Origin of the sequence: Denitrobaculum tricleocarpae, assembly GCF_007004665.1 — a bacterium.
Classification (GTDB): domain Bacteria; phylum Pseudomonadota; class Alphaproteobacteria; order Kiloniellales; family Kiloniellaceae; genus Denitrobaculum; species Denitrobaculum tricleocarpae.
The window spans coordinates 1-115,343 of sequence record NZ_ML660053.1 but is presented as its reverse complement, the minus strand read 5'-3'; the positions used below and the strand labels follow the sequence as shown (position 1 = coordinate 115,343).

Sequence of the window (115,343 nt, the reverse complement as noted above, 5' to 3'; positions counted from 1 at the left end):
TGTCATCTGTCGCTCCTGTGAGTTTGCCGTGGATCCGATTGACGTAAACAAAGGGTGTCAGCTTTTCCGTGGAATTTGAAATTCAAATTTTATAATATTAAATTTAGAAAAACTCATAATAGGCCCGTAAGCCCTACAGATGCTGAGTCTCCGCCAGGTCCGCTACTTCATTGCCGTCGCCGATACCGAGAAGGTCTCCGCCGCCGCGACCCAGCTCGGCATCTCTCAGTCCGCGGTCACTCTCGCCATCAAGGATCTCGAGGCGACACTGGGTGTCACGCTCTTCACCCGCCGCTCGGGCGGGGTATCCCTGACCCAAGAAGGGCAGAACTTCAGGACGCATGCCGAGAACATCGAATTCGTCGTGGATGACGCGGTTGCTTCGATGCAGCAGAAACTGCCCGACCTGAGCGGCAAAATACGCTTGGGCGTGACCTATACGGCCTCTGGCTACGCTCTCTTTCCGCTCCTCTCGCGGTTTCGGCGTAGAAATCCTTCGATCGATTTCGATCTGGTGGAGGCGTCGCGCGAAGAGTTGGAAACCATGCTGGCGCGCGAAGAGATCGATATTGCCTTTATGCTGGTTTCCAATCTCTCCAGTCCCGACCGATTTCACAGCAAGGTCCTGAAAAAGTCACCCCGCAGGCTCTGGCTCGCCAATACTCACCCCCTGATCAGGCAGGAGACCGTGAGCATGGCCGAGGTCGCTGCGGAGCCCTATGTCTTTTTCAAAGTCGACGAATCGGATAAAGCCGGCCGGCGCTATTGGCAGGACTTCGGGCATGAACCCAACGTGGTGTTCGAGACCGGCTCTCTGGAAGCGGTCCGCAGCATGGTCGCGACCGGCCACGCCGTCACCATTCTCTCGGATCTGGTCTATCGCCCCTGGTCGCTCGATGGCGGACGAGTGGAGCGTCGTCCGATCAGCGATGCTGTGCCGAGCATGGACGTGGGCATCGCCTGGCGCCATGGCTACCGCTTTGATCCTGCGGAAAGCCGCTTCCGCGACTTTCTGATCGCCGCCATCGATGAATAGCCCGGCGGCAGTGAGGGTTTGAGATCATGGGAAAACGCCTGCTCTCCTTTGCCTGGGGTCAAAACGGCCTACGCGCTCTGCTGCCGATTTCCGACGCGGTCGTCATTGTCGACGTCCTATCCTTTTCGACAGCGGTCGATGTGGCCGTTGGCCGGGGCGCGCTCGTGTTCCCCTATGCCTACGGCCGTGAAGGTGCCGCGGCACAGGCCGAACGGCATAGCGCGACGCTCGCACAGCCCAGATCCGCGTCCGGCGGACAACTGAGCCTTTCGCCCGGGTCGCTCTCAAACGTCGCACCCGGCGAGCGCATTGTCTTGCCCTCTCCCAACGGTTCGGCGCTCTCGGAGTTGACCGGTGATTGCCCGACCTTCGCCGGATGTTTGCGGAACGCAAGGGCCGTCGCGAAAGCTGTGGGCCAGGTCGGTGAACGAGTCGGCGTCATCGCCGCGGGTGAGAAGTGGCCGGACGGAACTCTGCGCCCGGCACTGGAAGACTTGCTTGGCGCAGGCGCCATTCTGTCCGCCATGGAAGGGGAATTGACACCCGACGCCGAAGCGACCCGCGCGGCTTACCTGACCATGCGGGACAACTGCGCGGAAGCGATCCGGGCCTGCGCGTCCGGTCAGGAGCTCACGGACGCCGGCTACGCAGAGGATGTAAGCTATGCAATCGCGCAAAACACCAGTAAGGCCGTGCCGCAGTTGATCGGTGGTGCTTATCAGAATGCCCTCAAGACACGTTAGCGCCTGCTTGTTGTCGGCAGATGCCACAGCCCGTCATATCGAAGGGCGGGACATTTCCCGCAAAACGCGCCGGACAACCTCTATTGTTCGATCAATATCCGCATCGGTCGTCAGCCAATTGCAGACCGAGATGCGCATCGCACGCTTCCCCTGCCAGGTAACACCGCCGAACCATACGTCACCGCTGCTCTGGAGGGCCGCGATCACCTCGTCCGTACGCCGGTCGTGATCGCCGTCCGGGGATAGGAACCGGACCAGGCCCTGGTTGATTACCGGGTGCGCAAGTGCTTCCGCACCTTCCAGCGCCGCAATACTCTCTACAAGACGGCAGGCATGGTCGCAGCAGCGTTCGACAAGATCCTGGACCCCCAACCTGCCCAGATGACGAAGAGCGGCGTAAGCGGCAAAGCCCCGGCCACGGCGTGACCATTCCGGATTCCAATCCTTTTGATTGCGAAGATCCTCAAGCGGCACGGCATAGCTGGTCGCTTGGGAAAAGGCGGCCCGGTGTGCCGCTGGCTCCGCAACGAAAACGAAGCCTGAATCAAACGGCAGATTGAGCCACTTGTGACCGTCGGTGGCCCAGGAATTGGCCTGTTCCACACCCTCGAGCAGATGCCGGTAGCGGGGACTGGCAGCCGCCCAGAGTCCGAAGGCGCCGTCCACATGGACCCAGGCTTCATGCTTGCGCGCGATCGGGCAAAGCGCCTTGAAGACGTCAAATACCCCAGTGTTGAGATCTCCGGCCTGAAGGGAAACGATCGTGGCGCGATCCGCCGGGCCACTCAACGCGGCATCCAGCGCTCCCGGATCCATACGGCCCTCGCTATCGCTTGCGACATAGGTGACCGCTTCGGTTCCGAGTCCGAGCAGACGGACGGCGCGCAGGATCGACTCGTGACGGTTTTCACTGGTCAGAACACGGATGTTCGGCGCGCCCTGCAGCCCCTTGACCTCGACATCCCATCCGCGCTGCTGAAGCAAGTGATGCCGGGCTGCCGCAAAGGCTGTGGTATGCGCCATCTGGCAACCGGTGACGAAGGCGAATGAGGCCTCGTCCGGCAGATTAAGAATGTGCTTCAACCAGGCACCGGCGATCTCTTCCACCACGGCTTCCGCGGGCGCCGTGACGTTCGAGGCGGCATTTTGATCCCAGGTCGAGGTCAGCCAGTCAGCCGCCAGGGCAACCGGAAGGCTGCCCCCGATCACCCATCCATAGAAGCGGCCACTGCCGGACCCGAGAATGCCGCCGGCAGCATCCGCAACCAGATCATCGATGACTTCTATGGCCGGCACGCCGTGTTCAGGTAACTCCCGTCCCAGCCGCCTCCTCAATTCGGATAGGCTCGCCGAGGTCCTAATCGGCTGCTTGTCGATCGCCTGCAGATAATCGACGGCGTGCTGTGCCGCCTGCTGAAGAACTGAACTTGCCGACATTCATAGCTCCCAAATTCGTTTCCCTGAGGCTGCTAAAAGACGATGGGGACAGGCCTCTGTCTGGCCGGGATCGGACTCCGTCCCGGCACAGCGCGGGACCGAGTCCGATTTCAGCTAGTGTGGTGGAACTGAAGTTCGTATCATTTATGATCGCTTCTGCGGTTTTCTGAGCAGGAAGCGTCGCGCTGGCGATGCCAAAGCATCGGCGAGCGGCGGTGACGCCCTTCAGAGAACCGCAAAAGCGACCTTTCCGGCGCCTTTGCAAGTCCCGCGGATGTCGTTGCGAGGACCTTGTGATGCTCCACATCACTGCAGACCTCGCGCCTAACCGTGTAACTTGCAAAGACGTCATAAAGGACACGAACTTCAGTTCCACCACACTAGTATCGGGCCGCGCCCGAGGCATAATAGGCGTATCATGAATACACAAACGGACCTGATCCCGAACCTACACATCGATCCGGAGATCTGGCGCGACTGGGAGGCCTGCGACCGTGCGCGCATTGCGAGGGACCGGCGGTATGACGGTTTCTTTTTCACCGGTGTGCGGACGACCAAGATCTATTGCCGGCCGATCTGCCCGGTGCGCTGCGCCCATTCCAAAAACGTGACTTTCTATCCCTCCGCCGCCGCCGCGGAACGGGCCGGTTTCCGGCCCTGCCTGAGATGCCGCCCGGAGACCGCGCCGGGCAGCCCCGCATGGCGCGGAACGGCAACCACAGTTGCCCGGGCTATGCGTCTGATTGAAGAGGGTTTCCTGGATCAGGAAAGCGTGGAGACCTTAGCGGATAAACTGGGGATCGGCGCAAGGCACCTCTCGCGCCTTTTCATGCAACACGTGGGTGCGAGCCCCAGCGCCATCGCCGCCACCCATCGGGTACAGGTCGCCAAACGCCTGATCGACAGCAGCGGCCGGCCGCTGGCGGATATTGCGTTCGAAGCCGGTTTCAACAGCGTCCGGCGTTTCAACGACGCCTTTCGCGCGACCTATGGCCGCCCGCCTTCATCCTTCCGGAGGCCGAAAAACCCGTCTTAGGGTCTGTTAAGCGCAATCAGATGATTGTCGAAGGCGATCTCTTCGTGCCGGCGCATCTCGCGAGAACCATCTGACGTGACCACGCCCCGCCCAGACGTAAAAACAAAGCCTCCAGCACCTGCCGCAAGTCCACAGCCGTCTTCAAGCGCGATGGCTTCACGATAGTTTCCATCGCCACCCCAGATCGTAATCAGTCCGCCGCGTGGCGAAGACACGGCGAATCTCTCGCCGTCTTTCGAAAAGGCGACTGACCCACAGTAGTTCCGCATTCTGGGCGCAACCGCTGGCGGGGCGACCTGGAAGCGCAGCCCGGTATCCCTGTCCAGTAAGGCGATCAGCGGCGGCTGCTCCAGCACGGCCCCTTCCCACTGCGCAACGGCAGCGACACAGCCATCCCCGCGCACAGAAAGATGGCGCAACGAAAGCTGACGGAGCTCGTCAGGTGGCGTGTGTCGCAGGAGCAAGTCTCCGCTCGTTGCGTCTATGAACGCAATGGAAGGCGCCATCTCGGCCAGATTGAGCTTCATGCGCGGCGCATCGGGATGGGTCAGAATACCGCCATTGGCCACGACGAGCGTTCTCCCATCAGGCATGAGAGCCATCTCGTGAGGGCCAATGCCGTGGCATGGAAACTCACCGACGCGCCGGTAGCCGTCTCGGGCATCGTAAAGGCCGATAACACCGCGCTCGCCGTCGAAATCATTCTCCGTCGCGAAGAGGATAGCGCCATCACGCGAATAGCAGCCGTGGCCGTAAAAATGCCGGTCTCGACGGGACGGTATCAGCTGGCGCGTCATTCCTGTCCCGGTATCCAAGACCAGGGCAAAGGTACCCGGGCGGCGGGCAAATATCACGGCATCCCGCGTTCCCGGCCTCAAGGCAGCACCGTGACCACGCTCCGGAAGCGCAAACTCGGCGAGCAACTCGCCGTCACTACTCAGAATCGCTCCCCCGTGTTGCCCCCCATCACGCGTAGCGGATGTCAGAAACAGAGGTCCCTCTTCACGTCGGGAGTGAGCTAAGGCGCCTTGAGCTGCAAGGGACGAGAGGATACTGCCGCCACACAAACCAAGCGCATGCCTGCGGGTCAGGAGTTTCAAGTTCAGTCGCCGTCCAACGCATTGAAGCCCAACGAGAGACCAAGGGTGTTGGCGAGGTTACCGGATGATCGAAGTTGAAGATCCTCGGCAAGAAACCGCAGGTAATCCATTTTCGGGCGTAGCGCCTTATCCGTCGCTGCTTCAACGAAGGGTTTTTCGATCCCTTTGAGGGTCACAAGTGCCTGCTCGTAAGAGGTCATCAGGGTCTTATCGAGCCCCTCATCCACCGACTTGACGTAAGCCGAGATGCCGCTCTTTGTGTAGAGCTCCATCAGCGTCTCGAAGTTCGCATCCAGGGCATCCAGCGTGGTCCCGGACCGCCAGAATTCGGCGCGCTTGGGACGGGCCTTCTCAAGCGTTTCGCCAAGTGGTGCCACCAGTTTACGCTCGTGCAGGAACTGCAGGCCTGCACTCAGGGATTTCATGACCTCCAGAGCAGCTTCGCGATGATCCCGATACAGCGGGTTCTCGGGTCCCGGCGTTCCAAGCAGGCGCGGAAAGTCCTTATCTGCCGCCCAGTCAGCCTCGACGGAGCTCGAGATTTGCACCAGATTATCGGTGATGGCCTGGGCGTATTCGCAGCGAAAGACCGCTTCTTCCCGGTCTTCCGCAGGAGCCATTGTCATGAGGCGTTCAAGGGCCGTCAGCCCCTGCAATGCAATAGATTTTTTCGCCAAGGTCTCCGCGTTGATCACGGTTGCATCACGCTTTACCAGAACCGCGGACATTTGACGGGACGTGAGGTTTTTGGGATCGGGCCAAAAGGAAATACGCTCATAGCGGTTTTCATCTTTCACCGGGCCGAACCGAATATGTTGAACAGACACCCAGGCTGACGCCACATCCATGAAGGACTTTGTGATCGTGGGCGTCGTTACGCCCTCGTCGGTCCGGCAGGCGGCCTTCATGATCAGTGCCAGATTTTTGCTGGCCTTCGCCATCCGGCTGTAGGCGGGACGGATATGTCCCGTCACTGTCGCCTGAACGATGGCCGCATAATCCGGCTTTGCGCCGTCACCCTCCGCCTCTGCCGCGACGCCGGGTCCAATGTTGACCGCGCCGGTCGCAAAAAGACTAAAAATCAGAACCTTATATCCGCGCATCTGCCGAGATCCTGTTACAGTGATCCAACGAAAGCCAAAAGGGCTTCTCGTTCCCCAGGGGTCATGTCGACAACTTTTTGCCGAGACTGCTCCGCTTCGCCGCCGTGCCAGAGAATTGCTTCAAGCAGATTCCGGGCCCGGCCGTCGTGGAGGAACTTCGTATGGCCATTGACCGTCTCGGTCAAACCTATTCCCCAAAGCGGCGCTGTGCGCCACTCCCGGCCATTGGCCTTCCACTCGGGCCGGTTGTCGGCCAGCCCCTCGCCCATATCGTGCAGCAGCAAATCGCTGTAGGGCCAGATCAGCTGAAAAGCATGAGCCTCGGGCTGGGCATCGCGCCGGGTCACGAATTTCGGTGTATGACAGGAAACGCATCCGGCGTCGTAGAAAAGCGCCTTGCCCGCCAGGACATCGGGATCATCCGGATCGCGCCGTGCCGGGACCGCAAGATTTCGGGCGTAGAAGGTCACGAGGTCAAGCACATTGTCGGGCGCTTCCACCTCGCCGAACGCCAATTGCACCCCATCGGGCGCACTGCGGCAGTCTTCCTGCTGCTCCGTGCACTCCCCCCAATGTGCTGGTGTCATACTGGTCGAGATCCCGATATCGCCGGTAAAGGCGTGCGCCGATTGTTGGCGAACTGTCGGATTACCCGCTTTCCAGCCAAAACGCCCGACAAGCATCTTGCCGCTCTCATCGTCGCGCACCCAGTTGGGGCGCCCCGAGATGCCGTCGCCATCGGCATCCTCCGGGTCCGCAAGCGCCAGAAGATCCCCCTCGTGGATTGCTTCCAGCAGCCCAAGACCGATCATTTGATTGGCAACACGGGGACTTAGCAGGGTGTCGGGGCTTAGGGGGCCATAGGCGAGCTCATCGATCGAATAGCTCGGCTTACGCAGATAGATCGTCTCTCCGCCGTTGAGCGTGACGGGCAGTTCCTCGTAACGAATGACCATTCTGCCTTCGGCACTGTGACCCGGGACCGCAAAATTCTGGAGCTGTGTTCCGTAGGTCGGTTCAGGGATAAGACCGATCTCCCCCGCCCGCAGTGCCGCCTCCTGCGCTTCGGTCCCCGGCGGCACGGACAGACGCAAGAACATGGAAACTGCATCGTCACCCTCGGCAGGCGGACGGCCGCGGCCGTCTTTCAAATGGCAATGCTGACAGGCGCGCGCGTTGAACAGCGGCCCCAGACCATCCGAGGCCCGTGTCGAGGCAGGTGAGGAAACCCAGATTTTCTTGAAAATACCGTTTCCGACTTTTGCCAGCTGCTCTTCTTCGAAGGAGAGATTGCTCAGGAAATGCGAAAAGGCGTCGGCGTTGAAATGCTTCTTGGAGGTCCCCGCACCCGCTGGCCAGCGCTCGAACTTTTCCGCTTTCGAAAAGTCATCTGTCAAAGCTGTGACAGATTCGATTTTCAACCTATCCGCGCTATTTAGATCATCGCGATGGGCGAGTACCGCTGCGGCAGCGGCAGCTGTGACAGCGCAAAAAAGAGCTGCGCCTGTGATCACAGATGGCAAATGCATCGCCGATTAACTTTCTTACTTCTCAATAAGATAGACGGGGGACACTCACTCCGCCCTGTCGTCTTCCCGCCTTTGAGTGGAAAGACTTCGCCACACGCGCGCTAGCTTAGCACCGGTCTTGCAAAGCTTAAAGTCCTGTCTATGACATTTTTGAGGTCAACCGCGCTGGTAGAGTAACCGCGACGGTGCACAAGGTCCGTTCGCTAGCTTGCTGGACTGCGTTTGAGCGCTCGACCGATCAGGCAAAAAATTGGGGGGACAGACAAAGTCAGTGAGAGGTGGATCACTGTGTCTGTCCCCCCGCCCGCGGAGAGGGTGGAGAGGCCTGGCTTACTGGAAGACCGCGGAAGGATCATCCAGGCTGTCGGAGCCTTCGAAGGCAATGTTGTTCAGCTTCAGGGCCGCAACAGCGCGCTCGATCGAGGTGGTCTGCGAGACTAGGGCGTCGATGACGCCTTGCACCGCGGCATTTCCTTTTTCGTTACCCTCGCCGATCATCTGATCGTAAGCCTCGATGGTCTCCGCCCGGCGCACCATGCTCTCGGCAGCGATCAGGGTCTGGTTGAGCTTACCGCTCAGTTCTGCGTCAACCCCGCTGTCGGCAGCGGAGACAAGATCACCAATGCTGGGTCCCTCGACGACCGAGCCGTCGATCCGGCGATAGCGTCCGTTATAGACGTTTAGAATACCCACAACGTTGTAATAGTGCGAATTGTGCGTGTTGTCGGCGAAGCAATCGTGTTCTTCTTCCGGATCATTGAGCAACAGGCCCAGCTTCATACGCTCGCCGGCCAGTTCACCGTAAGAGAGTGAGCCCATACCGGTCAGGATCGTCGCAAGTCCGGTGTCTTCGCCGTTCTGGGCCAAAGCAACACGTGCAGCGGCACCGGGCTGCCAGTTGGCGACCATTTCCTCCAGATCTGCGATCAGAAGGTTCGTCGCAGCCGTCAGGTAGGAAACACGGCGATCACAGTTCCCACCCGTACAGTTGGCGGGATCGAAGTCCGTCGCGGGACGATTGCCCGCGCCGGCGCCGGTGCCATTCAGGTCCTGCCCCCAGAGCAGAAACTCGATGGCGTGGTAGCCGGTCGCGACATTGGCCTCAACCTCGCCGGCCTCCTGTAATTCCTCCGCCAGAAGAGCCGGAGTAATCTGGCTGGCGTCAATCTCCTGACCGGCCACTTTCAGCTTGGGATTGGCAATCACATTGACAGTATAGAAGGCGTTCTCGTCGGACTCGGTGCCATAGCTGGTCGCGACGTAATCGATCAGGCCCTCATCGAGCGGCCAGGCATTTACCCGGCCTTCCCAGTCATCAACGATGGCATTGCCAAAACGGTAAACCTCTGTCTGCTGATAGGGTTCGCGCGCGGCAAGCCACGCCGCACGGGCTTGCAACAGTGTTCTATCCGACGGCGCGGCAACAAGGGCATCAACAGCAGACTTCAGGGTTTGTGCCGTGATCAGCGAGTCTTCATAGCCGGCAAGTGCAATGTCCCCGTACGTCCGCAGCACGTCTGCTTTGGAGGGCGCCGCCTGCGCCACTGCGGGCAACGCCATCTGAGACGCCGCCACAAGACCTGCCGCCACCACGAGACCGATCTTATTTGTCATGTTCTTTTCCGCCTTAAGTTTTTTCGTTCGAGTGTTCAAACCTTGGACCGAACTTTGCCGGTCTGCGTTCTACAAATGCTTAGTGCAGCGTTACCTGCTCATCCTTTGGCACGGGCTGCGCGCCGGAGAAAGACTTCCATTCCCGCTGGTGTGGCACCTCCACCCCACGCTCGGAAAGCACGGTCGCGAGATCGAGCGCCCGTTCCACCAGTGCATCCGCCATCGGATCCTGGACCATCTCTAGGGCATAACTGCGCACGAGGTCACGCCGCCCGGCCTGGGCCGCTCCGACGAGAGACGTCAGGAGCGCTTCATCGGCACCGACACAGGGGCAGCAGGGCTGATGATAGTGAACAGCCCGGCGCGCGCCTGAACGAATGGCATCGACCAGCCGGATAAAGCTCGTCAGGATCGGCCGCGCCGGCTCCGCACCGAAACGCACGGCGAACTCGTTCCATACGGTCGACCAGTTCTGCTCACCGCTCAGCCAGCGACGGAATGACCAGACAACAAGCTGTTGTCCGTCGCTCAATTCGCTCATCCAAGCTTTACCTGCGTCTTGCGGGTGGGTCATCGTATTCGTCAAAGTTAATAAGAATGATTTGCATTTGCAGTAAAGAGTGTTTTGTCGAGTCTGTCAACGGCTTCGGAAGGACTAATTGAATTTTTATTCCGCACGTGGGGTAAAGCCCCTTTATCCCCCATTCCCCCTCCAATAGAGTTGCCTAACGCTTTGTTTGGCTGAGAAAAAAACTTACTCGCTCTGATATTGGTCGGAGCTAAACCCGTGTCTTGAGGCTGGTCATCACGTGACGGAAACGACAGAAATTGAAGGTCTGGTCAGAGGCGATGACGGACATTGCCGCTGCTGGTGGCACGGGGGCCACAAGGACTATCTGGCCTATCACGACAGCGAGTGGGGCCAGCCCGTCGGGGACGACAGGCGTCTTTTCGAAAAGGTTTGCCTGGAAGGCTTCCAGGTCGGTCTATCCTGGCTCACAATCCTGCGAAAGCGCGAGAGCTTCCGGGCTGCGATGGCCGGCTTCGACTTCGAGCGCCTGGCTGATTTCGGCGAAACGGACATCGCGCGCCTGACCGCAAATGCAGACATCATCAGAAACCGGAAAAAGATCGAATCGGCCATCAACAATGCCCGCCGGGCGCGCGCCTTACGGGATGAGTTCGGTTCGCTGGCCGCGTATTTCTGGCAGTTCGAGCCGCCGAGCGACGCGCGTCCACAGCGCCTGACGAAGGAAGTCCTCCTCGCCATGCCCGCGACCGAGCACTCCACTACCTTGTCCAAAGACCTCAAGAAACGCGGATGGAGCTTCGTGGGACCGACGACCATCTACGCCTTCATGCAGGCCATGGGCCTGGTCAACGATCACCTGGAAGGATGTTTTCGCCGCGACGCGTTGGAGGCTGAGCGTGCAGCCTTTAACAGGCCCGAATGAAAGCAGCCGCCTGTTCAAACAGTGCCAAGTCTCTCATCAAGCCAGGCGTTCGACCAAAAACCAGGCGTTCGATCAAAAACAAGTTACAAGTCTCAAGTTTCGAATCCCGGGCGACGCCGGCTTATTCGGCCGACTCCGTCAACCCCAGGGCGTGCTTGTATAGCTCCAGGATTGCTTCCTGCTCCTGGCGGTCCTGCTCGTCCATTTTACGCAGCCGCACGATCTGCCGCATGATTTTGCTGTCGTAACCGTTGCCTTTGGCCTCGGCATAGACTTCGCGAATATCCGTTGCCGTCGCAGCTTTTTCCTCTTCGAGCCTTTCGATTCGCTCGATGTAGGACTTTAGCTGATCCGCACCGATACCACCGACATCCGCCATTCAATCTCTCCTGTCTCCCAGCCGCTCCGGTGCTGACCGGTGGCCCTTTTAAGTTGCAGGCGCGCAGGTCTTATCACTGCGGCGACCTTCCGTAAAATAGCGGCGCAGACTATCTCCGCCGCCCGGCTCAGGCAACGGGACTGGGAACAAAAAAGGAAAAAAATTAGCTGTGGTGTTTGTGTGACACTTCGAAAGCCGCTTTTTGCTCTGGCGTGGCCTCTGTCTGGTGTTTGCTCTTCCACTCGGAGTAAGGCATGCCGTACACGGTTTCGCGTGCCGCATCGTAATCAAGATCAAGCCCGCGCTCCTCAGCGGCGGCCAGATACCATTTGGAGAGACAGTTTCTGCAGAACCCACTCAGGTTCATAAGGTCAATGTTCTGAACGTCGGTTCTCTCGCGCAGGTGCGATACCAGGCGGCGAAAAGCAGCGGCCTCGAGTTCGGTTTGTGTTTTCTGATCGATCGACATGGTTAACTGGCTCCCATCCGTCCTGGAAACTTAATTTCTCAGACATTTTAATACAGCGACCGGGCCAGAGGGAAACGCCGTTTGCCCGGATGACATCAACTCTACTTGAGGCTTTCACGGCCAGGAAACAAGTCAGAGGCCGCTTACCGTCTCCTCGATCAGGAAATCTACGACCTGCCGCAAGGCTTCCGGCTTTTCGGCGCCGTTTTCCACGGCCGCGTTGAAAATAGCCACTTGCCGGTGTGCCGAAGTCCCCCGGGCGATAATCTGGCGGGCGTGAGCGGCCTCGTCCCAGCAGTCGAGCGCTTTCGCGTGTTCCTCGATCAAACCGAGGATTTCCTCCAGCAGCTCGGCGTATGGAAAGATCTCGCCCTTGCCGAAATCGATCAGACCTTCGTCTAGGCCGTAACGCTGCGCCCGCCAGCGGTTTTCCTGGATCAGCATATTGGCGTAGCGCCGCCAGCGCTGGTTCGACCGCTTCAGTGTGTAGAGCATCCGTAAGAGGCTGACGTAGATGGCCGCGACAGTCACGCTGTCGGCAATGTTTGTACAGGCGTCTGCGATCCGCATCTCCAGCGTCGGGAAGCGCGCTGAAGGCCTGACATCCCACCAGAGCTTGCTGCCATCCTCAATCACGCCCGCTCTCACCAGGGCGTTCAGGTGTCGCTCATACTCATCAAAACTATCGAAAGTCTCGGGCAAACCGGTGCGCGGAAGCTCGTTGAACACGGAGAGACGATAGGACTTCAGGCCTGTGTCTTCCCCCTTCCAGAAAGGCGACGAGGTTGTCAACGCCAGCAGGTGTGGCAGAAAATAGGCAATCTGTCCGGTCAGATCGTTGCGCAGATCATCATCGTCCAGGCCGACATGGACATGCATGCCGCAAATCAGCAGGCGCCGCACCACGCCCTGCATATCCCGCGCGAGATCGTCGTAGCGCTCACGCGGCGTGTGCTTTTGAGCGCCCCAGGCGGCGAAGGGATGGGTCGAGGCAGCGATGGGCGCCAGGCCGTATTCGCCGGCAACCTCCGAGATGTTTTTGCGCAGGAATGCAAGTTCCGATGCAGCTTCCTTGATCGTATTGCATTTACTGGTGCCGACTTCGATTTGCGACTGCAGGAATTCCCGGCTCACGCGTTGATCGAGCCGCCGCTCGCATTCATCCATCAAGCCGTCAGGCGCTTCGATCACCAGATCCCGGCTCTCACGATCGACCAGGAGATACTCTTCTTCAATCCCGATGGTAAAGCTGGGTTCCACATGCTCCATGGCGAAACTCTCCCGTTATTGGCCGTTCCTCTCTAGAGGTGAGGCTTCTTGTAAAGTTCGGGGTTCTTCAAGGTCTCGCGCAAGACCTGCCCCAGTGTTGCCGCCCACTCCCGCGCACCGTGGTGTGTGTCGATCAGGTCCTGACGCACCTCGATCAACACGTTCGCAAGGCCACGGGCATCGCCATGGGCCTCGGTCGTGTAACCGAACCCAATCCGGCCGGAATAAGGCTCATTGTCGCCGACCATAATCCCGGAAGCGCGGAGGCGATCGATCAGCGGCTGGGCCAGACGACCGTCCTCGTTCCAAAGCACGCCAATTTTCCAGGGCCGCTCCACCCCTTCCATTACAGGGGTAAAACTATGGAGTGAGATCAGGACGGGTTCGACGCCGGTGGCCTCAGCGCGCTCATCGAGAGTGCGGGCGATTGCGTTTTGATAAGGATAAAAAAAGGTCTCAAGCCGCGCCTGACGATCGGTTGCGGAGATTGCCCGGTTCCCGGGGATCGTGACGCCATCACTGATATCCGGAATCGAGGAATCGTGGTCCAGCTTCCGATTTGGATCAACAACCAGACGGGAAAAATGACTGATTACGGCAGGCGCATTCAGGATGCCGGACAAATGCCGCGTAACATCGGCAGCGCCGATATCCCACGCAATGTGGCGTGCCAGATCAGTCTCATCGAGGCCCAGCCTGCTGAGAGCCCGTGGAATAAAACGGGTGGCATGGTCGCACACCAGAACAACAGGCGCGGTTCCATCTTCACGAAGAATTTCAAAGGGCGCGGGTTCATCCTGCGCCAGTAGTCCGGCCTGCGATCCGTCCCTTTGCATCGGAGCATCCATCAAACTGTGTGAAACCCTTGAGACTCGGCGATTTTCCAGAACAAGAAGATCTTTCGGCACATCTGGAACGCTCTCTTCATGCCTTCAACACTCCCGCAACACCCTCGAAGCAAAAAGGCCTGAATCCGGCCAAATATAGCAAAGCGATTGATTTGACGAAGAATGGTCACAGATTACAAGCTAATTAGAGTTGTGTAACGCCGCCGGGCACTGCTTGACCTTTCTTACAACTGCACTCATAAAACGGCCGCGGGTTCACCTCCGCGTTGCTTATGCAGATCTCCCAGCGGTAATACAGGAAGTAAGTCCGTGCAGAACAGAGATGAGAGCAATCCGCCGGACAATGACGCCCGGTTTCAGGAAATCCCGCGTGAGCGGGTCGCCGACAGGGTCGCTCAGGAGCTGATGAAGCTGATCGCCACGGGCAAGCTCATGCCCGGTGAACGACTTCCCGGTGAGCGGCAACTGGCAGAAATGATGAACGTGAGCCGGGTTTCCGTGCGTGCCGCTCTGCAACAGTTAAAAGCCAAGGGCTTCGTCATTGCGGTTCAGGGCGGCGGAACCCGGGTGATTGCTGCTTCCGACGATCAGGACTCAGCCCTGGCCGCGCTTGTTCGCGAAAATCGCAAGAACCTGCGCGACTTCGCCCAGATCCGTGTCGCGATCGAGGCCTGGGCGGCCCGTCAGGCGGCTGAAAACGCGACTGACGAGCAGATTGCCGAAATCAAGCATGCACTCGACGTCATGACCGACCCAAAGCGGCCGGAAGAATACAAAGCAGAGGATGACGTCGCTTTTCACATGGCCGTCGCCAAAGCCGCAGACAGTGTCGTTTACATGCACCTGATGAGCGGCATGGGAGATATCTTGCGCGAGACGCTTGATTACCATCGCTACAAACTTCTGGCGACTCCGGCAGACGACCGCGTTTTTCTACAGCAGCACCGCAAGATCTTTGAAGCGATTCAAGATGGGGACGGTGATGCCGCTGCGCAGGCAATGACCGTGCATGTAAAGCGCGCGCTGTCCGCGTACTCCGACCCGCAAGAGCTTGAAAGATCCATCCTGGATGAGGATGCATCCGGGCTGGCGTTAAGCGGCCAGCTTTAGATTACGCACTCCAACCGCAGGCGCCTGATGGGAACTTTTCCCCAAATTCAGCGCGCAATAATCTATATTTAACTTTCGCATCCCCGAAATAAAGTTATTCTCTGCGCCATGAGAAGACAAAGAAAAGCCAAGATTCTTGCGACGCTCGGACCAAGCAGTTCGAGCCCCGAGATGATCCGCTCCCTGTTCGAGGCAGGGGCGGATGTGTTCCGTTTAAATTTCAGCCATGGTTCACACGCAGACCATCAGCGAAATGTCAAAATCATCCGGGATCTGGAGAAGGCAACCGACCGCCCCATCGGGATTCTCATGGATTTGCAAGGCCCGAAGCTGCGGGTCGGCAAAATGAAAGACGGCGCTGCCACGCTCGTAGCCGGTCGCCCGTTTCGGATCGATCTTGATGATGCGCCAGGTGACTCGACCCGTGCGCCCCTGCCCCACCCGGAGGTCTTCGCGGCTTTGGAGGTGGGCACGGATCTTCTGCTGGACGACGGTAAACTCAGGCTTCGCGTCACCGAATGCGGTAAGGATTTTGCCGAGACAGTCGTCGAGACCGGTGGCAGTCTCTCGGACCGGAAAGGCGTGAACGTCCCGGGCGTCATACTCCCGATCTCACCGCTCACGGAGAAAGACCGCAAGGACCTGCGTTTCGGGCTTGATCTTGGTGTCGACTATGTTGGGCTGTCCTTCGTTCAGCGCCCTGAAGACGTTGCGGAAGCACGCCGTCTGATCGCCGGCCGCGCCGCCATTATGTCAAAGATCGAAAAGCCGGCTGCTGTCGAAGCCCTGTCTGAACTGGTTGAGCTTTCAGATGCAATCATGGTGGCGCGCGGAGACCTGGGCGTCGAGATGCCGCCTGAGGAGGTCCCCAGCCGGCAGAAGCAGATTATCCAAACCTGCCGATTGGCGGGCAAGCCGGTCGTGGTCGCGACACAGATGCTCGATTCGATGGTCCATGCGCCTGCGCCGACGCGGGCGGAGGCCTCGGACGTGGCTACGGCAGTCTACGATGGCGCCGACGCGGTAATGCTGTCCGCGGAATCGGCGGCAGGCGACTATCCGCTTGAAGCCGTCGGGATGATGGGGCGGATCATCGAGCGCACTGAAGCGGACCCCTCCTACAAGAAGGTGATCCACGCTCTGACTCCGGAGCCCGAGGCAACGGCGCCCGATGCAATCTCGGTCGCGGCAGCCCAGGTCGCCAACACGATTTCGGCAGCAGCCATCGTCAGCTACACGACTTCTGGCTCAACCGCCAAGCGGGCGGCGCGGGAACGGCCCGATGTTCCGATCCTTGTTCTCACTGAGAATATTCATACCGCACGCCGGCTGGCGGTCACCTGGGGGGCGCATTGCGTCCATACTTCGGACGTCCACAATTTCCAGGAGATGGTCGAAAAGGCCTGCCGGATTGCCGTTCACGAGGAGTTTGCGGTGACCGGCAACAAGCTGGTCATCACCGCGGGCGTTCCCTTCGGAACGCCGGGCGCGACGAACGTCCTGCGTATTGCCTGGGTCGGCTAGATCAGATCAAGCTGAGAGTTAGAGCATATTCCGATCATACGGAATATGCTCTAGAACTACACGTAAGGCACAGATTGTTGAGGTGCCCATTGCAGTCCCTGAAGCCTTGAGGTAATTCACCTCTCGGCACCAATACTGGCCACAGCGGGTTATGCTTGACCGGAACGGCACAGTGGTTTCGTGAATGCATGCTAACGCGCTCAAAGGCCGGATTTTTCGAGGATGAGGGCAATCACAGAATCACCCGCAGCATCGGTTATCGTAACAACTTATAACTGGCCTGAAGCACTGGCGATGGTCCTCGAGTCGCTGCGCCTTCAGACGAACCGCGATTTTGAGATCGTGATCGCGGACGATGGCTCCCGCCAGGAAACGAGAGATCTCGTCGAGCGCTTTCGGGAGAGCAGCAGTCTGCCCGTCAAACACTTCTGGCAGGCAGATGAAGGCTACCGGCCAAGCCGCAGCCGCAACGGTGCCGCCAAGCTTGCCAGCGGGAAATACCTGATATTCATCGATGGCGACTGCTGCCTTTTGCCCGACTTTGTCGACAGCCATCTCGCGCTGGCTGAAGAAGGATGGTTCGTTGCGGGACGGCGCTGTTACATCAGATCCGGACCGACGGAGCGGATTTTCCGCAAGTCTTCGAAGATCTACCGCTGGCCGAAGATGTTGTGGTTCCTGCTCGCCCTGACCGGACGCTGCAACCGCCCTTTTCAGTTCCTGCCCTTGCCGGTATCGGAGGAGAAGCGCAAGCGGCGCCCAAAGGCCTGGGAAAAGGTCCAGACCTGTAACCTGGGCCTTTGGCGCAAAGACTTCGTCGCGGCAGACGGTTTCGACATCAGCTATCACGGTCACGGGCTGGAAGACTCGGACTTCGTACTGCGATTGATCCGCACGGGTGTGCAGCGGAAAGACGGCGACTATACCTCGCCCGTGCTGCATCTCTTTCATCGTCGCCGGGACTCGACCACGGCTGACGGTGTGCATCCAAATGCACTGCGTTTCGCGGAACTTGAAAGAAGCGACCGATATCTGCCGGTCAGTGGTTACAAAGACACACTCGCTCAGGAAGCGGGCTCGGCAAACCAGCAGTAAGCGTAACTCCCTGCAGGAGAGCTTGAGATGCTCGAATCCCCATATGCTGGCCGGCGTTAGGCTGGCGAGGACAGTCTGCGCCGGGCCAGCAGCCAGGACTGGGCAGAGTAGATAACCAGGGCCATCCAGATACAGCTGAAGGTCACAACATGTGCCCAGGTAAAAGTCTCGCCAAACACCAGGATAGCCAATCCAAACTGGCAGGTCGGAGCGAGATACTGAAACAGCCCGATCGTCGAATAGTTCAGCCGGCGCGCACCTGACGTAAACCAGATCAGCGGCATGGCGGTAACAATTCCGGCCATCACAAGCAGTAGGTCTGTTTGGAGATCAACCCTGCCCAGGCTCCCCTGCCCGTTCATGGACAGGTATAGGATGTACCCAAGTGCCAAAGGCAGGACCATTGCAGTCTCGGCAAACAGACCATCCACCGATTCGACTTTAATCGTCTTGCGAACCAGCCCGTAGAATCCAAAGGTAAATGCAAGGAGGAGTGAAACCCAAGGCACGCTGCCACTTTGCAACGCAAGATTCAAAACACCTATGGCCGCTAGCCCAACGGCAATGCCCTGCCACCTGCTCAGGCGCTCGCGCAGGAAAAACATGCCGAGTACGACATTCACCAGCGGATTGATGTAGTAGCCCAGGCTGGTTTCCAGCACCCGCTCTGCCGCAACCGCCCAGATAAAAAAGAACCAGTTTATCGAGATGAACAGAGTGCTCAGCAACAGCATGTAGAGTGTTTTTCGGTCGCGCAGCGCCTGCCTCAGCGGACGCCAGCGCCGCGCGACGGTCAGCAGCACTGCCAAAAAGACGACCGACCAGAGAACACGGTGGGCTAAAACTTCAAAAACCGGGATTGTGTCAACTGCCTTGAAATAGAGCGGGTTGATCCCCCAGAGAATAAAGGCACCCAGCGCGTAAGCAGCCCCCAAACGCGTCTCTTTTTTTGACATTAAGCTTCCCGACACGCCGCCATTTCAGCGGTCACCCCCATTTTTCACGGGCGAGATACTATCCCTGGCATGGCGGAGCGCACAGCCCTCGTTCCGCATAGCAGCTATGTCCGGCCGCGCCTGGGGTTTCTTCTGATAAAGCGCCGGTCAGGGGCACGTACGTCATGCAAAGCGACGATGGGCTTGGCTTGCAATAGTGAGGACAAAGGGGTCGGGCCCGACTCAAGGCACAAGATTCTTCGACCTAGATGGCGCGATCCTCGAGGCGCTGCCGCAGGACTTCGGCATTGTGCCGTGCCGCAGGCAGGAAAGGATTGATAACGAGCGCATCCTCAAAAGCTTCCAGCGCCTGCGCGTCATCTTCCAGTTCAATATAGATCAGGCCACGCCCGGCAAGCGCGCCAAAATGCCGGGGCTCAAGGGCGAGTGTCTTCTCAATGTCGGCCAGTGACTGCTCGTACTGTCCCATGAGATAGTAGAGTGTCGCGCGCTTGTTCCAGCCCTCCGCAAAATCCGGAGCAATCGTAACAATCTGATCGAAGGAACGCAGCGCCCGCTTGTAGTCCTGACGTCCCATGGAATCGACGCCGTCGCGCATCAGCAGATCGATAGCGTTGTCACCGGATTGAACCCAAATGTTCCAGATAACAAATTCTACACCCTTGGCGTCGCTGATCGATTCGACGTTCTTGAGCTTGTCAAAGAGATCATCCAGCCGGGAATCCCGCTGATCCGCCCAGGCAGGCGCACCCAATAAAACTATTAGGGGAAGAAATATTCGAAGAATCGCAGTTGCCGATAGTGTTTTCACGCTGTTAATTATGACCCATGCGATCGATAAACCAAAGCGTTACGCAGAAAAAAGTGATCACAAATGTATGAGGGTTTTAACAGATGAGCGTCAGCGGTTACTTTTCGAAGGATTATGGGCAGGCTCGAGAACGCTTCATTGAAGCCAGTAGCCAGGCCGACGCCACCCTCTCGTCATACCAGTGCCCAAGCAAAGGACCAGACGGCGAGACGCTGACCACAGACGTCGCCTGGCACGGCGACCAGGATGCCGAACGCGTGCTGGTGACCATTTCCGCGACTCACGGCGCGGAGGGTTTTTGCGGCTCCGGCGTCCAGACCGGATGGTTAGAAAGCGGACTCTACCGCGATCTGCCCGAAGGCCTGGCGCTCATGCAGATCCACGCGATAAACCCGCACGGCTTTGCCTGGTTGCGCCGGGTGACGGAAGACAACATCGATCTCAACCGGAATTTCGTCGACCACGGCGGCAGCTATCCGCAAAACAGCGCCTATGATGAACTGGCGGATGTCATCTGCCCGCCCACATGGGACGATGCAACCATTGCCGAGACCTACAAAACCCTGCGCAGCTACGCGGACAACCATGGGGAAAAGGCTCTCCAAGCGGCAATCTCCGGCGGTCAGTATAGCCATGCGGACGGACTCTTTTTTGGCGGGAATCAGATCACCTGGTCTCACGAAACGCTGATGAAGATCTTTACGGATAAGCTCTCGAACGCTCAAAAAGTCGCTGTCGTCGACTACCACACGGGCCTTGGCCCCAGGGGACACGGCGAACGGATCTGCTGTCACAAGCCCGAAAGTCAGGATCTCAGGCGAGCAACGGACTGGTACAAGGACGACATCACCTCGCCCTACCTTGGAACCTCCTCGTCAGTCGAACTACATGGCGTCAACGTCTTCGGTATGGAAGACAATTTGAAGCACGCGGATCTGACGGTGATTGCCCTGGAGTACGGGACTCAGTCTTCGCAAGAAGTCAATCAGGCCCTGCGGGCCGACAACTGGCTGCATCTTTACGGGGACCTGAATTCAGCAAAGGGTCGTGGGATCAAGCGGCAGATCCGCGACGCCTTTTACCAGGACGCCGACGACTGGAAGTCCGATATCTGGAACCGTGCCGTCGAGACGCAGCGGTTAGCGCTCGAGGGACTGTCCGGGACGTAGAGCGCGTCATGTTTTAACGGAAACACTCCGTGTTTTCGCTAAAACATGTGAACCCGCTCTACATCATATAATAAGAGCAGATTCACCGGTACGACGGATCGCCGAAGGCGATTCCATCTAAACCGGATCTGCTCTAGTCCCTGCCGGCAAACAGCCGATCGAGCAACTGGAAGACCTAGTGGAGGAGCGTTTCATGCCCCTCGAGCGCTTTGGGCAAAGGCCCACCCGTTGCCCAATCAAGGAGCTGAACGGTGTGCAGGATAGGGATATCGGTGCCGCCACCAATGTGTGTGATACAGCCGAGATTGCCGGCGGCGATAATGTCGGGTTTGCTGCGCTCGATATTGCCGATCTTGCGTTCCTTGAGTTTTTGAGAAATTTCCGGCTGCATCACGTTGTAAGTTCCCGCCCAGCCGCAGCAGAGATGGGATTCGCCGATCGCGGTGACTTCGAATCCCGCGGTTTTCAGCAGCGACTTCGGCTGCTCCACAACCTTCTGCCCGTGCTGCATGGAACAGGCGGCGTGGTAGGCGACCCTCGCCTTGGGTTGGCGCTCAGGTGTCTGCAGTCCCAGATCGAGCATGACCTCGGAGATATCTTTCGCCAGACCGGCTATTGTCTCTGCGGCCGCGCGCCAGTCCGGATCGTCCCGTAGCATGAAGCCGTAGTCCTTTACCGTCGTCCCGCAGCCGGATGCATTGATCACAATCGCATCCAGCCCCTCACCGTCAATCTCTCGCATCCAGGCTTCCACGTTGGCGCGCGCGGCGACAAGCGCCTGGGCCTCGCGTCCCATATGCAGGGTGAGAGATCCGCAACAACCGGCTCCCTTCGCCACCACAACCTCGACCCCATGCCGGGTCAGCAGGCGGATGGTCGCCTCGTTGATCTGTGGATCAAGAACCGGCTGGGCACAGCCGGACAGCAGTGCGACACGGGCCCGGCGGGTGCCCTCTGCGGGAAAGATCTGTGGGTGGTCAACCGAACTGCGCGCGGGAATTGACGTCGGCGCAGCCTTGACCAGGCCCTTAAGCCGTCCGGGCAATAAAGCCGCAAAAGGTTTTGCAAACCAGGCGCCGATCAAACTGAGCCGAAAGAGCGTTGGTGACGGCAGGGTTGTTGCCAGCATCGAGCGCAGCAAGCGCTCGCCCAAGGGCCGCCTGTATGTCTCCTCGATGTGCTTACGGGCATGGTCGACTAGATGCATGTAGTGAACGCCCGAAGGGCAGGTCGTCATGCAGGAGAGGCAGGAGAGGCAGCGATCGATATGCTTTGCAACCTTCGCCGAAGCCGGGCGGTCGTTCTCCAGCATGTCCTTGATCAGATAAATCCGCCCGCGGGGCGAATCCAGCTCATCCCCCAGCAGGGTGTAAGTCGGACACGTGGCGGTACAGAAGCCGCAATGCACGCAGTTGCGCAGAATTTTCTCCGACTCGGCGACGCCTGAGTCGGCCAATTGAGCCAGAGTAAAGTTCGTTTGCACTTAGCGTTCCGTTCCTATTTCGCTACAGGCCGTCAGCCCGGATCAAGTGAAGTAAAGAAAGTGTTTGCGCCCCGAATCTCAAACCCCGGCATACATGCGGCCCGGGTTCATGATGCCGTGCGGATCGAAGCTCTTTTTCACCCGGCTGCTGAGCGCGGCAATGCCCAGATCGAGTGGCTGGAAGACCGCGATCCGGTTGCGCAGATCGGCGGACGCCCGGATGAGAGTCGCGTGCCCTCCGAACGGGGCAAGCGCATTGCGCACCGCTTCATGCCGGGCCTCGTCTTGTTCCGGCAGCGCCAACCAGATCAGGCCTCCACTCCAGTCGAAGAAGTACTTCACGCTTGCGGCATGCTCGCCCAGAGACGTTTTCAGACACGTGATGTAGTCCGCCCCGCGTGCAGGCGGTAGCGATATCCGCCAGACTGCGTCACGCTCGATCGAGAGATCCTGGTCGGTAAGAGCGAATGGAATTACATCCCGGATAAAGGCCCAAAGCGACAGGGAGTTATGACTGTGCAGCTCCTCCGTCTCAGCCTGACCGGAGAGCTCCTTGCGCAAGGCGGCGCAGCGGTGCTTGACCGACGGCCCGGGCCCCTCGACACGGATCGCCGTCACGGACTGCGCATCGGGGAAGTGACTGGACCCGAAGTCCTGCGCGACTGCTGCGGGCAGGTGTGCCGCCGCCGAGACCTCATGCGAGGACCCCATGGCTTGCGTCATGGCAATCACTGCCTGCGCATCGTCCAGTCCGAAGAGGAGGACGCTGCGCGTCTTTTCCGGCGCCGGCAGGACTTTTACGGTGACATCCGTCAACGCGGACAGAGTTCCGTAAGCGCCCGCATGAAGTTTCATCAGATCATATCCAGTGACATTCTTCACAACCCGACCGCCGGCCTGAAAGATTTCCCCTCGCCCGGAAATACCCTTTAATCCAAGGAAATGATCCCGTGCCGCGCCGGATTTAATACGCCGAGGGCCGGCCAGATTGCAGGATACAACCCCACCCAAGCTGCCGGACGGTCCCCTTTCCCGGGCCAAGCCACTCAGAAGCGGACCGTAGTCGGCAGGTTCGAAAGCGAGATATTGGTTTTGCTCAGCCAGGGCCGCTTCGATTTCCGCCATCGGTGTCCCTGCTTTCGCGGAGAGGACCAGTTCATCGGGTTCATAGAGCGTGATGCCGGTCAGGGCCGAGAGATCCAGACTGTACTCGGTCTGAGTGGGACGTCCCAGCACGGCTTTACTCCCCCGCCCCAGAACTTCAATCGGTGTATTCTCTGCGGCAGCCCAACTGACGATCTCGCCGACCTGCTCGATCGAGTCGGGTTTAAATCTATCGCCCATCCCTCAGAACCTCGGCAATTCTGGGAAAGGGAGCTGTCCGCGAGAGATATGCATGCGCCCCAGTTCGGCGCAGCGATGAAGCTGAGGAAAGACTTTGCCGGGATTGAGCAACGCATCGGGATCGAATGCGCATTTGACGCGCTGCTGCTGTTTGAGATCAATGTCGGAGAACATATCGGGCATGAGATCGCGCTTCTCGACCCCGACGCCATGTTCGCCGGTCAGCACGCCGCCGACCTCGACACAGAGGCGCAGAATGTCAGATCCGAAGTCCTCGGCTTTCTGCAACTCCCCCTCTTTGTTGGCGTCATAGAGAATGAGGGGATGCAGGTTGCCGTCTCCCGCGTGAAAGACGTTGGCCACGCCGAGTTGATAGTGCTCGCTCATCTCGCGCATCCGGCGCAGAACATGCGGTAGCTGGTTCCTTGGGATGGTGCCGTCCATGCAGTAGTAATCGGGCGAAATCCGCCCAACCGCCGGAAAGGCCGCCTTGCGCCCGGCCCAAAACCGCATACGTTCCTCTTCCGATTCGCTGACCCGCTTGGTTACCGCCCCTTTCGCGTCGGCCAGCCCGGAAACTGTCTCGATCAGATGATCCACCTCAGCCTTGGGACCATCGAGCTCGACGATCAGCAAGGCTTCGACGTCCAGAGGATAGCCCGCATGAACAAAGTCTTCCGCGGCGTGGATGGCCGGCCGGTCCATCATTTCCATACCGCCCGGAACAATTCCCGCAGCAATAATCGCAGCGACCAGTTCGCCCGCCGCTTCGCTGCTGGAAAAACCGAGGAGGAGCGCCCGCGCCGTTTCAGGTTTCTTGAGCAGACGAACGGTGACTTCCGTGACCACGCCCAGCAAACCCTCGGACCCGGTCATCAGACCCAGAAGATCATACCCCTCGGAATCTAAGTGTTTTCCACCAATCCGCAGGACCGTACCATCGATCAGCACCATCTCCAGGCCGAGCAGATTGTTCGTGGTCAACCCGTATTTGAGGCAATGGACGCCGCCTGAATTTTCAGCGACGTTCCCTCCGATTGTACAGGCAATCTGACTGGAAGGATCTGGTGCGTAATAGAAACCCTCGTCTTCAACCGCCTTGGTAATGCCAAGGTTGGTGACCCCCGGCTGGACCACCGCACAGCGGTTATCGAAATCGACCTCAAGAATCTGATTGAACTTTCCAAGGCCCAGAATGATGCCGTCCGCCAGAGGAAGGGCGCCCCCTGACAACGAGGTTCCTGCGCCGCGCGGCACGACCTTGATACCCTCTTCGTGGCAGAATTTCAGGACTTGGCTGACTTGTTCCGTTGTCTCGGGCAAAACAGCAATCAGTGGTGGCTGTTTATAGGCCGTAAGGCCATCGCTCTCGTAGACCCTCAGCTCGTCTTCATCCGCGATGACACCCTCGCCGGGCACGATTTCACGAAGCTTCGTGACGAGTTCCCGCTTGCGCGAAATCATCGCCTGATCAGGATCGGGCATCAGCATGGCAACGGTCTCCTCCCCAGTTCACACTTTATTTCTGCTGCCTGTCCCGGTCTTCGCGCGGTATCTGTAGCGAGATGATGCGTTCAAACCCCGGAGGGAACCACAGCTTTGAAAGCCTTTGCCAGCCCTTCACGGCTGATCGTTTGGCACCCATTCGACGGGCCTTTTCGAATGCTAGCCGAATTCTGCAACGGCGCACTCAAAAACCGGTTCGCCTAAATTGGTAATACCAATTTATCTGAATATGGTACCTGGCCAGCTGAGGGTCAATCCCAAGCTCGGATTCAAGCGGCCGCATTTCAGGCGATATGTGAGAGGGAGTCGCGCACAAACGGCTCACGGCCGCCGTCACCCGCGCAGCACAAAGCAAAGCCGCGCTCTGATAAGAGCGCGGCTTTGCTGGAAGATAGAAGGCCGGTGCAGACAGCAGCCAGCCTTAAGAAGACCTTAGCCCTGGCGAGCTTTAAAGCGCGGGTTCTTTTTGTTGATCACGTAGACGCGTCCACGGCGGCGCACAACGCGGCAACCCTTTTCCCGCAGTTTTGCGGTCTTCAACGAATTAACGACTTTCATAATCCTGTCCTCGGCATATTGAGCCCGTGGTTTCGGGCCACCGGAAAGCGCCGGGAAAGTACGGAACGCCCCCCGCTCTGTCAACCACTGGAGTTACTGTGAATGCAATAAAGCCAGAATCTCTTTGTATTCTACCAATCAGAAAGCAGATTACCCTGTTTCTTAAGGCCATAGATCCGGCAAACCCGCAAGTCGCCGCTCTCGAAGGCCTTGACGCGCCTGGCCCACAATTCCGCCTCGGTCACCACAGTCGCCGCCATCTGTTCGCTCACACCCTCCTGAGAAGCGGAGGCCAGATAATCGGCCCAGCCTTTCATCACGAGCACGCGAAAGTTGTCGGTGATATCCTCGGTAATCCGAATCTCGATCTTCTGTCGCGAAAGCGCGGTATCGTAGTCCTTGACACTCCAGAGGTGAGGTGTGACGGGCTCCGCTTCGGCCCAGGCTTTCAACGCCTTGGGGTCCTTGACCTGCTCGGCCTTCACGAAATCAGTGAAAAGAAACTGCCCGCGATCCTTCAAGGCATCACCAATAACGCCCAGAAGCTCGGTCTTCTTTTTGACCGTAAAGAAGCTTTCCTTCGAGTAGATGCAGTCGCAGGACATCTCTTTGTATTCGAAGTTTTCCGGGTCAAAGGTGGCGATCGGCGCTTTCTTCGCCAGACCGGCCATGGTGGAGAGTTCCATGCCCGCCTCGGCAAACACGCGGTCGGCCTCAAACGCCGTTACCCACACTCCGAAGTGCTCTGCCATGACCCGGCTTGCGCCGCCAAGGCCGGAGCCAAGCTCCAGAACGCTCATGGCAGGCGTCAAAGCGAAGGGCTTAAGCATCTCAATGATGTAATCGGCGTCACCGGGGGAAGAAAACCCCTCGCCCCACACGTCTTGAACCAGTTGGACCCGCGAGGATTCCCAAACGTGCTCATCGGCCCGGACGTCGTGCTCCTTTGCGACGGTGGGCGCCTTGGCTTTCTGGACGACGGCCAGCTCATAGCCTTCCCACCACGCCTTTATCCGCGCGAACAGCGTAATTTTCGCCTTAGGAGATTGACTGGCGGAAGCGACCATTAAAATACCCGAATCAAGCCGAGCGCTCATTCCCCCGGCTTCGCAATAAGGTTAACTTACGCGGATATAGTAAAAACGTTGTTAATTCCTGGTTGAAAAGCCGGTATGTTTCTGCAGCCGCACACTAATCATTAGAGTTACAACTAAAGGCAGAGTTGCGCAGTTAAGTCTTGTTGAAAAACAAGCACTCCAGCCGTGCGCCCTTTACTTCCAGCATCAAGACACATCTACTTGTGCACGCACAGTCGGCGGGGAAATCCGGACCGCTTGATAGAGAGGAGTTTCCGCCGCCGCGCCGACCAACTCGGTTCGACGCTAACGACAAGATTTCGGGATAATGGTGGGCGTACCTGGGATTGAACCAGGGACCTCCTCGATGTCAACGAGGCGCTCTCCCGCTGAGCTATACGCCCTTTTCGAGGACTGGCGCGGATCAATCCGTCGCCTCGACCCGCCAAATCGGGCCGCCTCTGAAGATCTAACGCCGCTATGCAACGTTGATGGGCGGCGAAGTACCATCCTCAGAATGCTTTTGCAAGCCCTAGATCGGATCAAATCAGACGTAATCGACCAAGTCGATTTATCACCCAAGTCAATCCAGGCCATGCACAGCAAGAGATACGAGAATCCTCTCGTTTTGTCCCCGTCGAGAGAAACCGCGCGCGTTTCTCCGGGCGCGATTCGAAAGCTGCTGGTATTCGGAGGAGAGAGACAAAAAAACCGGGACAGAGGGCGCTCAGGCACTCAGCATGACGTCAATCTGGTCGACCAGTTCGCGAAGATGGAACGGCTTCGACAAAACACGCGCGCCCTTGGGAGCCTGATCCCGATTCTTGAGAGCTACCGCCGCAAAGCCCGTAATGAACATAACCTTGATGCCAGGTTGTTCCTGAGCAGCGCGCCGCGCGAGCTCAATTCCATCGAGTCCCGGCATGACGACGTCTGCCAGCAAAAGATCGACAGGCGATTGAGTGAGGCTTTCCATGGCATCAAGACCGTCGCCGACCGCCTCAACCTCGTGCCCGGCGCGCCGAAGAGCCTTCGCCAAAAAGTCCCGCATGGAGTCGTCGTCTTCTGCCAATAAAATCTGCGCCATCGTGCCCTGCGTCGTTCGCCATCTCTTGTCGCCCTAGGCGGAAGCCGCCAGAACGTGGTTAACTCGGGGTTAAGCTGAAGCGGCACCTCAAGATGTGAGCATACCAACAGACCAACGTCAGCGTAACCTATGTCATATCTGCTAAGTAGTCTTTAACATACGGCCGGAACGCAAAGCTATCCGGTGAGCCTGAATAAGCATGGACAGGGCTTTCTTGGCAATCCTTTGCTTAAGAAAGTTTAAGTTCAGACAGGCCACACTGATAAAAATCGGGCGTCAATACACAGGCTGAAAATTGGTTCGACGTACAAGATCAGACACCTTCCTCCCACGTTCGGATGACTTGAACGTCGCGCGCCGGCATAGAATCCTGGCACCCAAGACGCAAACACTCCCTCTGGTCTTCTCGTCGCCGCACAGCGGCTGCGACTACCCGACCGACTTTATTGCGAAGTCGCGCCTGGACCCCACCACTTTGCGCCGTTCGGAAGACAGCTTCGTCGACGAACTCTTCAGCGCTGCGCCGGAGTGCGGCGCGCCGCTTGTTGCTGCAGATTTTCCCCGCGCTTATGTGGACGTGAACCGCGAGCCCTATGAGCTCGACCCGGCCATGTTCGATGAGGCTTTACCCGCCTTTGTCAACACACACTCTCCACGCATCGCGGCAGGTCTGGGCACGATCGCCCGCGTGGTCGCCAGCGGCGTTGACATCTACCGAGGCAAGCTGACCTTCGCCGAGGTCGAGCAGCGTATTCAGCAATGCTACTATCCCTATCATGCCGCACTGCGATACTTGATCGAGCAGACCCTGGCCCGATTCGGCTACTGCATTATGATCGATTGCCACTCCATGCCCTCGCTCTCAACACTCACCGGCGGTCCGGGGAATGCAAATCGAATCGATTTTGTTCTGGGCGATCACCATGGCGAGAGCTGTGACCCGGCCATAACCGGAGCCGCAGCGGCCCTGCTCCGCAGCTGCGGCTATCAGGTCGGCCTCAACAAGCCCTATGCCGGGGGATTCATCACCACCCACTATGGGCGCCCGGCCGATGGCGTTCACGTTTTGCAGATTGAGATTTCGCGCGACATCTACATGGATGAGGCCAGTCTGCAGCGTGGTCCCGGCCTGAAACGTCTGGCCGCTGAGATCCGAATCCTGATCCAGCGGTTGGGCGCTCTTGACCCAGGCTCGCTCACCCCCGTGCTTGCAGCCGAATAGCACAATCCCTCCGGAAAGCCGAAAATGTCCGAAGCACCGTCCCGTCAGCCTGTCGTCCGTGACGCAAAGTTGGAAGACTTGCCAAGCGTGCAGGAGATATACGCCCGGCACGTCCTGACCGGCCTGGCTTCCTTTGAGGAAAACCCGCCTGATCTGGCTGAAATGACCCGGCGCTTTGAAGCAACCCAGGCAAGCGGCCTGCCATTCCTGGTCGCGGAGAATGACGGTAAGATCACCGGTTACAGCTATGCTGGCCCTTACCGCCCCCGCCCGGCCTATCGCTTCTGCCTGGAGAATTCGGTTTATGTCGACGCCGAAGCGGTTGGACAGGGTGTCGGTTCAGCTTTAATGGCCGCATTGATCCGCCGCTGCGAGGAGCTCGGCTACCGGCAGCTGATCGCGGTCATCGGCGACAGCGCCAACCACGCCTCTATCCGTCTTCATGAAAAGCACGGCTTCACCCGCGCCGGACTGCTCAAGTCCATCGGCTTCAAATTCGGCCGCTGGGTCGACAGCGTCACGATGCAGCGCCCCATTGGCGAGGGGGACGAGAGCTTGCCGGGTGAGCGAGGGGACAAGCCCACATAAGGTCATCTGTTGACCGAGAGCGCGCGATTAACGGGGGTCAAAGCCGCAGAACCGAGCAGGCGAAAAAAAAAGGCCGTGCAATTGCACGGCCCAAGTTTAGGGAGGAAACGCCCTATGGGCGTGCGGGGGATCAAGAGCGGGCGCCCTCGATCCATGCCGCACTGCACAATATGATAATCCGGGCGAAAAATGCAATGGTAATTTTCCATCTCATTGAATTTTATTACGATATTTCCAATAAGGTTAATCAATCTTAACGATCTGACCGAGTCTCCATTGCAGCGCACGCATTGAATAAATCTCCTCTGAAACGCGATTTTTCCGTTCACGCAGACACGGTTTTTTGAAAGAAAATTTCTGGCATGCGGATTGCTCGTGAGTCACGACAAGGAGTGACCGTGATGAATTGCCATGTGACCCAAGCACAGCAGCTATGCAGCAGGCCAGCTGAAGACCGAATCCACCGCTGCGACCGACCCTTGCGGTCACATATCGCAGGGCTGGCCGGATCAGTCCTTTTGGTTCTGACCCTTTGGATCACGGATTCCGCCCCTCTAGAGGCCGCCGGCGCGGGTCGAATCGACGATGCCTGGTCACTCTGTCCAAGGCACATTCGCGCGGCAGAGCAGCGACATCAGTTACCCCCGCATCTACTGACGGCAATCTCAAAAGTCGAGTCGGGCCACTGGGACCCCAAGACCAAGGCAAATCTTGCCTGGCCCTGGACGGTCATGGCGGAGGGAAAAGGGCGATATCTGCCCAGCAAGACGGCGGCGCTGGCCGAAGTGCGGAAACTGCAGGCCAGGGGAATCAAAAACATCGACGTGGGCTGCATGCAGATCAATCTGCACTACCACCCCGACGCCTTTGAAAATCTGGAGCAGGCCTTTGACCCAAAGCACAACACGGCATACGCTGCCTCCTTCCTGAGCCGACTCCGCAGGAACGCGGGCTCCTGGACCCATGCGATCGGTGACTACCATTCGAAAACAATCTCCTTTGCCCGCCTTTACCGCCTGAAGGTCTTCAAAGCCTGGCGCGCTGAACGTCACGCCGAAAACAGGCGACTGCGCGATGCCCGGAAGAAGCAAATCGAGCACCAAAAACGGCTGAGGCAGCAAGCCTCGGCGCGCCTTCTATCTGCCCGACAAAGCGAACCCGGTGGAAAAAGCGCCGGTTCCGCAGCTTCCTCGTCCGCGGGCATCTGGCGATGAATAGGCGGCTGTTCGCCGCAAAACCCTGCCCTTCCCTGCAGCGCAGGCAGCTGAACAAGATCGGTCTGTAACGGCGCCGCGTTTTATGTCATTACCGCTGCCAGCCAATGCAGTCAGTAAGCGAGCATAAAATGGATATCAGCCGCGCACGTTCTGAAACCCCGGGATGCAGTGAAGTCATTCATTTCAACAACGCGGGCGCGGCCCTCATGCCCCAGGCGGTGATCGATGCCCAAATCGAGCACCTGCAGCTGGAAGCGCGGATTGGCGGTTACGAGGCGGCAGAGGTGGCGCGTGACCGCGTCGCCGCGTGTTACACCTCTATCGCGCGGCTTCTGAACTGCAGTTCCGCAGAAATTGCCCTGGTGGAAAACGCCACCGTGGGCTGGTGTCTCGCTTTTTATGCGGTTGATCTAAAGGCAGGCGACCGCATCCTGACCACTGAGGCGGAGTATTCGAGCAACTACATCAACTACCTGAAGGTCGCTCGTGACAGGGGCGCAGTGATCGACGTGGTGCCGAGTGACGGCAGCGGGCAACTCGACATCGAAGCCTTGGAGCGGATGATTGACGGTAAGGTCAAGCTGATCGCCATCACGCATGTGCCGACCAATGGCGGACTGGTGAATCCGGCGGCCGAAGTCGGCAGGATTGCGCGGAACCACGGCATCCTCTATCTGCTGGACGCCTGTCAGTCACCGGGTCAGATCGCCTTGGATGTGGAAGCGATCGGCTGCGATTTCCTCTCGGCCACCGGCCGGAAATATCTGCGCGGCCCCCGGGGCAGCGGATTTCTATACGTCCGCAAAGCCCTGCTTGAGACGATCGAGCCCCCGATGCTGGATAATCATGCGGCGGTCTGGACCGCCCGGGACCGCTTTGAACTGCGTCCGGACGCGCGGCGCTTTGAAAACTGGGAGTTCAACTATGCCGCCGTGCTCGGGTTGGGCGCGGCTGTGGACTACGCTCTCTCCTGGGGTCTCGATGCCATCGAGGAACGTGTGATCTCCCTGGCAGGCTCTCTGCGCACCGCGCTCGAGGAAATTCCCGGCGTTACGACCACTGACATCGGCGCAAGCAAATGCGGAATCGTAACCTTCACAAAGGATGGGCTGGAAGCCCCTGATGTTTGCGCGGCGCTGCGAAAACAGGACATCAATGTCTCCAACTCAACTGTAAAATCAACCCGGATCGATATGGAACGGCGCGGTCTGAGCGATATCCTTCGCGCCAGCGTCCACTATTACAATACCGATCAGGAGATCAAACGCCTTTGCGCCGCAGTCGCCGCCTTATGACTCTCGGGTCCTGCGTCAAGGGATTGCCTTGAGGCTAAGCTGTTGAACGCGGTGGGCTTTCGCCGACCAGCTTAAATCCGCGCAGCGCAGGCGGCTCCCGTGGACCGCCTACACCGCAAAAACCACGACACGAAACCGCCAAGTTTCAGCCACATTCGCAGCCGGGATTTGACTGTTTTCCATCACGATAATCGCACAACAATCCAGGCCGGGTTTGGGGCAGTGTGACGTCAGTTAAAGCCTGACGGAGTGAAGTCATGAAAGCCCTGCGCCTGGCACTGATCCTCTCACTCGCACCTCTTGGAGGTGCAGTGGCCGGACAGTGTGAAGACGACTTAGCCATCGTCGACTCGGCTCTGGCCGCGAGCCCGGCCGTCGAAACGGAAGAGCTCTTGAGGGTGCAAGAGCTCCGCAACGAAGCCGCGGAAGACGCGGCGGCAGGCAACAAAGAAAACTGCGTGGTCAAACTGACCGAAGCAAAGGCTATTTTGAAGGTGCAATGACCCTATAGCTGCCGTCTACAGCGCGCGGCGAGAAACTTCGCCGCAGATCCGCTGGTGACTATTGCCAAGGCCGATATTCACCAAAGCATTTTACCCAGATCCTCCCTGAACTTGCCGATGGTTGCGCTCCCCTGCGCATCCATCGTTTTTTTTGCCGGTTTCAGACTTCGAAGCCGGCCGATCCCTCCATTGCAAGCATGCCGGCAGAATCGGCAACCCAGACCGCGGCGGCACTTCCTTCACGTGCCCCGGCCACTGTGAAAGCAGAGGTATCGAAGACCGGACGTCGCGCGGCAAAGGTAAAGTCTGTGACCCTGGCGGCAGGCATCAGACGCCGAACTTGGTCCAGCATCAGCGTTGCCAGCAGCGGACCATGCACGACAAGGCCCGGATAGCCCTCCTGACCCATGACATAGTCCCGGTCGTAGTGGATGCGATGACTGTTCCAGGTCAACGCGGAATAGCGGAACAGCAGCACAGGATCCGGTGTTAGCTTCCGGCTCCAGTCCGCTTCTTGAGGTGCTGTTCCGCCTTCAGGCAGCGCGTCATCCCTTTTGGCAGCCTCCCGATAGACCACGTCCATTTCCTCGTCGACGCAAAGCTGATCCTTCTGAAACACTTCGTGCCGCAGCGTGACAAAGCAAAGGCGCCCTGACCGTCCCTGCTTTTCCGAAATTTTGAGAATTGTGGAACGCCGGGTTGCTTCTGCACCGATCCGCAACTCAGCCGGAAAGGAAATGCGGCTTCCGGCCCACATGATCCGGGGCAGATCCACGGGCGGAAGCATACCGGCACCGATCGCCAGTCCGTCCGGACCGAGCTCAGAGTTCCTGGTCTGCTCCCAAAAATATGCCCAGTGCCAGAGCGGCGGCAGGGCATCTCCCGGCTCCAATGGCGGGAAAGGATCGTCCAAGGTGGCCTGTAGCCGGCGCGCACGCGCGCCATCAATCACGTCATCTTGCGTCTGACTGCGCCCTATCCAGCCGTCCAGGCCAGTGTCACCATCAGAAGGAAGTTCGTTTTCGCTCGTCATGCCGGTTCTGTTCCTTCTGGTTCCATCCAGATTGCCTGCGGCGAAGTCTTGCGCAACCGGCAACCAACCCCAGCTTTACAGCAAGAGCCGGGCAACTTTAAAACCTTATTCCGGAACGGCAGCAGGTCCGCACGGCGATCATTCGATCAGACCCTGCGACCGATAAGAATGGACGTCCTATGAAACATGCGCCCCGAAAACACACGGCCGTGATGCGCGGCACCCTTCCTCTCAAGGAACAGCGGGTGCTTGATGTCGGCTGCGGCAGCGGCGGACTGGTCCGCTTCATGACGCGGGAGGGTGCGCGTGTCACCGGTCTGGACACATCGGAGAAGCAACTCGCGCGCGCCCGCGACGCCGATGGCGCCGGTGACGAAGACTACATATCCGGTGTGGCAGAGGATCTACCCTTCGAGGCCGGGATATTCGACGCGGTCGTCTTCTTCAACTCGCTGCATCATGTACCGGTCGAGCACCAGGCAACGGCCCTGCGCGAAGCGCTGCGGGTTCTGCGGTCCGGTGGTGAGATTTATGTCCTGGAACCCCTGGCGGAAGGCGCCTTTTTCGAAATGATGCGCCCGATCGAGGACGAAACCGATGTTCGAGCCAGCGCCTACGAAGCGCTCCTGAACGCAGCCAACACATCCGGGGTCTGCGAACACAGGGAGCTGAGCTACGAAGCGCCCCTGAGTTACGAAAGCTTCGAAGCCTGCCGGAATGAAATGATCGCGGTGGATGAAAGCCGCCGTCCGGCCATCGAGGCGCAGGGTGACAATCTGCGTATCGCCTTTGAATCCGCCGCAGAATTTGAAGAGGGCGCCTACCGCTTCGCCTCACCCAGCCGTCTCAACCTGCTTCGAAAAGCATGATTGATTGACATTTGTGCAATGCAGCGTAATCTGGAAGCTCGCTGTGTTGGTTCCCCTTCGCTGGGGATTAAAACGGGAATTCGGTGTTGTTTTCTCTCTGAAACCTGAGAAAACCAATCCGAAGCTGCCCCCGCAACTGTAAGCGGAGAGCGTTCGCCAGGTTAAGACCACTGGAATTCATCTGGGAAGGTCGGCGAGACGCTAGGATCCGTGAGCCAGGAGACCTGCCAACACCTGTAACAACCATTGACCGGACGGGGTGTGCCGGGGAGGATTGTATGGCAGAGATCTCGGGCCTTCATGGCCGCACACGCACGGCTAACCTGAAATTTGACGACCCTTCCCTCGTTATTGCAGCCGCAATGACGGCTGGGGACAGGCGAATGAAAGCATCGGACGAACAGCTCGTTTTCGCCTGGCTTCTCAGCCTTGCGCCGGATCACGATCCTGCGGTTGCAGCGGGAAATCTGGTCGAGCATTACGAAGGCACAGGGCGCAAAGCCTCCATGCCCAGCCTGCTCAACCTCCTCTCCGAAGTGGCCGCCTATCCGCGCGAACGTCTTTTGCGGGTCAGATCGAAAAGACGCCGGCGGCGCTAACCTCCCACTTTCTGAGTAAGGTCTGGCTTAGAACGCGCAGTGTTCAAATGTGACAGGCGCGCCGAAGAAGAGGCTTGCCTTCTCACTGGCATACTCCGCCGAACCAGTCGTGATAAATCGGCGGACTGGCGGTCCCGCGTGCTGCGCTCCGCCCTTTTTATCAAATGCAGGATGGCGCGAGAGATAGTCCGCCAGGCTCTCAGCCACCAGACCGGGTTGGTCAAGCAGCTCGACACCCTGGGGCAAAGCGCCTGCAAAAGCGGGCGCAACTAGCGGATAATGCGTGCAGCCCAAAACCGCCGTATCGGGTATGCGGCCCTCCATTTGCGCCAACAAGGCCTCCACGTAACGCCCGACCATTCCCCGAAGTTCATCCCGGGAAGCACCGGCTTCGATACGTGCAACCAGCTCGGGACAGGCCTGCTGAACGACCTCTACCTTTGGCGCCCGAAGCCCGATCTCAAGAGGATAAGAGCCGGTCTCCACAGTCCTGCGCGTGGCGAAAATGGCAACGCGGGATCGGGTCGGGTTCGCCTGTTGCTCGATCGACTGCCCTGCTGAGTTCCAAGGTACCCTAGCGATGGCCTCGACCATCGGCACAAGCACTCCCAACACCCGCCGTCCAGGCTGCCCCAGCTCCGTATCGCGCTGCGGCAACCAAGTCTGCTGGAGCCGCCGCAGGGCCACAGCGGACGCCGTGTTACAGGCGAGCAGCACCAGACGGCATCCCTGCGAAAAGAGGTAATCGATGTTCGCAACGGTCAGGTTATAGATGTCTTCCGGATCCCGCCCGCCGATCGGCGCCCTGGCATGATCACCCAAATACAGAAAATCCTGTTCCGGCAGGCGCCGAACCAGAGCTTTGAGCACCGTCAGGCCGCCATCGCCGGAGTCGAAAACACCGATCACTGAATGATACCCCTCTGGAGCTTCCAGCTGCCCGAACCAGGTGGAAGCTCGTCAGCCCCAAAGCGACGGTTGGGACGGCGAGACCAGACTGCCGTCGAAAAACAGACCATCCGGGCGATCTTCCGCAAGCAGTAAGGGACCGTCCACGTCGACGATGGCCACATTCTGCGCCACTAAAATAGCCGGCGCCATTGAGAGAGATGTCGCGATCATGCAACCGACCATAATCTCCACACCCGCCGTCTCGGCCGCCTGCTTCAGGCGCAGGGCCTCGGTCAGGCCACCGGTCTTGTCTAGTTTGATATTGATCATGTCATAACGGTCGATCAGTCCTGCGAGCGTCGAGGCGTCGTGGCAGGACTCGTCCGCACAGACCGGCACGGGGCGTTCAACTTCCGCCAGACCTGCGTCTTCGCCTGCCGGAAGCGGTTGTTCGATCATGGATACGCCTATTTCGGCCAATTCAGGCGCGAAGGCGACGTATTGTTCCAGCGTCCAGCCTTCGTTGGCATCCACGACAATCTTCGCACCGGGCGCCGCTTTGCGGACCGCCCGAACCCGATCCAGATCCTCCGGACCCGCAAGCTTCAGTTTAAGCAGCGGACGATCGGCATTTCGGCTGGCGGCAGCCCCCATGTTCTCGGCCGTGTCCAGTGAGAGAGTATAGACCGTCTTGACAAGGGCCGGATCCGGTAGGCCGGCAAGCTCCCAGACCCGTTTGCCACTGTTCTTGGCCTCCAGATCCCAAAAGGCGCAATCCAGCGCATTTCGCGCAGCTCCCGGCGGCAAAGCCTTCTGCAGGGCTATCCGGTCGAGACCAGCCGCCAGCGCATCACGCTGGCTCTCGATCTGGCCGATCACACCCTCGATGGTCTCGCCATAACGGGCGTAGGGCACGCACTCGCCGCGCCCGGTCTTGCCGCCGGCTGTCAATTCGACAACCACAACCTCCGCCGTCGTCTTGCTGCCGCGCGAGATGGTGAACTTGCCGGCGATGGGCCAGCTCTCTTGCCGGACCTCAAGTTGGATATTTCCCAGGCTCACAGATCGAGGACTCCCAACGGCTTCAATTCAACTGGTCGACAATGCGGCCGACACCGTTGCGCACGGGGTCCACGGCGGGAAGACCGAGCCGGCTCTCGACCTCCTGGAGGTAGCTGCCGGCATCTTCAGGCGACATGTGGAAAGTATTGACCGCCACTCCGACAAAGCGGGCATCCGGGTTGGTCAAGTGCGCCGCGGCGAGGTTGGCTGACATGCAGTCTTCCAGGCTGGGCAATTTGTAATCAGGCAGACCGCGCATGTGAGGGCGAGTCGGCTCGTGGCAGAGCACCAGCGCATCGGCCTGAGCGCCGTGCAGAAGACCGAGGCTTACCCCGGCGAAGGAGGCGTGGAAGAGAGAGCCCTGTCCTTCGATGAGATCCCAATGATCATCCGAATTCTCGGGGCTGATGGCTTCAACCGCGCCGGAGATAAAATCGGCGACCACCGCGTCAATAGATACGCCGCTTCCGGCAATGAAAATCCCGGTCTGGCCGGTCGCCCGGAAATCCGCATTCCAGCCTCGGGTGCGCATTTCCTTTTCCATCGCGAGGGTCGTGTACATCTTACCGACGGAACAGTCCGTTCCGACTGCGAGAACCCGTTTTCCCGAGCGTTTTTTGCCTGACGCCACCGCATAGTCTTCCTGAGGATGGCGAACGTCGAAGAGCGTGCGTCCGTGATGCGCCGCGACTTCCCGCAGAACCGCTACATCGCTGAGGCGATTGTGAAGACCGGCAGCGACATCCATGCCCAGCTCAAGCGCGCGTTCCAGAACGGCGATCCAGGGTTTGGAGATGACTCCGCCACGGTTCGCAACCCCGACAATAACCGTCTTCACACCGGCCGCCGCGGCCTCCTCCATGGTCATATCGGGCAACTGGAGATCCGCGTTGCATCCCTCCATACGGAACTGACCGAGACACCATTCCGGGCGCCAATCCGCGACGCCCTGGGCAGTTTTGGCCGCAAGCCGGTCCGGCGCATCACCGAGAAACATGAGGTAAGGATGCTGAATGTCCATTTTTAAGATACCGCGCGTAAGCTGTTGTAGAGATCCAGCCGGCCGGAGATTAAATCGCCCAAGACCGGTGGCGCGGCATGTTGCCGAAAACACCCCCCTCTTTGCAAGCCAAAGCGGGCTTTCATGCTGAGCCAAATTCAGATCACGCGAGCAGATCCAGCTTAGACAAGACCGCCAGAGGCGATCTGTCATGCGGGTGAATCTCGCTCTGACTCGAAAAGCCGGATCATATGCACAGGTTCCGGCGAAACCATAAAACGGTTCCGGCCGATCATAATCCGCTCTAGTATCGGCTGGACGGATCGCGCCACCGGTACTGCGATACTGAGCCGCCGAACCGGACCGCGGGCATTCCAACAGGACTTCACCTTGTCGAACAGCAAAGCGTCGGAGACCTCCCGTAAGGTCTGGGCTCTGGCATGGCCGATCATTCTGACCAATCTGACGAGCCCGCTTCTGGGCGCGGTTGATACCGCCGTGATGGGACACCTGCCGGGCCCGCAATTCATTGGCGGCGTGGCCATTGGCTCGATTATCTTCACGTTCCTCTTCTGGGGCCTCGGGTTCCTGCGGATGGGCACAACAGGCTTCTCGGCGCAGGCCTACGGCGCCGACGACCCCATTGAGGTACGGGCGACCCTGGTCCGCCCACTGGCACTTGGCGCGCTTCTTGGGGCGATTCTGATCCTGCTGCAAGCCCCCATCTCGGCAATCGTTTTCCCGCTGATCGATGCCAGCGAAGGCGTGACAGCCAATGCGCAAGCCTATTACGACATCCGGATCTGGAGCGCACCGGCCACCCTGATCCAGTACGGTGTTATCGGCTGGCTGCTGGGATTGCAGCGGCCCTGGGCCGCCATGGCAACGCAAATCATGGTCAACAGCGTGAATATCGTCCTGGACCTTGTCTTTGTCCTGGAGTTCGGTTGGGGCGTGGAAGGCGTGGCCGCCGCGACTCTGCTGGCCGAGATTGCGGGCGCTCTTCTTGGGTTGGCAATCGTATACCACACGGTCCGCCGTATGAGCGGCACCTGGAATTGGCCCGAGATCTTGCGGCGCGACCGCCTCCTGGCCCTGTTCCGGGTCAATCGCGATATCTTCATCCGGAATCTTTGCCTGATTGCGGCAACCAGCAGCTTTACCGCCCAGGGCGCCGCAATGAGCGACGCGCTTTTGGCGGCGAATGCCATCCTGATCAACCTGCAGCACTTTTTGTCACACGGGCTGGACGGCTTTGCTCACGCCGCGGAGATCCTGGGGGGTGGCGCGGTCGGCGCCAGAGACCGTTCCGCTTTCAAACGCGTTGTCCGCTCCGCCACCTACCTCACAATCGCAAGTACGCTGGCCATCTCCATTGCCTATGCCGTATTCGGGACGGAGATCATTGGGCTCTTCACGAACATCGAGGAGGTTCTCGAAGCCGCTGCCGTGTTCCTGCCGTGGATGATCGTCTCACCTTTTCTCTCAGCACCGAGCTTTCTTCTGGATGGGCTCTTTATCGGGGCGACCCGGACAGCAGCCATGCGCAATGCAATGGTCGTCTCGCTGGCGGTCTTCGGTCTCGCCTGTTACGTCCTGGTTCCGGCACTCGGGAACCACGGCTTATGGCTTTCACTGATGATTTTCATGGTGGCGCGCGCTGTGACGCTCGGGATTGCCTATCCAGCTCTGGAGCGCAGCATTTCCCGTCCGGAAGCGGTTCCGGCCCAGTAGCACAACTCTGTCATGAGCAGATGGAAGGTCAGGCAGCGTGGGCGATGACGGCTGCAAGTGGAATGGCCGGCACCTGGTCGAGCTCCCTCAGCATCGACTTGGAGTCGGCCAGCGCGTCTGACCAGCCGTGCAGGGTTTCGATACGCCCCCCCTCGATACCGACATGTCCCTCACGATCGAGCGCTTCGCGCAGCTTCGACATGATGGTTGTGAAGGCAACCGCGTCACCCCTCGGACCTTCTGGACGGGGACCGAGGTAGAGGATCAGCAGGCGTCCGCTCGCGTCATAACCGGCGATCACCGAGTGGTCGTCAATCGCTGTGGCAAGTTCCAATGCGGCTTCCTGTCCCAACGGGAAATCGATCCGTGACAGTGTTAAACGCAGCCGAATTCCTCGCAGACGACGCAAAGTAGCCTCGAGATCGCAAAGAAACAGTCCAGTCCCTGGGTAATCGTAACCCGTGAAATCGACAGTTTCTGAGTTGATGGCTTCTGCGAATGCGAGCGTCATGCTGACTAAAATCCCTACACCAGGTTACCTGTCGGAAGCGGTCCCGACTCCGTGTATAAACTCTAGCCTCGTCACAAATTGATAGGTGTGCGAATTGTGTGTCACCCTTTATCCGCAAGCTGTGTCAGAGCTGGCACATGGATTAATTTTGGTTAACAAAACCTTAACGCCCGGGAGGTATCCGGCGAGGCGTGTCAGCCCGCAACGGGTAAGCGCAAAATCATGGAAAGGCCGCCATCCTTGCGGTTTTCAGCGCGAACATCCCCCCCGATCGCCTGCAGGTTACGGCGGACGATCCACAAACCGATTCCCAAATGCGGGCTTTGCTCCTCGGCGCCCAGGGTTGAATTCCTACTCACTCCGGTTGCATTATTTGAAGTCGCGGGCGGCGGCAGCTGCTGTGGACGCAGCGAGACGTACCGTTCGAAAATCCGTTCCAGATCTCCTGAAGGTACGCCGGGCCCCCGGTCGCTCACGGTCAGGCGGCCCCAGGATTGCTCCCGGTCAAGCTCGACGATCACTGTCGTGCCGCGCGGCGAGGCTTCGATCGCATTGTCTATCACATTCTCGATCACCGTCTCCAACAGGTCCTCGCCGGCGCGGACAATCACGCCTTTGGCGATCTTCATCTCCAGCACGATGCTGCGGCTGTCGAAGGTGTTGACATAGGCCGCCAGCATCCGCTCGACCAATTGCGAGAGGTCGACCGCGTGGCGCGGGGGATCCAAAAGCTCCGCCGTGGCCTGGTCAAGCCGCCGCGCACTGGCGACCAGATGATCGAGCCGGTCAACCGATTCTTCGATAACGTCCAACGCGCGCTGGCCTCTGGGGTTATCAGGCGGAACGATGCGCTTCAGGGGCTCAAGTGACTGACGCATAATGGCAATCGGCGTCTTGAAAGCGTGAGCGTTGTCTTCGGCCGCGAGCCTGATGCTGTCAGCGGAGTTTTGAAGCGAGGACGTCATCCGGTCGAATTCTTCGGCAACCAAAGTGAGTTCAGGCACCTTGTTCTGAACGGAAAAGTTCGCCCCCTCCAGGCGTCCAATTCGAATATCGCGCGCGAGATCCCGGAAGCTCATCAAACCGCGCCAAATACTGAAAAACAGGCCAATGGTCATGGCGGCCATGACGAGATAAATGATGCCGGCGAGCCGGACTTCCAGAGTCTTCCAGTAAGGCTGACCGATTGAAGTTCCCAAAAACTCACCGGTTGAGTGGGTCGTGATAATCGCCCAGCAGCCAGCGTTGGTGGTGATGGCCGTGATCGATGTCAGCAGCTCTTCCTTGCCGCTTGGCCGCTGATGCCGCAAGGCGATGGGCGATTCGACCTGGCAACTCTGCACCAGATTATCAAACACACCGCGTTCAACGAGGCTATCGCGCTCCCGCGCCAGCTCGGCGGCGGCCAGTGTGGGCTCGGCGGCCACAAAGTAGAAAGCCTGTGCCCGCGCTTCCTCAGCGGGGCGAAACAGCACTTTCACCCCGCTCTGCGAGGTTGCATATCGCTTAACCTCGCTGTTCAGGGCCGGCAGGGGGGACGGCCCTTCTCTCTCAATGAGGGGCCGCAGGCTCTCCGCGATGATACGGCCCTGCTCGCGCACACTTTTCAGGATCAGTGTCTGCCGATCCTGGTCCGCCTGCCGAAATTCGGAATAGAGCATCACGGGAACGGTGATGAAGACGATAAGCAGCAAAATGAATTTGCCAACGATCGAATGGAACAGGCGCCACAGCGACGAAGGTCTCTTTGACGTGACGCCCGGCAGCATGGGCGCCTCTTCCACCCGCGCCATGATCAGCCGGCCCCGTAAACCCCAGAGGTGGTCTCGCCTTCCTCGTCACGCCAGCGGTAGCCAAACCCAGGATAGTTCTCAATCCTGTCGAAGCCATCGTCAACATCGCGGAACTTCTTACGGATCCGTTTGATGAAGGAGCGGACGTTCGCTCTAAAGCCATCGGTTCCGTAGCCGGCAACAAAGTCTTTGCCGTGGACAATGTCGTAAATCTGACGGTACGACACATCGCCACCGGCTTGGGTTGCCAAAAAACGCACGATTGCGAATTCCGTCAGCGTCAGATCGATCTGGTGATCGTTCCAGAAAGCGCGGTTAATATCGTCACGCAGCTCCAGCGGCCCGCGTTTGAAGCCTGCAGCCCCACCGTCGGCGTCGGTTCCGCCCGGGACTGCTGTTGGTTTTGCACCCTCAGTGATGATTTTGAGACGCTGCAGGATAATCGGCAGACGCCGGGACTTATCGATAAAATCGACCGCCCCCCATTTCAAAGCGGCTTCTTCGTAAATCTCGTCACTGAGCATGGTCAGGAAGATGACCGGCGTTTCAAGGCGTGCCTCGCGGAGTCGCCGCAAGACGGCAAGACCATCCAAACCCGGCATACGCCAGTCCAGGAGGATCGCATCAGCCGCTTCCTCGTTAAGCAGGTAATTCAAGGCGGAATCGCCGCTCGGAAAATCAACGACTTCGTAGCCTTCTTCCGCGAGATTCAACCCCAGGGACTCACGAAACAGGTCGTCGTCGTCCACGATGACAACTCTTGGGTAAGTTGCCTCAATAACCATTGGTTGCCCCATTTACTATTCCGCCAGTGGCGGCTCCTTGTTTAGTGATTGACCGCTTTCCGAAGATCTCTGTGCCTGCTTCAAACGCTCCGACTCGCGCTCTTGCTCGGCTTCACGCAGCAAAGCAGTGAAACATGTCGCAGTGAAGGCAGAGACCTCCTCCGCGGATTGTTCCTCTGCGCCCTGCCCCTCACCGGTGGTTGGCACTGCCGGCGATGCTGCCGCATCCGTGTCCGCTGCGACCTCCTCTGGCGGTGTTTCACCGCCTTCCGCCTCGTAGGTCAGAAGACGAAACGCCCCGCCTTCCACGCTGGGATAGAAAAACACGTTCAACATGCATTCCTGCCCCTTGTAGGTCCAAATCTTAGCCGGCGACTGCTCGGTCTGCTGAGCAGGCTCACCAAGCAGTGCCCGCGTCACCGTAAAATCCAGTCCGATCAACATATCAGGATCGGCCTCCTCCACCGTTTCAGGTGCCGGAGTTGGTGCAGGTTGGGTCTCGGGCTTACGACGCGGCAACGGCGGCTGCCCTTGGGTCACAAGAGCCTGCTCCATTGCGTCCGGTTCAGTCAGATCAATGGGCACGGTCGAATCGGACTCGATCGAAGCTTGCACTTCCTCCGGATCCGGACCCTGCCGATCAAACTGAGCACAACCGGATATCAGCAGGAAAACCGGCCCCATTACGGCCCAAGGACGAATCATATTGCAATTCTCGACTATCGGTCTTGAAGACCTAAATTTGTCGCCCGTCTATACTTTGATTCAACATCCCCGTCCGTATCCGCTGCTTGGTTCCGGCTTAAACACCGAATTTTCTACCTGAAACACCTAGGAGCAATACCTCACCCCTACAAGCAAGCAAACCCGTCTGGATGTGACCAATTTGTGTTCGTGCACTAAGACTAGCACGGGAGACCGATGAGCGGAAATGTCGTATTTTGTTTTAGTTTAATCAAATAATCGACAGATTCTCCCATGGATTCTCTGGATTTAACCTCAATGATTGACAGGAACGCGTGCCCGTCCTGAAATCGGTGTAAGTGCGGTAGACACCCCTGAACTAGGCTGCTAGTCCAAAAGCTCAATGATACTGGGAGACGATGTATGAAATTCTTAGCAAAGTCAGCGCTGGCCGCGGTCTTGCTGGCGGGTACGGCTGCACCGGGCTCGAGCGCGGACGGCGTCGTGAATGTGTATAACTGGTCGGACTACATAGATGAGACCATTCTTCAGGACTTCGAGAAAGAAACGGGGATAAAGGTCGTCTACGACGTCTTCGACTCGAATGATATCCTGGAGACCAAACTGCTTGCGGGCGGTACGGGTTACGATGTCGTTGTTCCCAGCGGTACGTTTCTCTCTCGCCAGATCCAGGCAGGCGTCTTCCAGCCACTTGATAAATCTAAACTTTCCAACCTCGGCAATATGTGGAACGTGGTCAGCGAGAGGACCGCGACCTACGATCCGGACAACGCGCATTCGGTCAACTACATGTGGGGCACGACCGGCATTGGTTACAACGTGGACCAGGTCGAGGAGCGCATGGCGGATGCGCCGGTCGATTCCTGGAAACTGATCTTCGATCCAACGGTTCTGTCGAAGTTCGCCGACTGCGGCGTTTTCATGCTGGATGCCTCGGATGAAATGATCCCTGCTGCCCTGAATTACCTTGGTGAGGACCCCGACAGTCACGACCCTGAAGTCATCGCGAAGGCCGAGGATCTCTTGATGTCCATCCGTCCCTACATCCAGAAGTTCCATTCTTCGGAATACATCAACGCACTAGCAAACGGCGATATCTGCATAGCTGTTGGATGGTCCGGAGATGTGCTCCAGGCGCGCGACCGGGCTGCCGAGGCCGACAATGGGGTCACTGTAAACTACTCCACTCCGATCGAAGGTGCCTTGATGTGGTTTGACCAGATGGCCATCCCCAAGGACGCGAAAAACGTCGAGAACGCGCACATCTTCATCGACTACATCATGCGCGCCGATGTTATGGCGAAAGCTTCGAATTACGTCTACTACGCAAACGGCAATGAAGCATCTCAAGCGCTTTTAGAGCCGGATGTCATCGGTGATCCGGCGATTTACCCCTCTGAAGCAGCGTTGAAAACGCTCTACACCACCACCCCCTACCCTCCCAGGGTTCAGCGTAAGGTGACCCGCCTCTGGACCAAGGTCAAAAGCGGCCAGTAACGCCAGAGGCACCCGGGCCCGAACGCCTTAATCGGCGGTCGGGCCTGAGCGCGGGAACAACAGCCGACGACGTTGATTTGACCGCAAGGGGCAAGGCGGCGGATCGTGCAAAAAAGCAGGGGGATCGAGGCGATGGCCGTATCCGGACAAGAGGCTCGAAAGAAATGGGAGCCTTGGAATGATCCGCAGGAAAAGCCGCATGTCCAGCTGGTTGGCGTCAGCAAACGCTTCGGTGAATTCACGGCCGTAGATAACATCTCGCTTGATATCTACAAAGGCGAGTTCTTTTCCCTCCTCGGTCCGTCTGGTTGCGGCAAAACCACTCTCTTGCGCATGCTGGCCGGGTTTGAACAACCGAGTCAGGGGCAGATTCTACTCGAAGGCTCGGACATGTCGGGCGTGCCGCCGTACCGCCGCCCGGTCAACATGATGTTCCAGTCCTATGCCCTCTTTCCTCACATGTCCGTAGAACGCAACATCGCCTTCGGCCTGAAACAGGATAAAATTCCTAATTTAGAGATTGCGCAACGGGTTGAGGAAGTCATCGAGCTTGTCGAACTCGGTGCCTTTGCGAAACGCAAACCACATCAACTCTCAGGCGGCCAGCGACAGCGCGTTGCTCTGGCACGGGCGCTGGTTAAGAAACCCAAGATGCTCCTGCTCGACGAGCCTCTGGGCGCGCTTGACAAGAAACTGCGCGCCCAGACCCAGTTCGAACTGATGAACATTCAAGAAAGGCTGGGTATCACCTTCGTCATCGTCACGCATGACCAGGAAGAAGCCATGACCGTATCGACACGGATTGCGGTGATGGATCACGGTCGGATCGTGCAGGTCGCGACCCCCACCGAGATCTACGAGTACCCCAATTCACGATACGTGGCCGGCTTCATCGGCGATGTAAACATCGTCGAAGGCCGGGTTGCGGAAGTCGGCGACGGTCATCTGACCATCGCCAGCGAAGACTCGGGCTGCAGCATCCGTGCGCGCCACGCGCTAGACGCACCAGTTGGCGCGGCCGTCTGGATCGCCCTGCGCCCGGAGAAGCTGGTAATCTCAATGGAGGCGCCGGCCGATACCCGCAGCAACTGCATGGCCGGTGAAGTCTGGGACATCGGCTATCTCGGCAATCTCTCGATCTATCACGTGAAACTCGACAGCGGCGCCATGATCACGACCGCAAAGACCAACCGGACGAGAGATACGGAACAGCCGATCACCTGGGAAGATCGCGTGTATCTGACCTGGACGCCGGACGCCGGCATCGTGCTGGGACAATGAGCGGGCCATGACTCAAAAGCCCAGAGACACAGATATCCCGGCGGTTGAGTACCTGGACTCCCGCTCGGCTCAAGGGCCTGCGGGCAGTCTCGAGGAACTCCACAAGAGACTGCTGCTCGCGCCGCCTTATCGCTGGGTCAGTCAGGCCATCATCCGCAGCGGCCTGAGTGCGAGAGGAATACTGATCGCCACACCCTATTTGTGGCTGCTGCTCTTTTTTCTCGCGCCCTTTCTGATCGTCTTGAAAATCAGCTTTTCCGAATATGCCATCGCACAGCCGCCCTATACGGCTCTCTTTGCGTGGGTCGACGATGTCTTCATCCAGATCAGGCTGAATCTCGAAAACTACCAGCTGCTTTTCGAGGACGATCTTTACTGGCGTGCTTACCTGAACAGCGTCAAGATTGCTGGAATTTCGACCTTTCTCACGCTTTTGGTTGGTTATCCCCTGGCGTACGGCATGACCCGCGCGCCACGGCACTGGCGTCTTGCCTTGCTGATGCTGGTTATCCTGCCTTTCTGGACCTCTTTCCTGATCCGGGTCTATGCCTGGATCGGCATCCTGAAAAAAGAAGGTCTGCTCAACCTCCTGCTGCTGAACCTTGGTGTTATCGATCAGCCTCTGGTGATTATGAACACCGATACAGCGGTCTATATCGGGATCATCTACTCCTACCTTCCCTTCATGGTTCTGCCCCTCTATGCCAGCCTTGAAAAAATGGATGACAGCTTGTTGGAAGCGGCGGCGGATCTGGGCTGCCGACCGATAAAAGCCTTTTGGCAAATCACCTTTCCCATTTCGATCTACGGTGTCATCGCCGGCTGTTTCCTGGTCTTTATCCCGGCGCTTGGAGAATTCGTGATTCCCGATCTGCTCGGTGGTTCGGGGACTCTGATGATCGGCAAGACACTCTGGGCCGAGTTCTTCTCAAATCGCGATTGGCCATTGTCGTCAGCAGTCGCCGTTGTGCTGCTGTTGATCCTGGTTGTGCCGATTGTCGCGTTCCAGAAGATGCAGGAAAAGGACAAGACGGCCTGATATGAGAGATCTCGACGCCTGCAACAGATGCACCGGCCTCCCCTTAAGCGAGGGAGATCGCCATGAATAAGGGATTGAGCTGGTTTACCTGGTCCGCGCTCATTGTCGGCTTCAGCTTCCTTTATCTGCCGATTATCCTTCTGGTGCTCTTTAGCTTCAACGAATCCAAACTGGTCACGGTCTGGGGCGGATTCTCGACAAAGTGGTATGTCGAGCTTTTCAACAACCAGGGACTCCTGAATGCCGCCTGGGTGACCTTGAAGGTCGCGTTTGTCTCGTCGACGGTCGCGACGCTGCTGGGCACGATGTCAGGTGTGATGCTCACACGCTTCGGAAAATTCCGCGGCCGCACGCTCTTTTCGGGCATGATCTATGCGCCGCTGGTGATGCCTGAAGTCATCACGGGACTCTCTCTGCTGCTGATGTTTGTGGCCATTTCCTGGGATCGCGGTTTCGCAACGGTCACCATCGCGCACATCACCTTTTCCATGTGTTATGTGGCGGTTGTGGTACAATCGCGGCTGGCCACCTTCGATCATTCCATCGAGGAAGCGGCGATGGACCTGGGGTGCCCGCCTGGCAAGACCTTCTTTGCGATTACCTTGCCGATCATCCTGCCGGCCGTGGTGTCCGGCTGGCTGCTTTCCTTCACCCTCTCGCTCGACGATCTCGTGATCGCGAGTTTCACCACCGGTCCAGGCGCGACAACCCTGCCCATGAAGATTTACAGCCAGGTTCGCCTGGGCGTCACGCCCGAAATCAATGCCGTTTCGACCATCCTGGTCGGATTGGTCGCCACAGGCGTGCTTGTCGCTTCGATCATCTCACGACGCAGCGAGGCCGCCCGCCTCCGTGATGAGAGGCTGGCAACCGCGGAGCGCTAGAGCGCGTCATGTTTTAACGGAAACACGCTGTGTTTTCGCTAAAACATGTGAACCCGCTCTACATCTTATAATAAGAGCAGATTCACCGGTACGACAGATCGCCGAAGGCGATTCCATCTAAACCGGATCTGCTCTAGAGGCTGGGGTTTATCAGGCTTTATAGAAGTCCCGGTACCAGTCGACAAAGCGTGCGACGCCGGTTTCAACCGTCGTGGCCGGCTGGTAACCAACATCCCTCTTCAGGTCCGAGACATCCGCCCAGGTTGCGGGCACGTCACCCGGCTGCATGGGCAGCATGTTCTTCTTGGCAGTCTTTCCAATGCACTGCTCGAGCACTTCGATGTAGCGCATCAGTTCGACCGGCTGACTGTTGCCGATGTTGTAGACCCGGTAAGGCGCGACACCACTTGTTCCTGGGTCGGGGGACTCACCGCTCCAGTCTTCGTTTACCTTTGCCACGTTGTCGGCACAGGCAATCACACCCTCGACGATATCGTCGACAAAGGTGAAATCACGCTGCATCTGGCCGCGATTAAAGACGTCGATCGGACGTCCTTCCAGAATAGCCTTGGTGAAAAGGAACAACGCCATATCGGGCCGTCCCCAAGGTCCGTAAACCGTGAAGAAACGTAAACCCGTCGCCGGAAGGCCGAAAAGATGGCTGTAGGTATGGGCCATCATCTCGTTGGATTTCTTGCTTGCGGCGTAGAGGCTTAAAGGATGGTCAACATTGTGATGAACCGAGAAGGGCGCGTTGCCGTTGGCACCGTAAACCGAGCTTGATGAGGCATAAACCAGGTGCTTGACACCGTTGTGCCGGCAGCCTTCCAGTATATTCAAAAAGCCCACGATATTACTGTCGATGTAACTGCGCGGATTTTCGAGGCTGTAGCGAACCCCGGCCTGTGCCGCCAGATGGATCGCCTTATCAGGTTTATGGCTGCTGAAAAGCTCCGCAACGCCGGCGGTATCTTCCAGGTCCAGCTTGCAATGCGTGAAGCCCTTGTAAGGCGTCAGCCTGTCCAGCCGGGCCTGCTTCAGCTTCACATCGTAGTAAGGGTTTAAGTTATCGAGGCCAACGACTTCATCGCCGCGCTCAAGCAACTGTATCGCGACATGGTTTCCGATGAAGCCAGCATGGCCAGTGACAAGAAATTTCATACCAGACAACTGCTTAACGGGTGGAGGGGCAAATTTCGCAAGAATTTAAACGCTCATCCGGCCTTTGTCGCGCCCAAAATAGGACGGGAGACTGTAGCTGACCGAACAGGCAGGAAGGCATGACGAATTCTTGGCACACAAGTGGTTAAGATTCCTTATGCAGAGCGTAAATCGTCACATCAGCAACCGTGAAGTCCGCCAAAACTAAACCGAATTCTTCGGCAAAGCGATGATTTCGGCTGCTATGAAGCTGATACCGCCGCCGCAACGCAGTCGATGATCCGGTCTTGTAACACAGGTTCCAGATAAGGATGCATCGGCAGACTCACGACACGTTCGCTCAAGGCATGCGAGACCTGGAGACCGCCAGCGCCGACGACACAGTCTTCGTAGCCCGTTTGGCGGTCAAGCGTAATGGGATAATAGACCGCGGTCGGAACACCGTTTTCCGAACAGTGGCTGCGCACCGCTTCGCGGTTCTCGACCACAAGCGTGTACTGCGCCCAGGATGAGGTCGCATTTTGCGCAAGCCGGGGCGTCTTACAGACCTGCCCCAGCCCCCTCTCGTAACGATCGGCAACAGCTTGCCGCTTGACCAGTTCGTCCGGAAAGATCGTAAGCTTTTCCAACAAAACCGCCGCCTGAATGCTGTCCAGGCGACTATTCAGACCGATCCGGACGTTTTCGTAGCGATCCCGGCCCTCACCATGAACACGCAGGGACTTCAGCAGGTCCGCGCGTTCGTCATCGTCGGTGAAAACGGCCCCGCCGTCGCCGTAGCAGCCCAGGGGTTTGGCCGGAAAGAAACTGGTCGTCGTATAGTCGCCGAGACTGCCCACCGGGCTGCCGTCACGGGTTGCGCCGAAACTCTGAGCCGCGTCCGCAATCAAAACAAGACCATGCTTGTCGGCGATCTCTTTGAGCAGGCTGTAGTTGGCGGGCTGTCCGAAGAGATCAACAGCGATAATCGCGCGTGGCTTCAGGTCGGTGCCGCGCAGGCCGGCTATGGCTTGCTCCAGACTGGCCGGATCGATGTTGAAGCTATCCTCGTCGATATCGACCAGAACAACCCTGGCGCCCAGGATGGCAGGCGCCTCGGCGGTGGCGACGAACGTAAAGGCGGGCGCGAAGACCGCATCCCCTGGACCTATGCCCTCCGCCATGAGCGCCAGCATGATGGCGTCAGTGCCATTTCCGCAGGCCACCGCATGACGCGCACCGCTGAAGTCCGCAAGGCGGCTCTCCAGCTCGCGCACCTCCGGACCCAGAATGTACTGGCCGTGCTCAAGCACGCGGCCGATGGCCCGGTCCAGATTTGGCTGGAGACGGTCGCGCTGCGCGGCCAGGTCGATGAAAGGTATAGCCTTGACCACTGGGTCACTCCAATGCGGCGCTGGATGCCTTGTTTCAGATCACTAGGGAGGGATTTCCCAAACTGCCGCGAAGGCCGGGCAGGCAAGCTGAAACAAAGATCTCAAATCTCTTCTGTTCCGGCTTTTAGCGCCTGACCGGGCGGCTGTAAACGCAGGAAAACCCGTCTGGCATCCAAAGAAGCTTCAGAGAGCCTCTCAAAGACCGCTAAACCTCCGCCGCAAGGTAATACATTTCCTTGCCGGCATGCAGAGCTTCGACCTGCTGCATCACAATATAGGTATCTCGATCGACGACCACGGCTTCACCATTGAGATCGCAGATATGAGTCCCGTTTTCTACGAAATCGAAGCCTTCCGGATTGTCGCTGTATTTCCAGGAAATGGCCTTGCCGGCGGTCTGGGCAATACCGGATGCGTAGACCCTTAAGACTTTGGGTTGCTCCGCCAAATCCGTTGGGCTCCCCTCAAGGATATCAAGGTGTTTCAGCAGGTTGACGGTGTTATCAACGTTTGTCTCAATCGTCGTGAAGTCAAAATGCTGACCGGCCTCGATCACCAGGGACAGCCCGCTTTTGCGGGTATTCTGATGGAACTCAACCAGTGACATGCCATTGAGAAACTTCTCGGCCTCGAGCAGCACGTAGGGCGTATCGAGATGGCGCCGCATCGCGTCGATCCGTCCGGCCTCATATCCCATCAGAATACCAATGGCCGTCGAGGCCCGGTTCGTCGAATGGAGATCGATAACGTGATCGGACTGTTCGATGTAGGGGCGTATGCGCTCTTTTGCGAGATGCTCATGTTCGACGCCACCGGGCTTCGCCCAGATCCTGTTCATGTCTTCGAACTTGAAGCGCACGAGATCATCGAAATCGTCGGCTTCCTGCAGGATCTCATAGTTGGCAAGCACAATCTGCAACCGGCCGGACCGCTGCTTCAGCGCCCCATCCCGCAAGCCTTGCAGGACCCGCCGTGCCGTCACGACGCCTGTGACCTCGTTGCCGTGTGTCAGGGCGACGACTGAGACCGTCGGACCCGAGAGACCGGAGTCCAGCGTGAGAACAGCGTCCTGATTTGCCGCCTCGGATATATCCGATAGCGCATGCTTCAACTCTTCGAATTTCATGAAAGGTCCTGCCGATATTGAACAAACTGCGCACAATCGCACTTAACTAGGCTTCATCCGCCTCCACAATCCAGGGCTCCGCTTTTCCTGCGGCCTCCCATTCCTGCCAGGCGGGCAGTGCCGTCATGGCCTGGGAGTAATCGAGCACCGCAGGCGTCCGGCTGAGTTCATAGCGGTCGAGCCGGTTCACGACCGGCGCAAACATGGCATCCGCATTGCTGAACTCACCGAAAAGGAAGGGACCTCCGTAGCTTTTCAGACAGCCTTCCCAGATGGCCTCGATACGTGCAACATCCTTGCGCACGCCATCCGAAACCCCGATCGCCCGCACCTCACGGCGCATATTCATAGAGCATTCGCTGCGCAGCGGCCCAAAGCCCGCATGCATTTCATTGGAAATCGAGCGCGCATGTGCCCGCATCATCCGGTCTTCCGGCCAGAAACCACGGTCGGGAAAGAGATCCGCCAGATACTCGAGGATCGCCATCGATTCCCAGATCGTATGGTCACCATCCTTTAAAACCGGCACTTTCTTGGTTGGCGAGAACTCGAGAAAATGCGCCTGATCGGTCGCCTCATCAAAAAGACTGAGGGTCTCTTTGAAGTCAACGTTCTTCACTTTCATGGCGATCCAGGGCCGAAAGGACCAGGAAGAGTAGTTTTTATTTCCAATGATAAGCTCAAGTGCCGCCATGCCTTATCGTTCCTTGATGATCTGTGCCCCGTGCAGGGGCCGGTATGTCTGGAGAATCGACAGCATAGTGACCTCTGTGCCTTTACCGCCAGACAATTCACCACAGCTCTTTCTTAGTGTGCTGCGTCCCCCAGATCGATCTCGGGCCGGAATATGAGCCTTCGTTCATCGGGTGTCAGGGACCGTTTCATGGCCTCAAGCAGAACCCGCGTGACTTCGGAACCTATCTTGCGCCGTGGCGAACGCGTCGTTGCCAGACGGACCGGCAAGCCCTCGAGAAATTCAAGACCATTGAAGCCGGCGATCAAGAGCTGCCTGGGAACCTCTAGGCCAGCCGCCATGGCGGCGAATAACCCCCCAGCGGCCAGATCGTCGTTGGAATAGTAGATGCAGTCGATTTCACACCCGGATGCCAGAATCTCGTCGGTCAGCTGGCGCCCCAAGGCGAGCGACGAAAAACCTGCGTCGGTGCGCATAGTGATCAATTCCAGCCCCGCGTCGCTTAGTTCCTCTTGAAAGCCTTTCATGCGCTTTCGGGCCCGGATGTCTTTATCCAGTGCGCTGCCGATGTAGGCGAACCTGGATCGTCCGCGATTGATCAGCGCCCGCGCCATGTCACGGCCCGCATCGATGTGCGAGAGGCCGACATTTATGTCAATGAGGTCGCCATCCACATCCATGATCTGCGCGACAGGGATACCGGCACCTTCGAGCAATTTCTTGGATTGATCGGTTTGTTCAAGGCCGGTGACGATGATACCCGCAGGTCGCCAGGAGAGCATGTCGCGGATAATGCCTTTTTCGACTTCGGAATCGTAGTTGGAAACCCCGAATACCGGTTGCTTGCCGCTCTCCTGAATGGAATCCGAGATCCCGGCAAGCACCTCGGCAAAGACGACGTTGGAGAGGCTTGGTACGATCACGCCGATCAGGTTCGTGGTGCGCGATGATAGAGAAGTGGCCAGGTGGTTGGTCACGTAGCCGATTTCCTCGGACGCCCGCAAAACCTTCTCGACGTTCTTCTCCGAAACGTCCGCGGCACCACGCAAGGCACGCGATGCGGTCATCTTGCTGACCCCTGCCAGCGCGGCGACTTCAACCAGGGTTGGTTTGCTTCTCAAGGCTGTCGGTCCTGATGGTTTGAGCACTGTAAGCTTCGAAACGCGCCCCGCGATCTCAACAGCTGATTGACTTTCCGGGTTTCTTTACCTAAAACCAGCATCACTGGTATCGATACCGGTATCGATACCACATGTCCAGACTCTTATTGAAAAGGCGCGATCATGGGCTTAACGACAGCGGTTATCGGTTTGGGCTCAATGGGCTGGGGCGCGGCTGTGTCCCTACTGCGCGCAGGTTTCCCCACAGCGGGCGTAGATATCCGCGAGACTGTCCTCGACGACTTCAGAAAAGAAGGTGGTCAGACCAGCTCTACGCCTTCGGAAGCCGCCGCAGGCGCAGATATCATCTTTGTGTTCGTCGTGAACGCTGAACAAACCGATCAGGTGCTGTTCGGCGAGAATGGCGCCGTGGCCGCGGCAGCGCCCGGAAGTACCTTCGTGCTCTGCGTGACTATGCCACCGTCTTACACGCTCGATGTCGCCACGCGACTGACTGCCGCGGGCATGAAGGTCATTGACGCGCCGGTCTCCGGAGGAGCCGCGAAGGCACTTGCAGGCGAGATGACCATCATGGCTTCCGGGGCTGCAGGCGCTTTCGATCAGGCCGGCCCGGCCCTCGACGCCATCGCCAGCAAAGTCTTCCGGCTCGGCGACGACCCCGGCACCGGTTCCCGGGTCAAGATGATCAATCAGCTTCTGGCGGGTGTGCATATCGCGGCCATGGGCGAAGCCCTCACAATGGGGATCAGATCCGGCCTGGATGCAAGAATGCTCTACGAGGTCATCATTGAATGCGCGGGCAATTCCTGGATGTTCGAGAACCGCGGGCAACACGTTGTCGATGGCGATTACGCGCCCAAGTCAGCCGTCGATATCTTCGTGAAAGACATGGGGATCGTGACCTCGGAGGGGCGTGCCGCGGACTTCCCCCTCCCCCTTTCTGAGACGGCGCTGTCTCTCTTTAAGGAAGCCCAGACCGCAGGCTATGGGCGTGAGGACGACTCAGCGGTTGCCAAGGTCTACGCGGCGAAGGGTGGCATTGCCTTGCCCGGCTCGAGCGGAAAGTAACGATCATGACTGTTGTTCTTGGCTGTATCGCAGATGACTTCACGGGCGCCACAGACCTGGCAGGTTTATTGGCACGAAGCGGTGTCCGGGTGTCCCTTCGATTGGGCGTACCGGAGACCGCGCCCGGCGAGCTGGAGCTCTCCAGCTTTGAGGTGATCGCGCTGAAGTGCCGGACAGCCCCGATCGAGGAAGCAATCGCCGAGACCGAGGCCGCGCTTACCTGGTTGCAGGCGGCGGGCGCCGCGCGCTTCTTCTGGAAATACTGCTCCACCTTCGACAGCACGGCGAAAGGTAATATCGGTCCGGTTGCCGAGGCGCTCATGGCGAAACTGAACAGCGACCAGACCATCTATTGTCCTGCCTTTCCCGAGAATGGCCGCAGTATCTTCATGGGCAACCTCTTCGTCGGGGAACAGCCGCTCCATGAAAGCCCCATGAAAGACCACCCCCTGACCCCCATGCGCGACTCCAACCTGATGCGGCTGCTGGAACCGCAGGTTACGCGGAAGGTAGGTCTCGCAAACCGGCTGGTCGTGGATCAAGGTGTAACGGCTTTGCAAAACCGGCTTGAAGCACTACGTCGGGAAGGCGTTGCGCATGTTGTGGTCGACGCGGTCGCGAACGCCGATCTGACGGTTATCGCCGAAGCCTGCCGCAACATGCCTTTGATGACCGGCGGCAGCGCGGTCGCCATGCCCCTGCCCGCGCTCTACATGGCGGACGACGTGCTTTCGGCAGACGCTCCAAAGCCGGTCAGACCTTCCCTGGCACCGGGACAGATAGTTCTTTCGGGCAGTTGCTCCGCCATGACCCGCAAGCAGGTTGCCGCTTTCGCTGCAGATGCTAATGCCTTTAAGCTTGATCCTCTGGCTTTGGCCAGCGAAGGCGTCCAAGCGGCGCGCGATTGGCTCGCACAGCAACCCGCCGAGGCCCCCAAAATCATCTACGCCACCGCTGAACCTGCCGAAGTCGCCGCGGCTCAAGACAAACTCGGTGTGGAGAAAGCCGGCAAGCTGGTCGAAGATGCCCTTGCCGACTTGGCGGTGCAGGCCCGGGACAGCGGAGTCCGGCGCTTCGTGGTTGCCGGCGGCGAGACCTCCGGCGCGGTGACCAACGCGCTCGGGGTCAAGCAGATGACGATCGGGCCCGAGATCGCGCCCGGCGTGCCCTGGACCTGGTGCGACAGCGCAGGTCAGGACATCGCGCTCACGCTGAAATCAGGTAACTTCGGGCAGGAAGATTTCTTTGCCCGCGCCCTTGAGATGCTGGACGCGCAATGAGCGAGGAAACCCAACTCCGCGAGCAGATGTGCCGGCTCGCGAAATCCATGTTCGAACGCGGCCTGACCGGCGGTTCCTCGGGCAACATCTCGGCCCGACTTTCGGACGGACGCCTTCTCGTTTCACCGACCGGCAGCAGCTTTGGGTCTCTCGATCCTGCGCGCCTCTCGCTGTTCGATGCTGACGTCCGGCAGATCGACGGTGACAAGCCGACAAAGGAGATGCCGCTGCACTCGGCTTTTTACGAAACCCGGCAGGCCAAGACAGGCGCCGTCGTTCACCTCCATTCAAGTCACTCCGTTGCGCTATCGCTGATACCGGAGGTCGATCCGGAAAACATGCTGCCGCCCCTGACCGCCTATTCGATCATGCGCCTCGGCAAGGTCAAGCTACTGCCCTACTTCATGCCGGGTGATCCCGCCATGGGCGACGCTATTCGCGGCCTGGCCGGCAGGCGCAGCGCCGTGGTGCTCGCAAACCACGGTCCCGTGGTAGCCGGGAAGGACCTCGAGGCAGCCGTCTACGCCATCGAAGAACTGGAAGAGACCGCAAAGCTTGCCTTGCTGACCCGCGGCGCAAATCCTGCAATGCTTAATGCGGAACAGATCACGGCGATCGTGGAGAAATTTGACGTGGATTGGGACTAGGCTTCATGAGTGGCTTTTCAGCAAACCTTGGTTTTCTCTGGACCGAGCTTTCCCTGCCCGAGGCTATTCGCGCAGCTGCCCGCGCCGGATTTGATGCGGTGGAATGCCACTGTCCCTACGACACCCCGGTCGAGGAGGTAAAGGCCGCGCTGGAAGAAACCGGCTTACTAATGCTTGGGATCAATACGGAACGCGGGAATCTGGCCGCGGGCGATAATGGAGTAGCCGCGATACCGGGACGCGAGGAAGAAGCACGCGCACTCATCGATCAGGCCATCGCGTACGCACAGGCCATCGGCGCGCGCAACATCCACGTCATGGCCGGGTTCGCACAGGGCAATGCCGCGCGCGAGAGCTTTGTCGAAAACCTGCACTACGCCTGTGACCGCGCGGCGGAGCACGGCATCACCATCGTCATCGAACCCCTTAATCACTACGACGCGCCTGGCTACTTCCTGAACAACGCGGACCAGGCCGCCGAGATCATTGAGGCAGTGGGCGCTGCAAATCTGAAACTGATGTTCGACTGCTATCATATCCAAATCATGCAGGGCGACATCACCCGCCGGCTCGAGCAGTTCATGCCGATCATCGGCCATATTCAGATCGCGGCTGTCCCCACCCGCGCGGAACCTGACAACGGCGAACTCGATTACCGGCATGTCATGCGCAGCATCCGGGCGCTTGGTTTCACAGCACCGGTCGGCGCAGAGTACAGGCCGGCCACCACAACGGAAGCCGGCCTGGGCTGGATGACAAAAATTGCCTGAAACCCTGCGGCTTTAGACTTTAACGCTTGAGTGCGCCAACGCCCGAGAAGCGGAAAGCCTCTTTTTCGAGGTTATCGATTTCTTCACCGCTCATTTGATCGTGGGCGACCGTGATGCGGCCGAGAAAGACCAGGGGGAGTTCTGCCGCTCGGCCCTCCAGATCGGCCTTGATCGCTTCAGCCGTCGCGGCACCGACATCATCCCCCATGCGCATGGGGGTCGCATCCAGTTCACCACGCCGGATGGCATCCAGTTCGAGGCCGGTCCCGCCCCATCCGGTGGAGAAAATATCCTTCTCTTTGCCGGCGGCAACCTGCGCCTCGACCGAGCCCATGGCCATGGCAGTGTTCGCGTTGTGGATCACGTTGGCTTCCGGATAGGCCTGGATCATCAGGTTGGTGCCATCGAAACCGCCTTCGCGACGGTACTCGCCGTAGTGCTCATAGACGACGTTCCAGTTGCCCTTCTCCATGACGCAGTCTTTGAAATCGCCCGAGCGCTGATTGTCGGTCACGCCAGGGATGCCGCGATTCATGGCGAAGGTCACGTCCTTGCCCAGACGCTCCAGCATATAGCTGCAGATCTTCTGCGCCCCGTAGGCCGATGAGAAATCGAACCAGGCGGCGGGCTGTTTCTTGAAGTGCTTCAGCGGCGTATGAAAGGCCCAGACGTAAGTCACGAAATCCCCGTTGCCGGCCAGCTTTTCGATGTTGTCAGCCTGGGTCGCCAATTCAGAAGGTCCGAAAATGACGTAGTCATAAAGGTCGGCATCCTGCTCGACCTGGGTGGCATAGGTGGCCTGCAGCGAGTGTTCGATCTGGCGGGACGCAAACTCCGTCGTTTCGTAAGGGATACCCAGTTGATCGAGCCGTTTGGTCAGCGCGAGATAATTGCGTGCCCAGAAATCGGAGACGTCTGCTGAAGGATAAATCAGTGCGATCTGCAGCGGCTTCTCAAGAGTTCCGGAGAACTTCACAGCTTCCCTACCGGTCGCCGCTTGCAACGCCTCGAGCTTGCCCGGTTCGTTGACCTGCTCCGGCAGCCAGTGGTCGCGCCCCTCGTCTCCAGGCAAGGCCTTCAGCGGCAGATCCTGGGCCGCGACGGCGCCCGCAAACACAACGGAGGCCGCACAAACAAGGGCGGTCGATCCGAGGATTCCCAATGGTTTCTTATTCATTCTTTCGTCCTCCCAGACTTGGTGAAATTTTTCTCCAGCGGCATCTCTCCTCAACCGCTGGGGACCGATCCCGTGGAAAGCAGTGATCCCATGACCAGGAGCACAGCGATTCCGAGGGAAATTGCTCCGCCGAGTTTCGCCAGTTTGACATTGTCAGGCGCCGTAATGTTATTCAGCAGCCTTCTTGTGCCATCCCGGTCTTTCTTTTGCAGCCAGGTGTAAAAGGCGACAGACAAGATGATCACGACGCCCGACGCGACCGATTGCCAAAAGAATTCGATGCCCAGAGTGACCAGCGCGTTGATCATCATGGAGAGCAGAAGAACGCCGGCAAACGACCCCAGCATGTAGGCCCGCCCGCCAAAGAGCGAGGTGCCTCCCACAACGACGGCCGCGATCACATGGAGATTGAAGTAGGGCGCGGAGGTGGCCTGAACGGCATTAAGCTTACCCATCAGCATAACACCGGCAAGGCCCGCCATGGCGCCCATCAGGACGTAGGCATAGACTTTATAGCGGTTGACCGCGATGCCGGTCATCTCGGCCGCCTCCGGGTTAGAACCGATCGCGATGGAGTAGCGTCCGAACCGGCTGCGCCGCAGAAGGAATGCGCCGATCACGAGCGTTGCAATGCCGATCAGTACGGGGATCGGCAAAAAGTTGGGTATGCGGCCGCGGCCGATTTCGGTTATGAGATCCGGAAAACGCGCCAAGACCAGCCCCTTGGCCAGAACAAGCGCAAAGCCGCGGTAAACCAGATCCATTGCGAGCGTGCCGATCAGATCCGGAACCCGGAATTTGGTGATCACCAGACCATTGATCAGGCCAAAAAGGCTGCCGATGGCCAGTCCGAGCAGGACAGCCACCCAGGCCGGGAAGCCGTACTCCTTGATTGCAAAGGCCACGATGATGCCGGTTAAAGCCGCGACCGAGCCAATCGAGAGATCGATGCCGCGCTGCGTGATGACGAAGGTCATCGCCATGGCCATCGGCATGTAAAGGGCCGCCTCCAGCAGGATAATATTCAAATTGGATGCACGGAAATAGCGGGTCGGTTCAGCGACACCCATAAAGGCGAGAATCATGAGGATCATCACCATGGGACCAAGGATCGCCAGGTAGGGGTCGATCCGTTCCTGCAGGCCTTTCGAGGCAGTTGCGGGCATCTTTATTTCCTCCTCAGGCGGCGTCTGCCGCGCCCACGATCAGCCCCAACACTTCCTGATGGGACGATTGGCTGGTGGTGACGACATCGACGCGCCGACCCCTGCGCATGACCTGAATGCGATCTGAAATAGCAAAAACGTCGTCAAGCGAGTGGCTGATCAGCACGATGGCCAAGCCTTCCCTGCGTAAGACTTCGATCAGTTTCAGCGTGCGCGCGGTTTCCTGCGGGCCAAGAGCTGCCGTCGGCTCATCCATGACCAGAACCCGCAAGTCAGAATGATAGACCGCACGGGCAATCGCGACCGCCTGCCGTTGACCGCCGGAAAGGCTTTCGGTCGCGACATCCATGCTTTTCAGTCGCACACCGAGGCGCTCCAGAAGCACACGTTCCGCTTCTTGCCGCATCTTTCCATTGTCGAGATACCGGATGCCGAAAAACGATTTGGTCAGCTCGGACCCAAGGAACATGTTGGCCGCCGGGTCCAGATGGTCGGCCAGTGCGAGCGTCTGATAGACCGCATCGATGCCCAGCGCGATGGCTTCGGAATGGCTGTTCATGGAAAGTGGTTTCCCATCCAGTTCTATCGTGCCTTCAGTGGCTTGATAGACACCGGTCAGGATCTTGATCAGCGTGGACTTACCTGCGCCGTTATCGCCGACGATGGCCAGAACCTCACCGGAAGAGACTTCAAGATCGACATCCTGAAGCGCCGTCACACCGCCGAAGCGTTTGGTGATTCCGCGCATGGAGACAATTGGTTTCTCACTCGGCACCCTCAGCCCTCCCAAGCTTTATAGAGTTTTTTTCCGCCGCATGCCTGCGCATGCAGGGGGGAGGCCTTTACCTTTGCAGCAGCGGCGAAATCTCAAAAAAAGACGGCCGCATTACGAGATCTGAAATCCAGTTTTTCACGGATTGCGGACGGTCGGCTCCTCCCAAAACCTATCCATCCCGATTCTTGGTGAGAATGGTACGTGATCGCACGCAAAAACATCAAGGGAAAATGTTATCGATAACATTTTCGTCAGCGTATTCTCTGTTGGAGAGCAGCAAACAATACTTCCAGCGGTTTGAAATTCGGTTGCGACTGCTCTGATGCTTCGGCGTTCAGGTTCGTTGCCGAAACCAGTTCACTGTGAAGTCTCTATAGGCTTCAGCTGCAGGAGAAAGCGGAAAGCGGCGCGACCAGGCCAGAAGGATGCGGTGGGTCGGCTCCACATCGGCGAGCGGGATGGAGACAAGTGGTGACCCGTCGTAACTGACCTGTGAGGCCGGACGGCTGTGAACCACGGAGATTCCATAGCCGTTGGCAACCAGCCCCCGCAGGGTCTCGAAGGACTCCGCCGTGCGACTGACCTCGGGCCTCAGTCCGCGGCGATGAAAGAGGTCAAGCAGGTAACGGCGGCTTTGGCTATCACTGGCCAGGATCAACGGCTCCTTGGCCAAGTTCTCCAGGTTCAGATCTTTGCGTCCGGCCCATCGATGGCTGCCAGGCAAAAGGACGTAGGGTGCCAGCGACGTCAGCGTGACCTGTTCGATATCCTCGGGCAGGCCGATGTCATAGTCGAGCATCAGATCAATGCTTCCGTCGTTCAAGAATCTGGGCAGCTCATCAAAACCGGCTTCCCGGAATCTAACCCGGACGAGAGGAAAACTCTTTTCGAACGCTTTGGTGAGCGCAGGCAGGTAGTGGGGCGCCAACTCAGCAAAGCAACCAAGGGACACCTCGCCCACAGGAGTATCGCGACCGCGCCCGTAGTGCTCCAGTTCCGCCGCCTGGTTCAAGAGGCTGCGCATACGGGCGACCACCTCCCGCCCAAAAGGCGTGAGGCCCACACCCCGCCCCTTCTGGCGAACAAAGATCTGCTGGTCGTAATGGCCTTCAAGTCGGGCAATTGCGGCTGAAATCGCGGGTTGGGAAATATTCAGAGACGCGGCGGCCTCCGTCACGCTTTCATGATCGGCGGCGGCCACCAGATAGCTCAGGGAACGAAGTGTCAGCACATCAGTTTTTCTGATTTATATTATACGATAATATTATTTTATCTGACATCAGACCTGATGCACAAGAGTCTGCGTGACATGTCAAAACTAGTCGCCGCCGGACAACAAGCCGCCCGCATATGGTGATAATTCCCATGATGCGTGCCGGAAAGTGGATGGCTGGAGGGCAGCAGCAGGGAGAATCAAAAATGGCGAAATCATACGATGCCATCATCATCGGCGCCGGCGTTATCGGTGCCTGCACGGCTTTCGAGATGGCGAAGAAGGGCCTGAAGACCCTGAACGTCGACAAGAACGCGATGGCGGGATACGGCTCGACCTCAGGCTCCTGCGCCATCATCCGCACCTACTACTCCGTCTTCGATACCTGCGCGCTGGCCTACGAAGGCTGGTACTACTGGAAAGACTGGGCGGAGTATCTGGGCAGTAAAGATCCACGCGGCATGATCAAGTATCATGATACCGGCTGCCTCGTGGTCAAAACCGAGCACAACAAAAATCTCTCGAAGATCTGCGAGATCATGGACCGCATCGGGTGCCCCTACGAACACCTTACGCCCGCGCAGATGAAGGCCAAGCTGCCGATCATGGACACCCGGCTGTTCGGCCCGGCAAAACGTCCGGACGATCCGGGTTTTTGCGAGCCTACGGGTGACTCGGTGTCGGGCGGTGTCTTCTTCCCGCGCGGCGGTTACGTCAGTGACCCGGCCCTCTCCGCTCAAAACGCCGAGCATGCGGCCAAGGCAAAAGGCGCGGAGTTTCTATACGGCGCCGAGGTGACGGAAATCCGTCAGGCCAACGGCCGGACCGCCGGCATCACGCTGAAAGACGGCACACAGATCGATGCCTCGGTCGTGGTCAATGTGGCCGGCCCGCATTCCAGCAAGATCAACCGGATGGCCGGCGTTTTTGAGGCCATGAAAATGAAAACCCGCGCGCTGCGCCACGAGGTTGCTCATGTGCCCTCACCCGAAGGTTTCGACTTCGAAGCCGAGGGCTACGTCTATTCGGACAGCGATATCGCCACTTACTGCCGCCCCGAACTGGGCAACCATATCCTGATCGGCTCCGAAGACCCGGAGTGCGATACCCGCGAATGGGTCGATCCGGACAACTTCAACCGGGACTTCACGGACCAGTGGCAGGTGCAGGCCATGCGCATGGCCCAGCGCTTTCCCGAAATGGGAATTCCGTCCCGGATGAAGGGCGTGGTCGAGCTCTACGACGTGACCGACGATTGGATTCCGATCTACGACAAGACCGACCTGCCCGGCTTCTATGTCGCGATCGGAACCAGCGGCAATCAATTCAAGAACGCCCCGGTGGCGGGGAAGATGATGGCGACCCTGATCGAGGCCTGCGAGAACGGCGCGGATCACGACAAGGATCCGGTCATGTTCCATCTTGAGAATATCGATCAAAGCGTTTCGATCGGCTTCTACTCGCGAAATCGGGAAATCAACCAGGATTCGAGCTTTTCAGTCTTGGGCTAGACGCAAAAAATGGGAGACAGGGTGATGAAAAGCCATACCCGGGTAGCCGTAATCGGCGGCGGTGTCGTCGGATGCAGTGTCCTCTACCACCTGACCAAACTTGGTTGGAGCGACGTCATGCTGATCGAACGCTCGGAGCTGACCTCCGGTTCGACCTGGCACGCGGCGGGCGGTTTTCACACACTGAACGCCGATACCAACATGGCGGCCCTGCAGGGCTACACGATCGAGCTTTACAAGGATCTCGAAAAACTCTCCGAGCAATCCTGCGGTCTGCACCACGTCGGTGGACTGACCCTCGCGACCACACCCGACCGCATGGACTTCCTGAAGGCCGAGCGCGCCAAGCACCGCTACATGGGCCTGGACACTGAGATCGTCGGCCCGGAAGAAATCCGGAAACTCTCGCCCATCACCAACACCGAAGGTGTGCTTGGCGCGCTTTACGATCCGCTGGATGGTCACCTGGACCCCTCGGGCACCACCCATGCCTATGCCAAAGCCGCGCGCAATGCCGGTGCCGAGATCGTCCTACGCACGCCCGTAGTTGAGACCAACCCACGTCCGGACGGTTCCTGGGAAATCGTCACTGAACAGGGCACGGTCATTGCCGAGCACATCGTCAACGCAGCCGGGCTCTGGGCGCGCGAAGTCGGCGCGCTCGCCGGGATCTACCTGCCGCTCCATCCCATGGAGCATCAGTATCTGGTCACCGAAGAGACGCCCGACGTTTACGAGCGCGACAGCGAACTTCCCCACGTGATGGACCCGGAAGGCGAGAGCTATCTGCGCCAGGAAGGCCGTGGCCTGGTGATCGGTTTTTACGAACAGAGCTGCGATCCCTGGGCAGTCGAGGGCACACCACTTGATTTCGGGCACGAACTTCTGCCGGACAAGCTTGACCGGATCGGTGACTCCCTGGAACTGGCATTCAGGCGCTATCCGGTTCTGGAGCGCGCGGGCATCAAGACGATCATCAACGGCCCCTTCACCTTCGCACCGGACGGCAACCCGCTGGTCGGCCCGGTTCCGGGTTTGCGGAACTACTGGTCCGCCTGCGCGGTCATGGCCGGGTTCAGCCAGGGCGGCGGCGTCGGCCTTACCCTCGCCGAGTGGATGGTCGAAGGCGAACCTTCCCGCGATGTCTTCGCCATGGACGTGGCGCGCTTCGGTGACTGGATCTCCCCCGGCTACACCCGGGCCAAGGTGCGCGAGAACTACCAGCGCCGCTTTTCTGTCGGCTATCCGAACGAAGAGCTGCCCGCGGCCCGGCCCTATCAGACCACGCCGGCCTACGGCATCTGGAAGGAACAGCGCGCGGTCTTCGGCACGGCCTATGGCATGGAGGCGGTCAACTACTTCGCACCGGAAGGCGAACCCCTTTTCGAAACGCCATCCTTCCGCCGCTCCAATGCCTTCGAAGCGACGGCCCAGGAATGTAAAGCGGTGCGTGAAGCCGTCGGCATCAACGAAATCCATAACTTTGGAAAGTATCTGGTCACCGGCCCTGGCGCGGAAGCTTGGCTCGACCGGATCATGGCCGGGCGTATCCCGAAGGTCGGACGTCTGTCCCTGACACCCATGCTGAGCCCAAAGGGCAAACTGATCGGTGACTTCACCATCTCGCGCCTGGCGGAAGAAGCATTCCAGTTAACGGCTTCCTTCGGCGCCCAGGCCTATCACCTGCGCTGGTTCTGGCAGCATCTGCCCGAGGAAGGCGTGTCGATCGAAAACGTTTCGACCAGGCGCATTGGTTTCCAGATTGCCGGCCCCAACGCCCGCACGCTCCTGGACCGCGTGGCCATGGCCGAGGTCTCAAATGAAGCCTTTCCCTTCATGGCGATCCGGGAAATGGATATCGGCCTTTGCCGGGCCCTGGTCCAGCGGGTTTCCTACACGGGCGATCTCGGGTACGAGATCTATGTGGATGCCGAGGATCAGATTGCGCTCTACGAAACGTTGAGCGCGGCGGGGGCTGATCTCGGTCTTCGCCCCTTCGGCATGCGTGCCATGATGAGCCTGCGTCTGGAGAAAGCCTTCGGCTCCTGGATGCGGGAATTCAAACCGGACTATACGCCGGTCGAGACCGGCATGGACCGCTTCGTTTCCTACAACAAGCCCGCCGACTTTATCGGTAAAGCAGCGGCTCTGGCGGAAAAAGCGCAAGGACCAAAACGGCGCCTCTGCACATTTGTTGTCGAGGCGGAAGACGCCGACACCTGGGGCGACGAGCCGATCTGGCACGACGGCAAGGTCGTTGGTTTTGTCACGTCGGGCGGTTTCGCTCACCATGCAGGAAAATCTGTGGCGCTTGGCTTCCTGCCCGTCGAACTGATTACGGAGGAACGCGAAGTTGAGATCGAAATCCTCGGCAAGCACTGCAAAGCCAGGATGATAACCGACGCGCTGTTCGATCCGAAAGCAGAGCGCATGCGCGGGTAGCAACCGCAAAGATATCCCAAGAGCAGATTGTATCGGGGCAATGTCTTCGTTTACAGCTCACTCCAATTATGTCAGCATTACTGTCCTTATTGGAGTGAGCCCATGCCGGTCGATAGCTTCCTTGCCTTGCTGACCTTCGCCTTCGTGTCCTCGATCTCACCAGGGCCGAACAATGTCATGCTACTGGCCTCCGGCGTGAATTTCGGCTTCTGGCGGACCGTGCCGCATATGTTCGGGATCGCCGCAGGCTTTGGGTCGCTGTTGCTATGCGTCGGCTTTGGGCTCGGCGCTCTTCTGACCAGCTTTCCTGCACTGAGCATTGTTCTCAAGTTTCTCGGCGGTAGCTACCTGCTCTACCTCGCATGGCGCATCGCCATGTCCCGTTCTATTGGTGAAACCGGAACGGAGACAGGCTCCTCGCCCATGACCTTTGTGGCGGCGGCGGCATTTCAGTGGGTCAATCCGAAAGCCTGGATGATGGCCATCACGGCTATGACGGTCTACAGCAACCCGAATGCGCCTTACCTCTCCGTCTTCATGATCGCGGCGGCCTTCGTGGTGGTGAACTTCCCCAGCGTTTCGACATGGGTCGGTTTCGGCACCATGCTGAGGTCTTTCCTCGAAGATCCGGTTCGTCTCAAATGGTTCAACATCGCAATGGGATCTTTGTTGGCACTCACCATCGTTCCCATGCTGCGCTGAACCTGGGCGAAACTCGGATCAAAGTTGCCAGACCGGGTGCAGTGTTTGACGAACTATCCAAAGTCGGAGCCGCTGTTGGCCCCCATGACAAACCGCGCATGCTCCTGCAGCTTGCGCGTCACGATCAGGGCCGCTTCGAGGGCCTGACGTCCCTCGACCCCGCCGACCAGGGGCTGACGTTTCTTACGAATGCAGGCAATGAAGCTCTCGATTTCCTGCTCGAGCGCATCGACTTCTTCATAGCGATGCTCCGCGATATCCACGCCTGGAAAGACGTTGCCCTGATCCGAGCGCTTCACGACGTTGAGAGACTGTTCGTCGAAATTCACGCTGAGATAGTTGTTGGATTGGAAGATCCGCATGCGCCGCTCGGTCTTAAAGCTGATACGGCTGGCGGTGATCGTGGCAATACAGCCATTGGCAAACTTGACCCGGGCGTTGCAGATGTCTTCGCTCTCCGTAAAGACAGGCGCGCCCGCCGCATCGATGTCCGTAATCGGTGAATCCACCAATGACAGGATCAGATCAATATCGTGGATCATCAAATCCAGGATAACATTCACGTCCGTGCCCCGGCCCTGAAACGGTGTGATGCGCAAAGAATCTATATAGAGCGGTCGGGTGGCGTGGCTGCGCAAAGCAGCCGCAACGCCGGAAAAGCGCACGAGATGGCCAACCTGCAAAATCCGGTCGTTGTCTTTGGCCAGTTCGATCAGTGCGTCAGCCGCTTCAAGGGTATCGGCGATGGGCTTCTCGATCAGAACATGCAGGCCCGCGGAAAGGCAGTCGCTTGCCGCCGCATGATGACTATGGGTGGGAACCGCGACACAAACCGCTTCGACCTTACCGAAAAGCTCTCGGTAATCGCTCAATGCCTCTGCACCGAGAGGTCCGCCAATTTCCTGCGCACGCGCAATGTCGATATCAACGACCGCAACAAGCTCTGCGTGCTGTGACGCAGCGACCTTCTGCGCATGGAACTTGCCAAAATGACCCGCCCCAATTACAGCCATCGGCAGCTTGCCAGCCATACATAATCCTCCTAGAGCACGAGCGCCCCTGACCAAAGTCGTCAAGAACGCCTGTCGTCCCCCGATTATCTGACAAAAAGCCTGGTTCTCGTTTTTCTTCAATTTAAAGAAAAACGACCAGACTCTTACTCGGCTGGAACCGAAGCGCAGCCGTAAAATTTTCTTGCGAAGTCCTAAAGAGAGGACTGCCGCAACACAAGCATTCTTTGCGCATAAACACTACTTGTCCAAGTGTTAAGTAAGGGCAATTTATGCGCTAAGAAGAGATAAGTCATAGCAACCGCTGAATTCCGCCGGTTCTGGTACTATCCCCTTAAAAAATCGCCTAAATCCAAGCAATTTCCGACCCCCGGGTTTTTATTCGCATAGATGCGGTTAAACAAAATACTCCGTGAGACAGAATAACGGCGCCAATCAATGATATACGGCGCCGCCCTGCGGATTAAAGCCCATCCATCGGTGCAGGCGTCAACAAAGGTTTACCGGAGAAATAGGCAGCCAGATTCTCCACAACCAGCCGTCCCATTGCGAGCCGGGTCTCGGCCGTCCCACTGGCGATATGCGGTGTGAGAACGACGTTCTCCATGACCTGCAACGCCGCGGGTATCTGCGGCTCATCAGCAAAAACGTCAAGGGCAGCGCCCCCCAGATGCCCGGCTTGCAGTGCGGCAATGAGGTCCGGCTCGCACACCACCGAGCCCCGGGCGATGTTGACCAGAAGCCCCTTTGATCCAAGAGCCTTGAGAACCGACGCGTCGACCAGATTCCGGGTCGCTGCGCCGCCGGCACAGCAGACCACGACGACGTCGCTCGCTTCAGCCATTGCGGCCAGGTCACTGCAATAGTCCGCCGCCACGCCTTCCAAAGCTTCCGGCTCATGGTAGAGCGCGCTGATCCCGAAAACGGAAAGCAGGCGGGCGACCTCTCGGCCGATCCGGCCGAACCCCAGAAATCCAACGACCTTGCCACGGATGCTCCAGCCCAGCGCAAGTTTCTCGCCACCAGCCCAGGTGCCATCTCGCACAAAGCGATCGCCCTGCACCAGCTTGCGGCTTGCGGCCAGAATGAGCGCGACGGCCATATCCGCTACGCCTTCGGTGAGAACGCCGGGGGTGTAACCGATGGCAATGCCGCGGGCCTTAGCGGCAGGCAGGTCCACGGCATCCAGTCCGACACCGTTAATGGAAATCACTTCAAGCGCCGGGAGCGCGTCGATCAGGGCGGCATCGGCACCGAGACTGCCGGTCGTCACCAGGCCACGCGCGGATGACGCCGCCATCAAAGCGGCTCTCCAATCGCTGGCTTCCCAGAGGCAATGGAGCTGATAGGAAGCTTCCAGGGCTTCCATGACCTCTGGAGGCCCCAAACGCGAGAGAACGACGATTTCGGGTTTCATGGCCTCCTCCGTTACGAAGCGACTCGGCGCTTAGTTTTAGCCGACGTCCGCCTTGAAACCAGCGGCTTCGATACCTGCGACCGCGCAAATCTCATCATTGTCAGAGCTGTCCCCGGTCACACCAACGGCACCAACCGGCTTTCCGTCACTGTCACGTATCAGAACGCCACCGGGAACAGGAACTATATTGCCGTCGGCCAGACCGTTGAGGGCATCGACGAAATAGGGTTGCTCCTGAGCCCGTTTGAACAGCGTCCGTGTTCCAGCCCCCACAGCCAGCGCCCCATTCGCCTTACCCTGCGCGATTTTTGTCCGCAAGGTTGAGGTTCCGTCTTCACGCTCGAGCGCCTTCAACTGCCCGCCTGCATCCAGTATGGCAACCGTGAGGGGATTGAGTTCCATCTCACGCCCCCTGGACAGGGCAGTGCTGATGATCACGCGTGCTTTCTCGAGTGTTAGGTCGGTCATGGAAGTTCCTGTTTTGTAATGAGGTGTACAGTGTTTCTGTCTGCTGGAGTGAGCTGACCTGCAGAAAAACAGATCGCCTACAGCCTGTCACTTGCAATGACCGCGCCGTCGGAAATAAAGGACGCGATTTCCTCGTGACTGAAACCGGCTTGCTCCAACACTTCGCATGTATGCTGGCCGAAGAGCGGCGCCGATCGCTTGACGCCACCGGGCGACCCATGAAACTTGACGGGCGCTCCAATGCTCTTGACGTTGCCTGCCACAGGATGCTTGGTCTCCACCACCATTTCGCGCGCCAGCGCCTGGGGGTCCTGGTGCATCTCGCGAATTGACAGGACAGGACCTGCCGGAACGCCAGCCGCTTCCAGTGCTTCGATCCATTCTGCGGTCGTGCGCTGTCGGAAGTATCCGTTCAACACCTCCTCCAGTTCCAGACGATGTGTCATTCGTGCCTGATTGCTCTCAAAGCGCTGATCCTGCTGCAGCTCGTTCGCGCCAAGAACGCCAAGTGCACGCTCCCAGTTGGTTTGATTTGCCGCACCGAGATTGACCCAGCCATCTTTGGTCTGGAAGGCCTGGTAGGGCGCGTTCAAGGGATGCGCGGATCCCATGGGACCAGGGGACTCGCCCGTCGCGAAGGCGATCGCAGACTGCCAGTAAGTCTGTGTAATGGCCGCCTCGAACAAGGAGGTATCGACCCGCTGCCCCTCGCCGGTCTTCAGCTTGTGGGCGTATGCGGAGGCACACCCCATGGCCGCCAGAATGCCCGCAGTGATATCGGAGACCGGCGCACCGACCTTTACCGGCGGACGACCGGACCCTTCGCCTGTAATCGCCATTAGCCCGGACATGCCCTGCGCGATCAGATCGAATCCCCCACGGTCCGCGTAGGGCCCCGTGCGGCCGAAGCCGGAAATTTCACAATAGATCAGACCAGGATTGAGTTCGCGCAGCGTCTCGTAGCCCAACCCGAGCTTCTGCATGGTGTCGCGGCGATAGTTCTCTATGACGCAGTCCGCATCCTTCAGCAACCGCAGAAGAACTTCCCGCCCCGCTTCCGACTTCAAGTCGACCGCTATGCCGCGCTTGTTGCGGTTCATCATCATGAAGGCCGCGGATTCCCCCTCGATATCAGGAGGAAGGAACCGGCGTGAATCGTCACCGCCCTTGGCCTTTTCGACCTTGGTGACGTCGGCGCCCATATCCGCCAGCATGAGTCCGCAGACCGGACCGGCCATGATATGCGCGAGCTCGATCACCTTCATTCCGGCGAGAGGGCCAGTCGGCGGGTCGGCTGGAAAACCCTGCAGTCTCTCAGACATCGCTCAACGCCCCTGCCAATCGGGTTTACGCTTCGCCAGAAAAGCCTCTAGCCCCTCCTTGAAATCCGCGCTCGTGTAGCAGAGCGCCACTAGATCATGATCGTCCAGATCAGCCTGTTTCGCCCGCAGACGGCGTAAACCCTCTTTCGTCGCACGCAGGGTCAAGGGCGCAAAACCGGACATCAGATCCGCCAGCTCTTGGGCCCGCGTCATGACCGCCGTGCGGTCTTCAAGGATTTCGGAAATCAATCCAATCGCCTGTGCTTCTTCCGCGTCGACCAGCCGTGCGGTGAAGATGATTTCGCGAGTCCGTCCCGCTCCTATCAGGGCCGTCAGGCGGGAGAGGTTTTCAATCGAGAGACAGTTTCCAAGGGTGCGGGCAATCGGAAAGCCAAAGCGGAAGTCAGCCGCCGCGATCCGCAGGTCGCAGGCCGCGGCAATGCCCGCCCCACCACCAGTGCAGGCTCCATGAATGGCGGCGATGGTCGGCACGGAACAGCACTCCACCGCGCCCAGCACCTGGTCCATCTGTTGCTCGTAATCCAAAGCGTCCTGAGCCGTGGAAAAGCTCCGGAACTGGGCAATATCCGTTCCGGCAGCAAAGGCCTTATCCCCGGCCCCGCAGACAATGATCGCCTTCAGGCCGTCAGCTTCCGGCGCATCACGGCAAATCTCGGCAAGGCGGCTGTACATGCCGAAGGTCAGCGCATTGCGCGCCTGAGGGCGGTTAAAAGTCACGACGGCAATGCCGTCGTTGACTTCGTAGAGAATCTCCTCGGTCACGGCACCTCCTTATCTGTAGAAGTATTCGACCAGGAACAAAGGTACCTGCGGAACATAGGTACAGAGAATCAAAACCGCGAGCAGAACACCGATAAAGGGCAGGTTCATGCGGCTGACGTCCCAGATATTCGCCTTCGCAATGGAACAGGCCGTGATCAGAACCGAGGCCACTGGCGGAGTCTGCTGCCCGATCGCCAGGTTGAGCGTCACCACCAGTCCGAAGTGAACCGGATCGATCCCCGCCTGCTGGATGAGGGGCACAACAATCGGCACCACCAGAATGATCGCGGCGGCGGAATGGAGGAAGAAGCCGATGATCAGGAAAAAGACATTCAGGATCGCCAGAATGACAAACTTGTTGCTCGTGAAGTCGATGATCGACTGCGCGATCTCCTGTGGGATCTGCGCGCGTGTCAGAAAGCCGCCCATCAAAACCGAGGCCGCAACCAGCAACATCACCACCGCAGTCTGCATGCCGCCTTCGAGCATCGCAGTTTTGAGCCGACCGAAGTCGACTTCCCGATACCAGAGGCCGATCATGATGGAGACGATCACTGCCAGGCCGGCGGCCTCTGTCGCTGTGACGTAGCCGCCGAAGATTCCGCCCAGGATAATGACCGGGAGCGTAAAGGTCGGAAGGGCCTCGATGAAGGTCGAGCGAACCCGCCGCAGATTGAAGGCTTCCTCGATCGGCAGGTTATACCTGCGCGCAGAAATGTAGGCCACACCCATCAAGCCCGCTGCCCCCAGCAACCCCGGAACCACGCCTGCGACGAAAAGCTGCTCGACAGAAGTCTCGGCGGAAACTGCGTAGAGGATCATGGGGATCGACGGCGGAATGATAATCGCGAGCGATGCTGAGGATGACGTGACGGCGGCGGCAAAGGCTTTTTTGTAACCGCGCTTCTTCATCTCGGGGATCAGGATCGACCCAAGCGCGGCCACATCCGCCACCGCTGAACCGGAAATCTCGGCGAAGAACAGCGAAACGCCGATGCTGACCATGGAAAGTCCGCCCCGCACAAAGCCGATCAAAGCACTCACGAAAGCGATCAGGCGCTGCGAAATGCCGGAAGCATTCATAATCGCGCCGGCCAGCACGAACATGGGAATGGCAATCAACGAGAACTTGGTCGAACCGTCGTACATATCCAGGGCGACGGTGACCAGGCTGCCCGTACCCTCCGTCGCCACCAGGCCGATTATGCCGGAAATCGCCAGGGCGACAGCAATCGGCACGTTCAGGCAGATCATGGCCACAAGCGCCACAAACATCAGAAACACGATCATGACCGGGCGTCTCCCTCGCTGCTGTCGAAGTCTATGTCGGGATGCTCCGTTGAGTGACCGCTCATGACGGCTTTGAAATAGGCCGGCGCACTCAAGAGTTCGGCAACAATGAAGAGAATGGCCCCGATGGGGATGACGGACTGCGTCACCTGAATCGGAACCCAGGTCAGGCTGACCAGTGTCTCCCCTTCCAGCACATCGAGGACCTCCAGGCCGGCCCAGGCCATCACGATAAAGAAGCCGATCACCAAAACTTCGGCAATCAAAACGGCTGCGACACGAAAGGCGGGAGGGACAGCCAGAATGACGCTGTCAAAGCCAATGTGCTGCCGCCGCAGAGCCGCCAGAGCTGCACCATAATAGGTGATCCAGGCGAGGTTTATCGAAGCAACCTCGTCGTACCACGACAGCGATGCATCAAACTTGCGGAAGATGACAGCGACGACGACGATGACCGTCAGACTGATCATCAGGAATATCAAAACCCATTGCAGGACAGCGTCGAGCCTGCGCGAAATCTCGGAAAGCAAAAGCCTGCCCCCTGTCTCGTTCTTTTATCGTGCTGCGCGACTGTTTTCGCGCTGTCCGGATCAGAAACCGGTGCCGCGAGCATCGCGTCGCGGCACCGGCTTTTTCATTGGACCGGCTTAGTTCGCCAGATCCAGAACTGTCTTGACCAGCGCCGCGCCGCCGTCGACGGATGTCGAGAACTCGTCATAAATCGGCTTGGATGCCTCGACGAAAGCGGCTTTGTCGGCTTCGTTCACCGCAACGCCGCCATCCTTGAGTTTGGTCAGAAGATCGGTCTCGAGCATAGCTGCCGTCGCATATACGTAGGACTGCGTTTCCTGGGCGGCTGCGCTCAGTGCATCCTGTACATCCTGAGGGAGTCTCGCGAAATGCTTCTCAGAAGTCAGAACATAGGCCGGTGTGTAAACATGACCGGTGACGGAGAGATACTTCTGCACTTCCTGGAACTTTGCACTCCAGATCTGCGCATAGGGATTTTCCTGACCGTCAATCACGCCGGTCTGCAGGGCGGTAAAGACTTCCGAAAAGGCCATCGGAGTCGGGTTCGCGCCGTACAGCTGGAACATCTTGACGCGCCACGCTCCCTTCGGCGTGCGCAGCTTCACACCCGCCAGGTCTGCGGGCACATTGATCGGCCGGGTGTTGTTCGTGATGTGCCGGAAACCATTCTCCCACAGCGCCAGAATCCTGTACCCCTTGGCATTGGCGGCGGGCTGCAGAACGCTATCCATGATGGCGCCCTCGACGCGCTTCATGTGACCGCGGTCCTTGATGATATATGGCATCTCGAAGACACCGAATTCGTCGGACACCGACGACATGACGGACGAGGGAAGCGAGAAATGAATCTGACCGAGCTTTAACTTCTGCAACAGCTCGTTATCCTTCCCGAGTTGGCTCGCACCGAAGACAACGACTTCGGCCTTATCACCGAGTTTCTCGTTTGCAACGCGGGCAAATTCCTCAGCGGATTCCGCAAAGAGAGAGCCCGGAGCCCCCACATGACCGAATTTCAGTTGGAGTTTATCTGCATAGGCAGAACTCGAGAGAACCACAGCTAGTGTGGTCGTCGCTAAAAGCTTAAAAAGTTTCATCATTACCCTCCTATTATGCCGCCTTATTGTATTGGCTCATTTGGCGGGAACGGCTCCGCACTGTAATTTCGTAAGTCCCCTTATTCCGCAGCCTCTTGTCCGCCGGCATTGCCCCGCGCTTCAGACGCGAGATAGCTCAGCGCCGCCTGCACACCGCCGCGTTCGAAGGGTACCGCCGCCAATTCCAAGCCCATTTCAACGCCAGATAGTGTACCCGCGAGCATTAAATCGTTAAAGTCCCCAAGATGCCCGATGCGAAAGACCCGCCCGGCAAGTTTGCTCAGACCATTGCCGAGAGACATGTTGAAGTTCTCGGCAACCGCCTTTCTGAAGGCATCGGCATCATGCCCTTCCGGCAATCGCACAGCGGTCAGTGAACTCGAATAGTGATTGGGTTCACTACAGAGAATCTCGAGCCCCCAGGCCTGCACGGCCCGGCGGGTCGCTTCGGCATGCCGGTCGTGGCGTGCGAAGACATTCTCCAATCCTTCTTCGTGCAGCATGTCTATCGCCTCGGCGAGGCCATAGAGCAGATTGGTCGCCGGCGTATAGGGGAAGAAGCCTGTCGCGTTCGGGCCCGCCATGTCCTCCCAGGACCAAAAAGCCTTCATGGAGGCACAGGTCTTGGCGGCGGCCAGCGCCTTGTCACTCACGGCATTGAACGAGAGCCCCGGCGGCAACATCAATCCCTTTTGTGAACCGCCGACCGTGACATCCACGCCCCACTCGTCCTGCCGATAGTCAATCGACGCCAGGGAGGAGATGGTATCGACCATCAGAAGCGCCGGATGCCCAGCTGCGTCAATGGCTTCGCGCACTTGATCAATCGGCGTCACGGCCCCCGTGGAAGTTTCATTGTGCACCACACAGACCGCTTTGATGTCATGCGCCGTGTCGTCGCGCAGGCGGTTCTCGATAGCATTTGCGTCAGCGCCGCTGCGCCAATCACCCTGAAGAAACTCCGGTTGAAGACCGATCTTCAGTGCCATGGATTTCCAGAGGGTCGAGAAGTGCCCGGTCTCGTACATCAGGACGTGATCACCGGGATTCAGCGTATTGACCAGCGCCGCTTCCCAGGCGCCCGTTCCCGATGCCGGGTAGATGAAAACCGGGCCTGAACACTTGAAGATCGTCTTCATGCCATTCAAGACACGCAGTCCGAGCTCACCGAACTCGGGGCTGCGATGATCCATGGTTGGCAGGTCCATGGCGCGAAGGATCCGATCCGGCACGTTTGTGGGCCCGGGGATTTGCAAGAAATGACGACCTTGCTTGCGCATCGAGTCTTCTCCTCCACAGTCCGCTCGGCCCGGCGCGCCTTCACGGGTTTCTCCGTTCTTACGAGCCTGCCGACGGCTTTATTGTGTTGTGTCCACCCGGCGGATCGTAGCTTGCCGGGCAGATCGATTGTTGCAATAATGAATTATGAATTCACTTTTCAAGTCAAGCTGATTATACATAATCAGGCGAAAATGGCCTGAAATTCTGCCGAGAACGTGCCATGACGAACAATCTGACCCAGGCTCCGAAGCTGGACTCCAGCCTCCAGCGCAGACTGGCTTTGGAGATCCAGGGCGCGACTCACTTCGACCCCTTTTCGTTGGGACGCTATGCGACCGACGCGTCAGTTTATCAGATGATGCCCCTGGGCGTTATCGTCCCGCAAAACCTGGAGGACGTGCGCAAGAGCTTCGCCATCGCCCGCGATGCCGGTGTTCCTGTTTTACCGCGCGGCGGCGGCACATCGCAATGCGGACAGACGGTCAACAACGCCCTGGTGATCGATACTTCGAGGCACCTGAATAAACTGCTTGAGCTCGACGTCGAGAACCGTCGTTGCGTGGTCGAACCCGGCATCGTGCTCGATCATCTCAACGCGGCCCTTAAACCCCACGGCCTCTGGTTCCCGGTTGACGTTTCGACTTCCAGCCGCGCAACGATCGGCGGCATGACGGGGAACAATTCCTGTGGCAGCCGCTCGATTCGCTACGGGACCATGCGCGACAACGTTGATGCGATCGATGCCTTGCTCGCCGACGGTACGCCTTTGCATTTCGGCCCGGTCGCACCAGATCTGGCGACAGCGAACAAGGCGTCGCCGGAGCATGACCTCTTCCGGGATTTGCTCGCTCTCGGTGCTCGCGAGGCCGAAGAGATCAGACAGCGTTTTCCCGACGTTGCCCGCAGGGTCGGGGGCTATAATATCGACGCACTGGTTCCGGCAAATGGCATTCCAGGAAACGGTGCTGCGCTGAATGGCGAGACAGCTGGCGGCAACAACCTCTCGCACTTGCTGGTCGGGTCTGAAGGCACCCTGGCTTACTCAACGCGTATTGAATTGAGGTTGTCCCCACTGCCGCAAACCAAAGTGCTTGGGGTTTGTCACTTCGCCAGTTTCTACGAGGCCATGGACGCCACACAGCATCTGGTCTCGCTCGATCCGGCCTTCGTGGAGTTGGTCGACCGTACCATGATTGACCTGGCGCGCGATGTCGCCATGTACCGCCCGACCATTGAAGGCGTCGTACGTGGAAACCCCGAAGCCTTGTTGCTGGTCGAGTTCGCCGGCGATGATCAGAACGAAAACCTGCGGCGCTTGAAAGAGTTGGGCGAACGCATGGGCGATCTGGGATTTGCCTGGAACGAGGATGGGAAACACTGGGGCGGTGTGGTTGAAATCACAAACCCCTCGGAACAGTCGGCACTGATGGAGGTGCGCAAGGCCGGTCTCAATATCATGATGTCCATGAAGTCCGAAGGAAAGCCGATTTCTTTCGTCGAAGACTGCGCCGTGCGCCTGACCGACCTCGCCGAATATACCGCCCGGCTGACCGCTATCTTTGATAAGCACGGCACACGTGGCACCTGGTATGCCCATGCTTCGGTCGGCTGTCTGCACGTCCGCCCGGTGCTCAACCTCAAGCTCGATGAAGACCTGCGCAAGATGCGCGCCATCGCCGAAGAAGCTTTCGACATGGTGGCCGAATACAAAGGCTCTCATTCCGGCGAGCACGGCGACGGGATTGTCCGCTCGGAACATCACGAACGCATGTTCGGCACACGGATGATCCGAAGCTTCGAAGAGGTTAAGGATCGCCTGGATCCGGAAGGTCTGCTCAATCCCGGTAAGATCGTGCGCGCCCCGAAAATGGACGAGCGTGCGCTGCTGCGCTACGGCGCAGATTACAAGGAAGCGGATTTTCGAAGCCTGCTCGACTGGAGCGCCTACCCCGGCGCCGCGGGAGGTTTTCAGGGCGCTGTGGAGATGTGCAACAACAATGGTGCCTGCCGCAAACTCGACGCCGGTGTCATGTGCCCCTCCTACCGCGTGACAAAAGATGAGCGCGACAGCGTACGCGGACGGGCCAACAGCCTGCGATTGGCGCTTTCGGGTCAGCTCGGACCGGATGCCCTGACCTCAGACGATATGATTGAGACGCTGAAACTCTGCGTCGCCTGCAAAGGCTGCAAGCGCGAATGCCCGACCGGCGTCGATATGTCGAAGATGAAAACAGAAGTTCTCGCCGCGAGGATCGGGAAGCAAGGCCTTGGCCTGCACGACCGGCTGGTCGCCTACCTGCCACGTTATGCGTCCTATGCATCCAAAGCCCCCTGGCTGCCGAACTTACGCGACCGCATTCCCGGACTCGCAAAAGTCATGGAGGGCGTCACCGGGTTTTCAGCCAAACGAAAGCTGCCGAAGTGGCGCAGCGACAGCTTTGACGAACGCGCGGCAGGTATGACGGGCGAGGCTGCACCTGAGCCGGATAAACGCGAAGTGGTGCTGTTGGCCGACACTTTTAATCGCTACTTCGAGCCCGAAAACCTGCATGCCGCTCTGGCGGTTCTGAGCGCGGGTGGCTACAAAGTCCTCTTTGCCCAGGCAGCCGATAGCAAACGGCCGCTTTGCTGTGGTCGCACCTTTCTCTCGGTCGGGCTGATCAAGGAAGCTGAGATTGAGGCGGAACGGGTCATAGACGCTCTTTTGCCTTTCGTCGAGCGGGGCGTACCTATTGTCGGACTGGAGCCCAGCTGTCTGCTTACGCTGCGTGACGAGTATGGCGCACTCTTTCCCGGCGACTCGATCCGCCAAGGCCAGGTCGCGAAGATCGCATCTCAAGCGGTGCTGCTGGAGGAGTTTCTGAGTCGCGAGATGGAGTCAGGCGATCTGAACCTGGATCTCAAACCGGTGGCGGAAAAAGCCTTCCTGCATGGCCATTGCCATCAGAAAGCCTTTGCCGCCCTGACGCCGGTCCAAAGAGTGTTGGGCCTGATCCCGGATCTTAAGGTCGAAACCATCGAAAGCAGTTGTTGCGGCATGGCAGGCGCTTTTGGTTATGGCACAGAGACTTACGATACGTCGCTGCAGATGGCTGAGCTGTCACTCCTCCCCAAAGTCCGCGAGGCCGCGCCTGACGACCTGGTTATCGCCGACGGCACATCCTGCCGTCACCAGATCGCCGACGGCAGCCAGCGAAAAGCACAACATGTTGCTCAGATCTTGAAGTCAGCGTTACGTTAGGGATAATGATTTTCATGATTTTATTGCAATTCTGCAGTAGAAACCAAAAAATCAAATGTCTGTCGCTTTGACGAAGATCTGCGAATGATCTTTCGGGAACACGTGAAATGGCTTCTATCGCCTTGAAACAACCTATCGTCCGCCAGTCCTTACATGAGGAGCTGGTTGGCCGGCTTCGCGAAATGATCGTCGACGGCGATCTGGCACCAGGCGTGAAGATTCCGGAGAAAGAACTCTGTGAACGCTTTGGAGTCTCTCGCACCCCCCTCCGCGAAGCGCTGAAGGTTCTAGCATCCGAAGGTCTGGTGACCCTCACACCCAACCGTGGCGCATCGGCGAGCCTGATTACCATCGAAGATCTCGAGGAGGTCTTTCCGGTCATGGGCGCACTCGAGGCGCTGGCGGGAGAACTGGCATGTCAGAATATGACGGCTCGGGAAATTACCGCCGTGCGTTCTTTGCACAAACGCATGATAGAGCACTACCGTCAGGAACAGTTAAAGCCCTACTTCCAACTCAATCAGAACATCCACGAGGCTATTCTGGCGGGCTCGCGCAACAACAGCCTCATCACAATGTACCGCTCCCTTGCCGGCCGCGTCCGGCGCGCCAGATACATCGCAAATATGTCACGCGATCGTTGGGATCAGGCGGTTGCCGAACATGAGGAAATGATCGTCGCTCTCGAAGCCCGGGACGGCGCCCAGCTTGCGGATATTTTGAAGCGTCATCTCCAGAACAAGTTCGAAACGGTCAGCCAGCAACTTTTGGAAATGACCAACGTGGCAGCAAAACCCAAACGGGCGACGCGCGGGACTTCATAACACCAAACGGGCTTTGCTGGCTTAGCGAGCGGTCCTCGGAGGTCACGTCGGCGGGCTATTGCGCGGCAGGCTCTTCACCAGGCGTAACCTCTTCAACCGCATTTTCGTCGGGCGTGGGATTGACTACGGGCGGCGCCACCCGGCAGCCTGTCACCCAGACATCATAAACAGGATGTTCGACAGCGGAGAGCGCAGGCGACGATGCGAACATCCAACCTTTAAATACAACGTTGGCGGGCTCATCCGGCCGCACATCCGTAATCTCGAGAAAAGCAGTGGATTCTGGCGGCTCTTCCGGCGGCGTCTTCTTGCAGGCGTAGGCGACGATCTCAAAACTGCCGAAATACACGGTTTCGCCAATCGGCGCTTCGAACTCGGAAACCCGGGCCGTGATCTTGTCCAAGCCCTGCAGGATTGCACTGTCAGTCGCGACCGGTGCCTCAGGTTGCAAAGGGCTTGCATCCGGCGTAGCCGAACCTTCCGTATCAACCGCCGGAGCCTCGAGCGGATCTGTCGTTTGCGCAAGCAAGCCAGAAGGCACCTGGATCAGAGGCAGCGCAAAAACCGACCCGGCGGCGAGAGCGGGTCCGAACCAGGTTGCGAGAGACTTCATTCCGAACCCTCAGCCTCTCCAGCCTTGTCCGGCCGCGACGTTTTCTCCGCATAAGGATTATCAAGCCGCGCCATCAGCGTCGTGAGAACCTCACGGACCTGACGTTCGTCGCATCCCATCAGGATGGCATCTTCAAGAGCGTCCTGAGCCATTTCCTGGATTTCGACGAGATTTTCGTTGAGCACCTTGATCTTCTCCCGACAAGAAACCACTGTGCCATCGGGTTGGCGCCACGTAGGGATATCGGGTTGGGGGATATCGGGCTTGGGGATATCGGATTTTCCGCCGTTCGAATTCATCATTCCCACGGTCTGCTAAAAATTGTCCTGAGTGTCTGCGTCGCTTGATCCTTCGCCGTTTGAATCGGCGGCACTGAAAACGAAACGTCCCAGCAGGTCGACCACGTTGATCGAGCCCTGGGTATACTCGATTTCACCACCGGCCGGGATATTCTCGTCATCGCCCCCCGGTGTCAGGCTTACGAAGTTGCCACCAAGCAGACCATCGGAAATGATCCGGGCGGAGGTGCCGACCGGCAGCTGGATCTCTTCATCGATCTGAAGAACGATCTGAGCGAAATAGGTGTCCGGGTTCAGGCTCTGCTCGACCACAGTGCCGATCTTGACGCCGGCCAGCCGGACATCGGTGCCAGGCGCCAGGCCGGTCGCATCGTCGAACTCAGCCGTGATGCGGTAACCGTCGATCGTCCCCACACCGCTACTGTTGAAGGCGAACACAACAAAAAACACCGCGACCAGGATGACGATCCCGCCCATAATGGTCTCGATAATATTTCTGCGCATCTCTTCCGATTTCCTTGATAGCTACTGCCCGTGCCCTGCCGCAGACATGAGCGAATTCCCGCGTCCTGGTTCCCGATGGTTGCGACGGTCCAGGTCTACGGCATCCGGGTTGATCAGCCCGGCGTCCAGGGTTCGTAGTCCCCGGTTGCCTTGTCCCGGGCACCGCCCTTGAAAGCATGCCCGGGCGGCCGGTAGGCTTGGTCCGTTCCGGTCTGGTTGGGCAAATGTTCTTTTTGCCAGGAATACTTCTCCGGGCCACCTTCAGGCGGAATCTCGTCGGTTCCATGATGGAGCCAGGCGTGCCACTCGGCAGGCACCCGGCTCGCCTCAACATCGCCGGCGTAATAGACCCAGCGGCGCTCCTTGCGCAGGCTGTCACCGTGAACAGTGCCACCGCCCTTCATTCGGTAGTAGCGATTGCCCTGCCCGTCCTGACCAACCAGCTCGCCTTTGAGCTTGGTGTAAAGCCACGTGCCAAACGTGCCGCCAACCATGAAAACCTCTTCCTCTGAAACATCCGCTTCACTGAGCCGGACTATTGCACCTCGACCGACCGCAGTCCAGCAGCTTTGGCCAAACGCGAGCGCCGGTAAAGTGCCCCAATCATCAAGACTTGGGCCCTGTGCGCAAGGCATGCAAGACGGACTTGAAGCAATGAATCCCCGCATCCGGCATCACACTAGCATCCACACCTTTACAGAATACGACCTTCGATAAGGTCGTGTGTCCTTTGTTCGATCGACCGCTTCGCCGGCTTCGCGAAATCGCGTTCTCCGGACACGAGAGACAAACACTAGATCTATGATTGTGCCCGTTGAGTGCGACAAGTTGTTACAAATAAATTAACCATGCTGTGTTAGTTTGAACGGGAAATCTTAAACCATTGAAAAAAATCAATTTATCACCATATATAACCTATCTTTGATACATATGTTTATCACAATTTACCACCCATGATACCCATAAATTAACCCTTTGTTAAGACAATATCTGGTGACGTGAGGCAAATGTTGTGGTTAACTCCGGTCATGCAACAAGATGTGCTGTCGCAGGGGTTTATTTCGGCGATTTCAGCAGCACGTGGGGAAGCATAGCCTCGGCGAGTCGAAGGGTTTTTTCCACCCCGGGGCCGCTTAAAACTGGCGAAACTTACATTTAGGGCAAGAGAGGACACGGCATGCGCATCGCACGTCGCTTTACCGAGGTCGGCAAAGACGTATACGACTCCATCGAATTCAGAAAAACATCGAGCGAGATCCGTAATCCGGATGGGTCGATCGTCTTTGAGGCGCGGGACATCGAGGTTCCTGCCGCCTGGAGCCAGGTTGCGTGCGATATTCTTGCCCAAAAGTACTTCCGTAAGCGCGGTGTGCCCCGCAAGTTGAGCCGCGTTCGCGAAGACAACATCCCCGCTTGGCTCTGGCGCTCCGCTCCCGATAAAAAGGCACTCGAGGACCTGGATGAAGACGATCGGATCGTCGGCGAACACAGCGCCAAGCAAGTGTTCGACCGCATGGCGGGCACCTGGACGTATTGGGGCTGGAAAGGCGGCTATTTCGACGCAGAAGAAGACGCCCGCGCCTACTTCGACGAGATGCGCTACATGCTGGTCCGCCAGATGGCCGCACCGAATTCGCCGCAGTGGTTCAATACCGGCCTGCACTGGGCCTACGGCATCGACGGCCCAAGCCAGGGTCACTACTACGTACACTTCGAGAGCGGTGAGCTGGTCCGCTCCGCCTCCGCATACGAACATCCGCAGCCCCATGCCTGCTTCATTCAGTCGGTCAACGATGATCTGGTGAACGATAACGGCATCATGGACCTCTGGGTCCGCGAAGCACGTCTGTTCAAGTACGGTTCGGGAACCGGCACCAACTTCTCGAAACTCCGCGGTGCTGAAGAGAGCCTCGCAGGCGGCGGCAAATCCTCCGGCCTCATGAGCTTCCTGAAAATCGGGGACCGGGCAGCCGGCGCGATCAAGTCGGGCGGCACCACACGCCGGGCGGCCAAAATGGTCACCGTTGATCTCGACCACCCTGATATCGAGGACTACATCGACTGGAAGGTCGTCGAGGAACAGAAGGTTGCGGCCCTGGTTACGGGTTCGAAGACCTGCGAGAAGTTTCTGAATGATGTCATGAAAGCCTGCCACGTCGGTGAAGGCGACGAAACGACGGAAGCACTGCTCGATCCCAAGAAGAATCCGCTTCTGAAAAAGGCGATCCGCGCAGCTCGCAAAGCACTGGTGCCTGATAACGCCATCCAGCGGACTATCCAGTACGCGGGCCAGGGCTATTCCTCGATCGAATTCAAAACCTACGACACCGATTGGGATTCGGACGCCTATCTGACGGTTTCGGGCCAGAATTCCAATAACTCCGTGCGCGCACCCAACGGCTTTTTCGAAGCCGTGGAGAATGACGGTGACTGGGCACTGCTGCGCCGGACCGACGGCGGTGTTCACAAGACCATCAAAGCCCGCGAGCTCTGGGACAAGATCGCTCAGGCGGCCTGGGCCTGCGCCGATCCGGGCATGCAGTACGACAGCACGATCAACGAGTGGCATACCTGCCCGGTGTCGGGCCGGATCAACGGATCCAATCCTTGCTCCGAATACATGTTCCTGGACGATACGGCCTGTAATCTGGCGTCATTGAACCTGATGACCTTCCGTCATGAAGACGGCCGCTTCGATATCGCGTCCTACGAACACGCGGTGCGCCTCTGGACCCTTACACTTGAGGTGTCGGTGATGATGGCGCAGTTCCCGTCGCGTGAAATTGCGCAGCTCAGCTACGCCTACCGGACCCTGGGGCTTGGCTACGCCAACATCGGCGGCCTGCTGATGGCCGACGGCATTGCCTACGATTCCGATGAAGGCCGAGGCATCTGCGGGGCCTTGAGCGCAACCATGACCGGCGTAGCCTATGCCACTTCCGCCGAGATCGCGGGTGAATTAGGCGCTTTCCCCGGTTATGACGAAAACCGCGAGGAAATGCTCCGGGTCATGCGCAACCATCGCAGGGCGGCGCACGGCCAGAGCGAAGGTTATGAAGAGCTCTCGGTCAAACCGGTTCCGCTTGACTCCTCCAGCTGTCCGGACAAGGCCCTGGTGAAGGCGGCGAAACGGGCCTGGGACGAGGCGTTGGCCAAGGGTGAAAAGCACGGCTACCGCAACGCTCAGACCACGGTCATCGCACCGACCGGCACGATCGGTCTGGTGATGGATTGCGACACCACGGGGATCGAGCCTGACTTCGCGATCGTGAAGTTCAAGAAGCTGGCCGGCGGCGGTTACTTCAAGATTATCAACCGCACCGTCCCCGAGGCTCTCGAGACTCTTGGCTATGACGACGGCCAGATCGAGGACATCGTTGGCTACGCGGTCGGTCACGGCACCTTGGTAGGGGCTCCGGGCGTCAACCATGAGAGCTTGCGGGCCAAGGGCTTCACCGAAGCAGCATTGCAGGCCATCGAAGCCAGCCTCGGCTCGGCTTTCGACATCAAGTTCACCTTCAACAAATGGACTCTTGGTGAAGAGTTCTGCACCAAGGTTCTGGGCATCAGCGCAGAGCAGCTGGATGATGTTTCCTTCGACATGCTGGCAACCCTGGGCTTTACCAAGGCCGATGTGGAAGCGGCCAACACTTACTGCACCGGCGCCATGACTCTGGAAGGTGCACCGGGCCTGAAAGACGAGCACCTGCCCGTCTTCGACTGCGCCAACGCCTGCGGCCGGATCGGCAAGCGCTATCTGAGCGCCGAGAGCCACATCCGGATGATGGCCGCCGCCCAGCCCTTTATCTCAGGTGCGATTTCAAAGACCATCAACATGCCGAACCAGGCCTCTGTCGACGATTGCAAAGATGCCTATATGCTGTCATGGCGTCTCGGCTTGAAAGCGAATGCGCTCTATCGGGATGGTTCCAAGCTCTCGCAACCCCTTTCGACGGCCATCCTGGAAGAGGATGCCGACGAAGACGACGAGACGCTCGCCGAACAGGTTGCCGATGCACCGTCCGGTCAGCGCGCGGAGATTATCGCCGAACGCATCATCGAGCGGATCATCGAACGTCAGACCGAGCGCGCAAAGCTGCCGCAACGGCGGAAGGGTTACACTCAGAAAGCCATCGTCGGCGGCCACAAAGTCTACCTGCGGACCGGTGAGTACGAGGACGGATCGATCGGTGAAATCTTCATCGATATGCATAAGGAAGGCGCCGCCTTCCGGAGCCTGATGAACAACTTCGCCATCGCAATCTCGATCGGCCTGCAGTACGGCGTGCCACTCGAGGAATACGTCGAGGCCTTCACCTTCACCCGCTTCGAGCCTTCGGGCATGGTCGAAGGCAACGACGCTATCAAGATGGCAACCTCGGTGATCGACTACATCTTCCGGGAACTGGCGATTTCCTATCTGGGCCGCAACGATCTGGCCCACGTGGAGCCCGCCGACGTCATGCCTGATTCTGTCGGACGCGGTGACGAGGAAGGCAACCTGCCGGAAGACACCCGGGAAGCGGTCGCCGAGACCGTCCGCCGGGTTGCGTCCACCGGGTATGTTCGCAATCAGCTGCTGGTTTTCAACGGCGGCAGTGCTGGCGGCGATGTTTCGTCGGGCGCAGCAGCAGCCTCCAATGTCTCCCAGATAACCTCATCGACGGCAGCCCCGGCACCAGCCGGAAGCGGCCCGTCTCCTGAACTCGTCGGCGCATCTCTGTCAACATCGGCGGCTCCTTCCGGAGCTCCGACGCCAACTGCCGCCGGCGAGGCCGCGGACTCCACAGCAGCCAGCAAACGCCTGGAACGTGTGCGTGAAGCACGCATTAAGGGCTATGAGGGCGATCCTTGCGGAGACTGCGGCAACTTTACGCTGGTACGCAACGGGACCTGCATGAAGTGTGCAACCTGCGGCAGCACCAGCGGCTGTTCCTGAGCCAGCCATCTCGGGAGCGGTTGGGCCTGTGACCACAGGCCCCAGTTCTCCCTGTTAACTTCGGGGTGCCCTTATTTAAGGCACCCCGTTTTTCTGTCTGCTATGCAGCGGACCTGAAGCGCTATCGCCTGAAACTCCTCGTCACAGACGTTTCCGCATCGCCATAATTTCGTCACCTCGATCGCAGAGTCTGTTGCAGATTTTACGTCACTATTTTTCGACCAATTCGATTTTAAACATACGAATGGATTCATGAGCTCGAATGAAACCCTGACCGTGCCTCAGCAGGAAAGACTGCCAAAGGCATGGGCCGGCCTCTTCCTCGTTATCGGAATTATCTGCGGCCTACTGACCTATCTGACAGTCGAACACGTCGACGACATTGCGCTGTCATTTTCTCTATCGCAGGCGCTGCTGCTCGGACCGCTTTTGTTTGTTTTGAGCGCGCGTCCCGGAAAGGTCCCGGCGGCATCAGTCTTCGCCATTACTTCTGTGCTTTGCCTGGGCCTGCTCGCTGCAACTTCGATTTACCGCTTTGGGATCGAATTGTCGGCGAACGCGGGATTGCTGTTTCTCCTCGCCGGTCAGGCCATCATTTTCGCCTACATCCTTCTACCCTTCTTTCAAACCTGGCTGGATGACGGCGACCTCTCCTTCTCCTATGAAGGCCTCTTCGTCCATTCCTGGAACAACGGCCTCCTCGCCCTTGTCGGCCTCGGCTTCATGTGGCTGTTCTGGCTGATCCTTTTCCTCTTCGCCCTCCTTTTCGAGAGCGTTGGAATTGATGCACTCATAACCTTACTCCACGAGCCGATGTTCGATGTTTCGGCTAAAGCGGGTGCCACAGCGCTTGGAATCTTCATCGCCCGCGACTATGCGCGGATCGTGGCATCCCTACGAGCAATCCTCTTTGCGCTGCTGTCGATCCTGAACCCGGTTTTTCTGGTCCTGGCAGTCGGTTTTCTAGCGGCCCTGTCCTTTGGCGGGTTCGAAAAACTCGCCAGTGTCGTCAGTGCCTCGGCAACAATCCTCTCCCTGATTACGATCGGCATCATCCTGAGCAATGCGGTACTGCGGGACGGCAGCGAAGCCCTTGCGGCCGGCCAACCGCTTCGCATAGCCACAGTGGTAATGCTGCCCGCCTTGCTGTTTTTCAGCGGCTTTGCCGCCTACGCCATCTCCCTGCGAATTGTGGACTATGGCCTCACGCCCGAGCGCGTCTGGATCGCCGTGGGAACAGGAATCCTCGCCATTTACGCAATTGCCTATGTCGCCTCACTCCTGTTCCGCGACCGTTGGATGGCGGTCTGCCGGCGTGCCAACGTCTTCATCGCGTTGGCTGTGGCCGCCATTGCACTGATCATGCAAACGCCTTTCGCCGATCCTTTCGTGCTGAGCGCGCGCAGTCAGTATGAGCGCCTGACCACCGGCGCTGTAGATGCGGAGAGCTTTGACTACGGCTTCATGAAGTTCGAACTGGGCGCGCCGGGCCGTGAGGCCCTGAAGCGTATCCGTGAAGACTCCGGTATTGCAGAGCGTGATGTTGTAATCTCCAAGCTTGATCTCCTGGCAAAATCCAACGAGGAGGGGATTTGGCGAAGACAGCCCGAAATTGCGGCCCTGGAGAGTGAAATCGCCACGTTAAGTGATCCGGACCGTGTTGAATTGGTGCCGGCGGGCTTGCAGTTGCCGGAGAGTCTCCTGAGCGCGAACCTGCACAGTATCACTTCGCTGCTCAAGACCTGCGGTCAAACGGACGGACAGGACTGTCTCATCACCGCAATTGATCTGGCTGATCATCCGGGGGATGAACTTATTTTTGCAACACGCGCCGCGAATGGCCGTCAGGCGATTTATGTCCTTGAACTGAAAGGGGAAGAATGGCGTTCGGTCAGCCTTGCTTACAACGTGACCACCGAATCCCTCTGGGATGACCTTCGATCCGGCAGGCTCTCGAGCGTCCCCAGCAACTATCGCGACCTCAAGGTTGGCGACAGGATCTTCCGCTTTCGCAATTAGAGAGCGATTTGACTGGATGCGCGACACTGGCTAACCGGTGCGGGTATCAGCTATAACGTTCGTCCAGATTTTGAAATCCAGATAGGTGAGGACGAAGACCCATGGCGGGACAGATTGATGCGCGTTTGGCGGAGCTCGGGATCGAAATTCCGGAAGCGGCAGCGCCGGTGGCCAACTACGTCGGCTATGTCATCAGCGGCAAGACGATTTACGTTTCCGGTCAGGTGACGATCAAGGACGGCGCCTTTCACTATCAGGGCAAACTGGGCGACTCGATCTCCATTGACGAAGGCGTGGCCGCTGCCCGGCTCTGCGGCATCAATGTCATTTCCCAGCTCAAGGCCGCCTGTGGCGGAGATCTGGATAAGATCAAGCAGGTGATACGCCTGGGCGGCTACGTCAATTCTACGCCGGACTTCGGCGATCAGCCAAAAGTCATCAATGGCGCATCGGATCTGATGGTTGAGGTATTTGGTGACAAAGGCCGTCACTGCCGGGCAGCCGTCTCGGCCGGATCCCTGCCTTTTGGCGTCGCTGTTGAAGTTGAAGCAACCGCAGAGCTTGAATAGCCGCCCTGGTCCAGGCTTGACCCGGACCCGCCCGCGCGGCTGAATATGACCATGCCTGATACAGTGACAAAGCTGACACCCGAAGCCGCGGACTTTCTCGCCCGTTACCCGGATACCCGGCACCTCGATGCGATCTTCCCTGATCTTTCAGGCGTGATTCGCGGCAAACGCTACCCCATGTCAGAGTTTGGTAAGGTCACAAGCGACGGACTCGCATTCCCCGCCTCGGTCTATATGCTTGACACCATGGGTCAGAGCCACGACCCGGCTGGCCTGGGCTTTTCCGACGGAGATCCGGACCGGGTTGCCAAGATCGTCGAAGGCACGTTACTGCCTGTTCCCTGGGCGCAGCAACCCAGCGCCCAGGCCTTGATTACGCTGCAGGAAGCGAATGGCAGCCCCTATCCCTATGAACCCCGCAACATCCTGCTATCGACTCTCAGACAGCTCAAAGCACTGAGCTTACGGCCCGTGGTCGCCTTCGAGCTGGAGTTCTATCTTTTCGACCGTGAGCGCGCAGAAGGCGGTGTTCCCCAGCCACCGGTTTCGCCCTTGACGGGCCAACGGGACAGCGGCACCCAGGTCTACGGCATGGATGCCCTCGACGGCTTTTCTGCTGTGATCGAAGAAATCGGCGCGGCCTGCGAGGCACAGGGCATTGTTACCGGTGCGATTACATCGGAATACGCCCCCGGTCAGTTCGAGATCAATCTGCATCACCTCGACGACGCCATGAAGGCGGCGGACCACTGCATCTTCTTCAAGCGCACGGTCAAGGGTGTCGCCCGCAAACACGGCTTCCAGGCCAGTTTCATGGCCAAACCCTTCCTGGAGCAGGCGGGAAGCGGCCTGCACATGCACATCTCGCTCCTGGACGACAAAGGACGCAACGTCTTCGACGGCGGCAATGAGCCAGCCAGTCCGCGGCTGAAACACGCACTCGGCGGCGTACTTGAGACCCTGCCCGAAGCGATGGCGTTCCTGGCGCCCAATGTGAATTCATTCCGGCGATACGTGCCCGACATTTTCGTGCCGATCCGGCGCTGCTGGGGTTTCGAGAATCGCTCGGTCGCCTTGCGGATCCCTCTTGGCGACGGCGCGGCCAGGCGGATCGAACACCGCATCGCAGGCGCAGACGCGAACCCATATCTCACCCTGGCGACCGCTCTGGCCGGAATTCACCATGGACTGACTCATAAAAGTGACCCGGGCGCGCCGGCGGAAGGGAACACCGGCCACGCTTACGATCCCGATCTGCCCTTCAGGCCGCGACGGGCGCTGGATCGCCTGAGCGAAACCAAGCTGCTCGCGTGCTACTTTGGTGCGGACTACCTGGAAGCCTATGTCGCCTGCAAGCATGCGGAACTGGATCGTTTCGAAAGTCACATCAGCCAGGCTGAATACGACTGGTATCTTCAGGCCGACTGATTGGCCGCGCCCTCACACTATCCCCCGAAGAAACCACGAAGGGTCTCGGCGTCAACCGGGGCCAGTTTGATTCCCTCAGGCACTTCGAACAGGCTGGCATCCTGGACTCCCCGGCGGATGTTGCTTTGAAGCATCCGATAGTCGCCGCGTGTATCAGAGGCTTCGGCCTGGACCGGGATGCCGTCGTCGGTCAGCCAGAGTGTCACGGTGTAGGGGTTCTTCGCCTTCAGGCGCTCGACATCGTATTTCGTGGTGGAAAGACCGCTGATCTTCTCGCGGCCCAGCTTTTTGGGCTTCAGAGAAGCGAATTGGCGCAGATCGGGCAAGGATTCGCCCGGCCCCAGCGTCAGCTCCATACCGACGTTGATCAGAGGCAGAAGGTAGACAACCCGGTTCTCAGACGGCCGCATGATCAAAACCTGAGGCACGCCCGCGAGCCGAAACTCCCGCCGCTCCTTGCCCTCGTGATGATAAACCTTGGAGGCAATCTGCCGTTCGTTAATCTGAAACACGGCATCGGCGGAGTAGGAGGCCTGACGTTGCGGAATTCCCGCAGCCTCTACCACACCCGTTAATCCAACGAGCGAGATAAAAGCCAGGAAGAGGCTAAGTTGCGCAACTTGTCTATACAACATTCGTCAATTGCCTTCTTTAAAGGAGCATCTGGTCAGAAAACTGTGACGACACCATGTTCATATCTTAGATTTGAGAAAATGGAATAAGTCTTACGGCTTTCAAGAAAGCTGCAAACCTCTCTTGGGAGCGCTTAATGACAACAGGACACAACTTTGCCCGACGGAAGTGACAGCATAGCCATCGCGGTGCACGCGCGGATCTCAGATATTCCCTGGGCGGAGTGGGATGCCTGTGCAGGCGACAATCCCTTCGTGAGTCATGCCTTTCTCAATGCGCTGGAAGAAAGCGGCTCGGCCTGCGCGGAAACCGGCTGGCAGCCGCAGCATCTGACCATCAAGGATGAGACCGGACGCATCGCGGGCGCCGTGCCGCTCTATCTCAAAAGCCATTCCTACGGCGAATACATCTTCGATTGGGGCTGGGCCGATGCCTACCACCGCGCGGGCGGGTCCTATTATCCCAAGCTGCAGGTCTGTGTGCCCTTCACGCCGGCGACAGGCCCGCGCCTGCTCCTGCGCCCGGACTGCGATCAGGATACGGTGCGCAATGCCCTGATTGCGGGAATGCTCGAACTCGGGCGCCGTCACGACGTGTCTTCACTCCATATCACCTTTCCCAGCAAAGGCCAGTGGGAGCAACTGGGCGAAGCCGGTCTCTTGAAGCGCATCGGTCTGCAATATCACTGGGAAAACAGGGACTACGGCTCCTTCGATGACTTTCTCGGCGACCTTGCGTCACGCAAACGCAAAGCGATCAAAAAGGAACGCCGCAAGGTCGCGGAAAGCGGCATCGTCCTGAAAGCCGTCAGTGGTGATGACATCACCGCCCTTCATTGGGACAAGTTTTATAGCTTCTATCTGGCAACCACCGACAAGAAGTGGGGCCAGGCCTATCTGACCCGCGAGTTCTTCGACCGCATAGGTGCCAGCCTTGCCGACAACGTTGTTCTGATGATTGCCGAAGACGAAGACGAGATCGTCGCAGGTGCGCTTAATTTGAAAAGCGGAGACACCCTCTTTGGCCGCAACTGGGGCTGCCACGGCAACTACCGTTTCCTGCACTTCGAGGCCTGCTACTATCAGGCCATCGAGTACGCGATCGAACAGGGTCTGAAGTACGTCGAGGCGGGTGCACAGGGTGAGCACAAGATCCAGCGCGGTTACCTGCCCGTCGAGACCTACAGTGCCCATTGGATCCGCGACGCCGGCTTCAACGAGGCGATTTCCGACTTTATACAGCGCGAGAGCGCATCGGTCCGGCGGGATATCGAGGCTCTTGCCGAATACAGTCCCTTCAAGAAGGAGTGATCAAGTCACAAGAGCATTGAGCGCGCGCCTTGCGATGCCGCGATAGAGACCCAGATGATCACAAAGCGGCAGATACTGTTTGTCACGCCGCACCCTAACCTGTCTGGCAAGTCAATCCGCAGACACGAAAAAGCTGCCGCCCATGAAGAGCGGCAGCTTTGATCTTGGTACAGACTGAACCCGATCAGGAAACGGTTTCAGGCTTTGCCTTGGGCTTCCGTTTCTTGGCCGCAGTCTTCTTTGCGTCCGCCTTGGCCTTCGGATAGGTGAAGACCGGTGTGTCTTTCTTCACGTCGACACGGACATGTCCGCCCTTGTGAAGCTTGCCGAACAGCAGCTCTTCAGCGAGCGCCTTCTTGATCTGCTCCTGGATCACACGTGCCAGCGGACGCGCGCCGTAAAGGGGATCATACCCGATCTTCGCAAGCCACTCACGGGCCGCATCGGTCAGATCGATGGCCACATTCCGGTCCGCAAGCTGAGCTTCCAGCTCGATCACGAACTTGTCGACCACGCGGACCATCACATCCGGCGAGAGGTTCTTAAAGCTGATGGTGGAGTCCAGACGGTTCCGGAATTCCGGTGTGAAGAAGCGGTTGATCGCTTCCTCGTCCTCACCGACACGCGCCTCGCGGCCAAAGCCCATGGCGGGTTTCGCCATATCGGACGCACCGGCGTTGGTGGTCATGATGATGATGACGTTACGGAAGTCGACCGACTTGCCGTTGTGGTCGGTCAGCTTACCGTAATCCATCACCTGCAGCAGAATATTGAAAAGGTCCGGGTGGGCCTTCTCGATTTCGTCCAGCAGCAAGACACAATGGGGATGCTGATCGATGGCGTCGGTCAGAAGACCGCCCTGATCGAAGCCGACATATCCCGGAGGAGCGCCGATCAAGCGGGAGATTGAATGCCGTTCCATGTATTCCGACATATCGAAGCGTTTCATCTCCACCCCGAGTGACCGGGCGAGCTGTTTCGCGACCTCGGTCTTACCGACGCCGGTCGGACCAGAGAAAAGATAGCTGCCGATCGGCTTCTCAGCATCGCGCAAACCGGCACGCGCCAGCTTGATCGCCGCGGACAGCGCCACGATGGCCTGATCCTGACCGAAGACCATGGTCTTGAGATCGCGCTCCAGGTTCTGAAGCGCCGCCGTATCGTCCTTGGAAACCGACTTTGGAGGGATCCGGGCGATCTTAGCAACCACCGCCTCGACGTCTTTCACCCCGAGCGTCTTTTTACGCTTGGATTCGGGCAACAGCATCTGCGACGCGCCGACCTCATCGATCACATCGATCGCCTTATCGGGAAGCTTCCGGTCGCCGATATAGCGTGCGGAGAGCTCAACCGCGGAACGAAGCGCTTCGCTGGTGTAACGGACCTTATGGTGCTCTTCATAGTATGGCTTCAAGCCGCGCAGGATTTTGACCGCATCCTCGACGCTGGGCTCGTTGACGTCGACCTTCTGAAAACGGCGCACCAGCGCGCGGTCCTTTTCGAAGTGCGTGCGGTATTCCTTGTAGGTGGTCGAGCCGATGCAGCGAAGTGCGCCGCTCTGCAGCGCCGGCTTGAGCAGGTTCGAGGCATCCATGGCACCGCCTGAGGTTGCCCCGGCACCGATGACCGTATGGATTTCGTCGATGAAGAGGATCGCGTGATCCATCGCTTCGATCTCGGAAATCACCGCCTTCAGGCGTTCTTCGAAATCACCGCGATAGCGGGTGCCCGCGAGAAGTGCGCCCATATCCAGCGAATAGATCGTCGCGTCCAGCAGAACGTTGGGCACGTCCTCATCGACGATCCGCTTTGCCAGGCCCTCGGCAATGGCGGTTTTACCGACACCGGGATCACCGACGTAGAGCGGATTGTTCTTGGTCCGGCGGCACAGAACCTGGATCGTACGCTCAATCTCATGAGCGCGGCCGATCAGCGGATCGATCCGTCCGTCCGCAGCCTTCTTGTTCAAATCAACGCAGTAGGCGTCCAGGGCTTCGTTGCCCTTGCGCACCACTTTCTCGGGATCGCTGTCATCGTCGGCGCCGTGGACGGTGCGGGTTTCTTCCATGCCCTCGACCTTGGCGATGCCATGGCTGATGTAATTGACTGCGTCCAGCCGGCTCATTTCCTGCTCCTGCAGGAAGTAGACGGCGTGGCTCTCGCGCTCAGAGAACATCGCGACCAGAACGTTCGCCCCGGTGACCTCTTCACGGCCCGAGGACTGCACGTGGATCGCTGCGCGCTGCAGTACGCGCTGGAAGCCGGCGGTCGGTTTCGCGTCGCCGAGTTGGCTGGTGATCAGACTGGTCAGGTCATTGTCGATGTAGTCGAGGATATCGCCGCGCAGACTATCGAGATCGAGCCCACAGGCCCGCAGGACAGCAACAGCATCGGGATCGTCGGTCAAGGCCAGCAACAGGTGCTCGAGCGTCGCGTACTCATGGCGTCTTTCATTCGCCAAACCCAAAGCACGATGCAGTGTCTGTTCTAGGTTGTTCGAGAGCATCTGGGCACTATTCCTTTTCTAGCGTGCACTGCAACGGATGTTCGTTCTGTCTTGCGTAATCGATCGCCTGGGTGACCTTGGTCTCCGCAACTTCGTAGCTGTAGACGCCGCAGACACCGACTCCACGCTGGTGCACATGCAGCATGATACGGGTCGCTTCATCTCGCGTCTTTCCAAACAGGCTCTCAAGAACATGGACGACAAACTCCATCGGCGTGTAATCGTCGTTCAGCATCAAAACTTTATACATCGCCGGTTTTTTCGTCTTCGGCTTGCTTTTGACGACAATCCCGGTCGAGGTATCGTTATCGTTTCTCCCGTCCTTACTCATCGAACTCGATGCATTCCCTCTTGGTAATCCGGCCCAAATTTCGTAGGGCTATGTTACGTCCGTTGCCCTCCTCTCAGAAAGAGAATATTGGGATAGATTACCACGGGAAAAGGTCTTGAAACTAAAAAGCATACTCAATTTGAACATTCGGTTTACGTGGCTGATAATTTTATCGGCAATTGAGTCCGATCTAAGGCAATGATCCATCAAGCCCTTGAAGGTTTCCTTTACGCGCTGTCGAAAAACCCCGCGCTCGCACAGACTTCCGACACGGCGAACTCTTAAGCACCTGGACGAGAAACGCATTTCTCCTTTTTTATCAGCAACATATACCCACTCTGTTTGATTTGAATCTGCTACAGACCTCAAAGGCTGGGACCGCGGACGTTCATCGCGTGGGTCGTCAATTGTTCGGTAATGTAGTCATAGGCTTCGTCGATTGAGTCCGTGAGCAGGAACAAATCCAGATCTTCCTCACTGATCGTCCCAAAGTCGACAAGCGTCTGAAAATTAATCACATTTTCCCAATAGCTCTTCCCGAACAACACGATGGGCATTTTTTTTCGAATCTTGTCGGTTTGGATCAGCGTAAGTGTTTCGAACAACTCATCAAGCGTACCGAAACCGCCCGGCATCACCACCAGTGCTTTCGCAAGATAAGTGAACCAAAACTTGCGCATAAAGAAGTAATGGAATTCGAAGATCAGTTCGCGAGTGGCATAGGGGTTTTCGTGTTGCTCAAAGGGCAGAGAGATATTCAGCCCGACATTCACCCCACGGGCTTCGGATGCTCCCCTGTTGGCGGCCTCCATGATCCCCGGTCCGCCACCGGTACAGACCACAAAACGCCTGTCGGCATCATCCAGTGATTTTGACCATTCCGTGAACTTGCGCGCCAACTCCCGGGTCGACTCGTAATAGTGCGACAGCTCGACCTTTTTCTCAGCCGCCTTCACGTCACCACCAGCGCTTTTTGCTTCCGCCAGGGCCGCTTCGGCCTCGTCTCGCGAGATGATGCGCGCAGAGCCGAAGAAGACGATTGTGTCGTCGATTTTATACCTGCTGAAGCGATTCTCCGGCTCCAGGTATTCAGCCAGGATCCGCAGGGCACGGGCATTCGGGCTGCCCATAAAATTCTCATCATGGTATGCTTTGAGGGTGTTATCGGCCATTAAGCCCATCGTCCTTTTTGGTTTGCGCCTGTCGCGCTTAACGATAACGCTAATTCGTCAATCAAACCTATTGAAAATCAGCAAAATTCTTTGCCCGATGCCGTCGCTGGATTCATCCCGGTTACGCGGCGTTACTGCACTTACTCAAACTTAACCACTCCAGCATAGCCTGAAGGGACTTATCAGGAGTTTTTCCAATGCCCTATGTGACACGGGACAGCGACGGTCGAATCACGTCGATCCATATCGAGCGCGACTCCGAGGCGCATGAAGAGATCGACGTGTCTTCATCGGAGCTGCAGGCTTTTCTCGAGAAGTCCGGCAGCACACAGCACGGCCTCCTGAAGGAAGACCTGGCAGCCTCGGATATCGATATGATCCGGGTGCTGGAGGATTTGATCGCGGTTCTGATCGACAAGCGCGTGATCAATATGACCGACCTGCCGGCGGCAGCGCAGACAAAGCTCTCCCGCAGGTATGGCTTGCGCAGCAAACTGACAGACCTGGGTTCCATCGTTGGCGACAGCGAAGAACTGATGCTGCCCTGACTTTAGCTCCAACTTTTCAGTCTTTTCCACGCTAAGCGGCCGATTGGGCCATAGCTCCAATCGAGCGGCAACGTTCCTCTGCAAACTTGCCATTAACTATATAATATTATATGAGCTTGGTTAACGACTCTGGCGGTGAGTTACGGATCAATGCCGCAAGAGACGAGCCGGGTTTGGTGAGCGCATCAGCGATTTCGATAACCCATCAGCTCGTTAATCCAGTTCTGGTCCTGCTCTCAACGGAAGGCCATGGCGAAACAAACAGAAGGTAGGCCTGGAGAACAGGAGCCACGGCCCAGGATCGTTCAGTTCAACAATCGAAGGTACTCGATTCGCCTGGAACCGGTCTTCTGGCGCGCGCTTGAGACTCTTGCGGAACGCAACCAGGTTCGCCTTGGAAGATTCATTGCCGAGCTGGAAGAAACCTATCAGGGAAAGAACTTTTCGTCCTTTCTGCGGGTGTTCTCCATGCTCGATGCCGAACGAGGACTGGCTGAAGGACGTTTGGGCGACGGGCGGGCATCCCTTCTCGATCTCGTTGAAGCCTGTCCGACACCCGGTGTGATCCTCTCGCATGATCGTACGATCATCGCATGCAATACCGCTTTTACCGGATGGCTGGGGAAACCTTACTCCCCGGTCGTGGGGTCGGATCTGACCGCCGTGCTTCAAGTCAGAACACGCCGTTCCTTAAACGAGGTTTGGCAGGATATGGTTAACGGCGATACTGCCGCCATCGACGCCCGTATCCTTCATGTTGCGCCGGGGCGCGTTTCGACGGCGCAGGGAAGAATACTCGCCCTACCCTCTAACGACCCCCTGACCTTCTATTCGGTCATGTGGTTAACAATTGGAGCGCAGGCGCGCTAGCGCGTAAAAAAGATTAATTGTTTCAGGAGATTGAACGAAGATACGGCCGATTGGCTGGGCAATCAGGACTCTGTGATCATTACGTCGGTCAGGCTGTAAATCGTAACGCCGTTTTCAAAGGCGTAGTAGTTTAAGCCGGTCACGTCCACACCAGTTGCCGTAACATGTGCCTCTGCAACACCCTGTTCCATCACGGCTTCCTGAGCGCTGATGTTCACGGGAAGCTCGTCACCGGAGAACAGAACGACGTCCCCGGAATCATCCGGCAAAAGATCTGCTAGATCGAGAACGACGGCATCGTTCTCGTCTTCAGCTTCCGAATATCGCTCAACCGCGTCGACCATTGCTGTAACGGCACCCATAAAACATATATCGCCAACAAGATACCCGAACACGCGAGGCAAGGCAATGCCCTGCACGACAACCTCAAGTCATCACGCACGACGACAAAAAACAATCATTTGCTGCAAAACCGGGGGAAAAGCTCTGTCTGTTCGATTGCAGCGAAAGTCCAAATACTAAGATAAGCTGCTAGTCGAAGAGACCCTCGGCCCAGGACTCGTGTTCGACGCTGGCCTGCTCTGGTGCCGCGACGCCAAGCGTTGTGAGGAGTTGACCGCTCAATGCAAGAACCCGATATGCGGCAAGCTCTTCATTCGTCATCGCAGAGACCAACTGCCCTTGAGAGACGAAAAGCTCGTTTTCCGCATCCAAAACATCGAGCAGCGTCCGCTGTGCTACGTTGAACTGCTCAAGATAAGCATCACGGGTCTCGATGTTGAACTGTACCGAGCTGGAGAAGTCGGAAACCGCCTGGCGATTGGCCTCCAGGGCAAACCACGACTGACGCATCTCCCGCTGAGACTCAACAACAGACTGGTAGCGGCGGTTCTTACTCTCCGAGACACGTGAGAGGGCTTCCTGGCGCGCGGCGCGGTCGATGCCGCCGCGGAAGAGGTTCCAGCGCACGCGGAGCATGACCTGATTATTTTGCTCGTAGGTATCAAAGCTGTCGACGCCGTCATTGTATTCGGCCTCGGCTTCGAGGGAGACACTCGGGTAGAAGCTGGATTCTGAGATCCCCACTTCGGCGTTGGCGGAGCGCACGTCAGCTTCAAAAATCTTGGTGGTCGGATTGTTCTTTACCGCTAAATCCAATGCTTCCGGCAGATCAACCGGCAGTACATCGGCCGGCAGATCGGGAGCGTTCAATTCATCCGGAAATTCACCGACAATCCGCGTGTAATTAGCCTCGGCATCGCGCAGGTCGTTGTAAGTCTGTGTCAGGGTTGCACGCGCGCGCGCCGCACGGGCCTCCGTCTGGCTGACATCCGCACGGCTGCCGCCACCGGCCCGCAAGCGTTCTTCGAGCGAGGCGACAATATCGAGATGCACCTGAAGATTTGTCTCGGCCAGCGTGATCAGCTCGCGCTGACGCAGAACCTCGAGATAAGCGCCGACAACATCGAGCGCGAGAAACTCGCTGTTCTCTCTGACCCGTTCCGCCGCAGATTCAACCCGCGCCTTTTCACGCGCTACGGTGCTGTCTGCATCGAAGCCATCGAAGATGCGTTGCTGCAGGGTGATCGAGGATTCTCTACGGTTTTGGGTGCTGCTGTCGTTGCCGCCCAGACGTGACGTCCGATTGTTCAGGGTTTCAACACCGTAACCGGCGGCCACATCGATTTGCGGCAAATAGAGGCCTCGCGCCTGCCGCAGTTCCTGATCGACGGCTTCGCGATTGCTCGCGACAATCCCGATATCCGGGTTTGTGGAAATCGCGTTTGCAACCGCGTCTTTCAGAGAAATCGCCTGTGCGTGAGACACAAACGGGAGAAGTACAGCACTGGCCAGCAGCAAAGACTTTAAATTGCTGCCAATGAGACCCTTTGAGCGGCGCATTTATGATTTCCCCTAATAGATCAGAACAGCGTAAACCAACGCGAAGACCGTATCCTCAGTCGGACTTGGTCGTTACACCACCGATGAGCGACTTCATCCCCTGAATGTCACACCCGGATTCTAACGAGACTTTTACAGTTAAGACTCACGGACTGTCAATGTCTTGAACCCCTTCTTGAAGATCACGTCTCCACCTCACAGCAACCAATAGTTACAGCCGTGTGACGAAGCGAAAACAACCAGAAAGAGATTGTTTTCCAGATCAACAACACCTCGGATTAACTTGTTCGGACTATAGGTGACCCAAGGTTAATCAATCATTGAGGCCGCCACGTGCCCCCGGCGACCTGTGCCGACCGCACGTTTCTCGGTTGGATGCTCTCTTGCAGGTCGTCTGAGACGGCATAGGGACGCCCGAGCGTTTTTCCAATCATTCAGATCCGCAGTCAGATCCGCTGAACGCACCGGTTTGGCCCTGTTCTCCCAACGACCCGACGCGACCGCCTGGCCGCAAATACATGAATTAATGGGAAATTTTTAACTTCGAGGGGAGTACCAATACACCCGCGAAAACTCCGCCCTTGAAACCGATCCGCTTGCGACTAAATAAAAGTGAGCGTTCACTCATTTTTTTGGATTGACCATGACGAAGAAATCAGAGGCAACCAAAGCGAAGATCGAAGAAGCCGCGATCCGTCTTTTCGCCAAACAGGGGATTCAAGAGACATCGACACGCGATCTTGCCGCTGGCGCGGGAGTCGCAGAGGGAAGTCTCTATCGGCACTTCCCCAGCAAGGACGCCCTTGTGAAGCTCCTTTTCGACAAGCACTACAGCGAGTTGGCTGAGCACTGGGACGCGCTTGCGCGGCAGAAAACCGACCCGCGCGACAAACTTTCGTACATACTGCGGGACATTTGTAAGCTCCACGATGAAGAGCCGGACCGCTTTCGCTTCTTGCTTCTTACCCAGCACCAGGCCCTGCCCTACGCGGGCCAGAACGGAAAGACCCCGGTGTCCGTGCTGTTCGACATTATCTCCGAAGGTGTCGAGAAAGGCATTTTCCGGGACGCCAGTCCCGACCTGATGACCGCTTTTGTGCTCGGGCTGATTACGCAGCCGGCCGTCTTCATGATTTACCAGCGTCTTGACGCCTCCATGTTTTCGATTCGTGAGGAACTCGTGACCTCCGCCCTCGCCTGCCTTGGCGCCAACGAAACCAGCAGGATAAACGCACCGTGAAAGCCACCGCACGCGGATCTCGCGCAGCGCGGGTCAATCTCAGTCATTTCATTCGATGCAGATTTATAAGGAGCCGAACATGTCGCACGGCCCGATGTTTCTACTGAAAACCAAGCGCTTCCTCCCTTACTTCGCAACTCAGTTCCTGGGAGCCTTGAACGACAATCTCTTCAAGAATGCAGCCGCATTCCTTATCATTTTTCAACTGGCCGATTCGTCAGGCAGCGACGGTCAAATCCTCGTCAATATTGCGACGGGTCTTTTCATTTTGCCCTTTTTCCTCTTCTCGGCAATGGCCGGCAACATCGCCGACCGTATGTCCAAAACCAAGCTGATGCGCTTGGTCAAAACCATGGAAATTCCCATCATGGGCCTCGCTGCCTATGGTTTCTTCAGCGGCAACGTCACGGTTCTGCTCACGACACTCTTCCTTATGGGCACTCAATCGTCGTTCTTTGGGCCGGTAAAGTATTCCGCCCTGCCTGAACTGATGAAACCTGACGAACTTCTGAACGCCAACGCCCTGGTCGAGGGCGGAACCTTTCTCGCCATTCTGGCCGGGACAATCGCGGGCGGCCTTCTGATCGAAGCGGAAGCCGGCCGGACTCTGGTCAGTTCGGCGCTGCTGGTCTGCGCAGGTCTGGGCTTGGTCTCGAGCTGGCTCATTCCCGGGACCGCAGCGCCCGCAGCGCGCAAGACAACCAACGACAGTGAAGGCCGCACGCGAGGAAAGACGCCGTTTTTCGGCCAGACCTTCGCAGTCCTCAGGCACGCCGCGGAAAACCGCCCCGTCTTTCTGTCGATCCTCGGCATATCCTGGTTCTGGGCCGTGGGGGCAACCTATCTGACCCAGTTCCTCGGCCTGACCAAGAATATCATCGGCGGCGACGAGACGGTCGTCACGCTGCTGCTCGCCACCTTTACGATCGGCATCGCTTCCGGTTCACTGCTCTGCAGCAAACTCCTCAAAGGTGAGGTCAGCGCCAAATACGTCCCCTTCGGCGCCCTCGGAATTGCGATCTTTTCTCTCGATCTCGCTTACGCTGCCAGCTCCGTGACCATGCCGGACATCACCTTCACCGCCAAAACTTTCCTCCTCGACTGGCGCAATTGGCGCTTCCTCGTGGACCTCACGCTGCTCGCCATGTTCGGCGGAATCTTTGTCGTGCCGCTTTACACGATCCTGCAAAGCCGATCGGAAGACGCGCATCGCTCGCGCAACATCGCGGCCAACAACATCATGAATGCTCTCTTTATCGTGGTTGCGGCGCTGCTGGCCGCAGGTGCCTTTGCGATCGGAGCCAGCGTGATCGAAGTCTTTGTGGCGATCGCCATCGGCAGTGTCATCGCGGCTGTCTATATCTGCAAACTCCTGCCACAGGAACTCTTTAAGACCAGCGCCGCGGCGATCCTGCGGGTTCTCTTCAAAGTCCGGCTGCGGGATGTCGAGAACCTGCAGAGAGTCGGCGACAAAGCGGTCATCGTGGCCAACCACGTCTCTTACCTGGACGGCCTTCTGCTGGCCGCCTTTCTGCCCGGCGATCTGGTCTTCGCCGTCGATACCGCACAAGCCAAAAAGTGGTGGGTCCGGGTCTTTCTCTCGATGGTCGAGGCTTTTCCCATGGATCCGACCAACCCTATGGCGACCAAATCCCTGATCAAAGAGGTCGCAAAAGGCAAGCGCTGCGTCATCTTCCCTGAAGGCCGATTAACGCGGACCGGCGCACTGATGAAGATCTATGAAGGACCTGGAATGATTGCCGATAAGGCCGATGCGCCGATCATTCCCATCCGCCTTGACGGAGTCCAGCACAGCCGCTTCACCTACCTGAAAGGCAAGTTGCGCCAGCGTTGGTTCCCGCAAATCACCGTTACGGTTCTGGAGCCAAAGGAATTTCACGGCGACGAGGGTCTTTCCGGCCGACAGCGCCGGAAAAACATCGCGCAGAAACTCTACGATGTGATGTCGGGAATGATGTTCGCGACCTCGGATACGCCACAAACGCTCTTTGACGCCTTTCTTGATGCCCGCTACGCCCATGGCCGCAAGAGCGAGATCCTCTGTGACGTGGAACAAAAGCCCTTCACCTACGACGGGCTGCTGACCGCCGGCCTTGCGGTTGGCCGCGCACTGGAGACACGCACCCCGGTGGAGATTCCGGTAGGGCTTCTGCTGCCCAACACCGTCGGAAGCGTGATCACCCTGCTGGGCCTGACTGCGACCGGCCGAATTCCGGCCATGCTCAACTTCACGGCGGGACCGGCCGCGATCAAAGCGGCGCTCCAGGCGGCTGACATAAAGCAGGTGGTCACCTCGAGGCGCTTTATCGAGCTGGGCAAGCTCACCGCACTGGAGGAGGCTCTCGCCGCCCAGGTCGAACTGATCTATCTGGAAGACATCCGGGATCAGATGACAACCTTCGATCGCCTGTCCGCCCTGATCCGACGACCCTTCGCAGGTGCGCTGCACCGCCGCCGCGGGACCAGCCCCGACGACACGGCCGTCATTCTCTTTACGTCAGGATCGGAAGGCCTGCCGAAGGGAGTCGCCCTGAGCCATCGCAACATCGTATCCAACTGCCGTCAGGTGGCGTCGGTCCTGGACTTCAATCCGGTGGACAAAGTCTTTAATCCCTTGCCACTGTTCCACTCCTTCGGCTTGACCGGCGGTCTTATCCTGCCGTTGCTCTCAGGCGTGCCGAGCTTTCTTTACCCCTCGCCGCTGCACTTCAAAGTCATTCCGGAGATGATTTACCACACGAACGCCACGATCCTGTTCGCGACAGATACCTTTTTGCAGGCCTACGCGAAGGCAAACAGCTACGATTTCTACTCCCTGCGTTATGTCTTCGCCGGCGCGGAGCGGGTGAAGGACGAAACCCGGCGCCTTTGGTCGGAACGCTTCGGACTGCGGATTCTGGAGGGCTATGGCGCAACCGAGTGCGCACCGGTCCTGGCCGTCAACACCCCGATGCATTTCAAGCCCGGCACTGTTGGCCGTCTGCTGCCCGGCATCGAACCCCGGCTGGAGGAGGTCCCAGGTCTGGACGACCCTGATGCCGGACGGCTGTTCGTCCGTGGGCCCAACATTATGCGGGGTTACCTGAAAGCCGACAAACCTGCCGTTTTGCAGCCTCTGGACACCGGCTGGTACGACACAGGCGACATCTGCAAGCTGGATGAGGATGGATTCGTTACGATCTCAGGCCGGGCGAAGCGCTTCGCAAAGATCGGCGGCGAGATGGTCAGCCTGACGGCGATCGAAGCGCTTGCCGCCGAGCTCTGGCCCGACGAGCAACATGTCGCCGCCGCGCTGCCCGATCCCAAGAAGGGGGAGCAGATTGTGCTGCTGACCACCCGTCAGAAGCCAGCGGCCTCCGAGTTGCAGGTTCACGGCAAAACACGAGGCTGGGCGGAGATTCAGCTGCCGAAACTGCTTCATGAAATCAGCGAAATTCCCCTCCTGGGCAGCGGGAAGACCGACTATGGGGCGGTTACGGATTTCGCGAGGGAGAAACTCGGCCTGGTCTGAACTCCTCCCGCAGGTTGCGGATAGTTTGCTGAATGCTTGGCGCACCGGACGACAAAATGCCGGTGCGCCAAGGAATTAAGCCGATGTCCCTTGAGTGAGTTCCCGCAAACGTAATTTGCATGCCCTCCCCATTAGGGTTAACCATAGTATGAAATTTGGATGTCGTCTTTTGGACGGCATTAACCAAAGGGAAGCACTCGTCGTGGATTATTGCCGTCGCAATTCCAACATATCAGCGCGACATCTGTTGGACCCCAGTATCTCGGCTATGGATTGAGTCCGGTTGCAATGACTGCAGGAGACCATAAGAGGACGATGGCACCACGCGATCATAGCGCCAGAGCGGAAGCGGCTCCCCATCCCTCACCGACAGACACGGGCTCCGCCGCACTGCATGCAGAAGACGTCCTGGAAACGCCCAAACCCGAATGGCACGTGGCTCCCTCGACGGTCGACTTCGAGGACCCGCTGGTGCAATGCGTCACAATGCTGGCGACCCTGCTGCAGCGGCCTATATCGGCGGAAGCGTTAAAGGCGGGCCTGCCGCATGCCGAGGAGCGCTTTACCCCCGACCTCGCCGTTCGCGCGGCGGAACGCGCGGGCCTCACGGCGCGCGTCGTGCGCCGGCCCAAGCTGAAATCGATCCAGAAGGTTACCCTGCCCTGCATCCTGCTTCTTAAAGGCAGCGGTGCCTGCGTGCTGACCAAGCTGATCGACCGGAGATCCGCAGAGATCATGATTCCCGAGGGTGGAGGTGGGGCCAAGACCATCGACATCGCCGAACTGGAAGAACAATACCTCGGCTACGCCATCTTCGCGCGGCCGGAGTTCAAATTCGACGACCGGGCCTCGGACATACGGCTGAAACAGCCCACGGCATGGTTCTGGGGAACACTCGCCAAGTTTTGGCCGATTTACAGCCATGTCGCCCTGGCGTCGATCATGATCAACGTGTTCGCGATCGCCAGTCCGCTTTTCATCATGAATGTCTACGACCGGGTTGTGCCGAACAACGCGATTGAAACTCTGTGGGTTCTGGCGCTCGGCGTCTGTACGGTCTTTCTGTTCGAGTTCGTCATGCGCAACATGCGCACCTACTTCGTGGACATCGCTGGAAAGAATGCAGACGTCATTATCGCCAGCCGCTTGCTTGAGCAGCTCATGTCCATGAAGCTCTCCAGTAAACCGCCCTCGACCGGAGCCATGGCGAACAATCTGCGGGAGTTCGAGTCGCTGCGGGAGTTCTTTACCTCGGGCACACTGGTCGCCTTTATCGACCTCCCGTTCATCTTCCTGTTTCTGGGGGTGATCTTCCTGGTATCGGGTCCGATTGCACTGATTCCCCTGATTGCCGTCCCGGTGGTCATACTCGTCGGCTTGTGCCTGCAGTTTCCTCTGCGCAGGATCATCGAGAGAACCCATCGGGAGTCCAGCCAGAAGCACGCGCTGTTGGTGGAAACGATCGACGGCCTGGAAACCATCAAGGCGACGGCAGCCGAAGGCCGGGTTCAGCGGTCCTGGGAACGTTTTGTCGGTCTGACCGCTGAATCATCAGGCAAGGCAAGGTTCCTATCGGGCATTGCCACGACCTTCGCTCAGGTCACCATTCAACTCGTTACTGTGATCGTGGTCATTTACGGCGTCCACCTGATCTCTCAGGGCGCTATTACGATGGGCGCACTGGTCGCCTCGACCATGCTGACCGGACGGGCGCTCGCCCCGCTCGGCGCAATCGCGGGCATGCTCACCAGACTTCAGCAGTCACGGGTCGCTCTCAAGTCACTCGACACCCTGATGAAATCGCCGGTCGAACGGGACAACGACAAGACCTTCCTGCACCGGCCCCGCCTGAGCGGAGAGATCGAATTCAAGAAAGTCAGTTTCAGCTACCCGAACCAGGATCCGCTGGCGCTCGATGCAACCAGCTTCAAGGTCAAACCGGGCGAGAAAATCGGCATTCTAGGACGCATCGGCTCGGGCAAAAGCACCATTGCGCGCCTTCTCCTCGGGCTTTACGAGCCGACAGAGGGCTCGGTTCTGATGGATGGAACCGATCTGCGTCAAATCGATCCGGCCGATCTGCGCCGCAATATCGGCTACGTCTCTCAGGACAATTACCTTTTCTTCGGCTCAGTCCGAGATAACATCTCCTTCGGCGCGCCCCACGTCGATGATCAGACTATTCTGCGGGCTGCGGCCGTCGCGGGCGTCACGGACTTTTTGCGTACCCATCCCCACGGGTTCGATCTGCAGGTTGGCGAGCGCGGCATGGCCTTGTCGGGCGGACAGCGACAATCGGTGGTCATCGCACGTTCTTTGCTCCTGGACCCACCGATTATCCTGATGGATGAACCCACAAGCGGCATGGACAACTCGACGGAGGCCATGTTCAAAACGCGTCTCGGCAACGCCATGGCAGGCAAGACACTTCTGCTGGTAACCCACCGCAGTTCGCTGCTCAGCCTGGTTGATCGGCTGATCATCCTGGACAACGGCAAAATCGTCGCGGACGGGAAAAAGGAAGAGGTTCTGGAAGCGCTGAAGCAGGGACGCATCCGCGCCGGTGCGAATTGAACCGAACCAGAGACAAAGCCGCATGCCAACTATGAGGCGAAGCAAGATACAGAGCCGCCGGCAAAAAAGCCGGGGGCCTCACTAAGGAAATAGGGCAGATGTCGAGTCCCAGCACACCTAAGGATGAAGATCTCTTTTTCATGCCCGACGTTCATGCCGCCGCAAGACGCCGCGGCCGGACCTTTGCCTATATCCTGACGCTGACATCCTTTTTGTTTTTCCTGGTCTTTGGCATTTGGGCCAACCACGCCGTTTTGGACGAAGTGACCCGTGGCGAAGGCACCGTGGTCCCCTCCAGCAAGACGCAGATCATTCAAAACCTTGAAGGCGGTATCCTCGCAGGCATTATGGTGCGCGAAGGCGACATCGTTGAGCCTGGCGACATCCTGGTGCGGATTAACAACACCGCCGCGAAGGCGACCTTTCAAGACACGCGTAGTCAATATTTTGCCCTGATTGCGAAGGCCGCCCGCCTGGAAGCCGAGCTTGAGGACCGCGAGATCGAATTTCCGCGGAGTGCAGAGGAAAGCGCACCCGGTGAAGTCGCCACACAGCGTCAGCAATTCGGCAATAGAAAACGCCAACTCGTTGCCCAGATTGCCGTCCTGGAGGCTCAGAAGTCGCAACGTGAGCAGGAGATAACGGAGGCGAAAAGCCGCAGCCAGCAACTGCGCCGCAGCCTGACCCTGGCCGAGGAAGAGCGGAACATCACAGCGCCTCTGGTCCAGAAAGGTATCAGTCCGCGCCTGGATCTTATTCGGATCGACCGGCAGATCTCGGATCTGGAAGGCGAAATGAAGACGATCCGCCTCAGTATGCCACGACTACAAACTGCCGTTCTGGAGGCGCAACAGCGCATCGATGAACTCGTCCTTTCAACCAAGGCTCAGGTCTCCGAAGAGCTGAGCCAGGTCAGGACGGAGGCAAGGTCAATCAGCGAGTCCCTGACGGCCGGTGAGGACCTCGTCACCCGGACGGAGGTCCGCTCTCCGGTCCGCGGTACAATCAAGGAAGTGAAGCACAACACCGTCGGGGGGGTTATTCGTCCTGGCGAAGACATAATTGAAATCGTACCGCTGGATGACACCCTTTTGATCGAAGCGCAGATCCGGCCGTCTGACATCGCGTTCCTGCGACCGGGCCAGGAAGCAACGATCAAAATTACCGCCTACGATTTCTCCATCTATGGCGGACTGAAGGCTGAACTTGAAACCATCTCAGCGGGAACGATCAAGGATGATCAGGGCGAAAGTTTTTATCGGGTATATCTGCGAACTGGTGATATCACGCTAAAACGCAATGGTAAGGAATTGCCGATCATTCCCGGAATGACATCGACTGTCGAAATCCTGACCGGCAAAAAAACGGTTCTGGATTACCTGCTGAAGCCGATCTTGAAAGCCAGAGATCAAGCATTGAGAGAGCGTTGATTCACAGAAGAAACGCGCTGGATGGGGAAAAAAGATAAACCGCGCCGGTTGGAAAATGAACCTTCACCCTTTGATGCTCCTGTGTAATTATCCCAGCTTACAACATGGTTCGGTCGGCCACTTTTCCCTCGGTTCTGAAACCGGTACCCAGGCCTGGATTTAGCGGTGTCATCCAATTTTTTTCATGTTCGCGGCAGCGCGGGCAATCACAGAACCGACGGAAATCCTCATTTTCTGAGAGATCACAGAGTTGATCGGAGCGACGGTATCCGAGACGGCATCTGGTCCCAGTGGGATTGGGACGGGCAACGCGTAACGGCAGCAAACTGCCGTTTCGGCATTGTGGCGCTCTACTACTTCCAGTCCGAACAGGAATTTTGCATCTCAGATTCTATATCCACGCTTCTGGAGCGGGGCGCCCCGCGGGAGCTGGACGACTTTGGAATGGCCGTCTTTATCCGCCGCCTCAACTTCGTCGGAAACGACACACCCTTCAAGGCCATCCGCTGTTTGCCGCCGAACGCTCAACTTACGTGGGAGAATGGCAAACTCACCCTTGAACAGGAACCCTTCCATGCCAAACCGCAGCATCTGAAACACGACGCAATCCTGGACGGGATTCACGAGCTTTTCGCGCAGTCAATTTCCCGGCGCCTGCCCCGAACCGATCGCTTTACAGTGCCCCTCAGCGGCGGCAAGGACTCCCGGCGCATTCTGTTCGAACTCGCCCGGCAGAAACACCTGCCCGAGTTCTGCGTCACCGCGCTTCATCCGCCTCCTCGCGCGAACGAAGACGCGAAGGTCGCTGCAATGATTACCGAACGCCTGGGTATCGAGCACCGCCTCATTCCAACCGAGTGGGCCACCTGGGATCTGGAAAGATATAAAAACGGCAAAATCGATTTCCTGACGCCAGAGCACACTTGGGTCGTGCCTATGTCCAAGTATCTCGGCACCGCCGTTGATACGTCCTACGACGGCCTGAACATCGACTGCAATCTCTTTGGCGAAAAACGCGCCCAACTCTTCGCAGAGGGCAAGCTGACTGAGCTGGCTGTCGACTTCCTGGGCGACTCAGAAGCCCTGTTGGCGAGAACCCTGAGTGCCGATACCTACAGGCTTTTGAGCCGGGATAAAGCCATCCACAGGATGACTGAAGAGCTCAAATTGCATGTCAACGAAGCCTGCCCAACCTCAGACTTCCTCTTTTGGTCACGAATGCGCCGTGCCGTGGCGCCGGTTCCCTTCGGACTTCTGAGCGAGATCGAAACGGTGCAGGTGCCGTATCTCGACAAGGAGTATTTTGAGTTCGTAATGTCGATCCCAGAGCCTATCCTCGTCGGCAGCCATGTCTACAAAGATGCCATAGCCAGGAGTTACCCGGAGCTGGATGATATTCCCTATGCTGATTCCAGCCTCTCGACAGCTCCAAATCGAAAGCACAACAGAAGTTATCTCACCAGGCTCGGGATAAATCTTGCGACAAGCCATCGCAAGTCGCGGATGATCAACGTGCCAAGCGTGTTAAACAGCGCGGCAAAAGCAGCGATTTCCGGTTCACAAGAGCGCTTCTCGTGGCTCCAGCCTCATCTGATCGTCCACTTGCTCCAACTGGAAGAGCTCGCTGGCTCCTGAAGCCAATGCGGCATCAGCCGAGGATTCGCAGACACCTCTGGCACTAGAGACTTTGGCTTGCGGCAGGCGGTATGTTCACGTCGCCTTGATCCAACTTAACCGCAAATCTTCAATGCGTATTAACCAATATCTGAAAGACTTCGCTAACACGGAGTCCAGACGTTTTCGCCATTTTAGTGAAAGTTTCCGGGCACTGGCGCGCAGAGGCTGTCCGGGAAGAGGTGCACGGGCGGCAGGATTTTGAACGGGACTTGCTCAAAGTGCATCGGCGACGGTTTTTCACGGGGGTCGCATCTATTATGGCTGCGTTAGCGTCCGTGCCCTCGCCCGGACGCGCTGCGACCCTGTTGGATCTGACAAAGACAATCGATACCGCGGCGCCCGGAATCTTCAACACGATCGAGTTCCGCTCAAAGTCCTTCAAGGCCCTGCCTCAGTGGCGGCGCGTCCTGGATCAGTTTAAGCGTGAACGAAAAGCCTTTTTGGCCTGCACCAACGACGCGGCAAACTGCTCAAGCGAGGTTCAGAAATCCTGGCGCGAAATCATTTTAGAAGCCCGCGACCTGGACCGCGCGGCAAAGCTGAATGCGGTCAACCGCTACTTCAACCGATGGCCTTACAAACTTGACAAAGAGGTATTCGGGGTCAACGAGTACTGGGCCAGTCCGGTCGAGTTTATGACGCGGTCAGGAGACTGTGAGGATTTTTCGATCGCGAAGTACTTCGCGCTCAAGGAGCTGGGATTCACGCAAGAGGAAATGCGTATCGTGATCCTGATGGACCGCATTCGCAACATCGGGCACGCGGTCCTGGCGATCTACGAGAAGAACGACATTCTCGTGCTCGATAGCCTTTCGAACGTCATTTTGTCACACTCAAAGTACAAGCATTATCTGCCGCAATACTCGATGAATGAAACCACCCGCTGGGCGCACTTCGTCCAGCAGTAGAGACTGTCAAAGAGATCAATCATGATGTCCAAGAGCAACACATTAGACGCACTGGAAGGATCGGCAACGGATCCAAGCCTGATCGATCTGGAGGAACCCGGTTCCGCGCCAGAGGCTTCAGATGCTCTGCCGAAACCGGCATTGATTGGTCTTGTTTCAATCGTAATTCTGGCCGTCGTTATCCCATGGCTGGTCATAGAATCGAAAAAAGAGCAAGTGATCGGCGATCTGCAGCAACGCATGACCATTACCGTAAGTGCGCGCGCCGAAGTCATTTCAACCTGGCTCGACGGAACGGCGCGCCTCGCTGATAGGCTGGTTGAAAGCGAGTTGTTTCGCCTGTTCGCCACCGACGTCGACGAAGCCGGAGGTGTCATTGATCCCTCTCCGCAGAGTGAGGATACGCAGAGCACCGGTCTCGGGATCGCCCTGCTGGAGCAGCTCCCTTACATGGAGCGGGTTTTGACTGACTTTGCAATCTCGGCTGACTTCAGGGCCGGTTACATTGTCGGCAAGGCCGGTATTGCCTATGTGAGCAGCGGTGGAGCGCCGGCATTGCGGACTGAACAGTCGGAAATTGCGCTCGATGTTCTGGCGACGGGAAAGAGGCGGTTTGGCCCTCCCCAAGCCACGGCCGCCGGATTGGTCATGGATATCTATATTCCGATTCTACCGGCAGCCTCGCAGACCGAAGAGGCCCAGCCGGTTGCCGTCCTGATTGTCGCGGCTCCAGTTGCGACCAAGCTTGCCGAGAGCCTGGCGCCGCGCCCCTTGGCACCTGAAGGTGAAAAGCTCCATCTTGTTCACAAGAGTGCCGAAGGTCTCGTTGAGTTGTTGCCGACAAAAATACCTGAAGTACAAGCACTCGATGATAGTGGCGCAATCCCGGGAAGCGGCAATCAGGCCTTTGTCGCCGGACGTTCGCTTGATGGTGAGACCGCGGTCTACGCGCGCGCAGCCCTTATCTCAGGTGAGGGCTTCTGGGCGGTCCTCGAGATGAACCGTGCGTCCGCACATCGTGAATTGCGCAACTTCGCGACCGTGGTGATGGTTGCAGCGGCACTTGTCGTTTTCACGGTGGTCGCTGTCTTCGGCGCAGTCTGGGCGAAAATGCGCAGCAATCACAATCGGCTGATGGCGGCTCAATTCAAACATCTCGCCGCGCGCATCCAAACGCAAAAGCGCTTCCTGGACAGCATCAACAGCAGCATCGCAGACTACATCGGCTTAAAGGCTGCCGACGGCAGCTACCGTTATGCCAACAAGGCCTTTGCTGAGGCGGTCGGGCGGGAGCCGGATGAGATGATCGGGCTCGACGACATCGCCCTCTTCGGTCAGGGAACCGCTGACCGCCTCGCTCTGACCGATCAAAAAGCGATCGAGCAAGGCAGCGTGGTGACCTTCAATGAAGAAGTCTATTTAAACGGTGTCCAACGACAGCTGCAGTTTTCCAAACTTCCGTTCCACGACGAGCAGGACCAGGTGAATGGCATCGTCTCCGTCGCCCGTGATGTCACGGAGTTGGTTGAAGAACAGGCAAAGCGTGACCGGGCCGTTCGTCAGATGGTTTCGGCACTGGTCCGTGCGATTGAGCTCCGGGATCCCTACCTTGCCGGTCACTCACGGCGCGTTGCCAGTCTATCGGTGGCCGTTGCCAAGCGTATGCAACTCGCCAGGGAGGACGTCGCGACCGTCGAGATCGCGGCCAACCTCTCACAGCTCGGTAAGCTGGCGATCTCGAGGAAACTCCTCAACAAACCGGAAAGACTGAACGATCAAGAGATCGCCGAGGTCAGAAAGCACCTTGATCACGCGGCTGAGATGCTGCGCGACATTGATTTCGAACTTCCGGTCTTGCCGACGATCTACCAGATGCACGAGCGCCTTGACGGCAAGGGGTATCCTGCGGGACTGACAGCAAACAAAATTCTCATGACGGCACAGATACTCGGGATATGCGACGTATTTGCCGCGCGCGTCGAGCCACGATCCTATCGCGCCGGTCTGTCGAGCGAAGAGGCGATCAAGATCCTCGGTGACAACGGCAATCGTTACTCTTCTCAGATCGTCGCAGCACTCGATGAAGTGATCGGCAGCGTCGCCGGAGAGAAACTGATGGCGGGCCTGCCGGCGAACGCAGACTGAGATGGCAACCTTCTCCCGTCCCGCACTTCATCTGCTCCTCGCCCTCCTGACACTGTTTGCCGCGCACGCGTCCCTGGCGGACCAGTCCGAGTTAGAGGCACGCATCGAAGTCGATGCCCATTCCTACCCCTGGAGTCCAATCGGACGGCTGAACGCCGGGGGCCGGGGACACTGCACCGGCTTTATGATTGGCGAGCGCAAGCTCCTGACCGCCGCGCATTGCCTCTACGACAGTGTCTCAGGCCGCTGGCGGAACGCAGGAGAACTGCATTTCGTCGCCGCCTATCAACGTGAGGACTACAGCCTCAATTCGCCAGTCGAGAGCTATCAGGTCTCGGAGTCTTTCACGCCTCAGCATTCGGTATCACCTGAGAACGCGGCAACGGACTGGGCGATCCTTCACTTGACAAAGCCACTCGGTCTGCAAACCGGCTGGTATGGTCTACAAGTCCTGGATCAAGAGCTGCTTGAACGTCTGAGCGACGGGAGCGCGGTGCTCCTTCAGGCCGGTTATCAACGCCGGCGGTCGCACGTCATGACGGCGACCTTCGCTTGCCGCTTTGTCGGGCGCTTCGCAAACAATGCCGGCATCGCACATGACTGTCCCGTGGCGAAGGGTGATTCCGGATCGCCGCTGCTTGTGATGAATCACGGCCGCATATCGGCGGTGGGTATCCATGTGGTTCAGGCTAGGATGAACGACGACCCAATTGCAGGTGTTCTTGCACTGGACGCCTTCCGGCCTGAAGCGGCCGCTCCGTCAACCCGTGTTGCAGCCAACGCGTTAAGTGATCATTGGGGACCCGGTCAGCGGCCCGCCAGCGGACGCAGTAAAGATCGTATGCCGCTCAAAGCAATTGACGGCCTGCTCCATGCGCTCGGCTTCCTTCCCAGGTCAAAGACGATCAGCAGCGAAGAGCGGCAGGAGGCCATTAAGACATTCCAAGAGCGCCGGAAACTGACACCGAACGGCAAGGCCTCACTTCAACTGCTGGAACAGCTGCTGCTGGCACAGCAAAAATCCCCGTCACCGGACAGCGATTAACCATTTTTCCTGCAGGAACTTTCTCGTCTGTTAACCCTTCGCGTTAAAGCTTGGCTCAAGTTTTCATCCTAGTCTCTGCGGATGAGAAACTGGCTTTCAAATCGCGTTCCCCAATCAGACAGCATGGCTAAGGGGATTAAACCTCTTCTGTTTGCGGCTTTGCTGAGCTCCACGTGGCTTGCCGGTCCGGGCGATGCCTGGGCGATACCGGATCGTGTTACAGTTAACGCCATGGAATACCCCTGGAGCGCGATCGGTAAGATCGAAACGTCGATCGGGCACTGCTCCGGCTTTCTGATCAGCAAAAAACACGTATTGACCGCCGCGCATTGTCTTTACGACCGTGAGAGAAATCAGTGGGTGAAACCCTCGGAAGTCCACTTTACCGCCGGGTATCAAAACCATCAGCACACACTGAAGTCGGCCGTCAAAAGCTATAAGCAATCCAAGAAGTACAAAAAAACACGGGATGCCTCGGTGAAGAACACCGCCACCGATTGGGCTCTCCTGGAATTGAAGCACCCGCTGGGAAAAGATGCAGGCTGGCTTGCTCTTAAGCGCTTGGATAAGGCGCTGCTCCAGGACCTGGCTGAAGGCGAAGCCGCCCTCTTGCATGCTGGATATCGCGGCGACTCTCCCCATCGGCTGAAAGCCGGTTTTGGATGCGAGATTGCGGGTTACTTCAAGAACGGTATCGGCATCGCCCATCGCTGCAGTATTATGCAAGGCGACTCGGGCTCCCCGCTCCTGGTGTTCGCAGACGGACGAATCTATGCGACCGGCGTGCATGTGATCGGCGCGTCGGACGGCCGGCGGGAAATCGCCGGCGCCCTCTCCGTCTCGATCTTTCACCCCGATGTCGGATCTCCGCGCGCGGCTCGAATCCTGCGTCCGGCCGGCAATATCTGGCGAGAGAGCAAACCGCCCCGCGCGAGCCGCAAAGCCGAGAAAGCGCCCGTCACCACGATTGATTTGCTGCTGGGAGAACTGGGCTATCTGCGTGGCCTTGGCAAGCGGACGTCACCTTCCAAACGTCGCAATGCGATCCAGGCCTTCTTGAAAGACACCAATATGACGGGTCCCGCGAGACCAAGCGTCTCCTTACTCGGTGAGTTGGTGAGACAACTTAAGTAGCGGCCTGGCCCCACTCTGAGGTGCACGCCGAGGAAGGCTAGAGCGCGTCATGTTTCAACGGAAACACTCCGTGTTTTCGCTAAAACATGTGAACCCGCTCTACATCATAGTGTTAGAGCAGATTCACCGGTACGCCGGATCGCCGAAGGCGATTCCATCTAGGTGTTTAGTCCCGGCATGTGGTGGATAGGATCGAGTGTGAACCGCTCGGTTTGTTCAGTCCAGAGCTTGCAGATGTATTCGTATGGTGTGAGGCCTTTGAGGGTTTTGAGCCGCTTTGCGAA

100 protein-coding genes, 1 tRNA gene, 1 pseudogene and 1 riboswitch (1 of these 103 running past the window's edge) are annotated in these 115,343 nt (G+C 58.2%); of the genes and pseudogenes, 45 read left to right on the top strand and 57 right to left on the bottom strand.

Annotated elements, in window-relative coordinates; all coding sequences use genetic code 11:
* On the bottom strand, positions 1-6 hold the beginning of the coding sequence (locus FKG95_RS05360) for a hypothetical protein (protein WP_142895309.1). Its footprint begins 183 nt before the window's first position; only the first 6 of its 189 coding nucleotides appear in the window; it begins with the start codon at positions 4-6; its stop codon lies beyond the left edge, outside the window.
* A gap of 133 nt (positions 7-139) precedes the next feature.
* Here FKG95_RS05360 and FKG95_RS05355 point away from each other — a divergent pair, with 133 nt between their 5' ends.
* A complete protein-coding gene (locus FKG95_RS05355; protein WP_142895308.1) occupies positions 140-1,036 on the top strand; it encodes a LysR family transcriptional regulator in 897 nt (298 codons plus the stop codon).
* Positions 1,037-1,062: 26 nt separating this feature from the next.
* Positions 1,063-1,779 (top strand): 2-phosphosulfolactate phosphatase, encoded by a 717-nt coding sequence (locus FKG95_RS05350; RefSeq protein ID WP_142895307.1) that lies wholly within the window; start codon positions 1,063-1,065, stop codon positions 1,777-1,779.
* Positions 1,780-1,812: 33 nt separating this feature from the next.
* Here FKG95_RS05350 and FKG95_RS05345 read toward each other — a convergent pair whose 3' ends face one another.
* Positions 1,813-3,216, bottom strand: a complete 1,404-nt coding sequence (locus tag FKG95_RS05345; RefSeq protein WP_142895306.1) for a pyridoxal phosphate-dependent decarboxylase family protein — start codon at positions 3,214-3,216, stop codon at positions 1,813-1,815.
* 418 nt (positions 3,217-3,634) lie between these two features.
* On the opposite strand from FKG95_RS05345, the gene FKG95_RS05340 reads away from it, so the two are divergent.
* Entirely contained in the window at positions 3,635-4,252 is a 618-nt protein-coding gene (locus tag FKG95_RS05340) for a bifunctional transcriptional activator/DNA repair enzyme AdaA (RefSeq protein WP_142895305.1), read from the top strand.
* On the opposite strand, the gene FKG95_RS05335 is transcribed toward FKG95_RS05340, so the two are convergent.
* The 5 genes from FKG95_RS05335 to FKG95_RS05315 all read right to left on the bottom strand — a co-directional run bounded on the left by FKG95_RS05335 (position 4,249) and on the right by FKG95_RS05315 (position 10,139).
* The gene (locus FKG95_RS05335) at positions 4,249-5,175 is read right to left on the bottom strand and encodes a DUF1513 domain-containing protein (protein ID WP_179953941.1); all 927 of its coding nucleotides are present in this window, start codon (positions 5,173-5,175) and stop codon (positions 4,249-4,251) included. The two genes, FKG95_RS05340 and FKG95_RS05335, sit on opposite strands and share 4 nt — an antisense overlap.
* A gap of 179 nt (positions 5,176-5,354) precedes the next feature.
* On the bottom strand, positions 5,355-6,455 hold the full coding sequence (locus FKG95_RS05330) for an imelysin family protein (RefSeq protein ID WP_142895303.1): 1,101 nt from the start codon (positions 6,453-6,455) through the stop codon (positions 5,355-5,357).
* Positions 6,456-6,469: 14 nt separating this feature from the next.
* Positions 6,470-7,852, bottom strand: coding sequence for a di-heme oxidoreductase family protein (locus FKG95_RS05325; protein ID WP_246116695.1), 1,383 nt, complete (start codon positions 7,850-7,852; stop codon positions 6,470-6,472).
* Positions 7,853-8,314: 462 nt separating this feature from the next.
* Complete coding sequence (locus FKG95_RS05320; protein WP_179953940.1) at positions 8,315-9,598, bottom strand: imelysin family protein; 1,284 nt, start codon at positions 9,596-9,598, stop codon at positions 8,315-8,317.
* Between the two features lie 79 nt (positions 9,599-9,677).
* Entirely contained in the window at positions 9,678-10,139 is a 462-nt protein-coding gene (locus FKG95_RS05315) for a hypothetical protein (RefSeq protein ID WP_142895301.1), read from the bottom strand.
* Between the two features lie 268 nt (positions 10,140-10,407).
* On the opposite strand from FKG95_RS05315, the gene FKG95_RS05310 reads away from it, so the two are divergent.
* Positions 10,408-11,052: a DNA-3-methyladenine glycosylase I gene (locus FKG95_RS05310; protein WP_142895300.1), complete on the top strand. Its 645-nt coding sequence runs from the start codon at positions 10,408-10,410 to the stop codon at positions 11,050-11,052.
* A 121-nt stretch (positions 11,053-11,173) separates the two neighbouring features.
* Here FKG95_RS05310 and FKG95_RS05305 read toward each other — a convergent pair whose 3' ends face one another.
* The 4 genes from FKG95_RS05305 to FKG95_RS05290 form a co-directional block, all read right to left on the bottom strand.
* Positions 11,174-11,431 carry a DUF2312 domain-containing protein gene (locus tag FKG95_RS05305; RefSeq protein ID WP_142895299.1) on the bottom strand — a complete coding sequence of 86 codons (258 nt, stop codon included), beginning with the start codon at positions 11,429-11,431 and terminating at the stop codon, positions 11,174-11,176.
* Positions 11,432-11,594: 163 nt separating this feature from the next.
* Positions 11,595-11,900, bottom strand: a complete 306-nt coding sequence (locus tag FKG95_RS05300) for a DUF1244 domain-containing protein (protein ID WP_218940077.1) — start codon at positions 11,898-11,900, stop codon at positions 11,595-11,597.
* A 132-nt stretch (positions 11,901-12,032) separates the two neighbouring features.
* Entirely contained in the window at positions 12,033-13,169 is a 1,137-nt protein-coding gene (locus FKG95_RS05295) for a carboxylate-amine ligase (protein ID WP_142895298.1), read from the bottom strand.
* A 32-nt stretch (positions 13,170-13,201) separates the two neighbouring features.
* Positions 13,202-14,005, bottom strand: a complete 804-nt coding sequence (locus FKG95_RS05290; protein WP_179953939.1) for an N-formylglutamate amidohydrolase — start codon at positions 14,003-14,005, stop codon at positions 13,202-13,204.
* A 321-nt stretch (positions 14,006-14,326) separates the two neighbouring features.
* Here FKG95_RS05290 and FKG95_RS05285 point away from each other — a divergent pair, with 321 nt between their 5' ends.
* From FKG95_RS05285 to FKG95_RS05275, 3 genes are all read left to right on the top strand, one after another.
* The gene (locus tag FKG95_RS05285; RefSeq protein ID WP_142895296.1) at positions 14,327-15,127 is read left to right on the top strand and encodes a FadR/GntR family transcriptional regulator; all 801 of its coding nucleotides are present in this window, start codon (positions 14,327-14,329) and stop codon (positions 15,125-15,127) included.
* Positions 15,128-15,235: 108 nt separating this feature from the next.
* Positions 15,236-16,651 carry a pyruvate kinase gene (gene pyk, locus FKG95_RS05280; RefSeq protein ID WP_142895295.1) on the top strand — a complete coding sequence of 472 codons (1,416 nt, stop codon included), beginning with the start codon at positions 15,236-15,238 and terminating at the stop codon, positions 16,649-16,651.
* Positions 16,652-16,873: 222 nt separating this feature from the next.
* Positions 16,874-17,746 carry a glycosyltransferase family 2 protein gene (locus FKG95_RS05275; protein WP_142895294.1) on the top strand — a complete coding sequence of 291 codons (873 nt, stop codon included), beginning with the start codon at positions 16,874-16,876 and terminating at the stop codon, positions 17,744-17,746.
* A gap of 56 nt (positions 17,747-17,802) precedes the next feature.
* Here the strand turns inward: FKG95_RS05275 and rarD are convergent, their stop codons facing one another.
* Positions 17,803-18,702 (bottom strand): EamA family transporter RarD, encoded by a 900-nt coding sequence (gene rarD, locus FKG95_RS05270; protein WP_142895293.1) that lies wholly within the window; start codon positions 18,700-18,702, stop codon positions 17,803-17,805.
* Between the two features lie 244 nt (positions 18,703-18,946).
* Entirely contained in the window at positions 18,947-19,456 is a 510-nt protein-coding gene (locus tag FKG95_RS05265; RefSeq protein WP_142895292.1) for a tetratricopeptide repeat protein, read from the bottom strand.
* A gap of 140 nt (positions 19,457-19,596) precedes the next feature.
* Here FKG95_RS05265 and FKG95_RS05260 point away from each other — a divergent pair, with 140 nt between their 5' ends.
* On the top strand, positions 19,597-20,682 hold the full coding sequence (locus FKG95_RS05260) for a M14 family metallopeptidase (RefSeq protein ID WP_142895291.1): 1,086 nt from the start codon (positions 19,597-19,599) through the stop codon (positions 20,680-20,682).
* 175 nt (positions 20,683-20,857) lie between these two features.
* On the opposite strand, the gene glcF is transcribed toward FKG95_RS05260, so the two are convergent.
* The 7 genes from glcF to cpdR all read right to left on the bottom strand — a co-directional run bounded on the left by glcF (position 20,858) and on the right by cpdR (position 27,736).
* Positions 20,858-22,165 carry a glycolate oxidase subunit GlcF gene (gene glcF, locus FKG95_RS05255; RefSeq protein ID WP_142895290.1) on the bottom strand — a complete coding sequence of 436 codons (1,308 nt, stop codon included), beginning with the start codon at positions 22,163-22,165 and terminating at the stop codon, positions 20,858-20,860.
* A 78-nt stretch (positions 22,166-22,243) separates the two neighbouring features.
* The gene (locus tag FKG95_RS05250; protein ID WP_142895289.1) at positions 22,244-23,509 is read right to left on the bottom strand and encodes an FAD-binding protein; all 1,266 of its coding nucleotides are present in this window, start codon (positions 23,507-23,509) and stop codon (positions 22,244-22,246) included.
* Positions 23,510-23,512: 3 nt separating this feature from the next.
* Complete coding sequence (locus FKG95_RS05245) at positions 23,513-25,000, bottom strand: FAD-linked oxidase C-terminal domain-containing protein (protein WP_142895288.1); 1,488 nt, start codon at positions 24,998-25,000, stop codon at positions 23,513-23,515.
* A 447-nt stretch (positions 25,001-25,447) separates the two neighbouring features.
* The gene (gene ykgO / locus FKG95_RS05240) at positions 25,448-25,573 is read right to left on the bottom strand and encodes a type B 50S ribosomal protein L36 (RefSeq protein WP_142895287.1); all 126 of its coding nucleotides are present in this window, start codon (positions 25,571-25,573) and stop codon (positions 25,448-25,450) included.
* A gap of 131 nt (positions 25,574-25,704) precedes the next feature.
* Positions 25,705-26,670, bottom strand: coding sequence for an SAM-dependent methyltransferase (locus tag FKG95_RS05235; protein ID WP_142895286.1), 966 nt, complete (start codon positions 26,668-26,670; stop codon positions 25,705-25,707).
* 308 nt (positions 26,671-26,978) lie between these two features.
* Positions 26,979-27,053: transfer RNA gene (locus FKG95_RS05230), tRNA-Val, on the bottom strand.
* 323 nt (positions 27,054-27,376) lie between these two features.
* Positions 27,377-27,736 carry a cell cycle two-component system response regulator CpdR gene (cpdR, locus tag FKG95_RS05225; RefSeq protein ID WP_142895285.1) on the bottom strand — a complete coding sequence of 120 codons (360 nt, stop codon included), beginning with the start codon at positions 27,734-27,736 and terminating at the stop codon, positions 27,377-27,379.
* 343 nt (positions 27,737-28,079) lie between these two features.
* Between cpdR and FKG95_RS05220 the strand changes: the two genes are divergently transcribed.
* The 5 genes from FKG95_RS05220 to FKG95_RS05200 all read left to right on the top strand — a co-directional run bounded on the left by FKG95_RS05220 (position 28,080) and on the right by FKG95_RS05200 (position 32,561).
* Complete coding sequence (locus tag FKG95_RS05220; RefSeq protein WP_246116693.1) at positions 28,080-28,958, top strand: N-formylglutamate amidohydrolase; 879 nt, start codon at positions 28,080-28,082, stop codon at positions 28,956-28,958.
* 24 nt (positions 28,959-28,982) lie between these two features.
* Entirely contained in the window at positions 28,983-29,546 is a 564-nt protein-coding gene (locus FKG95_RS05215; RefSeq protein ID WP_142895283.1) for a GNAT family N-acetyltransferase, read from the top strand.
* 518 nt (positions 29,547-30,064) lie between these two features.
* Positions 30,065-30,760 (top strand): transglycosylase SLT domain-containing protein, encoded by a 696-nt coding sequence (locus tag FKG95_RS05210; RefSeq protein ID WP_179953938.1) that lies wholly within the window; start codon positions 30,065-30,067, stop codon positions 30,758-30,760.
* A 131-nt stretch (positions 30,761-30,891) separates the two neighbouring features.
* Positions 30,892-32,058, top strand: coding sequence for an aminotransferase class V-fold PLP-dependent enzyme (locus tag FKG95_RS05205; protein WP_218940076.1), 1,167 nt, complete (start codon positions 30,892-30,894; stop codon positions 32,056-32,058).
* 257 nt (positions 32,059-32,315) lie between these two features.
* Positions 32,316-32,561, top strand: coding sequence for a hypothetical protein (locus FKG95_RS05200; protein WP_142895280.1), 246 nt, complete (start codon positions 32,316-32,318; stop codon positions 32,559-32,561).
* A gap of 160 nt (positions 32,562-32,721) precedes the next feature.
* On the opposite strand, the gene FKG95_RS05195 is transcribed toward FKG95_RS05200, so the two are convergent.
* The gene (locus FKG95_RS05195) at positions 32,722-33,594 is read right to left on the bottom strand and encodes an HTD2 family dehydratase (protein ID WP_142895279.1); all 873 of its coding nucleotides are present in this window, start codon (positions 33,592-33,594) and stop codon (positions 32,722-32,724) included.
* A gap of 179 nt (positions 33,595-33,773) precedes the next feature.
* Between FKG95_RS05195 and FKG95_RS05190 the strand changes: the two genes are divergently transcribed.
* Together FKG95_RS05190 and FKG95_RS05185 are read left to right on the top strand one after the other, a co-directional pair.
* Positions 33,774-34,463: a class I SAM-dependent methyltransferase gene (locus tag FKG95_RS05190; RefSeq protein ID WP_142895278.1), complete on the top strand. Its 690-nt coding sequence runs from the start codon at positions 33,774-33,776 to the stop codon at positions 34,461-34,463.
* 30 nt (positions 34,464-34,493) lie between these two features.
* A riboswitch (cobalamin riboswitch) is annotated at positions 34,494-34,709 on the top strand.
* A 32-nt stretch (positions 34,710-34,741) separates the two neighbouring features.
* Positions 34,742-35,062 (top strand): hypothetical protein, encoded by a 321-nt coding sequence (locus tag FKG95_RS05185; RefSeq protein ID WP_142895277.1) that lies wholly within the window; start codon positions 34,742-34,744, stop codon positions 35,060-35,062.
* A gap of 27 nt (positions 35,063-35,089) precedes the next feature.
* On the opposite strand, the gene FKG95_RS05180 is transcribed toward FKG95_RS05185, so the two are convergent.
* From FKG95_RS05180 to dgcN, 3 genes are read right to left on the bottom strand one after another with little or no spacing between them, the layout of a single operon-like run.
* On the bottom strand, positions 35,090-35,971 hold the full coding sequence (locus tag FKG95_RS05180) for a glutamate racemase (RefSeq protein WP_142895276.1): 882 nt from the start codon (positions 35,969-35,971) through the stop codon (positions 35,090-35,092).
* 51 nt (positions 35,972-36,022) lie between these two features.
* Positions 36,023-37,015, bottom strand: coding sequence for an N-acetyl-D-Glu racemase DgcA (dgcA, locus tag FKG95_RS05175; RefSeq protein WP_342779197.1), 993 nt, complete (start codon positions 37,013-37,015; stop codon positions 36,023-36,025).
* 22 nt (positions 37,016-37,037) lie between these two features.
* Positions 37,038-38,036, bottom strand: coding sequence for an N-acetyltransferase DgcN (gene dgcN, locus FKG95_RS05170; protein ID WP_142895275.1), 999 nt, complete (start codon positions 38,034-38,036; stop codon positions 37,038-37,040).
* Positions 38,037-38,405: 369 nt separating this feature from the next.
* Here dgcN and FKG95_RS05165 point away from each other — a divergent pair, with 369 nt between their 5' ends.
* Positions 38,406-39,749, top strand: coding sequence for an MATE family efflux transporter (locus FKG95_RS05165; protein ID WP_142895274.1), 1,344 nt, complete (start codon positions 38,406-38,408; stop codon positions 39,747-39,749).
* Between the two features lie 28 nt (positions 39,750-39,777).
* Here FKG95_RS05165 and FKG95_RS05160 read toward each other — a convergent pair whose 3' ends face one another.
* The 4 genes from FKG95_RS05160 to FKG95_RS05145 form a co-directional block, all read right to left on the bottom strand.
* A complete protein-coding gene (locus FKG95_RS05160) occupies positions 39,778-40,260 on the bottom strand; it encodes a hypothetical protein (protein ID WP_142895273.1) in 483 nt (160 codons plus the stop codon).
* A gap of 194 nt (positions 40,261-40,454) precedes the next feature.
* Positions 40,455-42,053, bottom strand: a complete 1,599-nt coding sequence (locus FKG95_RS05155) for a sensor histidine kinase (RefSeq protein WP_142895272.1) — start codon at positions 42,051-42,053, stop codon at positions 40,455-40,457.
* A gap of 2 nt (positions 42,054-42,055) precedes the next feature.
* Complete coding sequence (locus FKG95_RS05150) at positions 42,056-42,838, bottom strand: response regulator transcription factor (protein ID WP_142895271.1); 783 nt, start codon at positions 42,836-42,838, stop codon at positions 42,056-42,058.
* Positions 42,839-42,853: 15 nt separating this feature from the next.
* Complete coding sequence (locus FKG95_RS05145) at positions 42,854-43,543, bottom strand: hypothetical protein (protein WP_142895270.1); 690 nt, start codon at positions 43,541-43,543, stop codon at positions 42,854-42,856.
* Between the two features lie 402 nt (positions 43,544-43,945).
* Between FKG95_RS05145 and FKG95_RS05140 the strand changes: the two genes are divergently transcribed.
* From FKG95_RS05140 to FKG95_RS05125, 4 genes are all read left to right on the top strand, one after another.
* Positions 43,946-45,040: a polyamine ABC transporter substrate-binding protein gene (locus FKG95_RS05140; RefSeq protein ID WP_142895269.1), complete on the top strand. Its 1,095-nt coding sequence runs from the start codon at positions 43,946-43,948 to the stop codon at positions 45,038-45,040.
* Positions 45,041-45,172: 132 nt separating this feature from the next.
* Positions 45,173-46,321 (top strand): ABC transporter ATP-binding protein, encoded by a 1,149-nt coding sequence (locus FKG95_RS05135; RefSeq protein WP_142895963.1) that lies wholly within the window; start codon positions 45,173-45,175, stop codon positions 46,319-46,321.
* 7 nt (positions 46,322-46,328) lie between these two features.
* Positions 46,329-47,360, top strand: coding sequence for an ABC transporter permease subunit (locus FKG95_RS05130; RefSeq protein ID WP_142895268.1), 1,032 nt, complete (start codon positions 46,329-46,331; stop codon positions 47,358-47,360).
* A 62-nt stretch (positions 47,361-47,422) separates the two neighbouring features.
* Positions 47,423-48,244 carry an ABC transporter permease subunit gene (locus FKG95_RS05125; protein WP_142895267.1) on the top strand — a complete coding sequence of 274 codons (822 nt, stop codon included), beginning with the start codon at positions 47,423-47,425 and terminating at the stop codon, positions 48,242-48,244.
* A 150-nt stretch (positions 48,245-48,394) separates the two neighbouring features.
* Here the strand turns inward: FKG95_RS05125 and FKG95_RS05120 are convergent, their stop codons facing one another.
* The 5 genes from FKG95_RS05120 to FKG95_RS05100 all read right to left on the bottom strand — a co-directional run bounded on the left by FKG95_RS05120 (position 48,395) and on the right by FKG95_RS05100 (position 53,719).
* Positions 48,395-49,405: an NAD-dependent epimerase gene (locus tag FKG95_RS05120; protein WP_142895266.1), complete on the bottom strand. Its 1,011-nt coding sequence runs from the start codon at positions 49,403-49,405 to the stop codon at positions 48,395-48,397.
* 242 nt (positions 49,406-49,647) lie between these two features.
* Complete coding sequence (locus FKG95_RS05115; protein WP_218940075.1) at positions 49,648-50,778, bottom strand: DegT/DnrJ/EryC1/StrS family aminotransferase; 1,131 nt, start codon at positions 50,776-50,778, stop codon at positions 49,648-49,650.
* 205 nt (positions 50,779-50,983) lie between these two features.
* On the bottom strand, positions 50,984-51,904 hold the full coding sequence (locus FKG95_RS05110) for a succinylglutamate desuccinylase/aspartoacylase family protein (protein ID WP_142895265.1): 921 nt from the start codon (positions 51,902-51,904) through the stop codon (positions 50,984-50,986).
* A 46-nt stretch (positions 51,905-51,950) separates the two neighbouring features.
* Positions 51,951-52,598, bottom strand: a complete 648-nt coding sequence (locus FKG95_RS05105) for a glutathione S-transferase family protein (RefSeq protein WP_142895264.1) — start codon at positions 52,596-52,598, stop codon at positions 51,951-51,953.
* A gap of 113 nt (positions 52,599-52,711) precedes the next feature.
* Complete coding sequence (locus FKG95_RS05100) at positions 52,712-53,719, bottom strand: LacI family DNA-binding transcriptional regulator (protein WP_142895263.1); 1,008 nt, start codon at positions 53,717-53,719, stop codon at positions 52,712-52,714.
* 162 nt (positions 53,720-53,881) lie between these two features.
* Between FKG95_RS05100 and ltnD the strand changes: the two genes are divergently transcribed.
* Genes ltnD through FKG95_RS05080 form a run of 4 tightly spaced genes read left to right on the top strand, consistent with a single transcriptional unit; the run spans position 53,882 to position 57,484 of the window.
* On the top strand, positions 53,882-54,787 hold the full coding sequence (gene ltnD, locus FKG95_RS05095) for an L-threonate dehydrogenase (protein WP_142895262.1): 906 nt from the start codon (positions 53,882-53,884) through the stop codon (positions 54,785-54,787).
* 5 nt (positions 54,788-54,792) lie between these two features.
* Positions 54,793-56,067: a 3-oxo-tetronate kinase gene (gene otnK, locus FKG95_RS05090; RefSeq protein ID WP_142895261.1), complete on the top strand. Its 1,275-nt coding sequence runs from the start codon at positions 54,793-54,795 to the stop codon at positions 56,065-56,067.
* Positions 56,064-56,714 carry a 3-oxo-tetronate 4-phosphate decarboxylase gene (otnC, locus tag FKG95_RS05085; protein ID WP_142895260.1) on the top strand — a complete coding sequence of 217 codons (651 nt, stop codon included), beginning with the start codon at positions 56,064-56,066 and terminating at the stop codon, positions 56,712-56,714. Before otnK ends, otnC begins: the two co-directional genes overlap by 4 nt.
* 5 nt (positions 56,715-56,719) lie before the next feature.
* A complete protein-coding gene (locus FKG95_RS05080; RefSeq protein ID WP_142895259.1) occupies positions 56,720-57,484 on the top strand; it encodes a hydroxypyruvate isomerase family protein in 765 nt (254 codons plus the stop codon).
* A gap of 19 nt (positions 57,485-57,503) precedes the next feature.
* On the opposite strand, the gene FKG95_RS05075 is transcribed toward FKG95_RS05080, so the two are convergent.
* The 4 genes from FKG95_RS05075 to FKG95_RS05060 form a co-directional block, all read right to left on the bottom strand.
* The gene (locus FKG95_RS05075; RefSeq protein WP_142895258.1) at positions 57,504-58,661 is read right to left on the bottom strand and encodes a substrate-binding domain-containing protein; all 1,158 of its coding nucleotides are present in this window, start codon (positions 58,659-58,661) and stop codon (positions 57,504-57,506) included.
* A 50-nt stretch (positions 58,662-58,711) separates the two neighbouring features.
* A complete protein-coding gene (locus FKG95_RS05070) occupies positions 58,712-59,827 on the bottom strand; it encodes an ABC transporter permease (RefSeq protein WP_142895257.1) in 1,116 nt (371 codons plus the stop codon).
* 13 nt (positions 59,828-59,840) lie between these two features.
* Positions 59,841-60,602 carry an ATP-binding cassette domain-containing protein gene (locus FKG95_RS05065; protein WP_218940074.1) on the bottom strand — a complete coding sequence of 254 codons (762 nt, stop codon included), beginning with the start codon at positions 60,600-60,602 and terminating at the stop codon, positions 59,841-59,843.
* A 334-nt stretch (positions 60,603-60,936) separates the two neighbouring features.
* Entirely contained in the window at positions 60,937-61,833 is an 897-nt protein-coding gene (locus tag FKG95_RS05060; protein WP_142895256.1) for a LysR family transcriptional regulator, read from the bottom strand.
* A 188-nt stretch (positions 61,834-62,021) separates the two neighbouring features.
* Between FKG95_RS05060 and FKG95_RS05055 the strand changes: the two genes are divergently transcribed.
* The 3 genes from FKG95_RS05055 (at position 62,022) to FKG95_RS05045 (ending at position 66,470) form a co-directional block, all read left to right on the top strand.
* Positions 62,022-63,326 carry an NAD(P)/FAD-dependent oxidoreductase gene (locus tag FKG95_RS05055; RefSeq protein WP_142895255.1) on the top strand — a complete coding sequence of 435 codons (1,305 nt, stop codon included), beginning with the start codon at positions 62,022-62,024 and terminating at the stop codon, positions 63,324-63,326.
* 24 nt (positions 63,327-63,350) lie between these two features.
* On the top strand, positions 63,351-65,768 hold the full coding sequence (locus FKG95_RS05050) for a GcvT family protein (RefSeq protein WP_142895254.1): 2,418 nt from the start codon (positions 63,351-63,353) through the stop codon (positions 65,766-65,768).
* A 102-nt stretch (positions 65,769-65,870) separates the two neighbouring features.
* On the top strand, positions 65,871-66,470 hold the full coding sequence (locus FKG95_RS05045) for a LysE family translocator (protein WP_142895253.1): 600 nt from the start codon (positions 65,871-65,873) through the stop codon (positions 66,468-66,470).
* 53 nt (positions 66,471-66,523) lie between these two features.
* Here the strand turns inward: FKG95_RS05045 and FKG95_RS05040 are convergent, their stop codons facing one another.
* The 9 genes from FKG95_RS05040 to FKG95_RS05000 all read right to left on the bottom strand — a co-directional run bounded on the left by FKG95_RS05040 (position 66,524) and on the right by FKG95_RS05000 (position 75,665).
* Positions 66,524-67,501 carry a Gfo/Idh/MocA family protein gene (locus tag FKG95_RS05040; RefSeq protein WP_142895252.1) on the bottom strand — a complete coding sequence of 326 codons (978 nt, stop codon included), beginning with the start codon at positions 67,499-67,501 and terminating at the stop codon, positions 66,524-66,526.
* A gap of 442 nt (positions 67,502-67,943) precedes the next feature.
* On the bottom strand, positions 67,944-68,897 hold the full coding sequence (locus tag FKG95_RS05035) for a 2-hydroxyacid dehydrogenase (RefSeq protein WP_142895251.1): 954 nt from the start codon (positions 68,895-68,897) through the stop codon (positions 67,944-67,946).
* A 36-nt stretch (positions 68,898-68,933) separates the two neighbouring features.
* A complete protein-coding gene (locus tag FKG95_RS05030; RefSeq protein ID WP_142895250.1) occupies positions 68,934-69,365 on the bottom strand; it encodes a GlcG/HbpS family heme-binding protein in 432 nt (143 codons plus the stop codon).
* A 77-nt stretch (positions 69,366-69,442) separates the two neighbouring features.
* Positions 69,443-70,687, bottom strand: a complete 1,245-nt coding sequence (locus FKG95_RS05025) for a CaiB/BaiF CoA transferase family protein (RefSeq protein WP_142895249.1) — start codon at positions 70,685-70,687, stop codon at positions 69,443-69,445.
* A gap of 3 nt (positions 70,688-70,690) precedes the next feature.
* A complete protein-coding gene (locus FKG95_RS05020) occupies positions 70,691-71,470 on the bottom strand; it encodes an enoyl-CoA hydratase/isomerase family protein (protein WP_142895248.1) in 780 nt (259 codons plus the stop codon).
* Positions 71,471-71,479: 9 nt separating this feature from the next.
* Positions 71,480-72,760, bottom strand: coding sequence for a TRAP transporter large permease (locus FKG95_RS05015; RefSeq protein WP_142895247.1), 1,281 nt, complete (start codon positions 72,758-72,760; stop codon positions 71,480-71,482).
* A complete protein-coding gene (locus tag FKG95_RS05010; RefSeq protein ID WP_246116692.1) occupies positions 72,757-73,290 on the bottom strand; it encodes a TRAP transporter small permease in 534 nt (177 codons plus the stop codon). Before FKG95_RS05010 ends, FKG95_RS05015 begins: the two co-directional genes overlap by 4 nt.
* Before the next feature lie 117 nt (positions 73,291-73,407).
* Positions 73,408-74,388 (bottom strand): TRAP transporter substrate-binding protein, encoded by a 981-nt coding sequence (locus tag FKG95_RS05005; RefSeq protein ID WP_142895246.1) that lies wholly within the window; start codon positions 74,386-74,388, stop codon positions 73,408-73,410.
* Between the two features lie 77 nt (positions 74,389-74,465).
* A complete protein-coding gene (locus FKG95_RS05000) occupies positions 74,466-75,665 on the bottom strand; it encodes a pyridoxal-phosphate-dependent aminotransferase family protein (protein WP_142895245.1) in 1,200 nt (399 codons plus the stop codon).
* Between the two features lie 221 nt (positions 75,666-75,886).
* Here FKG95_RS05000 and FKG95_RS04995 point away from each other — a divergent pair, with 221 nt between their 5' ends.
* Entirely contained in the window at positions 75,887-78,907 is a 3,021-nt protein-coding gene (locus FKG95_RS04995; RefSeq protein ID WP_142895244.1) for an FAD-binding and (Fe-S)-binding domain-containing protein, read from the top strand.
* A gap of 107 nt (positions 78,908-79,014) precedes the next feature.
* Positions 79,015-79,731, top strand: a complete 717-nt coding sequence (locus FKG95_RS04990; RefSeq protein ID WP_142895243.1) for a GntR family transcriptional regulator — start codon at positions 79,015-79,017, stop codon at positions 79,729-79,731.
* A 55-nt stretch (positions 79,732-79,786) separates the two neighbouring features.
* On the opposite strand, the gene FKG95_RS04985 is transcribed toward FKG95_RS04990, so the two are convergent.
* The 4 genes from FKG95_RS04985 to FKG95_RS04970 all read right to left on the bottom strand — a co-directional run bounded on the left by FKG95_RS04985 (position 79,787) and on the right by FKG95_RS04970 (position 81,641).
* Positions 79,787-80,344 (bottom strand): DUF2155 domain-containing protein, encoded by a 558-nt coding sequence (locus FKG95_RS04985; protein WP_142895242.1) that lies wholly within the window; start codon positions 80,342-80,344, stop codon positions 79,787-79,789.
* The gene (locus FKG95_RS04980) at positions 80,341-80,646 is read right to left on the bottom strand and encodes a hypothetical protein (protein WP_342779196.1); all 306 of its coding nucleotides are present in this window, start codon (positions 80,644-80,646) and stop codon (positions 80,341-80,343) included. Before FKG95_RS04980 ends, FKG95_RS04985 begins: the two co-directional genes overlap by 4 nt.
* A 12-nt stretch (positions 80,647-80,658) precedes the next feature.
* Positions 80,659-81,147, bottom strand: coding sequence for an outer membrane lipid asymmetry maintenance protein MlaD (mlaD, locus tag FKG95_RS04975; RefSeq protein ID WP_142895241.1), 489 nt, complete (start codon positions 81,145-81,147; stop codon positions 80,659-80,661).
* Between the two features lie 113 nt (positions 81,148-81,260).
* Positions 81,261-81,641, bottom strand: a complete 381-nt coding sequence (locus tag FKG95_RS04970; RefSeq protein ID WP_142895240.1) for an NADH:ubiquinone oxidoreductase subunit NDUFA12 — start codon at positions 81,639-81,641, stop codon at positions 81,261-81,263.
* 683 nt (positions 81,642-82,324) lie between these two features.
* Here FKG95_RS04970 and FKG95_RS04965 point away from each other — a divergent pair.
* The 4 genes from FKG95_RS04965 (at position 82,325) to FKG95_RS04950 (ending at position 90,102) form a co-directional block, all read left to right on the top strand.
* Positions 82,325-86,086 carry a vitamin B12-dependent ribonucleotide reductase gene (locus FKG95_RS04965; protein WP_142895239.1) on the top strand — a complete coding sequence of 1,254 codons (3,762 nt, stop codon included), beginning with the start codon at positions 82,325-82,327 and terminating at the stop codon, positions 86,084-86,086.
* A gap of 252 nt (positions 86,087-86,338) precedes the next feature.
* Complete coding sequence (locus tag FKG95_RS04960) at positions 86,339-88,105, top strand: DUF4153 domain-containing protein (RefSeq protein WP_142895238.1); 1,767 nt, start codon at positions 86,339-86,341, stop codon at positions 88,103-88,105.
* A 101-nt stretch (positions 88,106-88,206) separates the two neighbouring features.
* Positions 88,207-88,674, top strand: coding sequence for a RidA family protein (locus tag FKG95_RS04955; RefSeq protein ID WP_142895237.1), 468 nt, complete (start codon positions 88,207-88,209; stop codon positions 88,672-88,674).
* Positions 88,675-88,725: 51 nt separating this feature from the next.
* Entirely contained in the window at positions 88,726-90,102 is a 1,377-nt protein-coding gene (locus tag FKG95_RS04950; protein WP_142895236.1) for a glutamine synthetase family protein, read from the top strand.
* 17 nt (positions 90,103-90,119) lie between these two features.
* Here the strand turns inward: FKG95_RS04950 and FKG95_RS04945 are convergent, their stop codons facing one another.
* Positions 90,120-90,737, bottom strand: coding sequence for a hypothetical protein (locus FKG95_RS04945; protein ID WP_142895235.1), 618 nt, complete (start codon positions 90,735-90,737; stop codon positions 90,120-90,122).
* Between the two features lie 153 nt (positions 90,738-90,890).
* Between FKG95_RS04945 and FKG95_RS04940 the strand changes: the two genes are divergently transcribed.
* Entirely contained in the window at positions 90,891-92,045 is a 1,155-nt protein-coding gene (locus FKG95_RS04940) for a GNAT family N-acetyltransferase (protein WP_142895234.1), read from the top strand.
* Between the two features lie 184 nt (positions 92,046-92,229).
* Here the strand turns inward: FKG95_RS04940 and clpA are convergent, their stop codons facing one another.
* From clpA to FKG95_RS04925, 3 genes are all read right to left on the bottom strand, one after another.
* On the bottom strand, positions 92,230-94,551 hold the full coding sequence (clpA, locus tag FKG95_RS04935) for an ATP-dependent Clp protease ATP-binding subunit ClpA (protein WP_142895233.1): 2,322 nt from the start codon (positions 94,549-94,551) through the stop codon (positions 92,230-92,232).
* Between the two features lie 7 nt (positions 94,552-94,558).
* Entirely contained in the window at positions 94,559-94,882 is a 324-nt protein-coding gene (gene clpS, locus FKG95_RS04930) for an ATP-dependent Clp protease adapter ClpS (protein WP_142895232.1), read from the bottom strand.
* A gap of 365 nt (positions 94,883-95,247) precedes the next feature.
* Entirely contained in the window at positions 95,248-96,054 is an 807-nt protein-coding gene (locus tag FKG95_RS04925; protein ID WP_246116691.1) for an LOG family protein, read from the bottom strand.
* Between the two features lie 197 nt (positions 96,055-96,251).
* Between FKG95_RS04925 and FKG95_RS04920 the strand changes: the two genes are divergently transcribed.
* Both FKG95_RS04920 and FKG95_RS04915 read left to right on the top strand, forming a co-directional pair.
* Complete coding sequence (locus tag FKG95_RS04920) at positions 96,252-96,602, top strand: hypothetical protein (RefSeq protein ID WP_142895230.1); 351 nt, start codon at positions 96,252-96,254, stop codon at positions 96,600-96,602.
* 249 nt (positions 96,603-96,851) lie between these two features.
* A complete protein-coding gene (locus FKG95_RS04915; RefSeq protein WP_142895229.1) occupies positions 96,852-97,472 on the top strand; it encodes a ribbon-helix-helix domain-containing protein in 621 nt (206 codons plus the stop codon).
* A 62-nt stretch (positions 97,473-97,534) separates the two neighbouring features.
* On the opposite strand, the gene FKG95_RS04910 is transcribed toward FKG95_RS04915, so the two are convergent.
* Positions 97,535-97,834, bottom strand: a complete 300-nt coding sequence (locus FKG95_RS04910) for a hypothetical protein (RefSeq protein WP_142895228.1) — start codon at positions 97,832-97,834, stop codon at positions 97,535-97,537.
* Between the two features lie 169 nt (positions 97,835-98,003).
* Positions 98,004-99,374, bottom strand: coding sequence for a TolC family outer membrane protein (locus tag FKG95_RS04905; RefSeq protein ID WP_142895227.1), 1,371 nt, complete (start codon positions 99,372-99,374; stop codon positions 98,004-98,006).
* A 643-nt stretch (positions 99,375-100,017) separates the two neighbouring features.
* On the opposite strand from FKG95_RS04905, the gene FKG95_RS04900 reads away from it, so the two are divergent.
* From FKG95_RS04900 to FKG95_RS04860, 9 genes are all read left to right on the top strand, one after another.
* Positions 100,018-100,614, top strand: coding sequence for a TetR/AcrR family transcriptional regulator (locus FKG95_RS04900; protein WP_142895226.1), 597 nt, complete (start codon positions 100,018-100,020; stop codon positions 100,612-100,614).
* A 79-nt stretch (positions 100,615-100,693) separates the two neighbouring features.
* Positions 100,694-104,146: an acyl-[ACP]--phospholipid O-acyltransferase gene (locus FKG95_RS04895; protein WP_142895225.1), complete on the top strand. Its 3,453-nt coding sequence runs from the start codon at positions 100,694-100,696 to the stop codon at positions 104,144-104,146.
* 315 nt (positions 104,147-104,461) lie between these two features.
* The gene (locus FKG95_RS04890) at positions 104,462-106,720 is read left to right on the top strand and encodes a type I secretion system permease/ATPase (protein ID WP_142895224.1); all 2,259 of its coding nucleotides are present in this window, start codon (positions 104,462-104,464) and stop codon (positions 106,718-106,720) included.
* Between the two features lie 98 nt (positions 106,721-106,818).
* Positions 106,819-108,150, top strand: coding sequence for an HlyD family type I secretion periplasmic adaptor subunit (locus FKG95_RS04885; RefSeq protein ID WP_142895223.1), 1,332 nt, complete (start codon positions 106,819-106,821; stop codon positions 108,148-108,150).
* A 165-nt stretch (positions 108,151-108,315) separates the two neighbouring features.
* Positions 108,316-109,785, top strand: coding sequence for an asparagine synthase-related protein (locus FKG95_RS04880; RefSeq protein ID WP_142895222.1), 1,470 nt, complete (start codon positions 108,316-108,318; stop codon positions 109,783-109,785).
* Between the two features lie 299 nt (positions 109,786-110,084).
* Entirely contained in the window at positions 110,085-110,735 is a 651-nt protein-coding gene (locus FKG95_RS04875) for a transglutaminase-like cysteine peptidase (RefSeq protein WP_142895221.1), read from the top strand.
* A gap of 21 nt (positions 110,736-110,756) precedes the next feature.
* Entirely contained in the window at positions 110,757-112,880 is a 2,124-nt protein-coding gene (locus FKG95_RS04870; RefSeq protein ID WP_142895220.1) for an HD-GYP domain-containing protein, read from the top strand.
* Between the two features lies 1 nt (position 112,881).
* Positions 112,882-113,925, top strand: coding sequence for a trypsin-like serine peptidase (locus FKG95_RS04865; protein WP_142895219.1), 1,044 nt, complete (start codon positions 112,882-112,884; stop codon positions 113,923-113,925).
* 123 nt (positions 113,926-114,048) lie between these two features.
* Positions 114,049-115,059: a trypsin-like serine peptidase gene (locus FKG95_RS04860; protein ID WP_179953937.1), complete on the top strand. Its 1,011-nt coding sequence runs from the start codon at positions 114,049-114,051 to the stop codon at positions 115,057-115,059.
* A gap of 158 nt (positions 115,060-115,217) precedes the next feature.
* Here FKG95_RS04860 and FKG95_RS04855 read toward each other — a convergent pair.
* Positions 115,218-115,343, bottom strand: a pseudogene (locus FKG95_RS04855) (IS481 family transposase); the annotation flags it as partial.

Coding starts and splice junctions, on each gene's coding strand:
- FKG95_RS05355 (WP_142895308.1), top strand. CDS start 140: ATGCTGAGTCTCCGCCAGGTCCGCTACTTCATTGCCGTCGCCGATACC.
- FKG95_RS05350 (WP_142895307.1), top strand. CDS start 1,063: ATGGGAAAACGCCTGCTCTCCTTTGCCTGGGGTCAAAACGGCCTACGC.
- FKG95_RS05345 (WP_142895306.1), bottom strand. CDS start 3,216: ATGTCGGCAAGTTCAGTTCTTCAGCAGGCGGCACAGCACGCCGTCGAT.
- FKG95_RS05340 (WP_142895305.1), top strand. CDS start 3,635: ATGAATACACAAACGGACCTGATCCCGAACCTACACATCGATCCGGAG.
- FKG95_RS05330 (WP_142895303.1), bottom strand. CDS start 6,455: ATGCGCGGATATAAGGTTCTGATTTTTAGTCTTTTTGCGACCGGCGCG.
- FKG95_RS05320 (WP_179953940.1), bottom strand. CDS start 9,598: ATGACAAATAAGATCGGTCTCGTGGTGGCGGCAGGTCTTGTGGCGGCG.
- FKG95_RS05315 (WP_142895301.1), bottom strand. CDS start 10,139: ATGAGCGAATTGAGCGACGGACAACAGCTTGTTGTCTGGTCATTCCGT.
- FKG95_RS05305 (WP_142895299.1), bottom strand. CDS start 11,431: ATGGCGGATGTCGGTGGTATCGGTGCGGATCAGCTAAAGTCCTACATC.
- FKG95_RS05300 (WP_218940077.1), bottom strand. CDS start 11,900: ATGTCGATCGATCAGAAAACACAAACCGAACTCGAGGCCGCTGCTTTT.
- FKG95_RS05295 (WP_142895298.1), bottom strand. CDS start 13,169: ATGGAGCATGTGGAACCCAGCTTTACCATCGGGATTGAAGAAGAGTAT.
- FKG95_RS05290 (WP_179953939.1), bottom strand. CDS start 14,005: ATGCAAAGGGACGGATCGCAGGCCGGACTACTGGCGCAGGATGAACCC.
- pyk (WP_142895295.1), top strand. CDS start 15,236: ATGAGAAGACAAAGAAAAGCCAAGATTCTTGCGACGCTCGGACCAAGC.
- FKG95_RS05275 (WP_142895294.1), top strand. CDS start 16,874: ATGAGGGCAATCACAGAATCACCCGCAGCATCGGTTATCGTAACAACT.
- rarD (WP_142895293.1), bottom strand. CDS start 18,702: ATGTCAAAAAAAGAGACGCGTTTGGGGGCTGCTTACGCGCTGGGTGCC.
- FKG95_RS05260 (WP_142895291.1), top strand. CDS start 19,597: ATGAGCGTCAGCGGTTACTTTTCGAAGGATTATGGGCAGGCTCGAGAA.
- FKG95_RS05250 (WP_142895289.1), bottom strand. CDS start 23,509: ATGGGCGATAGATTTAAACCCGACTCGATCGAGCAGGTCGGCGAGATC.
- FKG95_RS05245 (WP_142895288.1), bottom strand. CDS start 25,000: ATGCTGATGCCCGATCCTGATCAGGCGATGATTTCGCGCAAGCGGGAA.
- ykgO (WP_142895287.1), bottom strand. CDS start 25,573: ATGAAAGTCGTTAATTCGTTGAAGACCGCAAAACTGCGGGAAAAGGGT.
- FKG95_RS05235 (WP_142895286.1), bottom strand. CDS start 26,670: ATGAGCGCTCGGCTTGATTCGGGTATTTTAATGGTCGCTTCCGCCAGT.
- cpdR (WP_142895285.1), bottom strand. CDS start 27,736: ATGGCGCAGATTTTATTGGCAGAAGACGACGACTCCATGCGGGACTTT.
- FKG95_RS05215 (WP_142895283.1), top strand. CDS start 28,983: ATGTCCGAAGCACCGTCCCGTCAGCCTGTCGTCCGTGACGCAAAGTTG.
- FKG95_RS05205 (WP_218940076.1), top strand. CDS start 30,892: ATGGATATCAGCCGCGCACGTTCTGAAACCCCGGGATGCAGTGAAGTC.
- FKG95_RS05200 (WP_142895280.1), top strand. CDS start 32,316: ATGAAAGCCCTGCGCCTGGCACTGATCCTCTCACTCGCACCTCTTGGA.
- FKG95_RS05195 (WP_142895279.1), bottom strand. CDS start 33,594: ATGACGAGCGAAAACGAACTTCCTTCTGATGGTGACACTGGCCTGGAC.
- FKG95_RS05190 (WP_142895278.1), top strand. CDS start 33,774: ATGAAACATGCGCCCCGAAAACACACGGCCGTGATGCGCGGCACCCTT.
- FKG95_RS05185 (WP_142895277.1), top strand. CDS start 34,742: ATGGCAGAGATCTCGGGCCTTCATGGCCGCACACGCACGGCTAACCTG.
- dgcN (WP_142895275.1), bottom strand. CDS start 38,036: ATGGACATTCAGCATCCTTACCTCATGTTTCTCGGTGATGCGCCGGAC.
- FKG95_RS05160 (WP_142895273.1), bottom strand. CDS start 40,260: ATGACGCTCGCATTCGCAGAAGCCATCAACTCAGAAACTGTCGATTTC.
- FKG95_RS05155 (WP_142895272.1), bottom strand. CDS start 42,053: ATGGCGCGGGTGGAAGAGGCGCCCATGCTGCCGGGCGTCACGTCAAAG.
- FKG95_RS05150 (WP_142895271.1), bottom strand. CDS start 42,838: ATGGTTATTGAGGCAACTTACCCAAGAGTTGTCATCGTGGACGACGAC.
- FKG95_RS05145 (WP_142895270.1), bottom strand. CDS start 43,543: ATGATTCGTCCTTGGGCCGTAATGGGGCCGGTTTTCCTGCTGATATCC.
- FKG95_RS05140 (WP_142895269.1), top strand. CDS start 43,946: ATGAAATTCTTAGCAAAGTCAGCGCTGGCCGCGGTCTTGCTGGCGGGT.
- FKG95_RS05135 (WP_142895963.1), top strand. CDS start 45,173: ATGGCCGTATCCGGACAAGAGGCTCGAAAGAAATGGGAGCCTTGGAAT.
- FKG95_RS05130 (WP_142895268.1), top strand. CDS start 46,329: ATGACTCAAAAGCCCAGAGACACAGATATCCCGGCGGTTGAGTACCTG.
- FKG95_RS05125 (WP_142895267.1), top strand. CDS start 47,423: ATGAATAAGGGATTGAGCTGGTTTACCTGGTCCGCGCTCATTGTCGGC.
- FKG95_RS05120 (WP_142895266.1), bottom strand. CDS start 49,405: ATGAAATTTCTTGTCACTGGCCATGCTGGCTTCATCGGAAACCATGTC.
- FKG95_RS05110 (WP_142895265.1), bottom strand. CDS start 51,904: ATGAAATTCGAAGAGTTGAAGCATGCGCTATCGGATATATCCGAGGCG.
- FKG95_RS05105 (WP_142895264.1), bottom strand. CDS start 52,598: ATGGCGGCACTTGAGCTTATCATTGGAAATAAAAACTACTCTTCCTGG.
- ltnD (WP_142895262.1), top strand. CDS start 53,882: ATGGGCTTAACGACAGCGGTTATCGGTTTGGGCTCAATGGGCTGGGGC.
- otnK (WP_142895261.1), top strand. CDS start 54,793: ATGACTGTTGTTCTTGGCTGTATCGCAGATGACTTCACGGGCGCCACA.
- otnC (WP_142895260.1), top strand. CDS start 56,064: ATGAGCGAGGAAACCCAACTCCGCGAGCAGATGTGCCGGCTCGCGAAA.
- FKG95_RS05080 (WP_142895259.1), top strand. CDS start 56,720: ATGAGTGGCTTTTCAGCAAACCTTGGTTTTCTCTGGACCGAGCTTTCC.
- FKG95_RS05075 (WP_142895258.1), bottom strand. CDS start 58,661: ATGAATAAGAAACCATTGGGAATCCTCGGATCGACCGCCCTTGTTTGT.
- FKG95_RS05070 (WP_142895257.1), bottom strand. CDS start 59,827: ATGCCCGCAACTGCCTCGAAAGGCCTGCAGGAACGGATCGACCCCTAC.
- FKG95_RS05055 (WP_142895255.1), top strand. CDS start 62,022: ATGGCGAAATCATACGATGCCATCATCATCGGCGCCGGCGTTATCGGT.
- FKG95_RS05050 (WP_142895254.1), top strand. CDS start 63,351: ATGAAAAGCCATACCCGGGTAGCCGTAATCGGCGGCGGTGTCGTCGGA.
- FKG95_RS05045 (WP_142895253.1), top strand. CDS start 65,871: ATGCCGGTCGATAGCTTCCTTGCCTTGCTGACCTTCGCCTTCGTGTCC.
- FKG95_RS05040 (WP_142895252.1), bottom strand. CDS start 67,501: ATGGCTGGCAAGCTGCCGATGGCTGTAATTGGGGCGGGTCATTTTGGC.
- FKG95_RS05035 (WP_142895251.1), bottom strand. CDS start 68,897: ATGAAACCCGAAATCGTCGTTCTCTCGCGTTTGGGGCCTCCAGAGGTC.
- FKG95_RS05030 (WP_142895250.1), bottom strand. CDS start 69,365: ATGACCGACCTAACACTCGAGAAAGCACGCGTGATCATCAGCACTGCC.
- FKG95_RS05025 (WP_142895249.1), bottom strand. CDS start 70,687: ATGTCTGAGAGACTGCAGGGTTTTCCAGCCGACCCGCCGACTGGCCCT.
- FKG95_RS05015 (WP_142895247.1), bottom strand. CDS start 72,760: ATGATCGTGTTTCTGATGTTTGTGGCGCTTGTGGCCATGATCTGCCTG.
- FKG95_RS05005 (WP_142895246.1), bottom strand. CDS start 74,388: ATGATGAAACTTTTTAAGCTTTTAGCGACGACCACACTAGCTGTGGTT.
- FKG95_RS05000 (WP_142895245.1), bottom strand. CDS start 75,665: ATGCGCAAGCAAGGTCGTCATTTCTTGCAAATCCCCGGGCCCACAAAC.
- FKG95_RS04995 (WP_142895244.1), top strand. CDS start 75,887: ATGACGAACAATCTGACCCAGGCTCCGAAGCTGGACTCCAGCCTCCAG.
- FKG95_RS04990 (WP_142895243.1), top strand. CDS start 79,015: ATGGCTTCTATCGCCTTGAAACAACCTATCGTCCGCCAGTCCTTACAT.
- FKG95_RS04985 (WP_142895242.1), bottom strand. CDS start 80,344: ATGAAGTCTCTCGCAACCTGGTTCGGACCCGCTCTCGCCGCCGGGTCG.
- FKG95_RS04980 (WP_342779196.1), bottom strand. CDS start 80,646: ATGATGAATTCGAACGGCGGAAAATCCGATATCCCCAAGCCCGATATC.
- mlaD (WP_142895241.1), bottom strand. CDS start 81,147: ATGCGCAGAAATATTATCGAGACCATTATGGGCGGGATCGTCATCCTG.
- FKG95_RS04970 (WP_142895240.1), bottom strand. CDS start 81,641: ATGGTTGGCGGCACGTTTGGCACGTGGCTTTACACCAAGCTCAAAGGC.
- FKG95_RS04965 (WP_142895239.1), top strand. CDS start 82,325: ATGCGCATCGCACGTCGCTTTACCGAGGTCGGCAAAGACGTATACGAC.
- FKG95_RS04960 (WP_142895238.1), top strand. CDS start 86,339: ATGAGCTCGAATGAAACCCTGACCGTGCCTCAGCAGGAAAGACTGCCA.
- FKG95_RS04955 (WP_142895237.1), top strand. CDS start 88,207: ATGGCGGGACAGATTGATGCGCGTTTGGCGGAGCTCGGGATCGAAATT.
- FKG95_RS04950 (WP_142895236.1), top strand. CDS start 88,726: ATGCCTGATACAGTGACAAAGCTGACACCCGAAGCCGCGGACTTTCTC.
- FKG95_RS04945 (WP_142895235.1), bottom strand. CDS start 90,737: ATGTTGTATAGACAAGTTGCGCAACTTAGCCTCTTCCTGGCTTTTATC.
- clpA (WP_142895233.1), bottom strand. CDS start 94,551: ATGCTCTCGAACAACCTAGAACAGACACTGCATCGTGCTTTGGGTTTG.
- clpS (WP_142895232.1), bottom strand. CDS start 94,882: ATGAGTAAGGACGGGAGAAACGATAACGATACCTCGACCGGGATTGTC.
- FKG95_RS04925 (WP_246116691.1), bottom strand. CDS start 96,054: ATGGCCGATAACACCCTCAAAGCATACCATGATGAGAATTTTATGGGC.
- FKG95_RS04920 (WP_142895230.1), top strand. CDS start 96,252: ATGCCCTATGTGACACGGGACAGCGACGGTCGAATCACGTCGATCCAT.
- FKG95_RS04915 (WP_142895229.1), top strand. CDS start 96,852: ATGGCGAAACAAACAGAAGGTAGGCCTGGAGAACAGGAGCCACGGCCC.
- FKG95_RS04910 (WP_142895228.1), bottom strand. CDS start 97,834: ATGGGTGCCGTTACAGCAATGGTCGACGCGGTTGAGCGATATTCGGAA.
- FKG95_RS04905 (WP_142895227.1), bottom strand. CDS start 99,374: ATGCGCCGCTCAAAGGGTCTCATTGGCAGCAATTTAAAGTCTTTGCTG.
- FKG95_RS04900 (WP_142895226.1), top strand. CDS start 100,018: ATGACGAAGAAATCAGAGGCAACCAAAGCGAAGATCGAAGAAGCCGCG.
- FKG95_RS04895 (WP_142895225.1), top strand. CDS start 100,694: ATGTCGCACGGCCCGATGTTTCTACTGAAAACCAAGCGCTTCCTCCCT.
- FKG95_RS04890 (WP_142895224.1), top strand. CDS start 104,462: ATGGCACCACGCGATCATAGCGCCAGAGCGGAAGCGGCTCCCCATCCC.
- FKG95_RS04885 (WP_142895223.1), top strand. CDS start 106,819: ATGTCGAGTCCCAGCACACCTAAGGATGAAGATCTCTTTTTCATGCCC.
- FKG95_RS04875 (WP_142895221.1), top strand. CDS start 110,085: ATGGCTGCGTTAGCGTCCGTGCCCTCGCCCGGACGCGCTGCGACCCTG.
- FKG95_RS04870 (WP_142895220.1), top strand. CDS start 110,757: ATGATGTCCAAGAGCAACACATTAGACGCACTGGAAGGATCGGCAACG.
- FKG95_RS04865 (WP_142895219.1), top strand. CDS start 112,882: ATGGCAACCTTCTCCCGTCCCGCACTTCATCTGCTCCTCGCCCTCCTG.
- FKG95_RS04860 (WP_179953937.1), top strand. CDS start 114,049: ATGGCTAAGGGGATTAAACCTCTTCTGTTTGCGGCTTTGCTGAGCTCC.